This window comes from Rhizobium sp. LARHSG275 (assembly GCF_052871115.1).
Window position 1 is genome coordinate 1 of sequence record NZ_JBIXJN010000014.1, and the last position, 114,502, is coordinate 114,502.

103 protein-coding genes and 1 rRNA gene (1 of these 104 cut by a window edge) are annotated in these 114,502 nt (G+C 60.7%); 57 read left to right on the plus strand and 47 right to left on the minus strand.

Annotation, left to right across the window (positions count from 1 at the left end; translation table 11 throughout):
* A 16S ribosomal RNA gene (locus ACIPSK_RS19740) occupies window positions 1-74 on the minus strand; the annotation flags it as partial.
* Between the two features lie 701 nt (window positions 75-775).
* On the opposite strand from ACIPSK_RS19740, the gene ACIPSK_RS19745 reads away from it, so the two are divergent.
* The 4 genes from ACIPSK_RS19745 (at window position 776) to ACIPSK_RS19760 (ending at window position 6,183) form a co-directional block, all read left to right on the plus strand.
* Window positions 776-1,723, plus strand: coding sequence for an ornithine cyclodeaminase family protein (locus ACIPSK_RS19745; protein WP_017965957.1), 948 nt, complete (start codon window positions 776-778; stop codon window positions 1,721-1,723).
* Window positions 1,720-4,185, plus strand: coding sequence for an ATP-dependent helicase HrpB (gene hrpB, locus ACIPSK_RS19750; RefSeq protein WP_162114921.1), 2,466 nt, complete (start codon window positions 1,720-1,722; stop codon window positions 4,183-4,185). Before ACIPSK_RS19745 ends, hrpB begins: the two co-directional genes overlap by 4 nt.
* 23 nt (window positions 4,186-4,208) lie before the next feature.
* On the plus strand, window positions 4,209-5,537 hold the full coding sequence (locus ACIPSK_RS19755; protein WP_281410317.1) for an ActS/PrrB/RegB family redox-sensitive histidine kinase: 1,329 nt from the start codon (window positions 4,209-4,211) through the stop codon (window positions 5,535-5,537).
* A 67-nt stretch (window positions 5,538-5,604) separates the two neighbouring features.
* The gene (locus tag ACIPSK_RS19760) at window positions 5,605-6,183 is read left to right on the plus strand and encodes an ActR/PrrA/RegA family redox response regulator transcription factor (RefSeq protein WP_011649881.1); all 579 of its coding nucleotides are present in this window, start codon (window positions 5,605-5,607) and stop codon (window positions 6,181-6,183) included.
* A gap of 11 nt (window positions 6,184-6,194) precedes the next feature.
* Here the strand turns inward: ACIPSK_RS19760 and ACIPSK_RS19765 are convergent, their stop codons facing one another.
* The gene (locus ACIPSK_RS19765) at window positions 6,195-6,689 is read right to left on the minus strand and encodes an MmcB family DNA repair protein (RefSeq protein ID WP_162114922.1); all 495 of its coding nucleotides are present in this window, start codon (window positions 6,687-6,689) and stop codon (window positions 6,195-6,197) included.
* A 180-nt stretch (window positions 6,690-6,869) separates the two neighbouring features.
* Here ACIPSK_RS19765 and ACIPSK_RS19770 point away from each other — a divergent pair, with 180 nt between their 5' ends.
* Complete coding sequence (locus tag ACIPSK_RS19770) at window positions 6,870-7,553, plus strand: L,D-transpeptidase (protein WP_017965961.1); 684 nt, start codon at window positions 6,870-6,872, stop codon at window positions 7,551-7,553.
* Window positions 7,554-7,631: 78 nt separating this feature from the next.
* Here ACIPSK_RS19770 and ACIPSK_RS19775 read toward each other — a convergent pair whose 3' ends face one another.
* From ACIPSK_RS19775 to hslV, 6 genes are all read right to left on the minus strand, one after another.
* The gene (locus ACIPSK_RS19775) at window positions 7,632-9,803 is read right to left on the minus strand and encodes a malate synthase G (RefSeq protein ID WP_162114923.1); all 2,172 of its coding nucleotides are present in this window, start codon (window positions 9,801-9,803) and stop codon (window positions 7,632-7,634) included.
* 85 nt (window positions 9,804-9,888) lie between these two features.
* Window positions 9,889-11,298: a cytochrome P450 gene (locus tag ACIPSK_RS19780; protein ID WP_162114924.1), complete on the minus strand. Its 1,410-nt coding sequence runs from the start codon at window positions 11,296-11,298 to the stop codon at window positions 9,889-9,891.
* Between the two features lie 47 nt (window positions 11,299-11,345).
* Window positions 11,346-12,293 (minus strand): DUF1402 family protein, encoded by a 948-nt coding sequence (locus ACIPSK_RS19785; RefSeq protein WP_162114925.1) that lies wholly within the window; start codon window positions 12,291-12,293, stop codon window positions 11,346-11,348.
* 187 nt (window positions 12,294-12,480) lie between these two features.
* A complete protein-coding gene (gene hslU, locus ACIPSK_RS19790; RefSeq protein WP_011649875.1) occupies window positions 12,481-13,788 on the minus strand; it encodes an ATP-dependent protease ATPase subunit HslU in 1,308 nt (435 codons plus the stop codon).
* A complete protein-coding gene (locus ACIPSK_RS19795) occupies window positions 13,785-14,297 on the minus strand; it encodes a GNAT family N-acetyltransferase (protein ID WP_162114926.1) in 513 nt (170 codons plus the stop codon). The genes hslU and ACIPSK_RS19795 overlap by 4 nt, the downstream gene beginning before the upstream one ends.
* Complete coding sequence (gene hslV / locus ACIPSK_RS19800; protein ID WP_017962666.1) at window positions 14,284-14,811, minus strand: ATP-dependent protease subunit HslV; 528 nt, start codon at window positions 14,809-14,811, stop codon at window positions 14,284-14,286. Before hslV ends, ACIPSK_RS19795 begins: the two co-directional genes overlap by 14 nt.
* A 154-nt stretch (window positions 14,812-14,965) precedes the next feature.
* On the opposite strand from hslV, the gene hisB reads away from it, so the two are divergent.
* The 9 genes from hisB (at window position 14,966) to coaA (ending at window position 20,586) form a co-directional block, all read left to right on the plus strand.
* Window positions 14,966-15,574 (plus strand): imidazoleglycerol-phosphate dehydratase HisB, encoded by a 609-nt coding sequence (hisB, locus tag ACIPSK_RS19805; RefSeq protein WP_017965967.1) that lies wholly within the window; start codon window positions 14,966-14,968, stop codon window positions 15,572-15,574.
* A gap of 22 nt (window positions 15,575-15,596) precedes the next feature.
* Complete coding sequence (locus ACIPSK_RS19810) at window positions 15,597-16,082, plus strand: DUF2628 domain-containing protein (RefSeq protein ID WP_162114927.1); 486 nt, start codon at window positions 15,597-15,599, stop codon at window positions 16,080-16,082.
* 2 nt (window positions 16,083-16,084) lie between these two features.
* Window positions 16,085-16,735: an imidazole glycerol phosphate synthase subunit HisH gene (gene hisH / locus ACIPSK_RS19815; protein ID WP_162114928.1), complete on the plus strand. Its 651-nt coding sequence runs from the start codon at window positions 16,085-16,087 to the stop codon at window positions 16,733-16,735.
* A 239-nt stretch (window positions 16,736-16,974) separates the two neighbouring features.
* The gene (locus ACIPSK_RS19820) at window positions 16,975-17,157 is read left to right on the plus strand and encodes a hypothetical protein (protein ID WP_032985170.1); all 183 of its coding nucleotides are present in this window, start codon (window positions 16,975-16,977) and stop codon (window positions 17,155-17,157) included.
* On the plus strand, window positions 17,154-17,711 hold the full coding sequence (locus tag ACIPSK_RS19825) for a hypothetical protein (protein WP_162114929.1): 558 nt from the start codon (window positions 17,154-17,156) through the stop codon (window positions 17,709-17,711). Before ACIPSK_RS19820 ends, ACIPSK_RS19825 begins: the two co-directional genes overlap by 4 nt.
* A gap of 6 nt (window positions 17,712-17,717) precedes the next feature.
* Window positions 17,718-18,464, plus strand: coding sequence for a 1-(5-phosphoribosyl)-5-[(5-phosphoribosylamino)methylideneamino]imidazole-4-carboxamide isomerase (gene hisA, locus ACIPSK_RS19830; RefSeq protein WP_162114930.1), 747 nt, complete (start codon window positions 17,718-17,720; stop codon window positions 18,462-18,464).
* Entirely contained in the window at window positions 18,465-19,253 is a 789-nt protein-coding gene (gene hisF / locus ACIPSK_RS19835) for an imidazole glycerol phosphate synthase subunit HisF (protein WP_017965973.1), read from the plus strand. It abuts the gene before it with no gap.
* Between the two features lie 17 nt (window positions 19,254-19,270).
* Window positions 19,271-19,594, plus strand: coding sequence for a phosphoribosyl-ATP diphosphatase (locus ACIPSK_RS19840; protein ID WP_162114931.1), 324 nt, complete (start codon window positions 19,271-19,273; stop codon window positions 19,592-19,594).
* Window positions 19,591-20,586 carry a type I pantothenate kinase gene (gene coaA / locus ACIPSK_RS19845; RefSeq protein ID WP_003544165.1) on the plus strand — a complete coding sequence of 332 codons (996 nt, stop codon included), beginning with the start codon at window positions 19,591-19,593 and terminating at the stop codon, window positions 20,584-20,586. The genes ACIPSK_RS19840 and coaA overlap by 4 nt, the downstream gene beginning before the upstream one ends.
* A 13-nt stretch (window positions 20,587-20,599) precedes the next feature.
* On the opposite strand, the gene ACIPSK_RS19850 is transcribed toward coaA, so the two are convergent.
* From ACIPSK_RS19850 to ACIPSK_RS19860, 3 genes are all read right to left on the minus strand, one after another.
* Complete coding sequence (locus ACIPSK_RS19850; RefSeq protein WP_162114932.1) at window positions 20,600-21,211, minus strand: alpha-ketoglutarate-dependent dioxygenase AlkB; 612 nt, start codon at window positions 21,209-21,211, stop codon at window positions 20,600-20,602.
* Between the two features lies 1 nt (window position 21,212).
* Window positions 21,213-21,656 (minus strand): alternative ribosome rescue aminoacyl-tRNA hydrolase ArfB, encoded by a 444-nt coding sequence (gene arfB / locus ACIPSK_RS19855; RefSeq protein ID WP_017965976.1) that lies wholly within the window; start codon window positions 21,654-21,656, stop codon window positions 21,213-21,215.
* 105 nt (window positions 21,657-21,761) lie between these two features.
* Window positions 21,762-23,372, minus strand: coding sequence for a phosphoenolpyruvate carboxykinase (locus tag ACIPSK_RS19860; RefSeq protein WP_162114933.1), 1,611 nt, complete (start codon window positions 23,370-23,372; stop codon window positions 21,762-21,764).
* Between the two features lie 337 nt (window positions 23,373-23,709).
* On the opposite strand from ACIPSK_RS19860, the gene ACIPSK_RS19865 reads away from it, so the two are divergent.
* The 12 genes from ACIPSK_RS19865 (at window position 23,710) to trxA (ending at window position 41,336) form a co-directional block, all read left to right on the plus strand.
* Entirely contained in the window at window positions 23,710-24,444 is a 735-nt protein-coding gene (locus tag ACIPSK_RS19865; protein ID WP_206119754.1) for a response regulator transcription factor, read from the plus strand.
* 76 nt (window positions 24,445-24,520) lie between these two features.
* Entirely contained in the window at window positions 24,521-26,311 is a 1,791-nt protein-coding gene (locus tag ACIPSK_RS19870) for a sensor histidine kinase (RefSeq protein ID WP_162114934.1), read from the plus strand.
* Entirely contained in the window at window positions 26,308-26,760 is a 453-nt protein-coding gene (locus ACIPSK_RS19875) for an HPr kinase/phosphorylase (RefSeq protein ID WP_162114935.1), read from the plus strand. Before ACIPSK_RS19870 ends, ACIPSK_RS19875 begins: the two co-directional genes overlap by 4 nt.
* A gap of 148 nt (window positions 26,761-26,908) precedes the next feature.
* Window positions 26,909-27,310 (plus strand): PTS sugar transporter subunit IIA, encoded by a 402-nt coding sequence (locus tag ACIPSK_RS19880; protein ID WP_003544139.1) that lies wholly within the window; start codon window positions 26,909-26,911, stop codon window positions 27,308-27,310.
* 9 nt (window positions 27,311-27,319) lie between these two features.
* The gene (locus tag ACIPSK_RS19885) at window positions 27,320-27,595 is read left to right on the plus strand and encodes an HPr family phosphocarrier protein (RefSeq protein WP_003544133.1); all 276 of its coding nucleotides are present in this window, start codon (window positions 27,320-27,322) and stop codon (window positions 27,593-27,595) included.
* A 157-nt stretch (window positions 27,596-27,752) separates the two neighbouring features.
* Window positions 27,753-29,153 (plus strand): adenosylhomocysteinase, encoded by a 1,401-nt coding sequence (gene ahcY, locus ACIPSK_RS19890; RefSeq protein WP_017965981.1) that lies wholly within the window; start codon window positions 27,753-27,755, stop codon window positions 29,151-29,153.
* A 203-nt stretch (window positions 29,154-29,356) separates the two neighbouring features.
* A complete protein-coding gene (locus tag ACIPSK_RS19895; protein WP_162114936.1) occupies window positions 29,357-31,942 on the plus strand; it encodes a sensor histidine kinase in 2,586 nt (861 codons plus the stop codon).
* A complete protein-coding gene (gene tsaE, locus ACIPSK_RS19900; RefSeq protein ID WP_162114937.1) occupies window positions 31,939-33,456 on the plus strand; it encodes a tRNA (adenosine(37)-N6)-threonylcarbamoyltransferase complex ATPase subunit type 1 TsaE in 1,518 nt (505 codons plus the stop codon). The genes ACIPSK_RS19895 and tsaE overlap by 4 nt, the downstream gene beginning before the upstream one ends.
* Window positions 33,457-33,469: 13 nt before the next feature.
* Complete coding sequence (locus tag ACIPSK_RS19905; protein WP_162114938.1) at window positions 33,470-34,201, plus strand: nucleotidyltransferase family protein; 732 nt, start codon at window positions 33,470-33,472, stop codon at window positions 34,199-34,201.
* 3 nt (window positions 34,202-34,204) lie between these two features.
* A complete protein-coding gene (gene addB / locus ACIPSK_RS19910; protein WP_162114939.1) occupies window positions 34,205-37,396 on the plus strand; it encodes a double-strand break repair protein AddB in 3,192 nt (1,063 codons plus the stop codon).
* A complete protein-coding gene (gene addA, locus ACIPSK_RS19915; RefSeq protein WP_162114940.1) occupies window positions 37,389-40,940 on the plus strand; it encodes a double-strand break repair helicase AddA in 3,552 nt (1,183 codons plus the stop codon). Before addB ends, addA begins: the two co-directional genes overlap by 8 nt.
* A gap of 75 nt (window positions 40,941-41,015) precedes the next feature.
* Window positions 41,016-41,336: a thioredoxin gene (gene trxA, locus ACIPSK_RS19920; RefSeq protein ID WP_003544118.1), complete on the plus strand. Its 321-nt coding sequence runs from the start codon at window positions 41,016-41,018 to the stop codon at window positions 41,334-41,336.
* Window positions 41,337-41,408: 72 nt separating this feature from the next.
* Here the strand turns inward: trxA and ACIPSK_RS19925 are convergent, their stop codons facing one another.
* The 10 genes from ACIPSK_RS19925 to ACIPSK_RS19970 form a co-directional block, all read right to left on the minus strand.
* Window positions 41,409-42,761 (minus strand): bifunctional folylpolyglutamate synthase/dihydrofolate synthase, encoded by a 1,353-nt coding sequence (locus ACIPSK_RS19925; RefSeq protein ID WP_210254142.1) that lies wholly within the window; start codon window positions 42,759-42,761, stop codon window positions 41,409-41,411.
* Window positions 42,762-42,788: 27 nt separating this feature from the next.
* The gene (gene accD, locus ACIPSK_RS19930; protein WP_162114941.1) at window positions 42,789-43,694 is read right to left on the minus strand and encodes an acetyl-CoA carboxylase, carboxyltransferase subunit beta; all 906 of its coding nucleotides are present in this window, start codon (window positions 43,692-43,694) and stop codon (window positions 42,789-42,791) included.
* 135 nt (window positions 43,695-43,829) lie between these two features.
* The gene (gene trpA, locus ACIPSK_RS19935) at window positions 43,830-44,669 is read right to left on the minus strand and encodes a tryptophan synthase subunit alpha (RefSeq protein ID WP_162114942.1); all 840 of its coding nucleotides are present in this window, start codon (window positions 44,667-44,669) and stop codon (window positions 43,830-43,832) included.
* Between the two features lie 3 nt (window positions 44,670-44,672).
* Window positions 44,673-45,893 carry a tryptophan synthase subunit beta gene (gene trpB / locus ACIPSK_RS19940; RefSeq protein WP_017965990.1) on the minus strand — a complete coding sequence of 407 codons (1,221 nt, stop codon included), beginning with the start codon at window positions 45,891-45,893 and terminating at the stop codon, window positions 44,673-44,675.
* Window positions 45,894-45,895: 2 nt separating this feature from the next.
* Window positions 45,896-46,564 (minus strand): phosphoribosylanthranilate isomerase, encoded by a 669-nt coding sequence (locus ACIPSK_RS19945; RefSeq protein WP_017965991.1) that lies wholly within the window; start codon window positions 46,562-46,564, stop codon window positions 45,896-45,898.
* Between the two features lie 168 nt (window positions 46,565-46,732).
* Window positions 46,733-47,491, minus strand: a complete 759-nt coding sequence (locus ACIPSK_RS19950) for a M48 family metallopeptidase (RefSeq protein WP_162114943.1) — start codon at window positions 47,489-47,491, stop codon at window positions 46,733-46,735.
* A 106-nt stretch (window positions 47,492-47,597) separates the two neighbouring features.
* Window positions 47,598-48,032, minus strand: a complete 435-nt coding sequence (locus ACIPSK_RS19955) for a DUF2852 domain-containing protein (RefSeq protein WP_017965993.1) — start codon at window positions 48,030-48,032, stop codon at window positions 47,598-47,600.
* A gap of 145 nt (window positions 48,033-48,177) precedes the next feature.
* Window positions 48,178-49,455: a polyhydroxyalkanoate depolymerase gene (locus tag ACIPSK_RS19960; RefSeq protein WP_162114944.1), complete on the minus strand. Its 1,278-nt coding sequence runs from the start codon at window positions 49,453-49,455 to the stop codon at window positions 48,178-48,180.
* A gap of 204 nt (window positions 49,456-49,659) precedes the next feature.
* Window positions 49,660-50,502 (minus strand): fumarylacetoacetate hydrolase family protein, encoded by an 843-nt coding sequence (locus tag ACIPSK_RS19965; protein ID WP_162114945.1) that lies wholly within the window; start codon window positions 50,500-50,502, stop codon window positions 49,660-49,662.
* 143 nt (window positions 50,503-50,645) lie between these two features.
* The gene (locus ACIPSK_RS19970; RefSeq protein ID WP_162114946.1) at window positions 50,646-51,605 is read right to left on the minus strand and encodes a glutathione S-transferase family protein; all 960 of its coding nucleotides are present in this window, start codon (window positions 51,603-51,605) and stop codon (window positions 50,646-50,648) included.
* A gap of 170 nt (window positions 51,606-51,775) precedes the next feature.
* Between ACIPSK_RS19970 and ACIPSK_RS19975 the strand changes: the two genes are divergently transcribed.
* Entirely contained in the window at window positions 51,776-52,060 is a 285-nt protein-coding gene (locus tag ACIPSK_RS19975) for a DUF2218 domain-containing protein (protein WP_162114947.1), read from the plus strand.
* 45 nt (window positions 52,061-52,105) lie between these two features.
* Window positions 52,106-52,705, plus strand: coding sequence for a nitroreductase family protein (locus ACIPSK_RS19980; protein WP_162114948.1), 600 nt, complete (start codon window positions 52,106-52,108; stop codon window positions 52,703-52,705).
* A gap of 66 nt (window positions 52,706-52,771) precedes the next feature.
* Here the strand turns inward: ACIPSK_RS19980 and gyrB are convergent, their stop codons facing one another.
* From gyrB to ACIPSK_RS20005, 5 genes are all read right to left on the minus strand, one after another.
* Entirely contained in the window at window positions 52,772-55,207 is a 2,436-nt protein-coding gene (gene gyrB / locus ACIPSK_RS19985) for a DNA topoisomerase (ATP-hydrolyzing) subunit B (RefSeq protein ID WP_162114949.1), read from the minus strand.
* 135 nt (window positions 55,208-55,342) lie between these two features.
* The gene (locus tag ACIPSK_RS19990) at window positions 55,343-55,720 is read right to left on the minus strand and encodes a helix-turn-helix domain-containing protein (RefSeq protein WP_162114950.1); all 378 of its coding nucleotides are present in this window, start codon (window positions 55,718-55,720) and stop codon (window positions 55,343-55,345) included.
* A complete protein-coding gene (locus ACIPSK_RS19995; RefSeq protein ID WP_017966001.1) occupies window positions 55,717-56,283 on the minus strand; it encodes a Smr/MutS family protein in 567 nt (188 codons plus the stop codon). The genes ACIPSK_RS19990 and ACIPSK_RS19995 overlap by 4 nt, the downstream gene beginning before the upstream one ends.
* Window positions 56,283-57,401: a murein transglycosylase A gene (gene mltA, locus ACIPSK_RS20000; protein WP_162114951.1), complete on the minus strand. Its 1,119-nt coding sequence runs from the start codon at window positions 57,399-57,401 to the stop codon at window positions 56,283-56,285. Before mltA ends, ACIPSK_RS19995 begins: the two co-directional genes overlap by 1 nt.
* Window positions 57,394-58,098 (minus strand): Tim44/TimA family putative adaptor protein, encoded by a 705-nt coding sequence (locus ACIPSK_RS20005; RefSeq protein ID WP_017966003.1) that lies wholly within the window; start codon window positions 58,096-58,098, stop codon window positions 57,394-57,396. The genes mltA and ACIPSK_RS20005 overlap by 8 nt, the downstream gene beginning before the upstream one ends.
* A 131-nt stretch (window positions 58,099-58,229) precedes the next feature.
* On the opposite strand from ACIPSK_RS20005, the gene ACIPSK_RS20010 reads away from it, so the two are divergent.
* The gene (locus ACIPSK_RS20010; RefSeq protein WP_032985381.1) at window positions 58,230-58,736 is read left to right on the plus strand and encodes an FxsA family protein; all 507 of its coding nucleotides are present in this window, start codon (window positions 58,230-58,232) and stop codon (window positions 58,734-58,736) included.
* Between the two features lie 101 nt (window positions 58,737-58,837).
* Window positions 58,838-59,320 (plus strand): protein-export chaperone SecB, encoded by a 483-nt coding sequence (gene secB / locus ACIPSK_RS20015; RefSeq protein ID WP_003544086.1) that lies wholly within the window; start codon window positions 58,838-58,840, stop codon window positions 59,318-59,320.
* Window positions 59,321-59,387: 67 nt separating this feature from the next.
* On the opposite strand, the gene dnaQ is transcribed toward secB, so the two are convergent.
* From dnaQ to ACIPSK_RS20040, 5 genes are read right to left on the minus strand one after another with little or no spacing between them, the layout of a single operon-like run.
* A complete protein-coding gene (dnaQ, locus tag ACIPSK_RS20020; RefSeq protein ID WP_017966005.1) occupies window positions 59,388-60,110 on the minus strand; it encodes a DNA polymerase III subunit epsilon in 723 nt (240 codons plus the stop codon).
* Window positions 60,103-60,714, minus strand: a complete 612-nt coding sequence (gene coaE / locus ACIPSK_RS20025) for a dephospho-CoA kinase (protein WP_162114952.1) — start codon at window positions 60,712-60,714, stop codon at window positions 60,103-60,105. The genes dnaQ and coaE overlap by 8 nt, the downstream gene beginning before the upstream one ends.
* Window positions 60,714-61,571 carry a shikimate dehydrogenase gene (locus ACIPSK_RS20030; RefSeq protein WP_162114953.1) on the minus strand — a complete coding sequence of 286 codons (858 nt, stop codon included), beginning with the start codon at window positions 61,569-61,571 and terminating at the stop codon, window positions 60,714-60,716. The genes coaE and ACIPSK_RS20030 overlap by 1 nt, the downstream gene beginning before the upstream one ends.
* The gene (locus ACIPSK_RS20035; RefSeq protein ID WP_162114954.1) at window positions 61,564-62,163 is read right to left on the minus strand and encodes a Maf-like protein; all 600 of its coding nucleotides are present in this window, start codon (window positions 62,161-62,163) and stop codon (window positions 61,564-61,566) included. The genes ACIPSK_RS20030 and ACIPSK_RS20035 overlap by 8 nt, the downstream gene beginning before the upstream one ends.
* A gap of 33 nt (window positions 62,164-62,196) precedes the next feature.
* Entirely contained in the window at window positions 62,197-63,018 is an 822-nt protein-coding gene (locus ACIPSK_RS20040) for a pyruvate, water dikinase regulatory protein (protein WP_011649834.1), read from the minus strand.
* A gap of 401 nt (window positions 63,019-63,419) precedes the next feature.
* Between ACIPSK_RS20040 and hemE the strand changes: the two genes are divergently transcribed.
* From hemE to ACIPSK_RS20080, 8 genes are all read left to right on the plus strand, one after another.
* Window positions 63,420-64,466 carry a uroporphyrinogen decarboxylase gene (gene hemE, locus ACIPSK_RS20045; RefSeq protein WP_162114955.1) on the plus strand — a complete coding sequence of 349 codons (1,047 nt, stop codon included), beginning with the start codon at window positions 63,420-63,422 and terminating at the stop codon, window positions 64,464-64,466.
* 2 nt (window positions 64,467-64,468) lie between these two features.
* Window positions 64,469-65,005 (plus strand): protoporphyrinogen oxidase HemJ, encoded by a 537-nt coding sequence (gene hemJ / locus ACIPSK_RS20050; protein WP_162114956.1) that lies wholly within the window; start codon window positions 64,469-64,471, stop codon window positions 65,003-65,005.
* A gap of 197 nt (window positions 65,006-65,202) precedes the next feature.
* Entirely contained in the window at window positions 65,203-66,468 is a 1,266-nt protein-coding gene (gene rho, locus ACIPSK_RS20055) for a transcription termination factor Rho (RefSeq protein ID WP_011654069.1), read from the plus strand.
* 102 nt (window positions 66,469-66,570) lie between these two features.
* Complete coding sequence (gene mnmE, locus ACIPSK_RS20060) at window positions 66,571-67,890, plus strand: tRNA uridine-5-carboxymethylaminomethyl(34) synthesis GTPase MnmE (RefSeq protein WP_162114957.1); 1,320 nt, start codon at window positions 66,571-66,573, stop codon at window positions 67,888-67,890.
* Window positions 67,891-67,958: 68 nt separating this feature from the next.
* A complete protein-coding gene (gene mnmG, locus ACIPSK_RS20065) occupies window positions 67,959-69,836 on the plus strand; it encodes a tRNA uridine-5-carboxymethylaminomethyl(34) synthesis enzyme MnmG (RefSeq protein ID WP_162114958.1) in 1,878 nt (625 codons plus the stop codon).
* Window positions 69,837-69,861: 25 nt separating this feature from the next.
* Window positions 69,862-70,479 carry a 16S rRNA (guanine(527)-N(7))-methyltransferase RsmG gene (locus ACIPSK_RS20070; protein WP_162114959.1) on the plus strand — a complete coding sequence of 206 codons (618 nt, stop codon included), beginning with the start codon at window positions 69,862-69,864 and terminating at the stop codon, window positions 70,477-70,479.
* Between the two features lie 19 nt (window positions 70,480-70,498).
* Window positions 70,499-71,293, plus strand: a complete 795-nt coding sequence (locus ACIPSK_RS20075; protein ID WP_017966014.1) for a ParA family protein — start codon at window positions 70,499-70,501, stop codon at window positions 71,291-71,293.
* 32 nt (window positions 71,294-71,325) lie between these two features.
* Complete coding sequence (locus ACIPSK_RS20080; protein WP_017966015.1) at window positions 71,326-72,207, plus strand: ParB/RepB/Spo0J family partition protein; 882 nt, start codon at window positions 71,326-71,328, stop codon at window positions 72,205-72,207.
* A gap of 51 nt (window positions 72,208-72,258) precedes the next feature.
* Here ACIPSK_RS20080 and holA read toward each other — a convergent pair whose 3' ends face one another.
* The 3 genes from holA to leuS are packed head-to-tail and all read right to left on the minus strand — an operon-like array spanning window position 72,259 to window position 76,451.
* The gene (holA, locus tag ACIPSK_RS20085) at window positions 72,259-73,299 is read right to left on the minus strand and encodes a DNA polymerase III subunit delta (RefSeq protein WP_162114960.1); all 1,041 of its coding nucleotides are present in this window, start codon (window positions 73,297-73,299) and stop codon (window positions 72,259-72,261) included.
* A 10-nt stretch (window positions 73,300-73,309) separates the two neighbouring features.
* Window positions 73,310-73,831, minus strand: coding sequence for an LPS assembly lipoprotein LptE (lptE, locus tag ACIPSK_RS20090; RefSeq protein ID WP_017966017.1), 522 nt, complete (start codon window positions 73,829-73,831; stop codon window positions 73,310-73,312).
* On the minus strand, window positions 73,821-76,451 hold the full coding sequence (gene leuS / locus ACIPSK_RS20095) for a leucine--tRNA ligase (protein ID WP_162114961.1): 2,631 nt from the start codon (window positions 76,449-76,451) through the stop codon (window positions 73,821-73,823). Before leuS ends, lptE begins: the two co-directional genes overlap by 11 nt.
* Window positions 76,452-76,650: 199 nt before the next feature.
* Here leuS and ACIPSK_RS20100 point away from each other — a divergent pair, with 199 nt between their 5' ends.
* Both ACIPSK_RS20100 and ACIPSK_RS20105 read left to right on the plus strand, forming a co-directional pair.
* Entirely contained in the window at window positions 76,651-77,310 is a 660-nt protein-coding gene (locus ACIPSK_RS20100; RefSeq protein WP_162114962.1) for a YggS family pyridoxal phosphate-dependent enzyme, read from the plus strand.
* Between the two features lie 82 nt (window positions 77,311-77,392).
* Complete coding sequence (locus ACIPSK_RS20105) at window positions 77,393-79,303, plus strand: propionyl-CoA synthetase (protein WP_162114963.1); 1,911 nt, start codon at window positions 77,393-77,395, stop codon at window positions 79,301-79,303.
* Window positions 79,304-79,485: 182 nt separating this feature from the next.
* Here ACIPSK_RS20105 and ACIPSK_RS20110 read toward each other — a convergent pair whose 3' ends face one another.
* Entirely contained in the window at window positions 79,486-80,190 is a 705-nt protein-coding gene (locus ACIPSK_RS20110; protein ID WP_007632151.1) for a DUF1013 domain-containing protein, read from the minus strand.
* 231 nt (window positions 80,191-80,421) lie between these two features.
* Here ACIPSK_RS20110 and acs point away from each other — a divergent pair, with 231 nt between their 5' ends.
* The gene (gene acs / locus ACIPSK_RS20115; protein ID WP_162114964.1) at window positions 80,422-82,377 is read left to right on the plus strand and encodes an acetate--CoA ligase; all 1,956 of its coding nucleotides are present in this window, start codon (window positions 80,422-80,424) and stop codon (window positions 82,375-82,377) included.
* Window positions 82,378-82,594: 217 nt separating this feature from the next.
* Here the strand turns inward: acs and ACIPSK_RS20120 are convergent, their stop codons facing one another.
* Entirely contained in the window at window positions 82,595-82,819 is a 225-nt protein-coding gene (locus tag ACIPSK_RS20120) for a DUF1674 domain-containing protein (RefSeq protein WP_162114965.1), read from the minus strand.
* A gap of 111 nt (window positions 82,820-82,930) precedes the next feature.
* Between ACIPSK_RS20120 and htpX the strand changes: the two genes are divergently transcribed.
* The 4 genes from htpX (at window position 82,931) to purH (ending at window position 88,984) form a co-directional block, all read left to right on the plus strand.
* Window positions 82,931-83,893: a zinc metalloprotease HtpX gene (gene htpX, locus ACIPSK_RS20125; protein ID WP_162114966.1), complete on the plus strand. Its 963-nt coding sequence runs from the start codon at window positions 82,931-82,933 to the stop codon at window positions 83,891-83,893.
* Window positions 83,884-85,272: a transcription antitermination factor NusB gene (locus tag ACIPSK_RS20130; RefSeq protein WP_162114967.1), complete on the plus strand. Its 1,389-nt coding sequence runs from the start codon at window positions 83,884-83,886 to the stop codon at window positions 85,270-85,272. Before htpX ends, ACIPSK_RS20130 begins: the two co-directional genes overlap by 10 nt.
* 216 nt (window positions 85,273-85,488) lie before the next feature.
* Complete coding sequence (locus ACIPSK_RS20135) at window positions 85,489-87,162, plus strand: heparinase II/III family protein (protein WP_162114968.1); 1,674 nt, start codon at window positions 85,489-85,491, stop codon at window positions 87,160-87,162.
* Between the two features lie 205 nt (window positions 87,163-87,367).
* Window positions 87,368-88,984: a bifunctional phosphoribosylaminoimidazolecarboxamide formyltransferase/IMP cyclohydrolase gene (gene purH / locus ACIPSK_RS20140; RefSeq protein ID WP_162114969.1), complete on the plus strand. Its 1,617-nt coding sequence runs from the start codon at window positions 87,368-87,370 to the stop codon at window positions 88,982-88,984.
* A 39-nt stretch (window positions 88,985-89,023) separates the two neighbouring features.
* Here purH and ACIPSK_RS20145 read toward each other — a convergent pair whose 3' ends face one another.
* Window positions 89,024-90,412 carry an MFS transporter gene (locus ACIPSK_RS20145; RefSeq protein WP_170258010.1) on the minus strand — a complete coding sequence of 463 codons (1,389 nt, stop codon included), beginning with the start codon at window positions 90,410-90,412 and terminating at the stop codon, window positions 89,024-89,026.
* A 27-nt stretch (window positions 90,413-90,439) separates the two neighbouring features.
* Window positions 90,440-95,215 (minus strand): NAD-glutamate dehydrogenase, encoded by a 4,776-nt coding sequence (locus ACIPSK_RS20150; protein ID WP_162114971.1) that lies wholly within the window; start codon window positions 95,213-95,215, stop codon window positions 90,440-90,442.
* 276 nt (window positions 95,216-95,491) lie between these two features.
* Here ACIPSK_RS20150 and pdxY point away from each other — a divergent pair, with 276 nt between their 5' ends.
* The gene (gene pdxY, locus ACIPSK_RS20155) at window positions 95,492-96,367 is read left to right on the plus strand and encodes a pyridoxal kinase PdxY (protein WP_162114972.1); all 876 of its coding nucleotides are present in this window, start codon (window positions 95,492-95,494) and stop codon (window positions 96,365-96,367) included.
* Window positions 96,368-96,439: 72 nt separating this feature from the next.
* Complete coding sequence (locus ACIPSK_RS20160) at window positions 96,440-97,081, plus strand: carbonic anhydrase (protein WP_162114973.1); 642 nt, start codon at window positions 96,440-96,442, stop codon at window positions 97,079-97,081.
* A 155-nt stretch (window positions 97,082-97,236) separates the two neighbouring features.
* Here the strand turns inward: ACIPSK_RS20160 and ACIPSK_RS20165 are convergent, their stop codons facing one another.
* The 3 genes from ACIPSK_RS20165 to ACIPSK_RS20175 form a co-directional block, all read right to left on the minus strand.
* Window positions 97,237-98,058 (minus strand): lytic murein transglycosylase, encoded by an 822-nt coding sequence (locus ACIPSK_RS20165; protein WP_162114974.1) that lies wholly within the window; start codon window positions 98,056-98,058, stop codon window positions 97,237-97,239.
* Between the two features lie 278 nt (window positions 98,059-98,336).
* Entirely contained in the window at window positions 98,337-99,371 is a 1,035-nt protein-coding gene (locus ACIPSK_RS20170; protein ID WP_162114975.1) for an aspartate-semialdehyde dehydrogenase, read from the minus strand.
* A 111-nt stretch (window positions 99,372-99,482) separates the two neighbouring features.
* On the minus strand, window positions 99,483-99,695 hold the full coding sequence (locus ACIPSK_RS20175; protein WP_446532961.1) for a hypothetical protein: 213 nt from the start codon (window positions 99,693-99,695) through the stop codon (window positions 99,483-99,485).
* An 87-nt stretch (window positions 99,696-99,782) separates the two neighbouring features.
* On the opposite strand from ACIPSK_RS20175, the gene ACIPSK_RS20180 reads away from it, so the two are divergent.
* The 5 genes from ACIPSK_RS20180 to ACIPSK_RS20200 all read left to right on the plus strand — a co-directional run bounded on the left by ACIPSK_RS20180 (window position 99,783) and on the right by ACIPSK_RS20200 (window position 106,196).
* The gene (locus ACIPSK_RS20180) at window positions 99,783-101,537 is read left to right on the plus strand and encodes an alkaline phosphatase (RefSeq protein WP_162114977.1); all 1,755 of its coding nucleotides are present in this window, start codon (window positions 99,783-99,785) and stop codon (window positions 101,535-101,537) included.
* Between the two features lie 96 nt (window positions 101,538-101,633).
* Window positions 101,634-102,095, plus strand: a complete 462-nt coding sequence (locus ACIPSK_RS20185) for a hypothetical protein (RefSeq protein WP_017966035.1) — start codon at window positions 101,634-101,636, stop codon at window positions 102,093-102,095.
* Between the two features lie 6 nt (window positions 102,096-102,101).
* Complete coding sequence (locus tag ACIPSK_RS20190; RefSeq protein WP_162114978.1) at window positions 102,102-102,794, plus strand: ABC transporter ATP-binding protein; 693 nt, start codon at window positions 102,102-102,104, stop codon at window positions 102,792-102,794.
* Window positions 102,791-104,065, plus strand: coding sequence for an FtsX-like permease family protein (locus ACIPSK_RS20195; RefSeq protein WP_162114979.1), 1,275 nt, complete (start codon window positions 102,791-102,793; stop codon window positions 104,063-104,065). The genes ACIPSK_RS20190 and ACIPSK_RS20195 overlap by 4 nt, the downstream gene beginning before the upstream one ends.
* Window positions 104,066-104,309: 244 nt before the next feature.
* Entirely contained in the window at window positions 104,310-106,196 is a 1,887-nt protein-coding gene (locus ACIPSK_RS20200) for an MFS transporter (protein ID WP_162114980.1), read from the plus strand.
* 36 nt (window positions 106,197-106,232) lie between these two features.
* On the opposite strand, the gene lpxE is transcribed toward ACIPSK_RS20200, so the two are convergent.
* A complete protein-coding gene (gene lpxE, locus ACIPSK_RS20205) occupies window positions 106,233-106,985 on the minus strand; it encodes a lipid A 1-phosphatase LpxE (RefSeq protein ID WP_210254143.1) in 753 nt (250 codons plus the stop codon).
* A gap of 263 nt (window positions 106,986-107,248) precedes the next feature.
* Window positions 107,249-108,361, minus strand: coding sequence for a 3-isopropylmalate dehydrogenase (gene leuB, locus ACIPSK_RS20210; protein WP_162114982.1), 1,113 nt, complete (start codon window positions 108,359-108,361; stop codon window positions 107,249-107,251).
* 171 nt (window positions 108,362-108,532) lie between these two features.
* Between leuB and ACIPSK_RS20215 the strand changes: the two genes are divergently transcribed.
* On the plus strand, window positions 108,533-109,465 hold the full coding sequence (locus ACIPSK_RS20215) for a pyridoxal-phosphate dependent enzyme (RefSeq protein ID WP_162114983.1): 933 nt from the start codon (window positions 108,533-108,535) through the stop codon (window positions 109,463-109,465).
* Between the two features lie 61 nt (window positions 109,466-109,526).
* Here ACIPSK_RS20215 and leuD read toward each other — a convergent pair whose 3' ends face one another.
* The 3 genes from leuD to ACIPSK_RS20230 form a co-directional block, all read right to left on the minus strand.
* On the minus strand, window positions 109,527-110,135 hold the full coding sequence (leuD, locus tag ACIPSK_RS20220) for a 3-isopropylmalate dehydratase small subunit (RefSeq protein ID WP_130675953.1): 609 nt from the start codon (window positions 110,133-110,135) through the stop codon (window positions 109,527-109,529).
* 134 nt (window positions 110,136-110,269) lie between these two features.
* Window positions 110,270-110,692, minus strand: a complete 423-nt coding sequence (locus tag ACIPSK_RS20225) for a VOC family protein (protein WP_162114984.1) — start codon at window positions 110,690-110,692, stop codon at window positions 110,270-110,272.
* A gap of 110 nt (window positions 110,693-110,802) precedes the next feature.
* Window positions 110,803-111,036 carry a hypothetical protein gene (locus ACIPSK_RS20230; RefSeq protein WP_162114985.1) on the minus strand — a complete coding sequence of 78 codons (234 nt, stop codon included), beginning with the start codon at window positions 111,034-111,036 and terminating at the stop codon, window positions 110,803-110,805.
* A gap of 138 nt (window positions 111,037-111,174) precedes the next feature.
* On the opposite strand from ACIPSK_RS20230, the gene ACIPSK_RS20235 reads away from it, so the two are divergent.
* The gene (locus ACIPSK_RS20235) at window positions 111,175-112,095 is read left to right on the plus strand and encodes an HpcH/HpaI aldolase/citrate lyase family protein (RefSeq protein ID WP_162114986.1); all 921 of its coding nucleotides are present in this window, start codon (window positions 111,175-111,177) and stop codon (window positions 112,093-112,095) included.
* Window positions 112,095-112,301, plus strand: a complete 207-nt coding sequence (locus tag ACIPSK_RS20240; RefSeq protein ID WP_017966045.1) for a DUF1737 domain-containing protein — start codon at window positions 112,095-112,097, stop codon at window positions 112,299-112,301. Before ACIPSK_RS20235 ends, ACIPSK_RS20240 begins: the two co-directional genes overlap by 1 nt.
* Before the next feature lie 103 nt (window positions 112,302-112,404).
* On the opposite strand, the gene ACIPSK_RS20245 is transcribed toward ACIPSK_RS20240, so the two are convergent.
* Complete coding sequence (locus ACIPSK_RS20245) at window positions 112,405-112,842, minus strand: metallopeptidase family protein (protein ID WP_003589582.1); 438 nt, start codon at window positions 112,840-112,842, stop codon at window positions 112,405-112,407.
* A 161-nt stretch (window positions 112,843-113,003) separates the two neighbouring features.
* Here ACIPSK_RS20245 and ACIPSK_RS20250 point away from each other — a divergent pair, with 161 nt between their 5' ends.
* Together ACIPSK_RS20250 and ACIPSK_RS20255 are read left to right on the plus strand one after the other, a co-directional pair.
* Window positions 113,004-113,948, plus strand: a complete 945-nt coding sequence (locus ACIPSK_RS20250; RefSeq protein ID WP_017966046.1) for an ImuA family protein — start codon at window positions 113,004-113,006, stop codon at window positions 113,946-113,948.
* Between the two features lie 10 nt (window positions 113,949-113,958).
* Window positions 113,959-114,502: the beginning of a Y-family DNA polymerase gene (locus ACIPSK_RS20255; protein WP_348642874.1), read on the plus strand. The gene runs 902 nt beyond the window's last position; the window shows 544 of its 1,446 coding nt (coding positions 1-544); the start codon lies at window positions 113,959-113,961; the stop codon falls past the right edge of the window.

Here is a 114,502-nt window from a genome sequence, read left to right on the forward strand (position 1 = left end):
GCGGGGCGCTCGACTTGCATGTGTTAAGCCTGCCGCCAGCGTTCGTTCTGAGCCAGGATCAAACTCTCATGTTGAGAATTCAATCTCGACTAAATCACGTTCTTTGAATCGACGAGAACTTCACACCCATCTTCATCACCACAAACACCAAAGGCGCTCAGTGGCTCGGCGCAGGTCCCGTCAGTCCAAAGGACTGGCGAAAGCTATCTGCGCCAAACAAAGATGATGTAACTTCTCTTGATAAACGTGACCGTCAAAGTCTCTTTCAAAGGATCCAAATCTCTTCAGATCCCGCAAGCTCCGCCGCCCACGTTTCTCTTTCTTCTCTATATTCAATTGTCAAATAACAGACGACACCAAAGGCCGTCGACAAAACCCGCTCCAAACTCGCGCCCAGAACACAAACCAGCAATCCGCCAATCCGCTTGAGTTTCTTTAGAACGAAAGACTTCGTCGCCAGCAGCGCCGCCGCCCTCGTTCAGTGAGTGGGCTTATAGAACTAACCAATCTCATCCGTCAACACACCCAACCAAAGTTTTTTGACATTTTTGTAACAGGTTGAAAATGAAGGGCTTTTGGCGTTCATCTCCAAAAACGAAGAAATTCGCCGCCCGAATGGGTGGTTTTTGAGATTCGTTTTCGCCGAATCCCGAAGAATGGCTTCGGCGAGGGAGACAAGGCTTATATGGGGCGCCCGGCGCAGAATTCCAGGTGCTTGCCTATGTCACGCCTCACTCGCTAGTTTGCGATGAAGAACGATGCGCCGGAGTGAAGAATGCTTGTCCTCGATGAAGAACAGACGCGTGCGGCCCTGCCCTGGCCGGAACTGATCGAGGCGATCGCCCGCATGTTCCAGAGCGAATGCGTGATGCCGGTGCGCCATCACCATGAGATGGAGGTGCCGGATGAGGAGAGCGCCACACTGCTGCTGATGCCGGCCTGGGTTCCCGGACACTATGCCGGGGTGAAGACGGTCTCAGTCTTTCCAGGCAATGTGCGGCGGGGCCTGCCGGCAATCTTCGGAACCTATCTTCTTTCCTCCGGCGCCACCGGCGAGATGCTTGCCGCAATCGACGGCGGCGAGTTGACCGCGCGGCGGACGGCGGCTGCATCGGCGCTTGCGGCCCGTCATCTCGCCCGCCCCGACGCGGAAGAGTTGCTCGTCTGCGGAACCGGGCGGCTGTCGCTCAACCTGATGCTGGCCCACGGCACGACCCGGCCGATCAAGAGGTACCGGGTCTGGGGCCGCAACGGCCAAGCGGCGGAAAAGATCGCAGCCGAAGCCCGGGCGCTCGGGCTGGATGCCGAGGCGGTCGCGGATGTCGAAGCCGCAGCGCGGATGGCCGATATCATTTCCTGCGCCACGCTTTCTAGCGCGCCGCTGATATCTGGCGAATGGCTGAAGCCCGGCGCCCATCTCGATCTCGTCGGCGCCTTCAAGCCGAGCATGCGCGAAAGCGATGACGAGGCCATCCGACGCGCTTCGGTCTTTGTCGATACCCGCGCCGGCGCCATCAGCGAGGCGGGCGATATTGTCCAGCCGCTGAAAAGCGGTGTGCTGATAGAAGAGGACATCAGGGCAGAACTTGCGGAACTCGTCAGCGGCGTCCATAGCGGACGAAGCCATGAGGCTGAGATCACGCTGTTCAAGTCGGTGGGGGCAGCTTTGGAAGATCTCGCCGGTGCCATTCTTGCCTATGAGACAGTGACAGGCCGAAAGTGACAATCAGTGCATCCTTGCCGGAACTTCCGGTTTCACATGTCCTGCCGGCCGTCGGTGCCGCGTTGGCCGAGAAGCGACGCGCCGTCCTTTCGGCACCGCCCGGCGCCGGCAAGACGACGCTGGTGCCGCTTTACCTGCTCGGCCAGGGCTGGCGCGGCGACGGCAAGATCATCCTGCTGGAGCCGCGGCGGCTGGCGGCGCGGGCGGCGGCAGGCCGGATGGCATCGCTGATCGGCGAACAGGTCGGCGGGACGATCGGCTACCGCATGCGCCTCGACAGCAGGATATCGGCAGCGACACGGATCGAGGTGGTGACCGAAGGGGTTTTTGCCCGGATGATCCTAGACGATCCGGAACTGACCGGTGTCTCGACGGTGATCTTCGACGAATTCCATGAGCGTTCGCTGGACGCAGACTTCGGACTCGCTCTGGCGCTCGACGTCCAGTCGGCGCTGCGCGAGGATCTGCGTATCCTGGTCATGTCGGCGACCCTCGACGTCGAACGCGTGGCCGCCCTGCTCGACCACCCACCTGTCATCGAAAGCCTGGGGCGCAGCTTTCCGATCGATATTCGTTACCAGGACCGGCCGGGCGGCGAACGCATCGAGGACGTTGTCACGCGGGCGATACTCGATGCCCATGCCAATGAGGCGGGCTCGATCCTCGCTTTCCTGCCCGGCCAGGCAGAAATCACGCGGACTGTGGAACGTCTGCAGGGACGATTCGGAGCCGAGACGCTGATTGCTCCGCTCTACGGCAATCTCAGCCAGAAGGAGCAGGATGCGGCGATCCGGCCGGCATCCCCAGGGACGCGAAAAATTGTGCTTGCGACGTCGATCGCCGAAACGTCGATTACCATCGACGGCGTCAGGATCGTGATCGACAGCGGGCTTCAGCGTCTGCCGGTGTTCGAGGCCTCGACTGGAATCACACGGCTGGAGACGGTGCGCGTGTCGCGGGCTTCGGCCGATCAGCGGGCCGGCCGGGCCGGACGAACGGAGCCGGGTATCGCCGTAAGGCTATGGCACCAGGGACAGACGGCGGCACTGCCGGCCTTCACACCACCGCAGATCCTTTCCAGCGATCTCTCGGGGTTGGTGCTCGACCTCGCACATTGGGGCGTTCAAGATCCGGCATCGCTTGCCTTCGTCGATCAGCCCCCGGAAACGACGCTGAGGGAAGCGCGGGTGCTGCTCGGCCAGCTCGGCGCTCTCGACAAGGACGGGACGCTGACCGCGCGCGGCAAGGTGATGCGCGACCTGGCTTTGCCGCCGCGGCTTGCCGCCATGGTCGTCTCCGCGGGAGAAGCGGGACACGCCCGGGATGCGGCGATGATCGCCGTGCTTCTCACGGAACAGGGGCTTGGCGGAACGAGTATCGATATCGAGGAGCGGCTGCGACGCTTCAAGGCCGAGCGCGGAGAGAGAGCGGAGGCTTCACGGCGGCTGGCGGGACGGCTGGCAAGCGGCCTCGACAGGGTTTCCTCAACGGCGCCGGCACTTGCGGGCCAGCTGCTGCTGCACGCATTTCCGGATCGAATCGCACTTCAGCGCGGCGGGCGCGGCCGATTCGTAATGGCGAACGGTCGCGGAGCGGAGCTGCCGGAGATCGAGAGGCTGGCCGGCAGCCAGATGCTGGTGATTGCCGACCTGACCGGACGGGCGGCGCAGGCGCGGGTTTTGGCGGCAGCTGAGGTGACACGTGGCGATGTCGAAGCCGAACTTCCCGGCGAGATCAAAACCGGCGACCAGATATTCTTCGACCGGCAGAGCCGGCAGGTCAGGGCGCGGCGCGCAACCCGGCTCGGTGCAATCGTCTTCGAAGAGACGCCCCTGCCGCGACCTTCCGGGCCAGCAGTCACCCAAGCACTGGTGGAGGGGGTGCGCGAGCTGGGGCTCGATCAGCTTGCCTTCTCGAAGGAGGCCATGCAGCTGCGCGAGCGGATCGGATTCCTTCACCGGATGATCGGCGAGCCCTGGCCTGATGTCAGCGACGGCGCCCTGCTTTCCCGGCTGGACGAGTGGTTCGGCCCCTTTCAGACCGAGGCCCGCGGCCTTTCCGAGATTTCCGCAGCCGGGCTTTCGAACGGGCTGATATCGCTGGTGCCGCACGAATTGCAGCGCGACCTTAGCCGGCTTGCGCCGACCCATTTCGAAGCGCCGACCGGCCAAAGGCATCCGATCCAATATGAGGGCGAGGAGCCGGTGCTGACGATCCGCGTGCAGGAGCTGTTTGGACTGAAGCAGCACCCAGCCATTGCCGGTGGCCGCCTGCCGCTGCTGCTCGAGCTCACCTCGCCGGCGCACCGGCCGATCCAGACGACACGCGACCTGCCGGGCTTCTGGGCCGGCTCGTGGAGGGATGTGCGTGCGGATATGCGCGGCCGCTATCCCCGGCATCCCTGGCCGGAGCGACCGGAGGATGCGTTGCCGACGACACGGGCAAAACCGCGTGGTACATGAGGGCCATTGAAGGAGCCCTCGGCATGATCGACAAGCCTGGCATGATCGACAAGACGGAAGGCTATACGCTGGAGGACCGGCACAACAGCCGCAGGCTGCGCCTGCAGACGCTGGTGCGGCTGCGCTGGCTTGCCGTCGGCGGACAGGCGCTGACGGTGTTCATCGTTGCCTTCTGGCTGAAATTTTCCTTGCCGCTGATTGCCAGCTCTTCGCTGATCGCCGCCTTGGCCTGGGTGAATTTTTACCTGACGATCCGCTATCCACCGACGCATCGGCTAGAACCGTCAGCCGCCTTTGCCCTGCTCGGCTTCGACCTTTTGCAGCTCTGCGCGCTGCTCTTCATTACCGGCGGCCTTGCCAATCCTTTCGCAGCGCTCGTCTGCGTGCCCGTCATCATTTCCTTTGCCTCGCAGCCGATCCGCTACAGCACCGCGCTGATCGGCTTTGCGATGGTCTGCATCACGGTGCTTGCCTTTTCGCCCTTCCCGCTGCCCTGGTTCGACGGGGTCGAGATCAATGTGCACAACGTTATGCAGTTCGGTGTCTGGTGCTCGATCGCCTCGACGATGGCGTTTGCCGCCTTCTATGCCTATCGGGTCTCGATGGAAGCGAGCCAGCTTGCCGATGCGCTGGCTGCGACCGAGCTGGTGCTGCAGCGGGAAAAGCACCTCTCCCAACTCGATGGGCTGGCGGCTGCGGCCGCCCATGAGCTCGGTACGCCGCTTGCGACGATCAGCGTCGTCGCCAAGGAAATGGAGCGGGAGCTCAAGGACGACGATCGTTTCCGCGAGGACGTGATGCTGCTGCGCAGCCAGAGCGAACGCTGCCGCGACATCCTGCGGCGGCTGACGACGCTTTCCTCCGAAGGCGAGGCGCATATGCGCCGGCTGCCGCTTTCCTCGATGATCGAGGAGATCGTCGCCCCGCACCGGGAATTCGGTATCGCTCTCGAGCTCGTCGAAAAGAGCCCGCGCGAGGGTGAGCCGGTCACCGACCGCAATGCCGGCATCATGTATGGGCTCGGCAACCTGATCGAAAACGCCGTCGATTACGCGCGGGAGAAAGTGACCGTCACCGTCGAGCACGATCACGACAAAGTGCTGATCGTCATCGAAGACGACGGCAACGGTTATGCGCCTGATATTCTGACGCGGATCGGCGAGCCCTATGTGACAAAGCGGCAGAAGGAGGATACGGCCGGCGGCCTCGGGCTCGGGCTTTTCATCGCCAAAACGCTGCTGGAGCGCTCGGGGGCGTCGCTGGTTTTCGAGAACCGCGATCCGGAAAGTGCGGGCGCGCGCATCCGAATCGAATGGCCGCGCATGCTGATCGACGCAAATTCGACAAAATGACTTTGTCGGCATAAACAGGATACAGCGGTTAACGCAGATCGGGCGCTCAACCGCCGGGACCGAGACGATGACAGAACAGAATCATGACAATTTCGCCGCGTCGGACGAGGATCATATCGGTCCCGACGCCAGCCTGCTGATCGTCGACGACGACGGGCCATTCCTGCGCCGCCTGGCCCGGGCGATGGAGACGCGCGGCTTCCAGGTGGAGACGGCCGAATCAGTGGCGGAAGGCGTTGCGAAGTCGAGAGGCCGGCCGCCGAAATATGCGGTGGTCGATCTTCGGCTCGGCGACGGCAACGGGCTCGACGTCATCGAGGCGATCCGCCAGCGACGCGACGACACCAGGATCATCGTGCTGACCGGCTATGGCAATATCGCAACGGCGGTAACGGCCGTGAAGCTGGGCGCTGTCGACTACCTCGCAAAGCCTGCGGATGCCGACGACGTATTTTCGGCGCTGACGCAGCGGCCGGGCGAAAAGGCCGAGCTTCCCGAAAATCCGATGTCGGCCGACCGGGTGCGCTGGGAGCATATCCAGCGGGTCTATGAAATGTGCGAGCGCAATGTTTCCGAAACGGCGCGCCGGCTCAACATGCACCGGCGGACGCTGCAGCGTATCCTTGCCAAACGCGCGCCGAAATAGGCAGCGCGGCATCAGACATCATCCACGTTGAACGGTTTTCCGTTCGCCCATTCGGCCATCAGCAGCCTTTGTGCGGCGGCGCGCGAGAAATTAAGCGTGACCGACTTGCGCGTCGCGGGCGCCATGCGGTGCTCCGGCGCCTCGCGAATCATATGGGCGCCATAACCATCCGACAGGAACAGCCCGCATTCCTCAGGAAAGATCTCCAGCGGCACATCCTGATGAGTCGCAAAGAACAGGCGGTCGCAATGCAGCCTGTATTCCGGCCATTTGCGATCCACCCTGAAATCCTCGATCGACGTCTTGATTTCGATGATCCAGACCTCGCCCTTTTCCGAAAGCGTGATCAGATCGGCGCGGCGGCCACTCGCCAGCGGCAGTTCGGGCAGCACGGCGTGACGCATTTCATGCAGCAATATCTGCGTTCCGCGCCGCACCATCATGGCCCTGTCCGATTGCCGGCCATCGATTAACGGATTGTTATTGTAAACGCTCAAAATCGTCATGGATAACCATCAGAGGGGCTGGCGCGTTGTTGCAAAAAAACCATGCGCTTCTAATTTGCGCGGCAGACGGATTTGTCGCGCTGCAGCAGCCTTGCAAAGCGCAAGTTAATCGAAAATAAACCATAATCAACGATGGTCGAAAGACCATTCTCCCTTGCCCCAAAACTTCAAGAGTCCTCCATGCGCATCTGCAATGCATTCCCTGTATTTGGCCTGCTGGCGACGCTCGCCCTGGCCGGTTGCTCCACGACATCAGACAGCGCATCCGCCGACGACAAGGGCGCAGGCCCGACGGTACAGACAGCACAGATCTTCAACGACGCCTACGGCGTGACGAAGGATGCCGGATACTCCCTGCCGGCCATCCCGATCGACAGGGTCAAGCCGCAGTTCCGCCGCCAAGTCGTCAGCTACCAGACCACCGAGCGCCCCGGTACGATCATTGTCAACACGCGCGAGCGCTTCCTCTATTACATCCTGGCCAACGGTAAGGCGATGCGCTACGGCATCGGCGTCGGCAAGCAGGGCTTCGCATGGGCCGGCACCGCCTACGTCGCCTGGAAGCAGGAATGGCCGAACTGGCATCCGCCAAAGGAAATGGCCGTCCGCCGGCCCGATCTCGCCAAGTACGTCGAAGACGGCATGGGCCCGGGCCTCACCAATCCTCTCGGCGCACGCGCCATGTATCTCTTCAACGAGGATGGCAAGGACACGCTCTTCCGCCTGCACGGCACGCCGGAGTGGGCCTCGATCGGCACCGCCGCTTCCTCGGGCTGCATTCGCCTGATGAACCAGGATGTCATCGATCTCTACAGCCGCGTCCGTCCCGGCAAGGGCACGTCCAAGGTCGTCGTCATTCAGTAAGCTAATTATCGAATTCGGTATAAAAAAGGCCGCCAGGACTGTCGTTCCGGCGGCCTTTTCGCCTTCTCCGTCAAGCCGTCACGCGGCCTGTTTCGCCTTGAGTTCGAGGCGACGGCGGTGAAGCACCGGCTCGGTGTAGCCGTTCGGCTGTTCCCTACCCTTCAAGACGAGATCGAGGGCAGCCTGGAAGGCGATCGAATCATCGAAATTGCCGGCCATCGGCTGATAGGCGGGATCCGACGCATTCTGCCGATCGACGACGGCGGCCATGCGCTTCATCGTCTCGACAATCTGAGCTTCGCTGACAACCTTGTGGTGCAGCCAGTTCGCCATATGCTGGGCCGAAATGCGCAATGTAGCGCGATCTTCCATCAGCCCGACATTGTTGATGTCGGGCACCTTCGAGCAACCGACGCCCTGATCGACCCAGCGCACAACATAACCAAGAATGCCTTGGGCATTGTTGTCGAGCTCGCGCTGGATTTCCTCCGGCGTCCAGTTCGGCCGCACCGCGACCGGTACGGAGAGAATGTCGGACAGCTTGGCGCGGGCGCGATCCTTCAGTCCCTGCTGGACACGGGCGACATTGACCCGGTGATAATGGGTGGCATGCAGGGTCGCGGCCGTCGGCGACGGCACCCAGGCGGTGTTGGCGCCGGCTTTCGGATGGGCGATCTTCTGTTCGAGCATCGCCGCCATCAGATCCGGCATCGCCCACATGCCCTTGCCGATCTGGGCGTGGCCGGAAAGGCCGCATTCGAGGCCGATGTCGACATTCCAGTTCTCATAGGCGGAAATCCACGCCGCCTGGCGCATGTCGCCCTTGCGAATCATCGGGCCGGCTTCCATCGAGGTGTGGATCTCGTCGCCGGTGCGATCAAGGAAGCCGGTATTGATGAAGACGACGCGCTCGCGGGCAGCGCGGATACATTCCTTGAGGTTGACAGTCGTGCGGCGCTCCTCATCCATGATGCCCATCTTGATGGCATTGCGCGGCAGGCCAAGCGCATCTTCAACCCGCGAGAATATTTCGACGGCGAAGGCGACTTCGTCGGGGCCGTGCATCTTCGGCTTGACCACATACATGGAGCCGGTGCGGGAATTCTTCCGCCGCCCGGATGGGCCGATATCGTAAAGCGCGATCAAGCCGGTGATCACGGCATCCATGATGCCTTCAGGCACGTCGTTGCCGTCGCGGTCGAGGATCGCCGGATTGGTCATGAGGTGGCCGACATTGCGCACCAGCATCAGCGAGCGGCGATGCACCTCGAAGGAGGTGCCGTCCGGCCCAACATATTGCAGATCCGGATTGAGCCTGCGGATGAAGCTCGCTCCGCCTTTTGCCACCTCTTCCTGCAGGTCGCCCTTCATCAGGCCGAGCCAGTTGCGATAGACGACGACCTTGTCTTCGGCATCGACAGCGGCAATCGAATCCTCGCAGTCCATGATTGTCGTGATTGCCGATTCCAGCCAGACATCGGAAATATGAGCCGGATCGGCTTTCCCGATCCTCGTCGCTGCATCGATGACGATTTCGATGTGAATGCCGTTGTTCTTCAGGAGAATATGCGTTGGCGCGGTCGGATCTCCGCGGTAGCCGGCAAAATGGCTGCCGTCCGTCAGCATGGCCTGCTCGCCGTCGATCGATCTGACGACCAGCGCTCCATCCTTGACGGCAAAGCTTCCGACGTCCTTCCAGCGGCAGTCCTGCAACGGCGCTGACGTATCGAGGAAATCGCGGACCCAGGCGATGACCTTCTCGCCGCGCTTCGGATTGTAGCCCTTACCTTTCTCGGCGCCGTCGCTCTCGGGAATCGCGTCCGTACCGTAGAGCGCATCATAGAGCGAGCCCCAGCGAGCATTGGCGGCGTTCAAGGCGTAACGGGCGTTCATGACGGGAACGACGAGCTGCGGGCCGGCGATTGAGGCGATCTCCGGGTCGACATTGTCGGTCGAAACCTGGAAGTCGGATCCCTCAGGCAGGAGATAACCGATTTCGCGGAGAAAGGACTGGTAGTCATCCATATCCACCGGGGCGCCATGCCGACGATACCAGTCGTCGATCTTTACCTGCAGCTCGTCGCGTTTTGCCAGCAACGCACGATTCTTAGGGGCGAGATCGTGGACTACAGCCGAAAAATCGGCAAAGAACCTGTCCGCATCGACCGCCAGACCCGGCAGCACCTCCTCGACGAGGAAATCATGAAGGACGGTTTCGATGGCAAGACCGTTCTTATCAACGCGACTCATGCGGCATTCTCCCTGGCAACGACTTTGAATGCTGCCACTTTGCCCGGCTTTCATTCACAGTCAATTCTGCAATAATTCGAAAGATTTATGCCCTCGTGGAAATTATGCGCGGCGTCACGCGCATCGGCAGCCCGTTCTGCGGCTGCGTCGTCAGTTTCTGCACCGGCCAGGGATTGGTCGATTCCGTCTGATCGAAGCGGAAGCGATGCATCATGACTGCAAGCGCAATCACCGCCTCCTGCAGCGCGAAGGTTGCGCCGATGCAGACACGCGGGCCAGCACCGAACGGCAGAAACTGGAAGCGGCCGATGCTGCCGCGATTTTCGGGCAGGAAGCGTTCCGGCATATAGGCGCGCGGTTTTTCCCAATAGAGTTCATGGCGATGCAGTGTCCAGGGCATGATGAGCACGGTGATATCGGCCGGTATCTCGATCTTCTCGCCCTTGGCATTCGTCCAGACATCATCGGCGATCGCGGCGCGATTGATCGAGGGCGCGGGCGGGTAGAGTCTCAGCGCTTCCTCAAACGCCGCCCGCGTGACCGGCAGCAGATCCAGCCATTCCACAGGCTCGGCGCCGGTTCCCTGAACAGCGTCGATCTCCGTCTCCATCGCTTCGCGGATATGCGGACTGTTGGCGACGCAATAGAGCGTCCAGGCAAGCGCACGCGCGGTCGTTTCATGCCCGGCGCCGATGAAGGTCAGAATATTGTCCTCAATCTCCTCCTTGGTCAGGCCGTCGGGACCGGCCTGCTCCAAAAGCAGCGTCAGAAAATCTTCCGGTGCGGCTCGATCGGCCCTCATCTTCGCAAGCCGCATATCCATGGTATCGCGGACGATCGCTCTGAATTTCTCCAGCACCTTCTGACCGCCGATGCGTGTCACACGTGGAACCCAGGAAGGGGCGCGCAGCAGGTCCATCGGGTCGACTCGGCCCATGCGGTGGAGAAGTTGGTTGACGTCTTCGGCGAAATGGCCGCTCGAGGAGACGATTTCGCCGGAGAAGAGTGTTTCGGCAAGAATCGCAAAGGTCAGATCGGTCATGTCGGTGGCAATATCGAAAACTTGGCCAGCCGCATGGACGTCTTGGTATTTGCGAACATAGTCCTCCGACTGCCGCAGCATCTGGCCGGCAAAACCTTTCGCGTGGCGCGGCGTGAAGACGGGGGCGATCGCTTTTCGCGACCGTTTCCAGACCTGGCCCTCCGCCGTCAGCAGACCGTCGCGCAGGATCGGCCGCAGTACCAGCTGACGAATGTCGGACATGCGGTAGTTGCCGGCGTTGTCGACCAGCACGTGCTTGATCAGCCCAGGATCGTTGACGATCAGCGTGTGTTGGCCGAAGAAACTCGTCTTGATCCAGGGCAGCGTGTAGGACGGTTCGCCCCAGAGTTCGAGCGGATTGCGCAGGATGATGCGGATGATTTCCAGCCGGCTCGGCGGCACGGTACGCGGCAGCGGTGCCGGCGGAACGAAGGGGTCCGGACGCATGTCCATCGTCAAAGCCTTTCAGGGAAGATCTAAGCTTCCCGGCAAGCTTGAAGCTAGAGCAGGCCCTTGAGTTCGTCCAGCTTGTCGTTGATCAGCCAGCCGTAATAATTCTCCTCGGGCCAGACGGTCGCGCCGCCGCCGCGGTTCTTCGCAGCAAGGGCTGCGGCGCGCTGGCGCGAATTGCCGACATTATAAAGCGTCGCCGTCAGGCCGGGATTGCCCGAGATATCCATGCCGGCGATCTCCTTGTAATCGTCGATCGATCTGCGGATCGAGGCCGCGACGAAGGCGAGCGAGATATCGGGATCCATGATGGCCCTGTAGACGGCGCCGGCATTCTTTTCGTTCAGCTTTGGATAACCGGACACGCGGGTCACGAGATCGGAGAGCATCAGCGCCGTCAGCGGATTGACCTGGCCGAGGCCGAAGGTCTGACCGGCATAGAAGGGCTGGAAGAAGACCGCGCTGAAACGGTTGTTGGGGAAGCTTGTGCCATCAACCGTCTTGCCGCGGAAATCGCTTTCCCAGACATCTTCGCGGCAGGACCAAAGCGTGTAGGAATCGCTCTTGCCCTTGCATTCGGAAAATTGCGGCCGCGCCACGAATTCGTCGACGCTTTCGCCGTCATAGGCGAAGCGGAAGCTTTCTCCGGCATAGGAGGCGGCTTTGACATAGTAGGCCTGCAACCGGTCGTAGGCGTCGACATTATAGGTGTGTTCGCCGACGATCGCACCGACGACATGGATGGGATTGATGCCGTAAGCGCTGGAGACCTTGCGGATCTTGCCCATCAGCTCGCGGTCGGTCGCCAGAAGCTCATGAACTTTTTCGTATTTCAGATCGAAGCTGCTCTTGGTACCCTTGGTGCGCCTGATGGAAGCGCCCGGAATATCGGGCTGCTCGGCGTGACGATTTCCAGCCGGCACCGTTTGCATTGCGAAGGCAGGCGCCGAATTCACCAGGGCAACGGCAATCATAAGGCTTGTCAAAAGGCGTCGCACGATCCGTTATCCCGTCCGTTCATCGTCTTGTTTGCGATGCGGCTGCCTGGACCAGAATCTTGGCCGAATAAAGCCGGAGCGGAAAACAAACGGGCCTTCACTAGAAAGTAAAAGGCCCGCTGTCGAGAGTCGCGTTCGTCACAATCCGTCATTCATGCCGGGAAAGGCATGAAGCGATGCGCCGATATCACAGAATGAAGCGCGAGAGATCGGTATTCTGTGCGAGATCGCCGACATGTTCGCGCACATAGGCCGCGTCGATCGTCACGGCCGTCCCGCCCCGATCCGGCGCGTTGTAGGAAATATCGTCCAGCACCCGCTCCATCACCGTCTGCAGACGGCGTGCGCCGATATTTTCGACCGAGGAGTTCAGATGTACGGCGACATCGGCAAGTGCGTCGATCGCGTCATCGGTGAATTCCAGGCTCAGGCTTTCGGTTTCCATCAGCGCGCGGTATTGGCGGATGAGACTTGCTTCCGTCTCGGTCAGGATCCGGCGGAAATCATCCTTGTTCAGCGGACGCAATTCGACGCGGATCGGCAGGCGGCCCTGCAGTTCCGGCAGAAGATCCGAGGGCTTGGAGACATGGAAGGCGCCGGAAGCGATGAACAGGATATGGTCCGTCTTGACAGGACCGTACTTGGTCGAAACCGTCGTGCCTTCGACGAGCGGCAGAAGGTCGCGCTGGACGCCTTCGCGCGAAACGCCGGCGCCCATGCCGCCGTCGCGGGCGGCGATCTTGTCGATTTCGTCGAGGAAGACGATACCGTCGTTCTCGGTGGAGCGAACGGCCTCGCGCTGGATCACTTCGTTGTCGATCAGCTTGTCGGATTCGTCGCGGATCAGGTCACTATACGAGGCCTTGACGGTGGTGCGGACCTTCTTGGTGCGGCCGCCCATCGCCTTGCCGAACATTTCCGACAGGTTCAGCACGCCGATATTGGCGCCAGGCATGCCGGGAATTTCGAAGCCGCCCATGCCGGAACCGGCATCGGCTACCTCGATATCGATTTCCTTGTCGTCAAGTTCGCCGTCCCGGAGCTTCTTCCGGAAGTTTTCACGCGTGGCGGGCGATGCGGTCGTGCCGACCAGCGCATCGAGAACACGCTCCTCGGCGCTCACATGCGCCTTGGCCTGCACTTCGGCCCGCTTCTTCTCGCGAACCAGGCCGATGCCGACCTCGACCAGATCGCGGATGATCTGCTCGACATCGCGGCCGACATAGCCGACTTCGGTGAATTTGGTGGCTTCCACCTTGATGAAGGGTGCGCCGGCGAGTTTTGCCAAGCGGCGGGAGATCTCGGTCTTGCCGACGCCGGTCGGGCCGATCATCAGGATGTTCTTCGGCATGACTTCGTCGCGCAGGCTCGGGTCGAGCTGCTGGCGGCGCCAGCGGTTGCGTAGCGCAATCGCAACGGCGCGTTTGGCATCATGCTGGCCGATGATGTAGCGATCGAGCTCGGAAACGATCTCGCGGGGGGAAAAAGTGGTCATTGCGTATCATTCTCCTGGCGGTCCAGGGCCATCAACAGCGCCCGGCCGTAATTCGTCGTTGTTTCGCCAAGTCCTTGAAAGCCCGCCTTGGTATAGGCTCTAATTGCGAATGCATTGTCGGGATGCGGATCGACAAGGATGCGCTGCGCGCCCTTTGCAAAGAGCATATCGCAGAACACTATCATAAAGGCCGGTCCGTGACCCTTGCCCGCGAATTCCTCGATGCCGATGAACTGGTCGATGCCGTAGGTGCCCTTCGGCTGACCGGCGAGCGCTTCATCGTCCTCGTCGTCGAGATCGGCGGCCTGGATAAAAGCGAAGTCCTTTCCATTCAGCGTGACGATGAAGCACGAGACGGAAGCCGCATCGATATGCTTTTCCATCGAAGCCAGCGCCCTGGCCGGATCGCCCCACCAGCGCCTGACATGCCGGCTTTCCAGCCATTTGGCGAGGAGCGGCAGGTCAGTCGCGGCAAGCGGCCGGAAGGCATAAGGTTCAGCCTTCGGCATCCAGCGATTCCACCACGACATTGTGGTTCGTGTAGACGCAAATGTCGGCGGCGATATCGAGAGCACGGCGGGCAATCTCTTCGGCCGATTTGTCGGTATCCATGAGTGCGAGGGCAGCCGCGAGGGCAAAATTGCCGCCGGAACCGATTGCCGTCGTGCCATGTTCCGGCTCCAGAACGTCGCCATTGCCGGTGATCGCCAGCGTGATCGACTTATCGGCGACGAGCATCATGGCTTCGAGATTGCGCAGGTATTTGTCGGTACGCCAGTCCTTGGCGAGCTCGACGGCGGCACGCATCAATTGACCGGGATATTGCTCCAGCTTCTTTTCAAGCCTTTCGAGCAGAGTAAAGGCATCGGCAGTGGCGCCGGCGAAACCGGCGACGACCTCGCCCTTGCCGATACGGCGCACCTTGCGGGCATTCCCCTTCATGACGGTCTGGCCGAGGCTCACCTGGCCGTCGCCCGCCATCACCACCTTGCCGCCTTTTCGAACTGTAATGATTGTTGTCATAAAACACCTGTCTGCCGGGCCGCATGCCGACCCTGTTGAGCCCTATGTAAGTGGACTGGCGCCGATTGCAAATGGGCCGGCTTTTCTTGCCCGGCTTCTGGATATTTCCCGATGCGCCTGATAAGGAACGGCCTTATTCCCGATGGAGGGCCATATGGCCGAGACCGCAGCAAGCCGCACGGGCAGCGTTTCCCGCAAGACCAACGAAACCTCGATTTCCGTTTCCGTCAACCTCGACGGCACCGGCAAATCGACGATTTCAACGGGTGTCGGCTTCTTCGACCATATGCTCGACCAGCTTTCCCGACATTCCCTCATCGATATGGAGATCGATGCCAAGGGCGACCTGCATATCGACGACCACCATACGGTCGAAGATACGGGCATCGCCATCGGCCAGGCGATCTCCAAGGCGCTCGGCGACCGGCGCGGCATCACCCGCTATGCGTCGATCGATCTCGCCATGGATGAGACGATGACCAAGGCTGCTGTCGATCTTTCCGGCCGTCCGTTCCTCGTCTGGAATGTCGGCTTCAGCGCTCCGAAGATCGGCACTTTCGACACCGAGCTCGTTCGCGAATTCTTCCATGCGCTCGCCCAGAATGCCGGCATCACCTTGCATATTCTCAACCATTATGGCGCCAACAATCACCATATTGCCGAGACATGCTTCAAGGCCGTTGCCCGCGCGTTGCGCACGGCAACAGAGATCGATCCGAGACAGGCAGGCCGTGTTCCCTCGACCAAGGGCACGCTCGTCTGAGCCCTTCAAGGGAGCGGCGACAATGACATCCAGCTATATCTTCCTGACACCGCCCGGCAGCACGAGCGCCACGGTCGATGAGACTCGAACCATCCGCGACGGCTTCACGCTATTCGGCTTCCTGTTTCCATGGGCTTGGCTGCTGGCACATCGGCTTTGGCTGCATGCGGCCGCCGCCTTTCTGCTGCAGGGGATCGGTGGCGCGCTGATGGACGAACCGGGCCTCGGGGCGGCGGGGGCAGCAATCCTGTTGGGCGTGAATATTCTGGTCGGTCTCGAGGGCCAGAATTTCCGAGTCCGCAACCTTACCGCCAAGGGTTGGAATGAAGACGAACTCATTGCAGCCGATACGATCGGCATTGCTGAGCAGATCTATTTCTCGGACAGGGCTGTCATCGCGGATAGCGACGACGCAGCGGCACCGGACTGGCAGAACAGGGGCCGTCCGAACAGCCCTCACGGCCATGCAACGTCGCTTGGTCTCTTTGGTTTTGATGGGGGACGCTGACGATGCGCGTCGCGATTATCGACTATGGCTCCGGTAACCTGCGCTCGGCGACCAAGGCTTTCGAGCGTGCCGCCCGCGAAGCTGGCATCGATGCCAATATCGATCTCACCGACAGGGCGGAGGATGTTGCTGCGGCCGATCGTATCGTGCTTCCCGGTGTCGGCGCCTATGCCGATTGCCGGCGCGGCCTCGATGCCGTGCCTGGGATGGCCGAGGTGCTGATCGAGGCTGTCGAGAAGAAGGCACGGCCGTTCCTCGGCATTTGCGTCGGCATGCAGCTCATGTCCTCGCGCGGCCTCGAGAAGACCGTGACGCACGGCTTTAACTGGATCCCCGGTGACGTCGTCGAGATGACGCCTGATGATCCGGCGCTGAAGATCCCGCAGATCGGCTGGAACACGCTCGACCTAAAGCGCGAACATCCGCTTTTCGATGGTATTCCGACGGGGTCGGAAGGGCTGCACGCCTATTTCGTGCATTCCTACCATCTTGCCGCTGAAAACGCCGAGGATGTTATTGCGACGGCCGATTATGGCGGTCCGATGACAGCTTTCGTCGGACGCGCCAACATGGTCGGAGCACAGTTTCACCCGGAAAAGAGCCAGAAGCTCGGCCTGGCGCTAATCGCCAATTTCCTGCGCTGGAACCCGTAGAGCCTGCTCAGGCAATTCAGGATGCAAAACCGCTGCGCAGTTTTGCAGGAATTGCTTCAAGGGCTGGCTTTTAATACAGCCGCCTTATTTCCCTAGAGCATGATGCCGAAAAGTGTGCGCGGTTTTCGGACGACATCATGCTCTGACTATATAATGTAGAACAGGATTCAAATTTAAGGCCGAACCGGCCTAAAATCATCCTGTTCGAGTAAGGAAATGACGGAACAGGAGTGCGCTCGATGCCGGCGTCACGGAAATCAGGCAAGGTGTTCTACACATTGCGGCCCTCCAGGGAAGGCTTGCCTCCCTTTTCCGATATCAAGCTTCCCGGTGGCACGATCATCCGCCGTGTCGACGAAGCCATTCATCGGAAAGCGCTTTCCAACGCAGCCAAGACGCTGAAAGAAAGGCTGGACCGATGATCCATGATTCTTTCCCCGCAAACGACGGTTCGAGCCGGCGGCAAAACGGGGTCAGCGCCGGCGACATCGCCGAGGCCGTGCTGGAATTTTATATCGAAGGTGAGGACGATCTGATCGGCCTGCTCGCCTATGCACTCTACGAGCGGCAAAAGCGCGATTTCGTTCTCAGCCACCGCAAGCGAAATGCCGGCCGTTCACCCGATGATGCCGAACTTGCCGCCGTCAACAGCAATTATCTCTCGACCGACCTGCGCAATACGTTGCGCGACCGCGCCTCGCAGATCCTTTCGAGTTATGCCGAAACCTATGTCGAGGCGATGGAGCCGCAGATCCGGCTGTCCGCCGTCAACAGCGATGCGTTGCGCCAGGTGCGAAACATCGAGAAAGCAATGAAGAGGCGCATGGGCTTCTGGCGTCAGGTTCGTGCCGGCTTTGCCGTCACCCTGCTCCTGCTTCTGCTTTTCGGCGCGGCTGCCATTGCCGCTGTCTTTTTCCGCTCGGATATCGTAGATGCGTGGAATGCGCTGATGGTACCGACCACTCTACGGACGTAAGACGACATGATCCTTTTTCCCGCGATCGATCTTAAAGGCGGCCAATGTGTCCGCCTGAAGCTCGGCGACATGCAGCAGGCGACGGTCTACAACACCGATCCGGCCGCCCAGGCGAGATCCTTCGAAGACCAGGGTTTCGAATGGCTGCATGTGGTCGATCTCGACGGCGCCTTCGCGGGACATTCGGCCAATGGCGATGCCGTCGAAGCGATCTTGAAGGCAACTGACAATCCAGTGCAGCTCGGCGGCGGCATTCGCACGCTCGATCATATCGAGGCCTGGCTGTCGCGCGGGCTGCGGCGCGTCATTCTCGGCACCGTCGCGGTCAGAAATCCGGCGCTGGTCATCGAGGCCTGCCGGAAATTTCCCGGTCATGTCGCCGTCGGTATCGATGCCAAGGGCGGCAAGGTGGCCGTCGAGGGTTGGGCGGAAGCCTCCGAACTCGGGATCATCGAACTCGCCAGGAAATTCGAGGGCGCCGGCGTCGCCGCGATCATCTACACCGATATCGACCGTGACGGCATTCTTGCCGGGATCAATTGGACCTCGACGCTGGAACTTGCCGACGCCGTCTCCATTCCCGTCATCGCCTCGGGTGGCCTTGCCTCTCTCGACGATGTTAGACGCATGCTGCAGCCCGATGCGTGGAAATTGGAAGGGGCGATTTCAGGCCGTGCGCTTTACGACGGCCGTATCGATCCCAAGGAAGCGCTGGCGCTGATCAAGGCGGCCCGGACCAAGGAGACCGCGTAAATGACCCTCAAGGCCCGTGTCATTCCCTGCCTCGACGTCAAGGACGGCCGTGTCGTCAAGGGCGTCAACTTCCTCAATCTCGTCGATGCCGGCGATCCCGTCGAAGCCGCGAAGGCCTATGATGCGGCAGGCGCCGACGAACTCTGCTTCCTCGACATCACCGCTTCCTCGGACAATCGCGAGACGATCTTCGATGTCGTGTCGCGCACGGCCGACCAATGCTTCATGCCGCTGACGGTCGGCGGCGGGGTGCGTACCATCGCCGATATCCGCAGACTGCTGCTGTGCGGCGCCGACAAGGTCTCGATCAATTCGGCAGCCGTCAGCAATCCCGACTTCGTTGCCGAGGCGGCCGACAAGTTCGGCGACCAGTGCATCGTCGTGTCGATCGATGCAAAGCGCAGGCGCACCCAGGCGGTCGGCGGCGACAATCTCAGCGCCTGGGAAATCTATACCCATGGCGGCCGCAACGCGACCGGCATCGATGCCATCGAATTCGCCCAAAAGATGGTGGCGCGCGGCGCCGGCGAGCTCTTGGTCACCTCGATGGACCGTGACGGCACCAAGGTCGGTTACGATCTGGAACTGACGCGAGCGATCGCCGATGCGGTGCGTGTGCCGGTGATCGCCTCCGGCGGCGTCGGCGATCTCGACGATCTCGTTGCCGGGGTGAAGGAGGGCCATGCCAATGCCGTCCTCGCCGCGTCGATCTTCCACTTCGGCACCTATTCCGTCAGCGAGGCGAAGCACTATATGTCGAAGTGCGGCATCGACATGCGTCTCGACTGAACCTTGAAAGCGGACATATGAGCGGATTTTCCCTTTCCGATCTCGAAAGCATCGTCGAAGAGCGATCGAAAGCCTCGCCGGAGCAATCCTGGACAGCCAAGCTTGTGGCCGCCGGTCAGCCGAAAGCGGCAAAGAAACTCGGCGAAGAGGCGATCGAAGCCGTGATGGCGGCGGTAACCGGCGACCGCGACAATCTGACCTACGAGGCCGCCGATGTGCTCTATCACCTATTGGTCGTATTGAAGATTGCTGAAATACCGCTAGAGAATGTCATGGCCGAACTCGAGCGCAGAACCGCGCAGTCCGGCCTCAAGGAAAAGGCCAGCCGGCAGACTTCATGAGTATCGCGACTGAGATTATCGGGGTGCCGGAAACGTTGGATCATTTCCAGTCGGAATCCTATTCGCCCTACCACTTCTTCTCTTCCGAACAATGGGCGAAATTCCGCGCCGACACGCCGTTGACGCTGACGAGCGACGAGGTCAAACGGCTGCGTTCGATGGGCGACCCGATTGATCTCGATGAGGTCCGGCGCATCTATCTGTCGCTGTCTCGGCTGCTCTCGGCACATGTCGAATCCTCGCAGATGCTGTTCGAACAGCGCAACCGCTTCCTCAGCCTGTCTGATGTGACGAAGACGCCCTTTGTCATCGGCATCGCCGGCTCGGTCGCTGTGGGAAAATCGACCACCGCCCGTATCCTCAAGGAGTTGCTGGGGCGCTGGCCTTCCAGCCCGAAGGTCGATCTCGTCACCACCGACGGCTTCCTGCATCCGAACGCCGTGCTGCAGCGGGAAAAGCTGATGCAGCGCAAGGGTTTTCCGGAAAGCTACGACACGGGTGCAATCCTGCGCTTTCTCTCGGCGATCAAGGCCGGGCGGCCGGATGTGAAGGCGCCCAGCTATTCGCACCTCGTCTACGACGTGCTGCCGGACGAATACAAGATCGTCGACCGGCCCGACATCCTGATCTTCGAGGGCATCAACGTGCTGCAATCGCGCGACCTGCCGGCCGGCGGCAAGATCGTGCCGATGGTCTCCGACTTCTTCGACTTTTCGATCTATATCGATGCCGCCGAAGACGAGATCCACAACTGGTATGTCACGCGCTTCATGCGGCTGCGCGAGACCGCCTTCCGCGATCCGAATTCCTATTTCCATCGCTATGCCTCGATATCGGATGCGGAAGCGCTCGAAATCGCCGAGGATCTTTGGGCCAACATCAACCTGAAGAACCTGCGGCAGAACATTCTGCCGACGCGTCCACGCGCCGATCTCATCCTGAAAAAGGGCAAGGATCACCTGATCGAACAGGTCGCGCTGCGAAAACTGTAGCAGCGATTGTGTTTTAGGAATTGACGCGGCGGAGCGTCAGATTGATGCGGCCGCCATTCTTCAGCAGCGTCGACGTCGCCGGATGGATGCGGTCGACGCCATGGAAACACAACCTCCCCTCGCCGCCCAGTACGACCAGATCACCGCTCGAAAGCTTGAAAGATAGCGTGCGATCATTGCGGCTGAGGCCGCCGATGCGAAAGAGGCAGCTATTGCCGAGCGAGATCGAGATCACCGGGGCCTTGAGATCCTGTTCGTCCTTGTCCTGATGCAGGCCCATGCGCGCTTCGTCGGAGTAGAAATTGACGAGGCAGGCCTCCGGCGGCTTGTCGTAACCCGAAACGTCATTCCAGATATCGAGCAATTGCTGTGGCATATCAGGCCAGGGCCTGCCGGTTGCCGGATGCGTCGACTGGTAGCGATAGCCGCGTTCTTTGTCCGTCACCCAGCCGAGCGGCCCGCAATTGGTCATGCGCACGGACATCGGCTTGCCGGTGCCGGGCATGGCGGGCACATAAAGCGGCGCTTCGGCGACGACAGTGCGGATAATCTCGACCAATGCCTCCTGACGCGCGCGGTCGAGATAACCGGGGAGATGGCGAATGCCGGTCAAGAGCTCGGCCATGTCATTCACCACTGCCGCCGCCGGGTCGGCCGCGCATTTTCTTGACTTCGGAGCGACCGGATTTTTCCTTCAGGCGGCGTTCGACCGAACCCTTGGTCGGCTTGGTCTTCTTGCGCGGCGGCGGCGGCGGCTTGGCGGCCTCCAGGATCAGTTCCTTCAGCCGCTCGCGCGCATCCTCGCGGTTGCGGTCCTGGCTGCGAAACCGGCTCGCCTCGATCATCAACACGCCGTCCTTCGACAAGCGCCGGCCGGCGAGCTTGATCGCATTGGTTTTGACACGATCATTGAGGGACGGCGAATTCGCGATGTTGAAGAACAGTTGGACGGCGGTTGAGACCTTGTTGACATTCTGCCCGCCGGGACCGCCCGCCAGAACGAACTGTTCCGTCAGCTCCCATCCCGCGATGGTGATCCTGTCATCGATATAGAGAGCGTCGCTGGCCATGCGGCGTTCTATCTCACATCAGCGGCGAATTGAAAATATCGGCCGTCATCAAGAAAACCCGGCAATCCTGCGATGCCGGGTTTCACGTGAGTCAGAAATTTCGTCTTATTCGGCAGCGACCTTTACGCCGGGGGCGGCATCGCGGACGCCGCCGTCGACATGATTTTCGAACTTGGCAAAGTTCGCGATGAACATCGAGACCAGCTTTTCGGCCTGCGCGTCATAGGCTGCCTTATCGGTCCAGGTCGAGCGCGGATCGAGAATGCTGCCGTCGACGCCGTCGACGGAGACCGGCACGGCGAAGCCGAAGTTGGTGTCGGCACGGAATTCGGCCTGTCCAAGTTCGCCGGTCAGGGCGGCAGCGAGAAGCGCGCGCGTCGCCTTGATCGGCATGCGCTTGCCGGTGCCGTAGGCGCCGCCGGTCCAGCCGGTATTGACAAGCCAGCATTGGACGCCATGACGACCAATCAGCTCCTTGAGCAGATTGCCGTATTCGGCCGGATGCCGCGGCATGAAGGGCGCGCCGAAGCAGGTGGAAAAGGTCGCTTCCGGCTCGACGACACCCTTTTCTGTGCCGGCCACCTTGGCGGTGTAGCCGGAGAGGAAGTGATACATCGCCTGGTCAGGCGTCAATCGGGCGATCGGCGGCATGACGCCGAAGGCATCGGCGGTCAACATGATGATCGTCTTCGGATGCCCGGCACGGCCCGTTTCCGAAGCGTTCGGGATGAAATCCATCGGATAGGCGCAACGGGTGTTCTCGGTCAGCGACGCGTCGTTGAAATCCGGCTCGCGGCTTTCGTTCAGCACGACGTTTTCCAACACGGTGCCGAAACGCTGTGTCGTCGCATAGATTTCCGGCTCGGCTTCGGCCGAAAGGCGGATGGTCTTGGCGTAGCAGCCGCCTTCGAAGTTGAAGATGCCGTTTTCGCTCCAGCCATGTTCGTCGTCACCGATCAGCGTCCGGGCCGGATCGGCCGAAAGCGTCGTCTTGCCCGTGCCGGAAAGGCCGAAGAAAACAGCCGCGTCACCCTCCGGGCCGACATTGGCCGAGCAGTGCATCGGCATCACGCCCTTGGCCGGCAGCAGGTAGTTGAGCACGGTGAAGACCGATTTCTTCATTTCGCCGGCATAGGAAGTGCCGCCGATGAGGACGAGACCGTTGGTGAGATCGCAGGCGATCACCGTTTCCGAACGGCAGCCGTGGCGAGCCGGATCGGCCTTGAAGCTCGGCAAATCGATGATCGTCAGCTTCGGGATGAAGCTCGACAGCGCTGCGGCGTCGGGGCGGATCAGCAGATTGCGGATGAACAGCGAATGCCAGGCGAATTCGGTCACGACGCGGGCCGGCAGGGCATGACCGTCCTCCGCGCCGCCGACGAGATCCTGGACGAAAAGCTCCTTGCCTGCGGCATGCGCCAGCATATCGTCGCGCAGCACGGCGAAATGCTCCGGCGAGATCGGCTTGTTGTTGTCCCACCAGATTTCGCCATCGGTATTGATATCGCGAACGACGAACTTGTCGCGTGGCGAACGGCCCGTGTGCTGGCCGGTGAGAGCCCGCAGCGCACCCTGAGCGGTCAGTTCGGCTTCGCCCCGGCGGATCGCTTCTTCATAGAGCGCGGCGGCGGAAAAGTTGTAGCGAACGCTGGCTGCGCCGCCCAATCCAACCGTTGCCAGCTCTATTGCCGGGTTATGAACTCCGAACATTTCCATGGCTAGTTCCCTTCGCTCAGGCTCGTTGCCGTTAAAACTGATCGCGAAAATACGGGCAGAAATTTTAAAAGACAAGATCGAAAATTGAAGAAAATGCAGTGATATCAAACAATTAATCGATTTAAATTTATCATCTCAATTTTAAATCGTTTGAATAGGTCGCGTTTAAACATTTGAAAGCGCCACCTAAGATTGCCGGCGAATTTTGCGACAATCCTCCCCTTTATCTTTGCCACAATTTGTTCCACCTTTATCCTCCATAAGCGCATCCGGTCACTGAGACCGCCTGGGGAGAGCAAATCCGGGAGAATGCGCACTGATGACGGAGACCAACACCATGGCGACAATCGCGCTCGTTGATGACGACCGCAACATCCTTACCTCGGTGTCGATCGCACTGGAGGCCGAAGGATATAAGGTCGAGACGTATACGGACGGTGCCTCGGCGCTCGACGGCCTGCTGGCGCGACCGCCGCAGCTGGCGATCTTCGACATCAAGATGCCGCGCATGGATGGCATGGAACTGCTGCGCCGCCTGCGGCAGAAGTCGGACATTCCCGTCATCTTCCTCACCTCCAAGGATGAGGAGATCGATGAACTCTTCGGCCTGAAGATGGGCGCCGACGATTTCATCACCAAACCGTTTTCGCAGCGTCTGCTGGTGGAGCGCGTGCGCGCCGTCCTGCGCCGCGCGTCCAGCCGCGAAGCTGCCGCCGCCGGCACGAGCCCCACCGGCGCGCCGAAGACCGGTGCGGTCCAGCAGGCCCGCTCACTGGAGCGCGGGCAGCTGGTCATGGACCAGGAGCGCCACACCTGCACCTGGAAAGGCGAGGCCGTGACGCTGACGGTGACCGAATTCCTGATCCTGCATTCGCTGGCGCAGCGCCCCGGCGTCGTCAAAAGCCGCGACGCGCTGATGGACGCAGCCTATGACGAACAGGTCTATGTCGACGACCGGACCATCGACAGCCACATCAAGCGGCTGCGCAAGAAATTCAAGATGGTCGACACCGACTTTGATATGATTGAAACACTCTACGGAGTGGGATACCGCTTCCGCGAAGCAGCTTGAGCCCGAGCGGCACAGCTGGAGATATTGAAGGTTGCCGGCCGGTTTATCCGGCCCAACCTTTCGAAAGGGCCTGTCATTGGCACAGTTGGTGCAGGAAAGGGATCTGGACGACGCGGAGGGCGTGAGCACCCGTCGCGTCCGAGGCCGCCGTTGGTCGCATCCCTTCACGCTGATCCGCCGGATCTTCGGCAATGCCGTCTTTTCGAGCCTGACGCGGCGCATCCTGTTCTTCAATCTCGTCGCACTGGTGGTGCTCGTCGGCGGCATCCTCTATCTCAACCAGTTTCGCGAGGGATTGATCGACGCCCGCGCCGAAAGCCTGTTGACGCAGGGCGAAATCATCGCCGGCGCCATTTCGGCCTCCGCGTCGGTCGATACCAACTCGATCACTATCGATCCGCAGAAGCTGCTCGAGCTACAGGCCGGCCAGAGCATCACCCCGGTGCCGAACGACGAGGACCTCGAATTCCCGATCGATCCTGAAAAGGTCGCGCCGGTGCTGCGCCGGCTGATCTCTCCGACGCGCACACGCGCCCGCATCTTCGATGCCGACGCCAATCTGCTGCTCGATTCGCGCCATCTCTATTCGCGCGGCCAGGTGCTGCGCTTCGACCTGCCGCCGGTTGAAGAGGAGAAACAGACCTGGAGCGAGTGGTTCGCCACTCTGTTCAACAAGGCACTGCAGCCCGGCAATCTGCCGCTCTACAAGGAAGCGCCGGGCGGTGATGGCTCGATCTATCCCGAAGTGATGAACGCGCTGACCGGCGTGCGCGGTGCGGTCGTGCGCACCACCGAAAAAGGCGAACTCATCGTTTCCGTCGCCGTGCCGATCCAGCGTTTCCGCGCCGTGCTCGGGGTGCTGCTGCTGTCGACGCAGGCGGGCGACATCGACAATATCGTTCATGCCGAGCGGCTTGCCATCATGCGCGTCTTCGGCGTCGCAACACTCGTCAACGTGCTGCTGTCGCTGGTGCTTTCATCGACCATCGCCAATCCGCTGCGCCGCCTTTCGGCGGCTGCCATCCGCGTCCGGCGTGGGGCCAAGGCGCGTGAAGAGATCCCCGACTTCTCCGCCCGCCAGGATGAGATCGGTAATCTTTCCATCGCACTGCGCGAGATGACGACGGCGCTCTACGACCGCATCGATGCGATCGAGAGTTTCGCGGCCGATGTCAGCCACGAACTCAAGAATCCGCTGACCTCGCTGCGCAGCGCCGTCGAAACGCTGCCGCTTGCCAAATCCGACGATTCCAAGAAACGGCTGATGGACGTCATCCAGCATGACGTCCGCCGCCTCGACCGGCTGATCAGCGATATCTCCGACGCTTCGCGCCTTGATGCGGAACTCGCGCGCGTCGATGCCGGCTCGATCGACATGGAGGTGCTGCTGCGCGACCTCATCGAGGTGTCACGCCAGGTCAGGAGCAGCAAGAAGCAAGTGCAGATCGAATATGCCGTCGAACGCAAACCGAACGTCAAGACGCGCTTTGTCGTCAACGGCCACGATCTGCGCATCGGCCAGATCATCGCCAACCTGATCGAGAATGCCCGCTCGTTCGTACCCGAGCAAGGCGGCAAGATTACCGTGCGGCTGGTGCGGACACGTTCGCGCTGCGTCACCACGATCGAGGACAACGGTCCCGGCATCCAGGCGGAAAATATCGACCGTATCTTCGAGCGCTTCTATACGGACCGGCCGGAGGCGGAAGGCTTCGGCCAGAATTCGGGGCTCGGCCTGTCGATCAGCCGGCAGATCGCCGAAGCGCATGGCGGTTCGCTGAGAGCCGAAAACATCACCGATGCCGAGAGCGGGCATATACTCGGCGCGCGCTTCATCCTCTCTTTGCCAATCGGCGCCGCAGCATGACCGAGGCAGCTTTCAACGTCCATGCGACGGCGATCGTCGTCGGCAAGACGGGGCTGCTATTCAGCGGCCCCTCCGGCTGGGGAAAATCGATGCTGGCCTTCACCTGCATGACCGAGGCGCGCCGGCTCGGTCTTTTCACGGCGCTGGTCGCCGACGACCAGGTTCTTCTCTCAAGAGAGGCCGGCGCGGTGATCGCCTCGTGCCCGCCGTCAATCACCGGGCTGATCGAACTTCGCGGCACCGGCATTGTTCGTCAGGACCATATTCCCAGGGCGGCCATGCATTATGCCGTGCTTCCCGGCAGCGCTACCGGTGAAAACCGGGTGCCTCCCGAGGGCGAAATGGTGAGCCTTGCCGCCGGTTTTTCGCTTCCCGCATTGCGGTTGCTCACAGGCGTTTCCTCACCCCTTGCGATCCTGATGGCAAAAGTGCCGGATATCGGGCGCTGAGGCCTTCCGGATTGGTCAATCTGCCTTATATATTCGCATTTTTATCTTGCACTTCGGCTTTTCATAGCCAAGATGTGCCCCCACCGGTGGACGTAATTGCTGCATTGCGATATTGGGGCCACCGTTTGTATATGGGAGCAGTAATATCATGATCGGACTTGTGCTTGTCACTCATGGCAAGCTGGCTGAAGAGTTTCGTCATGCTGTCGAGCACGTCGTCGGTCCTCAGAAATTCATCGAGACGGTCTGCATTGGCCCCGAAGACGACATGGACCAGAGACGGCAGGACATTCTGGAAGCCGTTTCCGGTGCCGATGATGGCCACGGCGTCGTCATCCTGACCGACATGTTCGGCGGCACGCCGTCCAATCTTGCCATATCGGTCATGAGCAGCGGCCATACCGAAGTCATTGCCGGCGTCAACCTGCCGATGTTGATCAAGCTTGCCGGGGTGCGCGGCGAGAACAACATGGAGAAGGCGCTGGTGGAGGCCTCCGAAGCCGGGCGGAAATATATCAATGTCGCGAGCCGCGTGCTCAGCGGAAAATAACGGGCATTCATGACATCGCTCTCCCGGGAACTCCTTATCATCAACAAGCGCGGACTTCACGCGCGCGCTTCCGCCAAATTCGTGCAGATGGTCGAGACCTTCGATGCCGCCATAACCGTTTCCAAGGACGGAATGACGGTCGGCGGCACCTCCATCATGGGGCTGATGATGCTTGCGGCAAGCCCCGGCTCGAGCGTCGTCGTCTCGGCGAGCGGCAGCCAGGCCGAGGAAGCGCTGGAGGCGCTGGATCAGCTGATCCAGAACAGGTTCGGCGAGGAGATGTGAGCTCCGACGAGTTCATATAAACATATAAAGACTTCTTTATATCCTTATTGCCATCACCGGCGAAGCCTGCTAAACGGCGGACATGCCGTGCGCTTGCACGTGGGTCATCCTTCGCGCCTGCGCCAATTTTGAGACGTTTTTCAGCCTGGAGGCCTCTATGAGCACTGAAAAAGATTATGTCGTCGCCGATATCGGGCTTGCGGATTTCGGCCGCAAGGAAATTACGATCGCCGAAACCGAAATGCCGGGGCTGATGTCCTGCCGCACCGAATTCGGCCAGACAAAGCCGTTGAAGGGCGCGCGCATCACCGGCTCGCTGCACATGACCATCCAGACGGCCGTGCTCATCGAAACGCTGGTCGCGCTCGGCGCCGAAGTCCGCTGGGCCTCGTGCAACATCTTCTCGACGCAGGATCATGCCGCTGCCGCGATCGCCGCTTCCGGCGTGCCTGTCTTCGCCATCAAGGGCGAGTCGCTCCAAGATTACTGGGTCTACACCGACAAGATCTTCCAGTGGGCTGACGGCGGCCTTTCCAACATGATCCTCGATGACGGCGGCGACGCCACCATGTACATCCTGCTTGGCGCCCGCGCCGAAGCCGGCGAGGACGTGCTGTCTCATCCGCATTCCGAAGAGGAGGAAATCCTCTTCGCGCAGATCAAGAAGCGCCTTGCCGCTTCGCCTGGCTGGTTCACCAAACAGCGCGATGCGATCAAGGGCGTCACCGAAGAAACGACGACCGGCGTCAACCGCCTTTACCAGCTTAGCCAGAAGGGCCTGCTGCCCTTCCCGGCGATCAACGTCAACGACTCGGTCACCAAGTCGAAGTTCGACAACAAATATGGCTGCAAGGAATCGCTGGTCGACGGCATCCGCCGCGGCACCGACGTCATGATGGCCGGCAAGGTTGCCGTCGTCTGCGGCTATGGCGACGTCGGCAAGGGTTCTGCCGCTTCGCTCTCCGGCGCTGGCGCCCGCGTCAAGGTGACCGAAGCCGATCCGATCTGCGCATTGCAGGCTGCGATGGACGGCTATGAAGTCGTCCTGCTCGAGGACGTCGTTTCCTCGGCCGATATCTTCATCACCACGACCGGCAACAAGGACGTCATCCGCATCGACCACATGCGCGCGATGAAGGATATGGCGATCGTCGGCAATATCGGTCACTTCGACAACGAAATCGAAGTCGCAGCATTGCGCAATCTCAAATGGACCAACGTCAAGCCGCAGGTCGACCTGATCGAATTCCCCAAGGGCAACCGCATCATTCTTCTTTCCGAGGGCCGCCTGCTCAACCTCGGCAACGCCACCGGCCATCCGTCCTTCGTGATGTCGGCTTCGTTCACCAACCAGACGCTGGCGCAGATCGAGCTCTTCACCAAGCCCGACCAGTATTCCAACCAGGTCTATATCCTGCCGAAGCATCTCGATGAAAAGGTCGCACGCCTGCATCTCGACAAGCTCGGCGTGAAGCTGACCGAGCTTTCCGCGGAACAGGCTGCCTATATCGGCGTCTCGCCGAAGGGCCCGTTCAAGTCCGACCACTACAGATATTGATCCGATAGTTAATATCCACAAGATGTAGAAGCCGCGGCATTGACAAATGCCGCGGCTTATTTTTTGGGCGCTCCCTTCCCGCCGATTCCCTTCCGAAGTATTGTTTTAAGACTTGATTCGTGGCGCCGGACCCTGTCCGGCCGTCGCGAAAATGGGATGTCTTGTCGTAATGCGGCACATTGAAGGACGGAGACATACCGCGGATGTCGGAAGTAAAAAGCAGCCTGCCCGGTCAGGCGGATGATGGCGCTTGCGCCGATCGCCGCCCGCTCATGGCTGGTCAAGGATATAAATCTGCAACGGCACACGAGGCCGTACAGCAAGAGCACGGACCATTGGCGCGCTTCCTGAAAGGCTGCGCGGCCGGCACGGCGCTCGCCGCGCTGGCGCGGCCGGCTCTGGCACAGGCGGAGCAGCAGGCGGCGGCCACGGCTCACCTCTTCACATCCTCGCAAGTGATCGGTGTTTCCGTTGTCATCGGCGTCATATCGGCAGCACTGCTGTCTACGCTGTGGCTCGTGCGTCAGCGTGGCAACCTCGAAAACGAGAGCCGGGAAATCCGCTCGGCGCTCTCCGATGCCCAGCAGCGCATTTCGCAATACCAGGCTCTGATCGCCGACAAAAACCGGCGGATCGTCATCTGGGACGGCAATGCGCGTCCCGAACTGCTCGGCCAGCTTCCGCCTGAAACCGGCGCGCCGCAAGACGGCGAATTCCTGGCCTTCGGCCTGTGGCTGAAATCACGCTCGGCTTCCGAGCTGGAAAAGGCGATCGACCGGCTGCGCGACGAGGCGCAGAGCTTCGACATGGTGGTCGAAACCATCCGCGACGAAATCCTCGAGGCGCAGGGCCGGGTTTCCGGCGGGCGCGCCTTTGTCCGTTTCGTGGCGCTCAACAATCTGCGCGCCGAGCTCGCCGAGCTCAGGATTGAGCGCGACCGGCTGATGACCTCCATCTCGGCCTTCCAGACCATGCTGGACGCGATCGACATGCCGGCCTGGCAGCGCGACCCGGCGGGCCGCCTCACCTGGGTCAACCAGGCCTATGGCGAGGCTGTCGAGGCGCGATCGCCGCAGCAGGCGATCAATGAAGGCCGTGAGATGCTGACGACCGTGGCGCGCGAACGCATTCGCGCCACGACGACGCCGGAATCGCCCTTCCACGACAAGATCTCGACGGTCGTCCACGGCAACCGCACATTCTTCGACGTCGTCGACGTCAGGGTTCCCGGCGGCTCGGCCGGCATCGCCATCGACGTGTCCGACATAGAGGCGGTGCGCGCCGAGCTGGAACGGACGCTGAAGAGTCATGCCGAAACGCTCGATCATCTCGCCACGCCCGTCGCCATCTTCGACGGCGACCGCCGGCTGCAATTCTACAACCAGGCCTTCGTCGCACTCTGGGAGCTTGATATCGCCTTCCTCGAAGGCCGACCGGACAATAGCGAGCTGCTCGAGCGGCTGCGCGCAGCCAAGAAGTTGCCGGACCAACTCAACTGGAAAAGCTGGAAGGAATCAGCCCTTTCCGTCTATCGCGCGCTCGACACGCAAACGGATCTCTGGCACCTGCCGAACGGGCAGACGCTGCGGGTCTTTGCGACCGCGCATCCGCAGGGTGGCGCCACGTGGGTGTTCGAAAATCTGACCGAGCAGGTCGATCTTGAAACGCGCTACAACACGCTGGTCAAGGTGCAGGGCGAAACGATCGACCATCTTTCCGAAGGTGTGGCGGTGTTCGGCCCGGACGGGCGCATCCGACTTTCCAACCCGGCCTTCCGCGCGCTCTGGGGGATCACCGAAACCGAAGCCAAGCCCGGCACCCATATCCGCGCGCTGGGCGAGGCCTGCACCCCGTCCTATGACCGGCCGGATGGCTGGAAGACCTTCGCGGAACTGATCACCAGCTTCGACGACGAACGCCGCTCGGGTCAGGGAACGCTGGAACTCTTCTCCGGCCTCGTGCTCGACTACGCCGTCATTCCGCTGCCGAACGCCCAGACTATGCTGACCTTCGTCAACATGACCGACAGTGTGCGTGCCGAGCGCGCGCTGACCGAGAAGAACGAAGCGTTGCGCAAGGCCGACGAGCTGAAGAACGATTTCGTTCAGCATGTTTCCTATGAACTGCGTTCGCCACTGACCAACATTATCGGCTTCACCGATCTCTTGCGCACGCCGGGCGTCGGGCCGCTCACCGAACGGCAGGCCGAATATATCGACCATATCTCGACCTCGTCCTCGGTTCTCTTGACGCTCGTCAACGATATTCTCGATCTTGCGACCGTCGATGCCGGCATCATGCGCCTCAATTATGCGGATATCGATCTCAACGATCTGCTCGACGACGTCTCGATGCAGATCGCCGATCGTCTCCACGAAAGCGGCGTTGCGCTTGAAATCACGGCACCCGCCTATCTCGGCTCGATCGTTGCCGATCCGCAGCGGCTGAAGCAGATCCTGCTGAAGCTTCTTTCCAATGCGGCGAATTTCTCGCCCGAGGGCACTTCGATCTCGCTGGAATGCCATCGCGAAGGCACGGATTTCGTTTTCTCCGTCAGCGATCGCGGCCCCGGCATCTCACCTGACATGATCGCCACCGTCTTCGACCGTTTTGCCACGGGGGCGAAAAGCGGCAAGCGCGGCGGCGCCGGCCTCGGCCTCTCAATCGTCGACAGCTTTGTCAGTCTGCATCATGGCGACGTGACGATCGACAGCGAGCCGGGCAAGGGCACGACGGTCGTCTGCCGTATCCCCTCGGTCAATGTACCGCATTCCGCCGCTGCCGAATGACGACCAATGATACGATTTCGCTGTTCCTGAAGGACGAAGCGGCTACCATCCGCCTCGGCGAGGACTTGGCGCTGGCCTTGAAAGCCGGCGATTGCCTCGCCCTTTCCGGCGATCTCGGCGCAGGGAAATCCTCGCTCGCTCGGGCGATCCTGCGGGCCATGGCCGATGACGAGGGGCTTGAAGTCCCGAGCCCGACCTTCACGCTGGTACAATCCTACGATCTGCGCATCCCCGTTTCGCATTTCGATCTCTACCGGCTCGGCGACCCTGCCGAACTGACGGAACTCGGCTTCGACGAGGCCCTCCAGAACGGTATCTGTCTCGTCGAATGGCCTGAGATGGCGGAGAGCGAGCTGCCCGCGGAGCGCATCACCCTGACGCTGGCGCATGAAGGCAGCGGCCGGCGGGCGACGATCGAAGCCGCTGGCGCGCAAAATTCACGCATCCGCCGGGTCCTGGCGATCCGGGAGTTCCTCGATACCGCCGGTTACCCCGCAGCGAAACGCCGATTTCTGACCGGCGATGCGTCGCTGCGCGCCTATGAGGCGATCTATCCGCAACCTGGGAACCGACGCATCATCCTGATGGACTGGCCGCCGCTTGCTGAAGGCCCGCCGGTTTTCGACGGCAAACCCTATCCCAAAGTCGCTCATCTTGCCGAAAACGCCTATCCCTTCGTGGCGATCGCCGATGCGCTGCGCAAGGACGGTTTTGCGGCGCCCGAAGTCTACAAGGTGGATTATAACAAGGGTATCCTGCTGATCGAAGATCTCGGCAGCGAGGGCGTGCTGGATGCCCAGGGACGGCCTATTATCGAACGCTATCGCGAAAGCGTTGCCTGCTTGGCCAGGCTGCACGCCTTGAAATTTCCGCAGGACATCCCGGTTGGAAAGAGCCATATCCACCATATTCCTGATTTCGACCGCACGGCGATGAAGATGGAGGTGCAGTTGGTGCTCGACTGGCACCTGCCATGGAAGCGCCAAGGCGCTCCTGCAATGGAAACAGAACGGACGGAATATCTGGCGATCTGGGATGCGCTCATCGACGAGCTTGCTACGGCCGAGAAGAACCTGCTGCTGCGCGACTTCCACTCGCCGAATATCATCTGGCGCGAACATGAAAGCGGTGTTCGCAAGATCGGCCTGATCGATTTCCAGGACGCGATGATCGGTCCCACGGCCTATGACCTTGCCTCGATCGTCCAGGATGCGCGTGTGACGATCGAGCCGGATCTCTTCCGGCAGCTGATGGACGATTATCTGACGCTTCGCCGCGCGGAGCGCGGTTTCGACGAAGCCGCGTTCATGAAGGCCTGGGCGATCATGTCGGCGCAGCGCAACTGCAAGCTTGCCGGCCTCTGGGTGCGCCTGTTGCAGCGCGACGGCAAGCCGGGCTATCTGAAACATATGCCGCGCACGCTTTCCTATCTGAACGTCGCGCTTGAGCATGAAACGCTTGCCCCCTTGCGCGATTGGTGCGCAAGGGCTGGAATAGGCCAGAGCGAATCATAAGTTTCGGATCAGAATGACCATCAGACAAGCCATGGTACTGGCCGCGGGTCTCGGAACCCGCATGCGCCCGATCACCGACACGATCCCGAAGCCGCTGGTGAAGATCGACGGCAAGCCGATGATCGACTACGCGCTGGATTGCCTGGTGGCGGCCGGCATCGAACGCGCCGTCGTCAACGTTCACCACCACGCCGACCAGATGCTCGAACATCTCGGGAATTATCACGGCCTCGACATCGTCATATCAGACGAGCGGGACGCGCTGATGAATTCCGGCGGCGGCTTGGCGAAGGGGCTGAGGCTGCTTGACCGCGACAATATCTTCGTCATGAATGCCGATCTCTTCTGGATCGGCGAACAGCCAGGCCGGCCGACGAACCTGCAACGCTTAGCCGGCTTCTTCGATGCCGGCCGCATGGATATGGCGCTGCTTTGCGTTGGGATCGAGGATACGACGGGTCACAACGGCAAGAACGACTTCAGTCTCGCAGCCGATGGCCGGCTGACGCGTTATCGCGACGATCCGTCCAATCCCGTCGTCTATGCCGGAGCGATCGTCATGAACCCGTCGTTGCTCGACGATGCACCGAAGGATGCTTTCAACCTCAATATCTATTTCGACAAGGCGATCACGCGCGGACGGCTTTTCGGCGTCATGCTCGAAGGCCACTGGCTGACTGTGGGAACGCCCGATGCGATCGGCGAGGCGGAGGAAACGATCCGGCGATTGCGGACGTTTGCGTGAGCCATGGCGGAGCGGCACCAGCCACGCATCCTGACGATCCCGGCAGGTCTCTCTTTCCTGAAAACGCTGGCGACGACGCTTTGCGACGGCCGATTGACGCCGTTTTTCCGGCACGACGTCGATGATCCGCTATCGCTTGCCAAAGTGACGATCTACCTGCCGACCCGGCGCGCCGTGCGTGTGCTGCGGTCCGAATTCGTCGATCTGCTCGGCGGCCGCTCGGCGATCCTGCCGGTGATCCGTCCTCTCGGCGAAACCGATGACGATAGCGGCTATTTCGACGAGGCGCTGCCGGCAACGATCGATCTCGCTCAGCCGCTGTCGAATACCGCCCGTCTGCTGGAGCTTGCGCGCCTGATCCTTGCCTGGCGGAACAAGCTGCCGGAGATCGTTCGCCACATCCACTCGGACTCGCCGCTCGTCGCGCCGGCAAGCCCGGCGGATGCGATCTGGCTCGCCCGCAACCTTGCCGAGTTGATCGATTCCATCGAGACCGAGGATCTCGACTGGTCGGAGCTGTCGAAACTCGATACCGGCGATTATGCCGCCTGGTGGCAGCTGACGGCGGAGTTCCTGCAGATCGCCAGCGCCTTCTGGCCGGAGCGGCTGTCCGAACTCGGAAAATCCTCGCCGGCGCGGCACAGAAACGCCATTCTCCGGGCCGAGGCGAGCCGGCTTTCAGCAACGAAACCCGCCGGGCCGATCATCATCGCCGGTTCGACGGGTTCCGTTCCCGCCACCGCCGATCTCATCGCCGCCGTCGCCTATCTGCCGGAAGGTGTGATCGTGCTTCCAGGTCTCGATCTCTCCATGCCCGAAAGGCACTGGCAGATGGTTGCGCCGGAACCGGCGCCCGGCCAACACGCCAATCCCGCAAGCCGGAGCCATCCCCAATATGGCCTGTCGGTGCTGCTCAAGCGGCTGAAGCTGACACGCGCCGATGTCACCCTTCTCGACAGACCGGACGCTGATCTTGACCGGCGCGCCGAAATCCTGTCGCGGGCCCTTGCCCCGGCGGAGGCGACCAGCGACTGGGGGGCGTGGAAGAGCGATCTGCCGGCCGGCGCACTGACTTCGGCCTTCTCTGATATCTCGCTAATCGAAGCCGCCAATGAGCGCGAGGAAGCCACCGCGATTGCCATCGCACTCCGGCTTGCACTGGAGAGGCCGGGACAGGACGGCGAGAGCCGGGCAGCACTCATCACTCCGGACCGCAATCTCGCGCGGCGGGTGATGGCCGAGCTTTCCCGTTTCGGCATCCTCGCCGATGATTCGGCGGGCACACCGCTTTCGGCCATGCCGCAGGGCACCTTGCTGCAATTGCTGCTGGAGGCAGCGCTGCGACCGGGCGATCCGGTGGCGATCATCTCGCTGCTCAAACATCCGCTTGCCCGCTTCGGCCTCGAGCGCGGTGCATTGATTTCCGCTACCGAGGCGCTCGAGCTGCTGGCACTGCGCGGCGGCGTGGCAGAGGTGGATATCAGTACGCTCGAACCGCTGCTCACGCACCAACTTGCCGAACAGGCCCTCGACAGGCACGCGCCGCAATGGCGAAAAGCGCTTTCGCCCGATGCCGCCGACGCCGCATACGACCTTGCCCGCCGGGTCGCACAAGCGACCGAGCCTCTGGCTTCGGCGCTGATCCGGCACCGGCCGGAAGATCGCGGAAGAACAGTGCGCTTCACATTGTCCGAATGGGCAGAGCGCACCGGCCGTTCGCTTGAAGCGGTCGCGGTCGATCCGCAAGGCAATCTCGCCGATCTCTGGTCGAACGAAGCGGGAGATGCCCTCGCCACCCTGCTCGGTGAAGTGATCGATACGGACGGCCAGATGGAGGCCGACGGACCGCAATGGATCGACATCATGGCAGCCCTTGCCGCCGGTCATGCGGTGAAGCCACGGGCGCTCAGCCATCCCAGGCTTTTCATCTTCGGCACGCTGGAAGCCCGCCTGCAGAGCGTCGATACGCTGATCCTCGGCGGACTGAACGAGGGCACATGGCCGGGGCAGACCGCCAATAATCCCTTCATTCCGCGCATGATGAAGACGGAGATCGGCCTCGAGCCACCGGAACGGCGCATCGGCCAACTGGCGCATGATTTCGAGACGGCGAACGGCACCCGCCATCTGATCTATTCGCGTGCGCTGCGCCAGGGCTCGACGCCGACCGTCGCCTCGCGTTGGCTGCAGCGGCTGCTGGCGCTCGGCGGAGAAGCGTTCGAAGCGGAATTGAGGGGTCGCGGCAACCGGTTTCTCCAATGGGCCGCGCTCATCGATCGGGGCGAGGCCCAAGCGCCGGCGCAACGACCCTCGCCGAAACCGCCGCTCGCACTGCAGCCGAAATCCTATTCCTTCAGCGAAGTCGGCCGGCTGCGCCGTGATCCCTATGCCATCTATGCCCGCCGTGTCCTGCGGCTTGACCCGGTCGATGCGTTCAACCGCGATCCAGGAGCGGCCGAACGCGGAACGCTCTACCACAAGATCGTCGACCGCTTCATCCGCGAGGCTCACATCGCCGGGACGCCTGATGCGGCAGCGGCGGTGGAGCGTATCCTTTCCGAGCTTTTCGACATGGAAAAACTGCCGCCGCATATCGATGCCGTGTGGCGACCGCGCTTTCGCGAAGTGGCCCGCGCCTTCCTCGAATGGGAGTCCGGACGACGACATGGCATCCTGAAAACGCTGACGGAAGTACGGGGCGGCATGGAGCTGGAGTCGATCAATATCCGGCTCACTGGCGTCGCAGACCGGATTGACATGACAGGACCAAACTCGGCAGACATCATCGACTACAAGACCGGCTACAATCCGTCGCCGGCGCAGGCACGCGTGCTTCTCGATCCGCAGCTCGCTCTAGAGGCCGCAGCCCTGAACGCCGGCGCCTTCCGCGATGCCGGCAGCCTCGTGCCGCAGGACCTTCTCTATGTGCGTCTGCGACCCGGGAGCCGCTTCCAGGTCGATACCGTCAACAACGAGAGCTCGGCCCGCAGCGACAAAGCGAAATCGGCGATGGATCTCGCCGCCGAATCGATCGATCAGCTGGTCAAGTTCGTCGGATTGCTGCAATCCAACGAAAGAGGCTTCACCTCTCGGCTGATCCCGGCCCAGCAATTCGATTTCGGCGGCGCCTACGATCATCTCGCCCGCGTCTCCGAATGGTCGACGGCCGAAACCGAAGAGGGCGGTGATGAGTGATGTGACCGCCCTGCCCAACGACGACGATCCGGGTGCCTGGATCGGCTGGACGACAATTCAGCAGGCGATTGCCTCCGATCCGTTGCGTTCGGCATGGGTCTCGGCCAATGCCGGGTCCGGCAAGACGCATGTGCTGACACAGCGCGTTATCCGGCTGCTGCTTGCGGGCGCGCGGCCTTCCGCCATTTTATGCCTCACCTATACCAAGGCTGCGGCCTCCGAGATGTCGAACCGCGTTTTCGAACGGCTGGCGGAGTGGGTGGTGCTCGATGATGAAGAGCTTAGCCGGCGGATCGCGCAGATCGAGGGTACGGCTCCCGACGGACTGAAGCTTGCCGAGGCCCGCCGGTTGTTTGCCAAGGCGCTGGAGACGCCCGGCGGATTGAAGATCCAGACGATTCATGCCTTTTGCGAAGCGCTTCTGCATCAGTTCCCGCTGGAGGCCAACGTTGCCGGGCATTTCTCGGTTCTCGACGATCGCGCGGCGGTGGCGCTGCTTTCCGATGCGCGCCGGGCGCTGCTGACAGCAACCGCGCCGGAGGGAGACAGCACCCTTGCCGAGGCATTCACCTACGTGCTCAACCTCGGCGACGAATCCGGACTGGAAAACCTGCTCGGCGACATCGTTGCCAACCGCAACGCCATTCGTCGTTTTACCGCGACGGCCGAACAGCAGGGCGGTGTGGAGAAGGTCCTGCGCAAAAGGCTTGGCCTTGCCGCCGGCGACACGGAAAGCCGGATCGCGGCGCAATATTGGCCTTTGCCGGGGCTTTCGGGCGGCACGCTGGAGCTTTATCTCTCGTTGGCCGACCAGAAGGGTGGCACGAAGGCGCAAGAGGTTGCCTACGGCCTCAGGCTCACCGAGCGGGAGCGCGATGACGCAAGGCGCGCTGAATTCCTCGAGAAAATCTTTCTGACAATGAAGGGCGAGCCCAAGGCGGACTCGCAATTCTTCGTCAAGGCCATGCTTGCCGAGGCACCGCAGCTGGCGGACGCCATCGCCATTGCCCGCGCGCATGTCGCAGCAAGCCGCGACCGGTTGAAACTGATGCGGATGTACGGCGCCACGCAGGCAGCACTCGTGCTCGCCGATCGGCTGAACCACGACTATGAGGAGTTGAAGAAGCAGCGCAGCCAACTCGATTTCGAGGATCTGATCACCCGCACCGCCGACCTGCTCATGAAAAGTGGCGTCAGTCCCTGGATCCACTACAAGCTCGATCGCGGCATCGACCATATCCTCGTCGACGAGGCGCAGGATACCAGCCCGATCCAGTGGAGTGTCATCCAGTCGCTCGCCGAGGATTTCTTCTCCGGCGAAAGTGCCCGGCCGATCGTGCGCACGCTCTTTGCCGTCGGCGACGAAAAGCAGTCGATCTATTCTTTCCAGGGCGCGCGGCCAGAGCGTTTTTCCGAGGAAAGCGCCCGAACGCGGCGGCGAGTTTCTGATAGCGGGCAGAGCTTTTCCTCCGTGCGGCTACCGCTGTCGTTCCGTTCGACCGCCGATGTGCTCGAGGCCGTCGACCATATTTTCAAGGCGCCCGAGAACGCGCGCGGCCTCAGCGCGCTTGGCGAACCGGTCGTGCATCGCTCCAGCCGCATCGGACATCCCGGCGCCGTCGATCTCTGGGAGATGGTTGCGCCGGAAGCGGTGGTGAAGGAAGAAGACTGGACGGCGCCCTTCGACGCGACGCCGGAAAGCGCGCCGGCCGCAATCCTCGCGCGGCGGATCGCCCATTCGATCGGCACGCTTGTTGGCCGCGAGACGATCGTCGAAAAAGGCAAGGAACGCCTGATCGAGGCCGGCGACATCCTGGTGCTGGTGCGCAAGCGCGACGCCTTCGTCAATGCGTTGACAAGGGCGTTGAAACGCCGCGGCGATATTCCGGTCGCCGGCGCGGACAGGCTGGTGCTGACCAGCCATATCGCCGTGCAGGATCTGCTGGCGCTCGGCCGTTTCCTGCTTCTGCCGGAAGACGACCTTTCGCTCGCCGCCGTGCTCAAGAGCCCGCTTTTCGATCTCTCCGAGGACGACATCTTTGCGGTTGCCGCGCTACGCAGCGACAATGAGAGCGTTTGGAGCCATCTGAAAAGCTTCGCCGCCGACGGCACCGAACGTTTCCGTGCAGCCGTCGAGAGGCTGGAGCTGTTTCTCCGGCAGTCCAGGCGCCTGTCGGTTCATGATTTCTATGCGCGTGTGCTGGGCAGTCATGGCGGTCGGCGGCAATTCCTTGCCCGTCTCGGCACCGAAGTCAGCGATATTCTCGACGAATTCTTGACCTTCACACTCGACCACGAAAGCTCCGGTCTTCCCGGGCTGCAATCCTTCATCTCGACGCTGGAGCTCGAGGCGCCCGTAGTGAAACGCGAGCAGGACAAGGGACGCAACGAGGTGCGCATCATGACGGTGCATGCCTCCAAGGGTCTTGAAGCGCCGATCGTTTTCCTCGTCGACGGCGGTTCGAAGGCCTTTACGCATACGCATCTGCCGAAGCTTCGCCTGCTCGAGACCGGTCCCGACGAGCCGCCGATGCCCGTCTGGGTCCCTGTCTCCGATCTCGCCAACTCGCTGACCCAGGACGATGCGACGCGTATCCAGATGCTGGCGGAAGAGGAATATCGCCGGTTGCTCTATGTCGCCATGACGCGCGCGGCCGACCGGCTGGTCGTCTGCGGCTATCGTGGCGGACGTGTGAACAATGACACCTGGCATATGATGATTTCGACGGCGCTGCGCGACGACCATCCGCATGTGGAGGCGACCACGTTCTCCGGTCCCGATGGGGAATGGCCGGGCATCAAATGGCGCGTGCCGCGGGTGGAACGAAGCTTCGAGCGTATCGACCGCAGCGAGGAGCGCGGCAGCGAGGAGACCTTGCCGGATGGCCTTTTGCGGCCATTGCCGCCGCAGGCTGAGCTGCCGCGGCCGCTCAGCCCCTCCGGCGCCGGGACGATCATAGATGAAGACGAAGGCGGCCTGCTGGTCGTTTCGCCGCTGTTCGGCGAGAAGGAGCGCAGCGATCGTTCACTGGAGAAAGGCAGGCTGATCCATCGCATGCTGCAGGCGCTTCCCGAAATTCCACCTGGTGAACGACCTGATGCGGCGAGCCGTTATGCTGAACGAGCGGCTCGATTCTGGCCGGAAGCCGAACGGCGCAAGCTTGTCGATTCGGTTCTGAAACTATTGGACGAGGAAGGTCTTCAGTCCGTCCTCGGTGCGCAGGCCCAGCCAGAGGTCTCGATCATGGGAACATTGACGCTCGAAGACCGGCGCTATGCCGTCTCCGGCCGCATCGACCGGCTTGCCGTTCTTGCCGATCGCGTCGTCATTCTCGACTACAAGACCGATCGGGTGCCGCCGGCGACAGAGGAAGCCATCCCCTTCGCACACCGGGCGCAGCTGGCGATCTATCGGGAGATCCTGGCGCCGCTCTATCCCGATAAGTCCATCGACTGCATGCTTGTCTATACCGAGAACGCCTCGCTCTTCACGTTGAGCGAAGAGGCGCTCGGTTTGGCGCTTGCAGCGGTCAAGACAAAGTGAAATACCGGACATTGAAAATTCGGCACCGCACCATCACATGTGGTTCAACACCCAATTCCGTTAAAGGAGCAGCCCGTGGCTACCGTGAAAGTCGATATCAATAACTTCCAGTCGGAAGTTCTGGAATCCGCAGAACCCGTCGTCGTCGATTTCTGGGCCGAATGGTGCGGCCCGTGCAAGATGATTGCTCCGAGCCTCGAAGAAATCGCCGTCGAGATGGAAGGCAAGGTCAAGGTCGCCAAGCTGAATATCGATGAGAACCCGGAACTCGCCGCGCAGTTCGGCGTGCGCTCCATTCCGACCCTTGCAATCTTCAAGGGCGGCGAAGTTGCCGATATCTCGGTCGGCGCAAAGCCGAAGACCGCTCTTTCCAACTGGATTTCGAGCGCTGCCTGATTGATATCGCTTAATTCATAGCACATTGACGAAAAAGCCCGGCTTCGACCGGGCTTTTTCATTTTGCAGCCTTCATTTCGGGGGCGTGCCGTTGTCGGCAAGCACGTCGCCGACAAGATAGAGAGAGCCGCCAACCAGGATGCGCGGCGGCAATGCCTCCGGATCGACGACGGCTTTTATCGCTTCCAGTGCATCGCCGACCGTCGACATCGGTTCGGCAACCAGACCGGCATCATAAGCGGCATTCGACAATATCACCGGGTCGATCATCGCTTCGCTGCCGCGGATCGGCACGCAGAAAACCTTCTCGACCAAGCCGGTAAAGGCCTTGAAATAGCCGACCGGATCCTTCGTATTGATCATGCCGGTAACCAGGAAAAGCGGCCGAGACTGGCGCTCCTCGAAATTGGCCATGGCTTCGGCGATCACTTCGCCGGCCCCCGGATTATGTCCGCCATCGATCCAGATCTCGGCGCCGGCGGGCGCATGCGACAGCAGCCGGCCCTCGCTCAGACGCTGCAGCCGGCCCGGCCATTCGACCGAACTCATCGCTTTTTCCATCATCGTTTCGGTGACGATGATTCCCGCCGCCTTGACGGCGCGAATGGCGGCGGCGGCATTGGCATATTGATGCCGGCCAGGAAGGCGCGGCAGCGGCAGGTCGGCAAGACCGAACTCGTCCTGGTAAACAAGCCGGCCATATTCCTCATGCGCCATGAAATCCTGCCCGAAGACGGCGCTCGGGCAATGCAGCCGTTCGGCCGTCGACATCAGTACGTCAAGTGCTGCGTCATAATCCTGATGACCGATGACAACGGGAAAGCCCGGCTTCATGATGCCGGCCTTTTCGGCCGCGATCAACTCGACCCTGTCGCCGAGATAAGGCTGGTGATCCAGCGAGATCGGCATGATCACCGAGACGGCCGGATCGGAGATGACATTGGTGGCGTCGAAGCGGCCGCCGAGACCGACTTCGATGATCGCGGCATCGGCCGGATGTTCGGAAAACAGGATGAAAGTAACCGCCGTCAGGATTTCAAAGACGGTGATGTGCTGTCCTGCATTGGCATCGGCTACCCGACGCACGGCCTCGGCAAAGACAGCGTCGTCGACAAGCTGTCCGCGTCCGCCCTTGACACCGATGCGGTACCGTTCGTGCCAATTGACGAGATGCGGCGAGGTGTGGACATGAGCGCTGTAGCCGCCGGCTTCGAGCAAAGCGCGGCAGAAGGCGGTGACCGACCCCTTGCCGTTGGTGCCGGCGACATGGATCACCGGCGGCAGTTTCCTGTGCGGATTGCCGAGCATATCGAGAAGACGGGTGATGCGATCGAGAGACAGATCAAAGCCCTTGGGATGCAATCCCATGAGCTTGTCGATCTCCTGTGCTGCCTCGCTCACCGCGGTTTGGCCTCTGGGTATCAATTCGGCACCCCGCCTGCTTGTCGGTTATCAGGCGCTCGCCGCCAGAGCAATCGCGCCGCTATTCATGTCGTTCGCCGCAGTAACAGGCTTCTTCGTCAGGATCTTCAAGAGGCGCGCCAGCGTTTCCGGAATATCGTGACGTTTGACGACCATATCGACCATACCATGCTCCAGCAGATATTCGGCGGTCTGGAAGCCTTCGGGCAGTTTTTCACGCAGCGTCTGTTCGATCACACGTTTGCCGGCAAAGCCGATTTCGGCGCCGGGCTCAGCCAGGTGAATATCGCCAAGCATGGCATAGGAGGCCGTGACGCCACCGGTCGTCGGGTTGGTCAGCACGACGATATAGGGCTGCCCGGATTCCTTCAGCATGTCGACGGCAACCGTCGTGCGCGGCAGCTGCATCAGCGACAGGATGCCTTCCTGCATGCGCGCACCGCCGGAAGCGGGGAACATCACCAGCGGGCACTTTTCAGATGTCGCACGCTCGAAAGCCTTGACGATCGCCTCGCCGGCGGCCATGCCGAGCGAACCGCCGATAAAGTTGAATTCGTGCACGACGGCCACGAGTTTCAGTCCCTGCACCTTTCCGACGCCGGCAAGGATCGTATCCTCCTGTTCGGTCTTCAGGCGGCTGTCGCGCAAGCGATCGCTATATTTCTTCGAATCGCGGAACTTCAGCGGATCCTGCGCGACCTTCGGCTGCGGCAGCGATTCGAACTCGCCATTGTCGAAAAGATCGGTCAGGCGGGCCTTGGCCGGCATCTTCATATGATAACCGGACGCCGGAATGACCCATTTGTTGCCTTCCAGGTCCTTGTGGAAGACCATCTCGCCCGTTTCCGGGCACTTGATCCAGAGGTTCTCCGGCACTTCGCGACGGCCCAGCATGGAATTGATCCGCGGGCGAACGTAGTTGGTGATCCAGTTCAACTCGAATACTCCTGATAGTCTAAAGCGCGTCGCGTTCTTTCGCTGCCACGCCGTAGGTTCTGGTTTCCCGCATATCGTTGCCGCAAAACCGCTGCACGCTTTTGCGCGACATGCTTTATTGCCAATGTGGGCAAACTATTCGGCAGCAACAAGGCGCGCCGAACGTGTTCCCGTGGAAAGGCCGCGCACCAGCGTGGCAACCGCCTGAACGGTGTCCGCCGTTGCCTTTCCGTCATGCGTCAAGCTGGTCGCGACCTGATTGACGATCGCGGTGCCGACGACGACGCCGTCGGCGGAACCGCCGATGACCTTTGCATGTTCCGCCGTCTTGACGCCGAAGCCGACGCAGACGGGCAGCTTGGTATGCTGCTTGATGCGCTGGACCGCGCCCGACACCAGCGACGGATCGGGCAACGCCGAACCAGTGATGCCGTTCATCGAGACGTAGTAGACGAAGCCGGATGTGTTCTTCAGTACCTTCGGTAGGCGCTTCTCATCCGTCGTCGGCGTCGCCAGCCGGATGAAATTGATGCCTTTGCGGATCGCCGGAATGCAGAGTTCGTCATCCATCTCCGGCGGCAGATCGACGACGATCAGGCCGTCGATACCGGCGACGAGCGCGTCGTCGAGGAATTTCTCGACGCCGTAAATATAGATCGGGTTGTAGTAACCCATCATCACGACCGGCGTCGCATCGTTGGTCTTGCGGAAATCGGCTGCCAGCTGCAGCGTCTTCTTCAGCGTCTGGCCGCCTTTGAGCGCCCGCTGGCCGGCGAGCTGGATCGCTGGGCCGTCGGCCATCGGGTCGGAAAAGGGCATGCCGAGTTCGATGATGTCGGAGCCCGCTTCCGGCAGCGCCTTCATGATGCCGAGCGAGGTGTCGTAGTCAGGATCGCCGCCCATGAAATAGGTCACAAGCGCCGGACGGCCTTCGGCCTTCAGCTCGGCAAAGCGTTTGTCCATGCGTGCGGTCATGTCTTACAGTCCCATTCCCAGAATCTTGCCGACGGTGAAGATATCCTTGTCGCCGCGGCCGGAGAGGTTCATCAGGATGATCTCGTCCTTGCCCATCGTCGGTGCGCGTTTGATCACCTCGGCAATCGCATGCGATGGCTCGAGCGCCGGGATGATGCCTTCGAGGCGGGTCAGCATCTGGAAAGCCTCGAGCGCTTCGTGATCCATGATCGGCACATAGTCGACGCGGCCGGTATCGTTCAGCCAGGAATGTTCGGGGCCGATGCCGGGATAATCAAGACCGGCCGAAATCGAATGGCCTTCCTTGATCTGACCGTCGCCGTCCTGCAGCAGGTAGGTGCGGTTGCCGTGCAACACGCCCGGCGAACCGGCGGTGATCGAGGCGCAATGTTCGTCGCCCTGTAGACCCTTGCCGCCGGCTTCGACGCCGACCATCTTGACAGAGGGATCATCCAGGAAAGGATGGAAAATGCCGATGGCGTTCGAGCCGCCGCCAACGGCAGCGATGACGAGATCCGGAAGGCGGCCTTCGGCCGCCAGCATCTGCTCCTTCGCTTCGATGCCGATCACCGACTGGAAATCGCGGACCATCTCCGGATAGGGATGCGGCCCGGCTGCCGTTCCGATCAGGTAATAGGTATCCTCGACATTGGTGACCCAGTCGCGAAGCGCCTCGTTCATGGCGTCCTTCAGCGTGCCGCTGCCTGCCGTGACCGGTTTGACTTCCGCGCCGAGCAGCTTCATGCGGAAAACGTTCGGCGCCTGACGCTCGACGTCGGTGGCGCCCATATAGACGACGCAGGGAAGGCCAAAGCGGGCGGCCACGGTCGCGGAGGCGACGCCGTGCTGGCCGGCACCGGTTTCGGCGATGATGCGGGTCTTGCCCATGCGCTTGGCAAGCAGGATCTGGCCGATGCAGTTGTTGATCTTGTGCGAGCCGGTGTGGTTCAGCTCTTCGCGCTTGAAATAGATCTTGGCGCCACCGAGTTCGGCCGTCAGCCGCTCGGCGAAATAGAGCGGGCTCGGGCGGCCGATATAATGCGTGCCGAGATGCTTCAATTCGGCCTGGAATTCCGGATCGATCTTTGCCCTGTTCCATTCGTCCTGCAGGTCGAGGATCAGCGGCATCAGCGTTTCGGCAACGAAACGACCGCCATAAATGCCGAAACGGCCATCTTCATCGGGGCCGGAACGGAAGGAATTGGGTTTAGGCGTCTCGTTCACTCTCAACTCCCTGAGGCCATGACAGGCGCATTCGCCTTTTCGACCGCGTCAAAAAATTCATCGATCTTCGCGACGCTCTTCACGCCAGGCGCAGTTTCGACTCCCGAGGAGACGTCGATACCCGGTGCCTTGGTGATGAAAAGCGCTTCCGCGACATTGTCCTTGTTCAGTCCGCCGGAAAGCATGTAGTCGACGCTGCCGTCAAGCCAGCCGAGAAGGCTCCAATCAAAGGAAATACCGTTGCCGCCAGGCAGTTCCGAACCCTTCGGCGCTTTGGCGTCGAAGAGGAAACGGTCGGCGATGCCGATATAGGCCTCGACGCGCTTCAGGTCGTCTGCCGTGCGTACCGAAAAGGCCTTCATCACGGGCAGACCATAGAGCGCCTTTATCGTCAGCACATGTTCGGGGCTCTCATTGCCGTGAAGCTGGAGCATATCCGGCTTCAACAACGATACGATCTCATCGAGTTCGTCATTGGTCGGATCGACGACGACGGCGACGATTTTGGCCTTGCCACGCGCCGGTTCGGCCAGTTTTGCCGCCAGGTCCGGCTCGATGTAGCGTGGGCTCTTTTCGAAGAAGATAAAACCGATATGGGTCGCGCCGCGCTTCAGCGCGCGATCAACAGCCTCAGGCGTCTTCAAGCCACAGATCTTGATATCCGGTCTCATGGCAGCGAAGTGACACGAAATGCGGAAAGAGTCGAGCCAATTTGCGACGGAACATTGAATTTAGCGCGGCTCTCGGCTGGAGCGCCGCGCGTCCAACGGACGCTCTGGCACTTTAAATCTGCGCATAATCCTTTCCGAAAGATCGATCCCGATTTTCGGGGTTATGCGCTAGTCGAAATCAATGGCATGCAACTGGCTGCCATGCCGCTTGAGCCAGGATTTCGCCTCGTCCATGCCCGGGCAAAGTTTGCCACAGAGCGCCCAGAAGCGCGGACCGTGGTTCATTTCCTTGAGGTGGGCGACCTCATGGGCAGCGAGATAATCGATCACCGAAGGCGGCGCCATGACGATACGCCAGGAAAAGCTCAGATTTCCTTCCGACGAACACGAGCCCCAGCGGCTGCGGGTATCCTTCATCGAGATCGAGCGGATCGGCGCCCGGATCGTTGCGGCATGCATCGTCGCCAATCTTGCGAGGTCGGCACGCGCCTCTTTCTTGAGAAAGGCCGCAATGCGCCGTCCGAAATGTTCCGGCATGCCGCTGACGCGCAGCACCGGCCTGCCGTCCATGGAAACCGCCTCCGTCAGCCCGCGCAAGCTGCCGCTATGCTGGATGCGATGGGAAACGCCGCGAAGGAGGATCTCGCCGCCGTCACGCAGGCCGGCATCGGTCGAAAACTTGGCAAGCTTGGTGAGCAGCCACCCCTGATGACGATCGAGGAAGGCATTGACCTCACGCGCCGCAAGGCCTTTCGGAACCGTCATCTTCAAGGCGCGGCCACCCGGTTCGATGCGCAGCGTGATGCGTGTCGCCCGGTCATGCTGCTTGATCGTCAGCGGCATGAGCCGGCCGGCGACGTCGAGCGTCCGCATTTCGGGGGGAGCCGGCTTTCGCGCCTTCGACCTTGTTTTCAGAAGCGAGAACATGTGTGTTTTCTATACGATTCGCCGGCAAATCTAAATGATCGCGAAAGGGCAGTCATGGAAAAACCGGCATCGGGAGATGCCGGTCATCAATTCGTCGTTCAGGCGTTTACGGTGTCTGGTATTCAGCGACCGGGCCGTTGTCGTCGCGCTTGGCGTTTCTGCGGTCGCGCATGAAGCGGTCGAACTCTTCCTGATCCTTGGCGCGGCGGAGTTCGCGCAGATAGGAGTCGAATTCCTCGCGCATTTCGTCAAGCTTGCGGCGCTCTTCCTCGATCCGGTCGAGTTCGGCCTTGCGCCAGTCGTCAAAGGCGACGTTGCCGGTCGAAAAATGCGGGCGGTGACGGCCATGCGGGCGGCGGCAGGAGGCAAAGAAGCCATCGGTCGCCTGGTTGACGTCACGCTTGAAGCCGCGCAGACGGTCGCCGAAGATGATGTAGGCAAGCATGGCAAGACCCAGAGGCCAGAAAACCATGAAGCCGAGAATCATCAGGGCAATGGTAGCCGGAGTCCAATCCGGTCGAAGCAATGCTGACTGGTTCATCGTGCGGGTATCCCTCGCTTTCCGCGCCCGGCAGAATACCGAACGCTGAAATCGATGTGGTTACCGCAATAACCGCCTTCAAGACGATTGCCCGCGAAATCGGACAACACCTTGAATCCGTTTTGCTAATTCAGCTATCCCTGATTCAGCCCGCCCGGCCGCCCTTGATGACACGCGGGAGCGGAGGCTTGACGGCAGAACGGGCATGCTGGCGGACGAAATCGATGATGCGCGGCGCGATCTCGCGGCGGAAGCGCGAGCCGTTGAAAACACCATAATGGCCGACATCCGGCTGAAGATAATGCATGCGCATGTCTTCGGGAATGTTCACACAGATGGTCTGCGCCGCCATTGTCTGGCCGACCCCTGAGATATCGTCATTCTCACCTTCGACGGTCAGCAGCGCCACATTGCGAATTGCCGCGGGATCGACGCGTTTGCCGCGATGCATCAGTTCGCCCTTCGGCAGCGAATGCTTGATGAAGACCTCCTCCACCGTCTGCAGATAGAATTCGGCGGTCAGATCCATGACGGCGAGATATTCGTCGTAGAAATCGCGATGTCTTTCCGGCTCGCCGTCGTTCTTCACGAGATGCATGAAGAATTCCTTGTGCGCAACGAGGTGGCGATCAAGGTTCATCGACATGAAGCCCGAAAGCTGCAGAAACCCTGGATAGACAGGGCGCATGAACCCCGGCTGCGGCCAGGGCACGTTCATGATGACATTGTCGGAGAACCACTGCAGCGACCGCTCCTGGGCGAGCTTGTTGACCGCTGTCGGGTTGATGCGCGTGTCGATCGGGCCGCCCATCAGCGTCATCGACGCCGGCGAAAGCGGATCCCTGGCTTCCTCCATCACCGCAGCAGCTGCCAGCACCGGAACGGAAGGCTGACAGACGGCGATGACATGCGTGTCGTGACCGAGGAAATGCAGCATCTCGATGACGTAGTCGACATAATCATCGAAATCGAACGTGCCTTCCGTCATCGGCACCATGCGGGCGTCGATCCAGTCGGTGATGTAGATATCGGCGCTCGGCAGCAGCGCCTCGACCGTGCCGCGCAGCAGCGTGGCATAGTGGCCCGACATCGGCGCGACGATCAGAATGCGCGGATCATTGCCGCGGGCAGCTGGAACACTGCGGGCGAAATGCAGGAGATTGCAGAAGGGTCGCGACCAGACGACTTCTTCGCGGACGGAAACCGTCTTTTCACCGATCGTCGTCTGCTTCAGACCGAATTCCGGTTTGCCGTAGCGGCGCGTCGTGCGTTCGAACATTTCGAGGCTTGCCGCCATCGTCCGGCCGAACGGCGTGTGGGAGAAGGGGTTCAGCGGATTGGCATAGGCAAATCGCATGATATCGGCCGCGGCGCGAAACGGCGCCATGGCGGCATGGTTCAATTCATAAAGCTGATAAAACATGGAAGGCGCCACCTTTCTCTATCGAAAAGATGACACCGATTGAGAGGCATCGGACCTTTTCGTAACGCGGGCACGTCGCGCAGCCTAACAGGTTTTTGTTGCACAGCAACATTGGCGAACCAGACATACACAAGAAATGCCGGAGAATTGATCTCCGGCATCACAATCGACCTGAAAACTTAAGTTTCTCAACAGGAAGCGTCGTTAACGATCCGCTACAAAAGTCTGTTTCTGCGTGCCGAGACCTTCGATTTCGAGTTCGACCACGTCGCCGTTCTTGAGATAGCGCGGCGGCTTGAGGCCCATGCCGACGCCCGGAGGCGTACCGGTCGAGATCACGTCGCCGGGATGCAGCGACATAAACTGGCTGAGGTAGGAGACGAGGAAGGCAACCCCGTAAACCATCGTCTTCGATGAACCGTTCTGCATCTTCTGGCCGTTGACCGTCAGCCACATGCCGAGGTTCTGCGGTTCGGGAATTTCATCCTTGGTTACGAGCCAGGGGCCGATCGGGCCAAAGGTGTCGCAGGATTTGCCCTTGGTCCATTGACCGGACCGCTCGGTCTGGAAAGCGCGCTCGGAAACGTCGTTGGAGACGCAATAACCGGCGACATAATCCAGCGCTTCGGCTTCCGTCACATATTTGGCAGTTTTGCCGATGACGACGCCGAGTTCGACTTCCCAATCGGTCTTTTCCGAACCGCGGGGAATGACGACATTGTCGTTCGGCCCGACGATTGCGGATGTTGCTTTCATGAAGATGATCGGCTCGGACGGCACGGTCGCGCCGGTTTCGGCAGCATGATCCGAATAATTCAAGCCGATGCAGATGAATTTGCCAGTGCCCGCGACGCAGGCGCCAATGCGGCCGGGTGCGATTTCCGGAAGGCTCTTCGGATCGATGGCCGCAATCTTTGCAAGGCCTGCCGGTGTGATCGCTTCACCGCCGATATCGGCGACATGACCGGAGAGATCACGGATCTTGCCATCGGCATCGAGAAGTGCGGGTTTTTCACTGCCCGCTTCGCCAACACGCATCAGCTTCATGGAATTCCTCCTCATCGAAAACGGATTTGCAGCCACCTATGAACGAATTATTCATCGGTGTCATTACGGCTTTGCCGCGAAGCGGTACGGCTTTTCGGCGATTCGGATGATTTTCTGCCGAAAATCGCCCGTACCCGTCGCCATTACACTCTAAAAATTTCCGCCAGATCAGGGCCGACAGGAATGATCTTCGTCGGGTTGAGGCTTTCGATCGAATAGTAGCCGCGCTTGATGTGATTGAGGTTCACCGTTTCACCGATGCCCGGCCAATCCAGCATGCGACGGCAGAAGGCGCGCAGATTGGCATAATCGGAAAGCCGGCGCAGATTGCATTTAAAGATGCCGTGATAGGCGACGTCGAAGCGGACCAGCGTTACAAAAAGCCGGATATCGCTCTCGGTGGGATGGTCGGCGAAAAGAAAAGACCGACCCTCGAACTGCTGCTCGACCCAGTCGAGGCAGGAAAACACATCGGCAAAGGCTTCTTCGTAGGCGATCTGCGTAGTGGCGAAACCGGCACGATAGACGCCGTTGTTGAGATCAGGATAGATGCGATCGTTGAAAGCATCGATCTCGGCGCGCCTCTCCGCCGGGTAAAGATCGATCGGATTTTTTGCCAGACCGCCGAAGCCGCTGTTCAGCATACGCAGAATATCGGCGGATTCATTGTTGACGATGGTCTTTCTCTGCTTGTCCCAGAGAACCGGCACGGTGGCCCGGCCGGTGAAATCGGGTGCTGCCCTGGTATAGATTTCATGCATATAGGTTGCGCCGTTGACGTGATCCTCCGTCGCGCCGGGATAATCACCAAAGCGCCAGCCCTGCTTGCTCAGCAGCGGTTCGACGACCGAGACGGAGATGACGTCTTCCAGGCCCTTGAGCTTGCGGCCGATCAGGGTGCGCGAGGCCCAGGGGCAGATATAGGCGACGTAGAGATGGTAACGGCCGGCCTTGGCTGCAAAGCCGGTTTCGCCGGTCGGCCCGGCGCTGCCATCCGGGGTCACCCAATTGCGGAAACTCGACGTCTGGCGGACGAAGCCGCCCTTTTCGTCCTTTGCCTGAACGGGCTGCCAGTCTTCCGTCCACTTTCCGTTCACCAGCATGCGCAACTCCCCGATCGATCGACTAAATGGTTCATTACCCTGCTTCGACGCCGGCGTGAGGCCGCGTTTTTGAAGACAGTCTGTACACCCCAACTGCAACGATGCTGCGCTTGCCAAGCCGGTGAAGCAGGAAATATGTCTCTGCTATACAAAATGACGTGGAGTTCGAAATGCATCTCTCGAAGGCCGTCGTGCCGACTGAACATGCAAGCCGCTACCTGCAGCAGCTCTGCAAACACTGGAGCCACAAGTTCAGCGTCGAATTCGATCCTCTGAAGGGCCGGGTGCCGTTTAGCGATACCGCCGAGGTGACCTTTGCCGCCGACGAGGCGGCGCTGACCATGACACTTTCCGTCGCCGATCCCTCGCAACGGGAAAGGATGCAGGATGTCATCGACGATCATCTGAAGCGCTTCGCCTTCCGCGAAGAACTCGACATCGTCTGGACGGCCTAAGCCCATCCCCAATCCAAACTTTCTGTCCCGAACCGTGGAACAAGCATGACGAAGAGCAATAACCGCGAATCCGACTATCCGATCGATCCGATGTTTCTCGATCGCTGGTCGCCCCGCGCCTTCACCGGCGAAATCATCGAGGAAGCACAGCTGCTCAGCCTGCTCGATGCCGCCCATTGGGCGCCGTCCTCTTCCAACCAGCAGCCCTGGCGCTTCGTCTATGCCCTCAAGGGCTCGGAGCATTGGGAGAAATTCGTCGCGTTGCTCGTCGACGCCAACCAGGAATGGGCAAAAAACGCATCGGCGCTGATTTTCGTCGTGTCGCGTGCCTTCACCGGAGCTGCCGGCTCGGCTGAGGAAAAGCCGAGCTACACCCATTCCTTCGATGCCGGTGCGGCCTGGGGGTACTTGGCGCTGCAGGCGCGCCTTTCCGGTTTTTATGCCCATGGCATTGGCGGCATCAAACATGAGGAGATCAGGAAGACCTTCGATATTCCGGAGGGTTACCGCGTCGAAGCTGGCGTTGCGGTCGGTCGTCTGGCCGACAAGAGCGTCCTTTCCGAACGCAATCAGGCCCGCGAATTCCCCAGCCAGCGCAAGCCGCTCTCCGAGGTTGCCTTCAACGGGCGCTTCGTTGCGAATTGAGCCGTAGCCAGGCGAACGAAAGCCCCGCCGTCCAGAGACGGCTGGGCTTTACTTTCGAAAAATCAATTAGATATCAAGGTTTGCGACGCTTAGCGCATTGTCCTGGATGAATTCGCGCCGCGGCTCGACTTCGTCCCCCATCAGACGGGCGAAGAGACCATCGGCGTCGGTGGCGTCGTTGACCCTGACCTGCAGCAGCGAGCGCACGTTCGGATCGAGCGTCGTTTCCCAGAGCTGCTCTGCATTCATCTCGCCAAGGCCCTTGTAGCGCTGCATGGTGAGGCCCTTGCGGCCGCTTGCGAAGATCGCGTCGAGCAGGGCGCGGGGGCCAGAGATTTCGACGTCGCCTTCGCGGCGATGCAGCGACGGCGGCGTCTGATAGATCTCCTTGAGGCGCGCCGTCAACTGGTCGATGTGGCGGGCGTCCGAGGAACCGATCAGCGCCATGTCGAGCACGACGATCTCCCTGACGCCGCGGACCATGCGCTCAAGGCGCAGACCGCCATCGGTCGTCACATCGCCCTGCCAGCCGCGCTCTGTTTCCTCGGCGATGATGTCGAGGCGCCCTGCGACTTCGTTTGCCAGCGCCAGCGCTCTCCCCGGATCGCTGGCGAGCTCGGCGTTGAGTGCGCCGGCAATCGCCGCTTGTTCGACGGCGGAACGATTATAGCGCGAATGGAGATTGTCGAGCAGCGCGCGCATGCGCAGAGCATCGAGGATGACCTCGCGCAGATCCTGGCCGGCGCGAACTTCACCGCTACCGAGCCTCAGCGACGCATCTTCCAGACCCTGGCTGATGAGATATTCTTCGAGCGCCTTCTCATCCTTCAGATACTGCACCGACTTGCCGCGCGAGACCTTATAGAGCGGCGGCTGGGCGATATAGAGATGACCGCGCTCGATCAGTTGCGGCATCTGGCGGAAGAAGAAGGTGAGCAGCAGGGTGCGAATATGGGCGCCGTCGACATCGGCGTCCGTCATGATGATGATCTTATGGTAGCGCAGCTTTTCGACGTTGAACTCGTCCTTGCCGATCCCGGTGCCGAGCGCGGTGATCAATGTGCCGATTTCCTGACTCGACAGCATCTTGTCGAAACGGGCGCGTTCGACGTTCAGGATCTTGCCGCGCAGCGGCAGGATCGCCTGGTTCTCGCGCGAGCGGCCCTGCTTGGCCGAGCCGCCGGCAGAATCGCCCTCGACGAGGAAGACTTCGGATTTTGTCGGATCACGCTCGGAGCAGTCGGCGAGCTTGCCCGGCAGCGAAGCGATATCGAGTGCGCCCTTGCGGCGGGTCAACTCGCGGGCCTTGCGGGCCGCTTCGCGTGCGGCGGCGGCCTCGACGACCTTGCCGACGAGGATTTTGGCTTCGCTCGGATGTTCTTCGAACCAGGTGTTCAGCGCCTCGTTAACGAGACTTTCAACGACAGGACGGACTTCCGAGGAGACGAGCTTATCCTTGGTCTGCGAGGAGAATTTCGGATCCGGCACCTTGACCGACAGAACCGCGGTCAGGCCTTCGCGGCAATCTTCGCCCTGCAGCGTTACCTTTTCCCTTTTGGTGATGCCGGAACTGTCGGCATAGGAAACGACCTGGCGCGTCAGCGCCGCGCGGAAGCCGGCCATATGCGTGCCGCCGTCGCGCTGAGGGATGTTGTTGGTGAAGCACAGCACGTTCTCATGATAGCTGTCGTTCCACCACATCGCGACTTCGACGGTGATGCCATCCTTTTCGCCGTGGATGGCAACCGGCTTGTCGACGAGCGACTTCTTGGCGCGGTCCAGATAGGCGACGAAAGCCTCGAGGCCACCGTCATAACGCAGTTCTTCCTGCTTTATATCGGAATGGCGCTTGTCGGTCAGCAGGATGCGGACGCCTGAATTCAGGAAGGCGAGCTCACGAAGGCGATGCTCCAGCGTGCCGTAGTCGAACTCGGTCATGGTGAAGGTGTCGGTGCTCGGCATGAAGCTCACTTCCGTGCCGGTCTCATTCGGCGCGTCGCCCGTGACCTTCAGCGGAGCATCGGCCACGCCATGGGTGAAGCTCATTTCATGGATCTTGTCGTGACGGCGGATCTTCAGCTTCAACCAGACCGACAGCGCGTTGACGACCGAGACGCCGACGCCGTGCAGGCCGCCGGAAACCTTGTAGGAATTCTGGTCGAACTTACCGCCGGCATGGAGCTGCGTCATGATGACTTCGGCCGCCGACACGCCTTCGCCGGTGTGAATGGCCGTCGGGATGCCGCGACCATTGTCGGTGACGGTCACCGAGCCATCCGGATTGAGGGTGACGGTGACGATGTCGGCATGGCCGGCAAGCGCTTCGTCGATCGCGTTGTCGACGACTTCATAGACCATGTGATGCAGGCCGGAGCCATCGTCGGTATCGCCGATATACATGCCGGGGCGTTTGCGCACGGCATCGAGGCCCTTCAGAACCTTGATGGAATCTGCGCCATATTCGGTGCTTACGCCGTTTTCCGTCGCGGATGTATCGCTCATTCTGTCGAGATTTTCCCTGTTGTCGTAAAGCTGCGGCGCGCCTTGCGAATCACCGGCTTTCTTCACTCTCGTATATAGGTTTTTTGAACACACTTCCCAATGGCAACCCCCCCAAACAAGGCATAAAACAGGGGATTATGACGCTTTTCCGGCGCCTTTGCCGCCATTTTCGAGAAGAGCCGATAGCCGGCCTATCTCGGCGCTGTCAAGGCTGCGGATTCGGCGTGCCAGCCGGTTGGCAAATTCGGTATATTCGGGGGGCAGGCCGGAGGTGTCGATCACGACGCGCGGGTCGGACGAGCGCGCGAGCAGGAACAGTTCCTCAGCCTCATCCCAGATGATGTTGAAATAACCGGCGATGCGCTGCAGCAGATCGAATGTCGGCAGCCCACGTTTTCCATGTTCAAGCGCCGAGAGATAGGCAGGAGAGACATTCAGGGCTTCCGCCATTTCCTTCTGCGAGACGCCCTTGCGCGCTCTCAGCCTGCGAACCGCCTCTCCGAAGGGTGTCATGGCCTTTCCCCATGCCGCCGCGACAGGCGAATGTAGAGCGCGCCCTCACCGCCATGATGCTGTGCGGCCGGCTCATAGGAGGAGATCAGGTAGCGGAATTCCGGCTTCGAGAACCAGAGAGGCACCGCCCGCTTCAGCGCGCCCTCGCTGCCCATGGAGCTGCCCTTGCCCGTAATGACCAGCACATGTCGCATGCCGCGCTCATGGGCGCGGATCAGGAAATCGAGAAGGATGGCATGGGCCTCACTCTGCACCAGCCCGTGCAGGTCGATCCGCGCTTCGAGCGCCAGCCGGCCCTTGGCGATTTTACGCTTGACCGGTTTTTCCAGCGGATGATGTACCCGGGCCGATGGCTTGGCCGTCGACGGTGCTGGCGGCTGCAGCGGCGTTGGCGTGGCGGGCGTCTGCTTTTCTTGTTCCCGTTCGGCCGCCGCTTCGGCTTCGGCAAGAAAGGCATCGAGTTCGGTCAACGCCCCCGCCTTGCCGGGCATCGGCCGCGTGCTGCGGGCGACCTTTCCCCAGAGGATCCTCTCATCCGCGCTCAGCTTGCGATCCCTGGCCATCAGTCGAATCTTCCGGCGGCGGCATTGGGAATGAGAATGGCGAAATCGGCGTCGTTGCGGACGGTGCCGGCACGTTCCCCGGCCATGTCCCCCGAGCCGGTGAAGATATCACCCCGCGCCGGCCCGACGATCGCCGAGCCCGTATCGAGCGCCAGCATCAGCCGGCGGAACGGCCGGCCTTGGTCGAGATGGGTGAGGCTTTCGGCGCGAATGAAAAAGGGAAAGCCGAAGGTATGGATCATCCGGTCGACGGCAAGCGCGCGCCCGGCGGGAAGCGGCACCTTGGCGGCCGCGATCGGACCTGCCTGCGGATCGGCCACCGGTGCATCACGGAAGAAAATATAAGAGTGGTTATGCCATAACACTTCGTCGACGCGCTCGGGATTGCGCGCCAGCCAGGCACGGATCGCCTGCATCGAAATCTCCGCCCGATCGATCTCGCCGCGCTCGATCAGCAGCTTGCCGACCGCCGAGAAGGGATGGCCGGCTTTCGCCGCATAGGTGATGCGGCCGATACGACCATCCTCATAACGCAAGCGGGCAGCACCTTGCACATGCACGAAGAAGACATCGACCTTCGACTTCGCCCAGGCGATTTCGAGGCCACGGCCTTCGAGAAACCCCTGATCGATGGCGCGGCGGTCCGGATAGGCAGTGACGTGGCCCTCATGCAGACGGCCGAAAGCATAGGCCTTGTCGAGCTCGGCGGGGCGATTGGCATCGTCGAGGTCAATCAGATCGTCCGGACGCCGGTAGAGAGGAAAACGGAAAATTTCGTCCGGCCGCTCCGACACGTCGATATCGGGTTCGTAGAAGGCGGTGACGAAGCCGGAATTGCCGTCCTTGCGGCGGATCAGAAAGGGCCGACAATGCGTCTCGAAAAAACTTCGCGCCGACGCCGGAGATGACGGCGTGAAATCTTCGGCGGCAGCGAGAAGCGGAAGCAGGTCTTCCGAACTCAGGCCCAGCGATCCGGTGCGGTATGGTTTGACATCGGTGATCTGCCGCCGGCAGCTTCGCATGACTTCAAAAAGGCCGGAGGGATCGTCATCCTTCCAGCCTTCCAGAGTGTCGAAGCTTATGGCCTGCAGGACGAAGTCCAATGCGTGGTCACTCATGTTCCGATTCGGTCGCCACGAGTTTCCAGTTCGGATCGCGCGAGCGGGTGTCGCGGGCAAAAGTCCAGAGGTCGTTGACCTCGGCGACGTTTTCGGCGTCGCCTTCAATCAGCACATCCGTCTTGTCGTAGGTGGCCGATATCAGCTGGCTGACGATACGCACGGTGATCTGCGCTTCGCTGCCCTTCGTCTCCGCGTGGGTGATTTCGGCCTTATCGATGCCGACGAAGGTGGATTTCACCTTCTCGCCCCGGGCATCGCGCTCGCCAATCGCCGCATCGAAGCCGTCATAGACTTCGCGCGACAGCAAGTTCTTCAGCGTTTTCCGGTCGCCATCGGCATAGGCCATGACGATCATCTCGTAAGCCATGCGGGCGCCGTTCAGAAACTCCTTCGGGCTGAAGGCGGGATCGGCCTTGTTCAGCGCGCGCAGCGATTCGTTGAGCGGCGTTCCGGGTGCGGCGATAGCATCGATGGCAGCGAAGCGATCCTCATCCTCCGTCGTCGCATCGCGACGCGGCAGCGTCACGACCTTGCCGGCATCGGCGGCTTCGGCCGGAGCCGCATCCCGCGGCGTATAGAGATCGCGCGGCGGCTTCTCATTTCCTGTGCGGCGTCCGAGCACGGAGCGGAGCTGAAAGAAAATCAGCACAGCCGCCACCAGGAAAAACAATGTGATGAAGTCGTTCGAACTCATATCGTATCGCAGCCGCCGTTAACATCTCTGATTTGTACTCCCATATAGTCTGCCTATACAGATGATTCAAATGATGGCTGGCATCTTCGCCGGCGCCAAGAGGAGACCGGTGAGCCCGGGACATGACCGACATGCGTTTTTCGATCCTGCCAGCTTTCATTCTGCTGTTGCCGCTCGCCGAAATTGCCGGTTTCGTCGTCGTCGGCCGGGCGATCGGATTGTGGCTGACGCTCGCGCTCGTCATGCTGGGTTTCGCTCTCGGCGTGGTTCTGCTGCGCCGGCAGGGCATTGGCATTTTGCGCCAAATGTCGAGCGAAGGACGAAATGGGGTGATGCCGGGCCGCGACCTGCTGCGGCCGGCGATGAACGTCATTGCCTCGCTGCTCCTGATCATTCCCGGCTTCCTCACAGATATCATCGCGATCCTCATTCTCATTCCGCCGGTGCGCGATCTCGTCTGGCGGGCGATCGCCAAACGCTTCGTCGTCGTCAATGCCAAGGGCGGCTCTTCCTCTGGCCCGCAGCCCGATTTCCGCGACCGCAAGCCGAACTCGAAGGTGGTCGATCTCGACGAGGAGGACTATCATAGGGAGCCGGATCGCAACTCGCCGTGGTCCGGCAAGCATATCGGCGACTGAGGCACTGCGGCTGATCAACCGCGCCAATCGCCCAGGGTTGTAAGCCCTTCCCTGAAATGTTAGATGGCGGCACCATTCCCATGCCCCTCGAGGAAAAGCCAATGGCAGACGATAACAACAGCAACGGTGCGGCCAACCCCACCCTTTCGATCCTTGCGCAATATACCAAGGATCTGTCCTTCGAAAATCCGGGTGCGCCGCGTTCGCTGCAGGCCCGCGACAAGGCGCCGACGATCAACATCAATGTGAACGTCAACGCCAACCCGCTTTCCGATACGGATTTCGATGTCGTGCTGTCGCTGAATGCCGAAGCCAAGGACGGCGACAAGACGGTTTTCCATGCCGAGCTCACCTATGGCGGCGTTTTCCGCGTTGCCGGTTTCCCGCAGGAACACATGCTGCCGGTTCTCTTCATCGAGTGCCCGCGGATGCTCTTCCCCTTCGCTCGTCAGATCATCGCCGACGTCACCCGCAACGGCGGTTTCCCGCCGCTGATGATCGACCCGATCGACTTCACACAGATGTTCGCTCAGCGCGTTGCCGAAGAACAGGCCCGCGCCAAGGTTCAGGCCGTTCCGAACTGACCGGATCCTTCCTGGCTGAAATGCGGATGCCCGGGCTGGTCCCGGGCATTTTCAATTGAGGGCCGGCTTAATCGAGGTTGGCGTATTTCGCCCAGATGCTTTTTTCACCGAGCTTGGCGACGAGCGCCTCATGCGCCTGCTCCTCGGTTTGGCTGAGGCGCGGGGCGAGCGGCCGGGGCCGCTCAAGCACGGCGGCAATTACCACATCGTCTTCCATCGCCATGTCACCGCGATCTGCCCGGTTGGATTTGCCGACCATGCCGAGGCCGAGGGCTGCCTGTCTGCCGCCGATCATCTCGATATAAACTTCGGCAAGCAGTTCGGAGTCGAGCAGCGCGCCGTGTTTGGTGCGGTGCGAATTATCGATGCCGTAGCGCCGGCAAAGCGCATCCAGCGAATTTGGCCCCATCGGATGTTTGCGCCGCGCCATCGACAGGGTATCGAGCACCCGTTCCGGCAGGATCGGCGGCAAACCGATCCGCGCGAGTTCCGCGTTGATGAAGCCCATATCGAAGGTGGCGTTGTGGGCGATCCACTTCGCATCGCCGAAGAAAGTGAGGATTTGTTCGGCCACGTCGGCGAAAGGCTGCTTGTCCTTCAGGAATTCATCGGTGATGCCGTGCACGGCGAGCGCATCCGGATGAACTTTCTGATCTCCAGGATTGATGAAGATATGGATCGTATTGCCTGTGGGGAAATGATTGAAGAGTTCGATGCCGCCGATTTCGATGATGCGGTCGGCGCGGTTGTCGAGGCCGGTTGTTTCCGTATCGAAGATGATCTCACGCATTCCGGAAATCTCCCTTGGCAATCCGCGTTTTCAGGTCGGCGACGATTTCAAGCACTCGTTCCCTCGTCGTCGCGATACTGTGACTGGTATCGACCAGATAATCGGCCCGCCGCCGTTTTTCGGCGTCCGGCGTCTGGCGGGAGAGAATCATCTCGAATTTTTCCTCGGTCATGTCTTCGCGCGCAAGCACCCTTTGGCGCTGAATCTGTGGATCAGTGCTGACGACGACGATTACATCCACTCTTACCTCGGCGCCGGTTTCGAAAAGTAATGGAATATCGAGCAATACCATGTCGGCGCCGGCGGCGCGTTGCCGCTCCAGAAATTCCGTCTCGCGTTTGCGAACCAGCGGGTGGACGATCGCTTCCAGGCGTTTGAAGCCGGCAGGATCAAGAGCGAGCTGGCGGCCGAGTTCATGCCGGTCGACTACTCCATCCTTCATCGTGCCGGGGAAGGCAGCATTCACCAGGGGTGCAGCCTCGCCGGCATAGAGATCATGGACCACGGCATCCGAATCATTCGCCGGGATTCCTGCATCGGCAAAGAGCTTTGCCGCCGTCGATTTTCCCATTCCGATGGAGCCGGTGAGACCAATCTTCAGCATCAGTGCGCTTCCATATCCGCGATGATGAGCGCGCGTAGCGCCGCGTCGACGATGGGACGCTGGCCGAACCATTTCTCGAATCCGGGCACGGCCTGGTGCAAGAGCATGCCGAGACCATCGACGATTGGAAATCCTTGCTCTTCCGCCTGTGCCAGGATCGGCGTCTTCAACGGCACATAAACGATATCGGTGACGACGGCATCGGCTGCAAGAGGCGAGAAATCGAGTTGCGGCGCCGCCTCGCCGTCCATGCCGAGCGAGGTGGTATTGATGAAGAGGCCGGCGCCTTTCATCACTTCGGCAAGCGCACCGGCCGGATGGGCCCGAACACGCGGGCCAAAACGATCCGCGAGTTCGCGCGCGCGTTCGACGGTGCGATTGACGACCTGGATCTCCTTAAAACCGCGATCACGGACCGCCTGGATGATCGCCCGGCTGGCGCCGCCGGCACCGAAGACGACGGCCGTGTCATGGCGGTCCCAGCCCGGATGGCGTTCGTCGAGATTGGCGATGAAGCCGCGACCGTCGGTATTCGTCGCATGCAGGGCGCCATCCTCCAGCCAGAGCGTATTCGAGGCACCGAGTTCTTGCGATAGCGCATCCGGCTTGTCGGCGAGCCGGAACGCCAATTCCTTGTGGGGAATGGTGACATTGCCTCCGGTAAAGCCGGAACTGCCATCCTTCAACGAGTGAATGAAATCGGGAAAGGCCCCGGGTGCCACTTCATGAGCGCGATAACTGCCTGGCAGGCCGAGCGTCTTCAGCCAATATCCGTGGATCAATGGCGAGCGCGAATGCTTGATGGGAAAGCCCGTGACAAATGCTTCCGGCCCGAATGTTTCACGTGAATCACCCATCGATCGCTCCCAGTTCTCGCAGTTTTTTTAGGAGCGGCAGCATCGGCAGGCCGAGAATGGTGAAATAATCACCCTCGATTTTCTCGAAGAGCTGGATGCCCTCCCCCTCCAATTGATAGGCGCCGACACTGGAAAGCGCGCGTTCGCCAACCCGGGCCAGATGTCTGGCGATGAATTCCGCCGTCAGCGGCCGCATCGTCAGCTCGGCATGGGCGAGATGTTCCCACAAGACCACGCCATCGCTGACGATGGCGACGGCGCTGTTCAACCGGTGGCTTACGCCCGAAAGGGCTTGAAGATGACTGGCCGCGTCGGCCAGGTCCTTCGGCTTATGGAAGACGCTGTCGCCGAGCGACATCGTTTGATCCGAGCCGATGACCAGGGTATCCGGAAAACGACTGCTGACTTCCTCGGCCTTGGCCCTGGCCAGGACGAGGGCCACGGCGTCAGGCTTAGCGCCGGCTTTTTCCAGCGGCGCTTCGACGGCCCGTTCATCGATCCTTGCGGCATGTGCCTCGAAGGCCAGACCGGCATTTTCCATCAGCATCCGGCGAAAGGGACTCGACGATGCAAGGATGAGTTTCGGCGTCATGGGTTCCTCGGAGTGCCGGCTTTCCGTCAGCGCTTAGCGCAGCTTCGGCCGCAGGGCAACGATTGCCGCGGCCGTTTCCTCGATTGAGCGGCGGGTGACGTCGATCAGCGGCCAGTTATGGCGGGCGCAAAGCGAGCGGGCATATTTCAACTCCTCCGAAATCGCGGCACGGTCGGTATAATGTTCGCGATCGAAGCCCTGTGTCACGCCGAGCACACGATTTTCCCGCACCTGGGAAATACGGTCGGTGGTGGCGATCAGGCAGACGATCAGCGGTTTGCTCGCGACGAAGAGGCTCTCCGGCAATGGCACACCATAGACGATCGGAATGTTCGCCGTCTTGATGCCTCGGTTGGCGAGGTAAATGCTGGTCGGTGTTTTCGACGTGCGGCTGATGCCGATGATCACGACATCGGCGTCGTTGTAATCGTCGGGCATCTGGCCGTCGTCGTGATCCATGGTGAAATTCAGCGCTTCGATGCGCGCGAAGTAGCCGGCATTCATCACATGCTGGGCCCCAACCCGACGGCGCGACGGAGCGCCGAGATAGATCTGGAAGGCATTCATCACCGGCTCCAGCACATTCACCGAGGCGACGCCCATCTCGATGCAACGCTCATCGATCAGGCTTGCAAGCTCCCGGTCGACAATGGTGTAGAGCACGATGCCAGGGGCGTCATCGATCGCCTGCAGAACCGGCAGCAGCTGCTTGCGATTGCGGATCAACGGATAGACATGTTCGATCGGCTGCGCTGATCTGAATTGCGCCGACGCGGCGCGCCCGGCCGAGATCAGAGTCTCTCCCGTTGAGTCAGAAATCAGATGCAGATGGAAGAAGTTCGTTCTGTTCTCCACGCTATTTTCCGCTGCCTGTTGAAAAGACTGGATGAAACAGAGCTACGGCGGCGAGGCAGTCTCCGGCAAGGGAAAACATGCCTCCTTATCCACATTTCGGATTTTGCGGGTCGGTTTTGATTGGCCCTGTGGACGATGGGGAAGAGATCTATTTCTCGAAAGCCGGTCCACAGCCTATCCACAGCTATAGGAAAAATTGCCGACCCGGAAGGATTTGGAATCATTTTCAGATTTGGCTTCTCCCCGAGATTCGGTCGAGAAGGACAAATCTTTCCGATGTTGTTTTGCAGGCGCGCGACAAATGGCGACGGCAGTGGATGGATTTTAATCCTTGATAGTCACCGACTCTAAGAAATAGAAACCTTTTAAAATATCTTTGATTTTTTATAGGGAAGAAGCGCTTGAGCGATACGCGCCGAAAGATCATGAGGGTTTTGAGTGGCGAGAGCCTCTCCCCTCCTCCTCTCTGGCTGATGAGACAGGCAGGACGTTATCTCCCGGAATATCGGGAGACTCGGGCAAAGGCAGGGAGTTTTCTCGATCTCTGCTACACGCCTGAGCACGCCGTCGAAGTGACATTGCAGCCGATCCGCCGCTATGGCTTTGATGCGGCCATACTGTTTTCCGATATCCTGGTCATTCCCGATGCAATGAAACGGAATGTCCGGTTCACCGAGGGCCATGGCCCGGAGATGGATCCGATCGATGAAGCCGGGATCGGCAGATTGAATGGCGAAGAGGTTGTCGATTATCTCAGACCGGTTCTGGAGACGGTGCGGCGGCTGCGGGAGGAGTTGCCAGTCGAGACGACGCTGCTCGGCTTCTGCGGCGCGCCCTGGACGGTTGCGACCTACATGATTGCCGGGCACGGCACGCCGGATCAGGCTCCTGCGCGCCTCTTTGCCTACAGGCATCCCCGCGCGTTCGAGCATCTGCTGATGCTGCTTGCCGACGTATCGGCCGATTATCTGATCGCCCAGATCGATGCCGGCGCCGATGCCGTGCAGATCTTCGATTCCTGGGCTGGCGTTCTCGGCGAGAAGGAGTTCGAAGCTTTTGCGATCAGGCCGGTTGCGCGGATGATTGCTTCGGTCAAATCGCAACGGCCACATGCTCGCATCATCGCTTTTGCCAAGGGCGCCGGCTACCAGCTGAAAACCTATCGTCAGAAGACGGGTGCTGATGCGATCGGCCTCGACTGGTCGGTCCCGCTGGCCTTTGCCGCCGAACTTCAGAAAGACGGACCGGTTCAGGGCAATCTCGATCCGATGCGCGTCGTTGCCGGCGGCCGGGCGCTGGAAGAGGGCATCGACGATATATTGCAGCATCTCGGCAATGGACCGCTGATCTTCAATCTCGGTCACGGCATTACACCGCAGGCTGATCCCGAGCATGTACGGCTGCTGGTCGATCACGTGCGAGGCGGGCGCGTGCGAAGCGGGGCGTGACGATGGAAAAACAGACCGATCGGAGGTCTGGCGCCTACGCCAGGCGCCGGGCTCATTTTGCGCTGGCCTTCTTCGCGTTGATGGCGGTCGGGCTTTTTGCGTGGAACCCCGATAATCTCTACCTCTGGATCAAGGCGCTGCACATCATCGCGGTCATTTCCTGGATGGCCGGGCTGTTCTATATGCCGCGGCTGTTCATCTATCACACCGATGCAGAGCCTGGCTCCGTGCAATCGGAAACCTTCAAGGTGATGGAGCGTCGGCTGCTTCGAATCATCATGACGCCGGCGATGATGTTGACGTGGATTTTTGGCCTCTATCTCGCCTGGTCAGCCTATGGATTCCACGGCGGCTGGCTGCATGCCAAGATCGGTCTCGTCGTGTTGCTGACCGGTGTTCATATGTTCTTCAGCCGCGCCGTCGGAGCGTTCGAGCGGGATGAAAATCGCCGCTCCGCGCGCTATTGGCGGTTCATGAACGAAGCGCCGACAGTGCTGATGGTCGTGATCGTCATCCTCGTCGTGGTGAAGCCGTTCTGAGGAAAATCGTCCTCAGGTTAAATTTGCTTCATTTTAAGCAGCCCTCTTGCGGCAGCGATTGCGAGTCGCTATTTTCCGCGCATCTCATCTACGTGGCATGTGTGTAGAGTTCAGTCGTCTGCGAGCCCTTTCGCGGTACCGAATACGACCCAACATCGCCTTTCCCCTTTGAAATTGAAAAGAGTATTGGTCACTTCATGGCTGAAATGAAGCTTCAGGAACTTAAGAGTAAATCCCCGACGGATCTGCTGGCATTTGCCGAATCGCTCGAGGTTGAGAATGCAAGCACGATGCGCAAGCAGGAGCTGATGTTTGCGATCCTCAAGATGCTTGCCAGCCAGGATGTCGAAATCATCGGCGAAGGCGTCGTCGAAGTGCTGCAGGACGGTTTCGGCTTCCTGCGTTCGGCCAATGCAAACTACCTGCCGGGCCCGGACGATATTTATATCTCCCCGTCGCAGATCCGCCGTTTCTCGCTGAAAACCGGCGATACCGTCGAGGGCCCGATCCGCGGGCCGAAGGAAGGCGAGCGCTATTTCGCCCTGCTCAAAGTCAACACCATCAATTTCGACGATCCGGAAAAGATCCGTCACAAGGTTCATTTCGACAATCTGACGCCGCTCTATCCGAACGAGCGCTTCAAGATGGAACTGGATATTCCCACCACCAAGGATCTGTCGCCGCGTGTGATCGACCTCGTGGCGCCGCTCGGCAAGGGCCAGCGTGGATTGATCGTCGCGCCGCCGCGCACCGGTAAGACCGTGCTGTTGCAGAACATCGCGCATTCGATCACCGCCAACCATCCGGAGTGCTATCTGATCGTCCTGCTGATCGATGAACGCCCGGAAGAAGTGACCGACATGCAGCGCTCGGTTCGCGGCGAGGTTATCTCCTCGACCTTCGATGAACCGGCTGTGCGTCACGTGCAGGTGGCCGAGATGGTCATCGAGAAAGCCAAGCGCCTTGTCGAACACGGCCGCGACGTTGTCATCCTGCTCGATTCGATCACGCGCCTGGGCCGTGCCTATAACACGGTCGTTCCCTCGTCAGGCAAGGTCCTGACCGGTGGTGTGGACGCCAACGCTCTGCAGCGGCCGAAGCGCTTCTTCGGCGCGGCGCGTAACATCGAGGAAGGCGGCTCCTTGACGATCATTGCAACCGCGCTGATCGATACCGGCAGCCGCATGGACGAAGTGATTTTCGAAGAGTTCAAGGGTACCGGCAACTCGGAAATCGTCCTCGACCGCAAGGTCGCCGACAAGCGCATCTTCCCGGCGATGGACATCCTGAAGTCCGGCACGCGCAAGGAGGATCTTCTCGTTCCGCGCCAGGATCTGCAGAAGATCTTCGTGCTCCGCCGCATCCTTGCTCCGATGGGCACGACCGACGCGATCGAATTCCTTATCGACAAGCTGAAGCAGACGAAGAACAATTCCGACTTCTTCGATTCGATGAACACGTAATCCTTAGCCGGATTCACCCCATAAGAGCTGGAGGCATTGTGATGATGCCGCCAGCTTTTCTATTTAAGAGGAATCGATTTCGATTCCAATGGACCAAGCGATATGGCCATGTTGAATGATACCATATATGCGCTATCGAGCGGCGCCCCGCCTTCAGGGGTTTCAGTCATTCGGATCAGTGGTCCCCTGACCAAAGATATATTGGTAAGGCTCATCGGATCCGTGCCGACAGCCCGGAAGGCATCTTACCGGACGATTCGGACTCGTAACGATCAGCCGATTGATAGCGGTCTGGTATTATTTTTTCCTGCCCCGAATTCGTTTACCGGCGAGGATGTTGCCGAGTTGCAAATCCACGGCAGCCGAGCGGTTCTGGCGGCGCTATTTCATGCACTTGGCGATATTCCAGGTGTTCGGATGGCAGTCGAAGGCGAGTTCTCCCGTCGGGCCTTTGAAAACGGCAAACTTGATCTGGTCGAGGTCGAAGGTCTGGCCGACCTCATTGGCGCCGAGACTGAAATGCAGCGCCGCCTTGCAATCGAACACAGCGCAGGTGGGCTTTCCACACTTTACGATTCGTGGGCGGAACGATTAACGCGCGCCCGAGCGCTGATCGAGGCGGAACTTGATTTCCCCGACGAGGATGACGTTCCAGGGTCGGTGTCGGATATGGTCTGGGCCGATATGGGGAAGCTTCGCAATGATATCGAGCATCACCTGGCGGCAGCCTCGGCCGGCGAGATTATCAGAGACGGCTTTAAGGTGGTCATCGCCGGCGCTCCGAACGCTGGAAAATCGAGCCTTTTGAATGCTTTGGCGCGTCGTGACGTGGCAATCGTGACGGAGATTGCCGGAACGACGCGCGATGTCCTGCAGGTTGATCTCGATATCGATGGTTATCTGATCAAGCTCTATGACACTGCGGGACTTCGTGAGGCGGACGACAGGGTCGAAATGGAAGGCGTGCGGCGCGCACGTATTGCGCTTCGCGATGCCGATCTTATCCTGATGCTGGTTGACATGACGGATCCTCAGATTCCTGACGACTTGGAGCGAGCCTCTCCACATGTTACTGTCGGGACAAAGAAGGATCTCATCGATATCGCAGCGGATCGGTATGATCTGCAGATTTCGACGGCGACGGGTGATGGTCTGACGGAACTACGCCGGTTGATCGGCAATATTGTCGACAAACGTTTTGGCGGCCTGTCTATGGCAATCCCCAGTCGGCAACGGCATAAAGATTCGCTAACGAAATGTTTAACGGCGCTCGATGCGGCAATATCGCAGACGGATGTGAATCTCGAACTGCGGACCGAGCAGCTGCGAATTGCCGCTGAGTATTTGGGGAGAATTACTGGAAGAGTGGACGTCGAACAGCTGCTCGAGGTGATCTTCTCGGAGTTTTGTATCGGCAAATGATTCACGTGAAACCCTGCGCCAGCTTGCGCCGGTTTCACGTGAAACGTCTGCCGGATGTGGAGTCTTGAATGACGGATAATGCCTTCGATGTAATTGTGATAGGTGGCGGCCATGCAGGCTCGGAGGCTGCTTGCGCAGCTGCGCGCCTCGGGGCGAAAACCGCACTGATTACGCATAGACGAGACACGATTGGCGTCATGTCATGTAATCCGGCAATCGGTGGGCTTGGCAAGGGCCATCTGGTTCGGGAGATCGACGCGATGGACGGCCTGATGGGTCGTATTGCCGACGTCGCGGGCATTCAGTTCAGGATGCTGAACAAGAAGAAGGGCGCGGCGGTCCGCGGTCCGCGGACGCAGGCCGATCGAAAGCTTTATCGCCTGGCAATGCTGGCGGCGATCGAAGCAACGCCAGGCCTGGATATCATCGAAGGCGATGCATTTGATCTGGATGTTGTCGATGGCCAGGTCGCCGGCGTGATTATGAAGGATGGTCGAACCCTGAAAGCGCCGTCGGTGGTTTTGACCACTGGAACCTTTCTGCGGGGCCTTATTCATATCGGTTCGGAAAAGACACCAGCCGGGCGTGTTGGTGAAGCACCGTCAATCGGATTGTCTGCGACCCTCGCCCGCCTGGGATTGCGGTTGGGACGTCTGAAGACCGGAACACCAGCGCGACTGGATGGAAAGACGATCGACTGGCAATCCGTCGGCCGACAAGGGGCTGACGAGGAGCTTGTTCCCTTCTCTTTCATGACCGACGCGATTACCACGCCACAGATCGAATGCGGGGTCACCAGGACGACGGAAGCGACCCATCGCATCATTGTCGACAATATTATGCGCTCGGCAATGTATTCCGGGCAGATCGAAGGCGTCGGGCCTCGTTATTGTCCGTCTATCGAAGACAAGCTAGTGAAATTCGGAGAGCGGGATGGACATCAGGTCTTTCTCGAGCCCGAGGGACTGGACGATGACACGGTCTATCCGAACGGGATTTCGACCTCCTTGCCGGCGGAGGTGCAGTCAGACTTCATCAAAACGATTCCGGGGCTTGAAGTGGCAAGAATTCTGCAACCGGGCTATGCGATCGAATATGATCATGTCGATCCGAGGGAGCTGACGCCATCGTTGGAGGTCAAACGGTTGAGGGGCCTGTTTCTCGCCGGTCAGATCAATGGGACCACCGGATATGAAGAAGCAGCCGCCCAAGGCCTGGCAGCCGGGCTGAATGCTGCATTGCGAAGCAGCGATTCGGAACCGTTTCATTTTAGCCGAACAAGCTCCTATATCGGTGTCATGATTGACGATCTCACCTCGCGTGGCGTTACGGAACCGTATCGAATGTTTACATCCCGTGCGGAATATCGACTGACGTTACGGGCTGACAATGCCGATATGCGCTTGACGCCCTTGGCCATGCGGCTTGGATGCGTGAGCGGCGAGCGCGTACAGCGATTCACGTGCTATCAGGCAGAAATCGAAAATGGCCGAGCGCTGCTGCGGTCGCTGGCGGTTACGCCGAGCGAGGCCCGCCGTGCTGGCTTGAATATTAATCTCGATGGGCAGCGCCGAACTGCCTATGATTTGTTGTCCTATCCGAATTACGATCTGGCCGCGCTCCGGCATGTTTGGCCGGAGGCGCTTGACGCGATCCGGCCGAAAGTCGCGGAAGCGTTGGAAATCGAGGCCGGGTATTCGGTTTATCTGGATCGGCAAGCCGCGGGGATTGCCGATCAGCAGCGCGACGAAGACCGGCAGATACCGCTAGATTTCAATTATGACGTACTCTCCGGTCTTTCGAACGAGCTCAAGGCAAAACTCAGCGCTGCTCGACCTTTCAGCATCGCCCAGGCCGCAATTGTTGAAGGGATGACGCCCGCAGCAATCGCATTGCTGCTTGTGCACTTGCGTCGCCTACCCTCCCCCGCTCGTCATAGCGCCTGATTACAAGATTTGAGAGTCTTTCGGAATGGAATTAAACGGTTTGCGTGTTTCACGTGAAACACAGGAACGGCTGCAACACTTTGCCGCGCTGTTTCAGAAGTGGGCGAAAGCAGTTAATCTGGTGGCGCCGTCGACACTCGATGACCTTTGGCACCGGCACATCGCCGATAGCAGCCAAATCTTTCAGATTCATCCGCAGCCTGTTACCTGGGTTGACCTCGGTAGCGGAGGTGGCTTTCCCGGCGTTATTACCGCAATTTTTCTGGCCGAGCTGCAAGGTGGATGGGTCCATCTGGTCGAAAGCAGCCATAAGAAGGCAGCGTTTCTGCGCACGGCGCTGCGGGAGACAAATGCGCGCGGCAGCGTGCATAGTATTCGAATCGAAGATGCTTATCCGGTGGTTGGCGAATGCGGTGCGATTTCAGCGCGTGCGCTTACCGATCTTGATGGGCTCATCGGATATTCGGCCCCTTGGATGCTTGGCAAGGAATATTGTCGTGGCTTTTTTCATAAAGGCCGGGATTACCGGAAGGAAATCGACAAAGCACGTGGTCGGTGGGAATTCGATCTGGTAGAACATAAGAGCGCCGTCGGGCAGGAATCTGTTATTTTAGAAGTATCAAATCTCCGGCGCTTGGTTTAACAGATCGGATATTGCGGCAATGGCTGGCGAACGACATCGGATTATCACCATCGCAAATCAGAAGGGTGGCGTTGGCAAGACGACCACAGCAATCAATCTGGCAACAGCGCTTGCTGCCATTGGCGAGCGCGTCTTGATCGTCGATCTCGACCCGCAGGGTAATGCCAGCACCGGCCTTGGTATCGATCGTCGTGATCGCAAACTCTCCTCCTACGATCTGATGGTTGGAGATCGGGGCATCCCCGAAGTGACTCTCGAGACGGCGGTTCCGAATCTCTTTATCGTCCCGTCGACGATGGATTTGCTTGGCATCGAGATGGAGATCTCGCAGCAAAGCGATCGTGTCTTCAAATTGCGGAAAGCCTTGTCTTCGCCGGAAGCCATGGCATTTTCCTATATTCTTCTGGACTGCCCACCGTCGTTCAATCTGCTGACGATGAATGCCATGGCGGCGGCGCATTCGGTTTTGGTACCATTGCAATGTGAATTCTTTGCGCTGGAGGGATTGAGCCAGCTGCTTGAGACCGTCAGCCAGGTCCGGCGAACGGTTAATCCGCGTCTGGATATTCAAGGGATCGTCTTGACGATGTTCGATGCGCGCAACAATCTTGCGCAGCAGGTGGTCAATGACGTGCGCACGCATCTCGGAGAAAAGGTTTACCACACGTTGATTCCGCGCAACGTCCGGGTTTCCGAGGCGCCGTCCTACGGCAAGCCGGCTATTCTCTATGATTTGAAGTGCGCGGGCAGCCAGGCCTATCTGCAGCTGGCCTCCGAGGTCATCCAGCGGGAGCGGCAAAGACTGGCCGCGTGATATCGTTTTAGGCGTGTAGGTGAGTGTAGATCATGAATGACGATGTATCGAAGAGGCGATTGGGCCGCGGCCTTGCGGCGTTGATTGGTGAAATGGATCAGCCTGTCCCGGTGGAAGCCGAGCGGACTATCAGTGCCGACAGAATGATCCCGATCGAGTTCGTCAGCCGTAACCCTCGTAACCCTCGTCGTTTCTTCGATGACACAGAGCTCCACGATCTCGCAAGTTCGATTCGCCAACATGGTATTGTTCAGCCGATTGTTGTGCGGACGATGTCGCGGGATCGATATGAAATCATCGCCGGCGAGCGACGTTGGCGCGCAGCTCAGCTTGCCGGGCTGATCGAGATTCCTGTCATTGTCCGTGATGTGGATGACAAGACGGCGCTGGAAATCGCCATTGTCGAAAACGTGCAGCGCGCGGATCTCAATGCCCTCGAAGAGGCGTTGGGTTATGAGCAGCTTATTGCGGAATATGGTTACACGCAGAACGACCTTGGGGAAATCATTGGTAAAAGCCGCAGCCACGTTGCCAATTCCTTGCGCTTGCTGAAGCTGCCGGATCCGGTTCGCGATTTGCTTGCCGCTGGGAGCCTTTCGGCCGGGCACGCGCGCGCACTGGTTTCGACATCTGACCCGGCAAGTCTTGCCCGTACGATCGTTGCCAAGGGCATGTCGGTGCGTGATGCAGAGAAGCTCGCACAAAACAATATCAAGGCCCAATCGGAACCACAGCAGCCGGCTTTGCGGCGAGATCAGAAGGACTCCGACACGCTGGCGCTGGAACGGACACTTTCCGATGCGCTCGGCCTTGATGTTGCGATCAATCACAAGGCAAGCGGCGGTCAGATCAAAATTTCCTATAAGTCACTGGAGCAGCTCGAGGAAGTCTGCCGCTTGCTCGAGAGGCGTTAAAGCGTCGTGCGTCCCTTTAGGCGCACAAAGGACGCTCTCACTCTTTGCTAGTCAGGCGGATTTCCGGCCGGATTGAAGGGTGGTGGATAGAAGCGTTTGCATCGCAACGCTGTCCTCCAGCACTTGTCGCCGTCTGCTTTGCAAGATAGCGGCCTGCAGCCGGTTGGATTCTCGGGCGATGCTTTCGGCGGTCCACTGGCGCAGTGCCTGTTCGATGATCGGCTTGCGGCGAAAATGCAAATGCCGCCCCATCGTCTGCATGATTTGAGGCGGCTGCAGCCGTCTTTCATCCATTTCGGCGCGCATCGAATCCAGAAGCTGGAATTGTTTCAGGCATGCCTGGAGAACCAGAAAGATCGCCGTTTTCGAGCTGCTGATCTTTTGCATCGCGTGCAGAAAGGCATTGAGATCACCGCCGAGAATGGCGTCGACGGCGTCGTCGACCGAAATGGCGCTGGCGTCGCCGATTATTTCGGTAACGTGATGTTCTTCGACGGTATTGAAGCCGCGGCAGTAAAGAGCGAGCTTGCGCACCTCGTTTCGCGAAGCGATCCGATCGCCGCCGATCAACGCGATTAGCGCTTGGCGCGCCGCCGGCGTAATACCGAGCTTCTCTGCGCTAAGTTCAGTATCGATCAAGGCATTCAGGGCGCGGCTGTCGTCGGCGTAGGAGGGGATCGTCATGACAGATCGCGCGGCTTCCGCGGTCTTGCGCAGCGGCGAGCCCTTCTTCAGGTCGCCGGCCTCGACGATCAGATAGGCGGCTTCGAGTGGTTTTTCGGCCAGCAGTGCCAGGGACTCGACGAGGTATTTCTCGTTGGCGGCGCCGCGGATCCAGATCAGTTTCTCACCGCCGAACAACCCGATCGACTGGACCTCGTCGACCAATCGCCCGGGATCCTTCTGCAGGTCGCCGACATCGAGTTTCGTCAGCGAGAAGGGATCATCGAGCGCGACACCGCTCTTGCCGGCGAGCAAGCCTGCTCGTTCGGAAACAAGGCCGCGATCCGGCCCGTAGATGACGAAAATACGATAGTTCCGTGCCGATTTCTGCAGGAACGTCTCGAATTCGTGGGATTTTATCTCGGCCACATCTCCGCCCTCAGCGGCTGAGGGCAGCGGCTATATCGGCCCCGACGAATTCCGCTACCTGATCTGCCGCACGATTTTGGGCATCACGGATTGCGCGCTGCTTGGCGAATTCCTGGTCAGGGAAATCCACCAGCGCCGTGGTCGCGCGGCTGCCGGCCTTGATGACATGATTGTCGGTCGCCGCGCGTAGCGTGTAGGTGACGCTGACGGTCACACGACCGGCTCGCGACGTGTCGCCAGATTCCCTCAGCAACGTGTCGGCAACGGTCGAGGAGGCGTGCATTTCGACGAGATATTCCGGTTTTTCCGGCTCGCCGGCTCCACGCGACGATAGGAAAATCAAGTGGTTACGAACTTGTTGTTCGACGCGGCTACCTGCTGGGGAAAAGCCGACCGAGGAAAGCTTTTCAGTAACACCGGAACTCTCGGAGTAGAGCGGACGAACCTGGCAGGCGGAGAGAAATGCCGCGGAGGCAAGGATCATGGCGATGCCGGCATTGCGGGCCAGCTTGCAGGCGATATCAGACGACAATGTTTACAATCCTTTGGGGAACCACGATGATCTTCTTCGGTGCCTGTCCGTTCAACGCGTTCTTCACCGCATCCAGATTCAGCACGGCGTCGGTAACGGCATTCTGATCTGCATCGCGAGAAATTGTCAATTCAGCGCGTTTCTTGCCATTGATCTGTACCGGCAGGACGACATCGTTTTCGATAACGAGTGTTTCGTCGTACTGCGGCCAGCTTGCCCGGGCAAGCAGCCCTTCGTTGCCGAGTGCGGCCCAGCATTCCTCAGCCAGGTGCGGCGTCATCGGAGAGACAAGCTGAATCAGGATCTCGGCGGCATCGCGTACCGCTGCGCGATAGGTGGCATCACCCTCACCTGCCGCAACCTTCGTCATCGGTGCGGCCAGCGCGTTGACGAGTTCATAAATTCGGGCAACGGCCTTGTTGAACCAGAGCTTGTCGTAGTCGTTCTGCACGGCCTTCAGTGTCTTGTGGGCAGCCTGCGAGATTGACAACGCTTCCCCATCGGTTGCCGGCGCAGGGGCGACGGTAGAGAGCGCGTCCGCAGCTTCGGAAATCAGGCGCCACAGACGCTGGGTAAAGCGATGAGCACCTTCGACGCCCGCCTCGGACCAGATGACATCGCGCTCCGGCGGGGAGTCGGACAGAACGAAGAAACGAGCGGTATCGGCGCCGTAGGAGGCAATGATATCGTCAGGATCGACGACGTTCTTCTTCGATTTAGACATTTTCTCGATCGAGCCGATCGCGACTTCCTCGTTATTCGTCAGCAGGAAAGCCCGGCGTTTGCCGTCGAGTTCGTCGATGCGGATATCGGCGGGTGCCACCCATTCGCGGCCGGCGCCGGCGCCGCGGCTATAGGTTTCGTGGACCACCATGCCTTGGGTGAAGAGACCTTTGAAAGGTTCGGTGGCGGCGACGTGACCGGTCTCGCGCATGGCGCGGGTGAAGAAGCGGGAATAGAGCAGGTGCAGGATCGCGTGCTCGATGCCGCCGATATACTGGTCGACCGGCAGCCAGCGGTTTGCCGCTTCCGGGTCGGTCGGCTTGTCTTCCCAGGGCGCGGTGAAGCGGGTGAAATACCAGCTCGAATCGACGAAGGTATCCATTGTATCCGTCTCTCGGCGTGCATCCTTGCCGCAGTTCGGGCAAGAGACATGACGCCAGGTCGGATGACGGTCGAGCGGATTGCCGGGCTGGTCGAAAGCGACGTCGTCAGGCAGCTTGACAGGCAGGTCCACCTTCGGCACCGGCACAACACCGCAATCATCGCAATGGATGACCGGGATCGGGCAGCCCCAATAACGCTGGCGGGAAATACCCCAGTCGCGCAGACGGAAATTGACCTTGCGCTCGCCCTGCGGCGCATTGCCGAGCGAAGCGGCAGACAGTCGATCGGCGACGATATTGAAGGCTTCTTCCGTGGTCTTGCCGTCGAGGAAGCGTGAATTGATCATCACGCCATCGCCGTCGTAGGCGGTGTCGCCGACGGAAAAGCTTGTTGCGTCGCCATCCCTCGGCATGACGACGGCCACGACCGGCAGGCCATATTTGCGCGCAAAATCAAGGTCGCGCTGGTCGCCCGACGGGCAGCCGAAGATCGCGCCCGTGCCATAATCCATCAGGACGAAGTTGGCGATATAGACAGGCAGCTCCCAAGAGGGATCAAGCGGATGCCGGACGCGGATACCGGTATCCATGCCCTTCTTTTCGGCGGTCTCGAGCGCTGCGAGCGACGTGCCGGCGCGACGGCACTCCTCGCAGAAGGCGTCGATATCAGGGTTCTTCGCGGCGGCATCCTTCGCCAGCGGATGATCGGCGGCGATCGCCAGGAAAGAGGCGCCGAAGAGCGTGTCCGGCCGGGTCGTATAGACCGTGACTTCGCTCTCGCCGGCAGGTGCCGTTTCCGGCACGATCTCCCACCGGATCGTCAGGCCCTCCGAACGGCCGATCCAGTTCTTCTGCATCAGGCGCACTTTTTCCGGCCACTGGTCGAGCGTATCCAGCGCGTCCAGCAGATCCTGGCTGAAGTCGGTGATCTTGAAGAACCATTGCGTCAGTTCGCGCTGTTCGACGAGCGCACCGGAACGCCAGCCGCGTCCATCGATTACCTGTTCGTTGGCGAGCACGGTATTATCGACAGGATCCCAGTTGACCTTGGACTGCTTGCGATAGACCAGGCCCTTCTCCAGGAAATCCACGAAGAGATGCTGCTGGTGCTGGTAATATTCGACGTCGCAGGTGGCGAATTCGCGGCTCCAGTCCAACGAAAGCCCCATGGCCTTCAGCTGCGCCTTCATCGAGGCGATATTCTGGTAGGTCCAGGAGGCGGGGTGAACGCCACGCTCCATGGCGGCATTCTCCGCTGGCATGCCGAAGGCGTCCCAACCCATTGGATGCAGCACGTTGTAGCCGCGGGCACGCTTGTAGCGGGCGACGACATCGCCCATGGCGTAATTGCGGACATGGCCCATATGGATGCGCCCCGACGGATAGGGGAACATTTCGAGGACGTAATATTTTTCGCGCGGATCGGCGTTGTCGGTCTCGAAGACCTTGTCTTCATTCCATTTCTGCTGCCAGCGGGGCTCGGCGTCGCGCGGATTATAACGTTCGGTGGCCATGGTATTCGTATTTCCGGAAAATCAGGGGAGTTGGTCGAGACCTTCACCATGAAACCACTACAGCGTCAAGTTTTGCAGGTGCTGCAAGCGTCCGATCTTGATTGTGACCAGGGATTTCGCCGAGACGGGACTTGGCAAGCACAGAATGGCTGGCTAGTTCATTCCAATCATTTCATTCCAGATATGTTGAGGCAGAACGATGGAACTTCGAGAGCGTTTGAACGACGTGCGGTCGCGGATTGCCGCCGCGGAACGCGAAGCAGGTCGTCCGGCGGGTTCCGTTCAGCTCGTCGCGGTGTCGAAGACCTTCGAGGCGGAGGCAATCCGACCGGCCATCGAAGCCGGGCAGCGTGTCTTCGGCGAAAACCGGGTGCAGGAAAGCCAGGGCAAGTGGCCGACGCTGAAGGCCGAGCGGCTCGATATCGAGCTGCATCTGATCGGACCGCTGCAATCGAACAAGGCGGCGGATGCCGTAGCGCTTTTCGACGTCATCGAGACGGTGGACCGGGAAAAGATCGCCCGCGCGCTTGCCGAGGAGATGAAGCGGCAAGGCAAGGTGCTGCGGCTTTACGTCCAGGTCAATACCGGGCTCGAACCGCAGAAGGCCGGCATCGCTCCGGAAGAGACGTCGGCCTTCGTCGCCTTCTGCCGCGACGAGCTCGGCCTTTCCATCGAAGGATTGATGTGCATTCCGCCGGCCGAGGAAAATCCCGGGCCGCATTTCGCTTTGCTGGCAAAGCTCGCGCTCAAATGCGGCGTCGAAAAGCTGTCCATGGGCATGTCGGGTGACTACGAGACGGCGGTCGCCTTCGGCGCCACAAGCGTCCGCGTCGGATCGGCGATTTTCGGCGCGCGCTGATACGCGGCTTTGGTCGGGCTTCCTGTCTCGCTTCACCCCGTCTAGATTTAAGATCGAGGTTGCATGTCCTGGGGAGGAGCAAATGCAGAACGGCTATCATCAGGCCTATGCGGCCTGGAAACGCGATCCCGAAGCCTTCTGGCGCGAAGCAGCCGTCGGCATCGACTGGTTCAAGCCGCCGGAGCGGATTTTTTCGCCCAGTGAGGGCGTCTATGGCCGCTGGTTCTCTGGAGCGGAAACCAATACATGCCACAATTGCGTGGACCGGCATGTGGCTGCCGGCCGCGGCGGCGAGACTGCGGTCATCTTCGACAGCGCAATGAACGGCGAGAAGCGCCGTTTCACCTATGATGAGGTGCTTTGCGAGGTGATGGCCATCGCAGCAGCGTTGGTCGAGCGCGGCATCGGCAAAGGCGATCGCGTCATCCTCTATATGCCGATGGTGCCGCAGGCGGTCTTTTCCATGCTCGCCTGCGCCCGCATCGGTGCGGTTCACTCCGTCGTTTTCGGCGGGTTTGCCGCCAGCGAACTTGCGGCACGCATCGACGATTGCGGTGCGAAGCTGGTGATCACCGCGAGCTGCGGGCTCGAGCCTGGTCGCATCGTCGCCTACAAGCCCCTGGTCGATCAGGCAATCGAGATCGCGCGTTCGAAGCCGGAGTACTGCCTGGTGCTGCAGCGGCCGGAGCTTCGGGCAGATCTCGCCAGCGGCCGCGATCAGGATTTCGAGGTGGCGGTGGCGCAGCATCGTGGCGCCGAGATCGCCTGTGTCCCCGTCAAGGCGACCGATCCGCTCTACATCCTCTATACCTCGGGCACGACGGGCCAGCCGAAGGGCGTTGTGCGCGACAATGGCGGCCATATGGTCGCGCTCAACTGGTCGATGCGGAATATCTACGGCTTGAAGCCGGGCGAGGTCTTCTGGACGGCTTCGGATATCGGCTGGGTCGTCGGACATTCCTATATCGTCTATGCCCCGCTGCTATCAGGCGTAACCACTCTGATCTTTGAAGGGAAGCCAGTCGGCACTCCGGATGCGGGCACATTCTGGCGCATTGTTTCAGAGTATCGAGTGCGGGTGCTGTTCACGGCGCCGACGGCATTCCGCGCCATCCGGCGGGAGGACGGTGACGGTGAACTGATGCGCCAGTATCCCATGCCGGATCTACGGGCACTGTTTCTTGCCGGCGAGAGGGCGGATCCGGAGACGTTGAAATGGGCCGAGCGCATGCTTGGCATACCCGTCATCGATCATTGGTGGCAGACGGAGACCGGCTGGCCGATCGCGGCAAATCCGCTCGGCCTCGGCGTCCTTCCCATCAAGCACGGTTCGCCGGCGCTGCCGATGCCCGGCTATGATATTGCGGTGCTCGACGATGCCGGTCATCCGATCGAGGCGGGAACGCTCGGCAATATCGTCGTGAAGCTGCCCTTGCCGCCCGGCTGTCTACCGACTCTCTGGAACGCGGACGAGCGTTTCCGCTCGGCCTATCTCGATGAGTTTCCCGGCTACTACAAGACGGCCGACGCCGGTTATGTCGACGAAGACGGCTATCTCTTCATCATGTCGCGCACCGACGACATCATCAATTGCGCCGGTCATCGGCTCTCGACAGGGGCGATGGAGGAGGTCTGTGCGCGTCATCCCGATGTCGCCGAATGCGCTGTTATCGGCGTCATCGATGCGTTGAAGGGCCAGGCGCCCTGCGGTTTCCTGGTGCTGAAACGACATGTTTCCCGTGACGCGACGGCGATCGAATCGGAGGTCGTGGCGATGATTCGTGATTCGATCGGACCTGTCGCCGCCTTCAAGACGGCCATCACCGTTAACCGCTTGCCGAAGACGCGCTCCGGCAAAATCCTGCGCGGCACGATGCAGAAGATCGCCGACGGCATACCCTGGAAAATGCCTGCAACCATCGATGATCCAACGATTTTGGAGGAAATTGCCGAGGCGCTGCGCGGGCGTGGTTTAGGCTCCCTGCCGATGTGACGGCAGGTTATGCATGATGCGGTCGCCATTACCGGGCTGCTACCCAGTCGCTCTCGATCGCCAACAGTTCGGCGCAGAACATTCTCACCCTGTTCCGCAGCTAATTCGAAATAGGCCATCCGCAACAAAAAACCCCGCCGGTCAGCTCATACCGGCGGGGTTTTTCATGAAATTACCGACAATCAGTACTGATCGTCGTCCTCGTCCTTCGGGGCCGAGCGCAGCGAGCTCAGCTTGCGGAAGACGGCGTCGGCGTCGATTTCCTTTTCCTTTTCCTCCTCGCGCTCGTAGCTCGGGGTCAGGCGCTCGGTTTCCTGTGCCGATTGCAGCGTTGCGCCCAGCTCGGCAGCGGTCGGCAGCGGACGGCCCTTGGAGGCCTTTTCCACTTCCATGTCGAGATCGATCTGGCTGCAGAGGCCGAGCGTGACCGGATCCATCGGCGCCAAGTTGGCGGAGTTCCAGTGGGTGCGCTCGCGGATCTGCTCGATGGTCGACTTCGTCGTGCCGACCAGGCGGGAAATCTGCGCGTCCTTCAGTTCCGGATGGTTGCGAACGAGCCAGAGAATGGCGTTCGGGCGGTCCTGACGCTTGGAAACCGGCGTATAACGCGGACCGCGGCGCTTGGATTCCGGCACCCGCACCTTCGGTTCGGAAAGCTTCAGCTTGTGGTTCGGATTGGCCTCGGCGCGGGCAATCTCGTCGCGGGAAAGCTGTCCAGTCGAGATCGGGTCGAGGCCCTTGATGCCCTGCGCCGCTTCGCCATCGGCGATCGCCTTGACTTCGAGCGGATGCAGTTTGCAGAACTGCGCAATCTGATCGAAAGACAGTGCCGTATTGTCAACGAGCCAGATGGCGGTCGCCTTCGGCATGAGCAGTGTTTGAGCCATGGATATAGTCCTTCTATCGTCCGCGCCGGTCGCGGTCCGTGGATTGTCACCACAATGTCCGGGAAATATGCCGCTATATAACCGCACTGTCGCAGAATTGCAATTCTTCCGAAATGAAATGACCTTCGTCTAATTGCCGTGGCGGTGCGAACTGCTATGAATTGCCGTGATTTCAAGTCCGGGCCCTGCTAGCTCATGCGGCCCGTCGCATGTCTCATGAGGAGGAGTTGCATGTCGGAGAAGATCTATCCGGTCACGAAGCCGGTGAAGGCGCGCGCCCTGATCGATAAGGAAAAGTACCTGAAATGGTACGAGGAAAGCGTCGAGAACCCGGACAAGTTCTGGGGCAAGCACGGCAAGCGGATCGACTGGTTCAAGCCCTATACCAAGGTCAAGAACACTTCCTTTACCGGCAAGGTGTCGATCAAGTGGTTCGAGGACGGTCAGACAAACGTCTCCTACAACTGCATCGACCGTCATCTGAAAACGAATGGCGACCAGGTTGCGATCATCTGGGAGGGCGACAACCCCTATATCGACAAGAAGGTCACCTACAACGAGCTCTACGAGCACGTCTGCCGGATGGCGAACGTGTTGAAGAAGCACGGCGTCAAGAAGGGCGATCGCGTCACCATCTATATGCCGATGATCCCGGAAGCGGCCTATGCGATGCTCGCCTGCGCCCGCATCGGCGCGGTGCATTCGGTCGTCTTCGGCGGTTTCTCGCCCGAGGCGCTGGCCGGGCGCATCGTCGACTGCGAATCCACCTTCGTCATCACCTGCGACGAAGGCCTGCGTGGCGGCAAGCCGGTGCCGCTGAAGGACAATACCGATACCGCGATCCATATCGCCGCCCGCCAGCATGTCAATGTCAGCAAGGTGCTGGTCGTTCGCCGCACCGGCGGCAAGACCGGTTGGGCGCCCGGCCGCGATCTCTGGTATCACCAGGAAATTGCCACGGTGAAGGCGGAATGCCCGCCGGTGAAGATGAGGGCGGAGGATCCGCTCTTCATACTTTATACGTCAGGCTCGACCGGCAAGCCGAAGGGCGTGCTGCATACGACCGGCGGTTACCTCGTCTATGCCGCGATGACGCATGAATATGTCTTCGATTATCACCACGGCGACGTCTACTGGTGTACGGCCGATGTCGGCTGGGTCACCGGCCACTCCTATATCGTCTATGGGCCGCTTGCGAATTGCGCGACGACGCTGATGTTCGAGGGCGTGCCGAACTTCCCGGATCAGGGCCGTTTCTGGGAAGTCATCGACAAGCACAAGGTCAACATCTTCTATACGGCGCCGACGGCGATCCGCTCGCTGATGGGTGCCGGCGACGACTTCGTCACGCGCTCCTCGCGCTCTTCGCTGCGGCTGCTCGGCACGGTCGGCGAACCGATCAATCCGGAGGCCTGGGAGTGGTATTACAATGTCGTCGGCGACAAGCGCTGCCCTGTCATCGATACATGGTGGCAGACGGAAACCGGCGGCCATATGATCACGCCGCTGCCCGGCGCCACCGATCTGAAGCCCGGTTCGGCGGCGACGCCGTTCTTCGGCGTCAAGCCTGAGCTGGTCGACAATGAGGGCAAGGTGCTGGAAGGCCCTGCCGACGGCAATCTCTGCATCACCGACAGCTGGCCGGGCCAGATGCGTACCGTCTATGGTGACCACGAGCGCTTCATCCAGACCTATTTCGCCACCTACAAGGGCAAGTATTTCACCGGCGACGGCTGCCGGCGCGATGCGGACGGTTATTACTGGATCACCGGCCGCGTCGACGACGTGCTGAACGTCTCCGGCCACCGGCTCGGCACGGCGGAGGTGGAATCCGCGCTCGTGTCGCACAATCAGGTTTCGGAAGCCGCGGTCGTCGGTTATCCGCATCCGATCAAGGGCCAGGGCATCTATTGCTACGTGACGCTGATGGCCGGTCACGAGGGATCGGATACGCTTCGCCAGGAACTGGTAAAGCATGTGCGGGCCGAAATCGGCCCGATCGCTTCGCCCGACAAGATTCAGTTTGCGCCGGGCCTGCCGAAGACGCGTTCCGGCAAGATCATGCGCCGCATCCTGCGCAAGATTGCCGAAGATGATTTCGGTGCTCTCGGCGACACATCGACGCTTGCCGATCCGGCAGTCGTCGACGATCTGATCGCCAACCGGCAGAACAAGGCGACCGCCTGATCGGATCGAGCCGCTCCAGCCCGTTCGGGCTTTCCGGGGCGGCTCACTTTGCTTGCGCATTGTTCCTGCGTGGTTTGCGTCCTCCGGCATATCCGAAGCCCCCGGAGAGAAGATTGCCGGCGAGGTGACACCCGCCAGAATGCGGTCAAATACCCGTCGCCTAAATTTCGTTAGCCGGATTCTCGGCCACGACGAGGGAGCCAATAGGAATATTGACTTAGAAATCGATCGCTCGGCCATTGATTTCGTAATCGCCGAAGCGTGCTGGCTCGGCTCCGCCGCGGCCGCCGATCTCAGGCGGCAACTCCAGCGGTTTCTGTTTCTCTCGCCGCTCTTCGGCTTCGGCAAGGGCGCGTCTGGCAGCCGGGGACAGTATCTTGCGCGGCGGCTCCGTTCCTTCGACCGTCGGCGTTTCGCTATTGTCGTTATCGGCGTCCTGCATGGCCGTCTCCTGCCGGAAAATATTGAAAATGGCTGGTGAATAACCAAATCATAATGCGCCGGTGCCGGGATTGAAAGCTTGTGACGCCGAAATCGGAGATGGAGATCCGCAATGAACCTCGTTCGCACTGCCATGTTGCTTGCCTTCATGACGGCGCTTTTCATGTTTGTCGGCTTCCTGATCGGTGGTCGGGCCGGCATGATGATCGCGTTCGTCATTGCCGCCGGCATGAATTTCTTCTCCTACTGGAATTCCGACCGCATGGTGCTTGCGGCCTATCGCGCTCAGGAGATCGATGAGCGCAATGCGCCGGAATTCTTCCGGATCGTGCGCGATCTCGCCCGCAATGCCGGTCTGCCGATGCCGAAGGTCTATCTCTATGACAGCCCGCAGCCGAATGCCTTTGCCACCGGCCGCAATCCCGACAATGCCGCCGTCGCCGCCTCGACCGGCCTGCTCGCTGCCTTGTCTCCCGAGGAGGTCGCAGGCGTTATGGCGCATGAGCTCGCCCATATCCAGAACCGCGACACGCTGACCATGACGATCACGGCAACGCTTGCCGGCGCGATCTCGATGCTCGGCAACTTCGCCTTCTTCTTCGGCGGCAATCGCGACAACAACAATAATCCGCTCGGTATCGTCGGCGTCCTCGTCGCGATGATCGTCGCACCGCTCGCCGCCATGCTGGTGCAGATGGCGATCAGCCGCACGCGCGAATATTCGGCCGACCGCCGCGGCGCCGAAATCTGCGGCAATCCTCTCTGGCTCGCTTCGGCGCTTGGCAAGATCGCGCGTGGTGCTGCCCACGTGCCGAACGCGGATGCCGAGCGCAACCCGGCGACGGCGCATATGTTCATCATCAATCCGCTCTCCGGCGAGCGCATGGACAATCTGTTTTCCACGCATCCGAACACGGAAAACCGTATCGCCGCGCTGCACGACATGGCGCAAGGCGGCATGAATGTCTCGACGCAGCCTGCTCGTGCTGCTAATCCGTCGCGCAAATCGCGCTCTGTTCCGGATACGGGTCTTGGTCGCGGTGGTTCGCAACCGCCAAAAGGTCCGTGGTCTTGAATTCAGACGGCACGAAGAAGCCATTCCGCAAGCATAAGCCCTCCACCGAGCGCTCTGCGCCTGATAAGCCTGGCCTGCAGGCCCGGGCTGCGGCGGCAAAAATTCTTGCTGCCGTCGTTGATCGCAAGCTGCCGCTCGACGGCGCTCTCGATCATGAACACGGCAATCCGGCCTATAGGGCGCTCGGCGAAAGCGACCGGGCGCTCGTCCGCGCCATCCTGAACACGACGCTGCGCCATTTGCCGCGTATCGATGCCGCGATTGCCGGGCTGCTGGATTCGCCGCTGCCGGAGGGCGCCAGGGCGCTGCATCACGTGCTTGCAATCGGGGCGGCGCAGATCCTCTATCTCGACGTGCCGGATCATTCGGCCGTCGATCTTGCCGTCGAGCAGGCCAATCAGGATCCGCGCAATCGTCGTTTCGCCAAGCTGGTCAATGCCATCCTCCGCCGGCTCGGCCGCGAGAAGGAGCAGGTGCTCGATGAGATCGGCAAGGTCGCGCCGATGCCGGCCTGGTTCATCGCCAGGCTGGAAAAGGCCTATGGCCGGGACGCGGCGCTGGCGATTTCGGAATCCCAGCTCGAACCGGCCGCGATCGATCTGACCGTCAAGTCCGACCCCGAAGGCTGGGCGAAGCGGTTGAACGGCGTCGTCCTGCCCACCGGCGGCGTGCGGCTCGCCGCTTTCGACGGCGGCATCCCTTCGCTCGAAGGCTTCGACGACGGCGCATGGTGGGTTCAGGATGCCGCGGCAAGCATCCCGGCGAAACTTTTCGGCGATCTCTCGGGCAAACGCACCGCCGATCTCTGTGCCGCGCCCGGCGGCAAGACGGCGCAGCTCATCCTTGCCGGCGGCGCAGTCACCGCACTCGACCAGTCGGAAAACCGGCTGAGACGGCTGCGGTCGAATCTCGACCGGCTCGGCCTCGAGGCGGAGACGATCCAGGCAGATTTGACGACATTCGAGCCGGCGGAGCGTTTCGACGCGATTCTGCTCGATACTCCCTGCTCTTCTACCGGCACGACACGCCGGCACCCTGACGTGTTGTGGACCAAGGGGCCTGAGGATATCGCCAGGCTGGCGGCGCTGCAGGAACGGCTGCTGCGGCATGCGCTGACATTGCTGAAGCCGGGCGGCACGCTGGTTTTTTCGAATTGTTCGCTCGATCCTGTCGAGGGTGAGGACGTCGTCGCCCGTGTACTTTCCGATACGGACGCGATTGAGCGCGTTCCGATCGGCGCCGTGGACTGGCCCGACCTTGAGGCGGCGATCACGCCGCTCGGCGAATTCCGCACGCTTCCCACGATGGCGAAAATGCCTGAAGGCATTGCCTCCGGCCTCGACGGCTTCTATGCGGCCGTACTGCGGCGCGTGGCCTGATGGCAGGGCTTGAGCGCTGGCAGTGAGCCTAGGCTATACGAGGTGTTTCATAGCCTCGTTTCGCGCACGCCGCTCTCCAAAACCCCCCGCTTGATTTCACGTGAAACGCGTTAATGTGCGTATATTCGAACCTTGTCACGAATTAATTCATTGCGGACGATGAAATCGGCCACTTTTCACCTATTCTTAACCACGAGGGTCAATAGACAATAGAATATGCAGTCCGGTCGGCGTTTTGCGAGCATGTATGTTCGGGAGGCTTGGCGGCGCGCCTTGCGCCGCGTCGCATTGCTGCGCCTGAAGCTCTTTCGTCATTCGATCAAGGTGCCCGAGCGTCTGATCGTCGCGCCGACCGATCTGCGCAGCATCGATCCGCATGTGGCCGACGAGATTCTCAACGGACGCTTTCTCCTGGCCGGGCGCATGCTGGAAACCAGCGAGAAGTCGCCCTTCACCTTCACCCTGCCCTCGCGCCCCTTCGCGATCCGTCTTCATAGCTTCGGCTGGCTGCGGCATATGCGGGCGAACAAGACGGAGCGCAGTTCGGCTGCCGCCCGCGCGATCGTCGACAGCTGGCTTTCCATCCATGCCGGACGTATGGAGGGGATTGCCTGGGAGACCGACGTCACCGCCCAACGCGTTATCGCCTGGCTGTCGCATTCGCCGGTGGTGCTGCAGAACGCCGACCGCGGCTTCTATCGTCGCTTCATGAAATCGCTGGCGTTCCAGGTAAGGTTCCTGCACCGGATGGCGCCGTTTACTCTCGGTGGCTTGGAGCTGTTTCGGCTGCGTATCGCGCTCGCCATGGCCTCCGTCGCCATGCCGGCGCGCGCCTCTACACTGAGAAGGGCGGCGCAGGCGCTCGACCGCGAATTCGACAGCCAGATTCTACCGGATGGCGGCCATGTGTCGCGCAATCCGCGCGTTGGGCTGGAATTGCTGCTCGATCTGCTGCCGCTCCGGCAGACCTATGTCAATCTCGGTCATGACCTGCCGCAGAAGCTGATCTCCGGCATAGACCGCATCTATCCGGCATTGCGGTTTTTTCGCCATCAGGACGGGGATCTGGCGCTCTTCAACGGGGCGACGTCGACGCTCGCAAACGAGCTGATGTCCGTGCTGCGATATGACGAGACAGCCGGTCAGCCGTTCAAGGCTTTGCCGCATTCGCGTTATCAGCGGCTTTCGGGGGGCAAGACGGTGATCATTGCCGATACCGGCACGCCGCCTTCGGGAGGCGCGCTTCGGACCGCGCACGCGGGCAGCCTCTCCTTCGAGATGTCGTCCGGCCGCCATCGCTTCATTGTCAATTCCGGTTCGCCGAAATTTGCCGGACACCGCTATGTCCAGATGGCGCGCACAACGGCGGCACATTCGACCGTCATCCTCAACGACACCTCGTCCAGCCGTTTTTCGCCCTCACCCTTCCTTGGTCACGCGATTACCGAACCGGTGAGAACGATCACTGTCGAGCGTGCCGAAACCGAGGACGGGCGCGACGGCATCAAGCTCAGCCATGACGGTTATCTCAGGGTGTTCGGGGTGCTGCACGAGCGTGAGCTGACGCTCAATGCTGCAGGCTCGATCGTGACGGGCCGCGACCGGCTCGTCGTCCGCGAAGGATATGAGCATGACGAGCCTCTGAAGGCCGTCGCCCGTTTTCATATCCATCCCTCGATCGTCCTGCATCAGAGTGACGGAGAGTCCGTGCTGCTGACGGCGCCGGACGGCGAAAGCTGGTTGTTTTCGGCGCCCGGCAATGAAGTGCTGATCGCCGAGGATATTTTCTTTGCCGACAGCTCCGGCATCTGCGGTTCGGACCAGATCGAAATCGACTTCGATCTTGCCGAGAAGACCGAAATCCGCTGGTTCCTATCTCGTAAAAGCTAGAGGCGGATGATTTCAGCCGAGTGGCCGAAGATTGGGATCGCACCCACACCAAAAAAGTAAGGTATGATGCTATCCAAAAATAGCTCGTGCTTTTCGACATCTGCTCTGACGCCTGTTTGCGTGGCGGCAAACCTGTGCTAACGCGGCGCCAGCATGCGAACATCCCTTGCGGATGTCCTCCCGAAGCCCGAACGGAGAAGGTTTCATGGCCGTCATTTCCAAGAAGATCCCCGCCCCCGACAAGGTAGAAATCAAGACCGCGCTCATCTCCGTCTTCGACAAGACCGGCATCGTCGACCTCGCCCACGCCTTGTCTGCCAGAGGTGTGCGGCTGCTTTCGACCGGCGGCACCTATAAAGCGATTACTGCTGCCGGTCTTGCCGTCACCGATGTCTCCGAAATCACCGGTTTTCCCGAGATCATGGACGGACGGGTCAAGACGCTGCATCCGATGGTGCATGGCGGCCTGCTGGCGATCCGTGACGACGGTGAACACCAGGAGGCGATGAAAAAGCACGGCATCGAGGGCATCGACCTCGCCGTCATCAACCTCTATCCCTTCGAGGAGGTGCGTGCGGCCGGCGGCGACTATCCGACGACCGTCGAGAATATCGATATCGGCGGTCCGGCGATGATCCGCGCCTCGGCCAAGAACCATGCCTATGTGACGACCCTGACAGATCCGGCCGATTATGCCGAACTGCTGGAGCAGCTTTCCGCAGATGACGGCAAGACCGCCTATGCCTTCCGCCAGCGGATGGCCGCCAAGGCCTATGCCCGCACCGCCGCCTATGATGCAATGATCTCTAACTGGTTCGCCGAGGCGCTGTCGATCGACACGCCGCGCCACCGGGTCATCGGCGGCGCGCTGAAGGAAGAGATGCGCTACGGCGAAAACCCGCATCAGAAGGCCGCCTTCTATGTCACCGGCGAGAAGCGCCCGGGTGTTTCGACGGCCGCTCTTCTCCAGGGCAAGCAGCTCTCCTACAACAACATCAACGATACGGATGCCGCCTACGAACTGGTCGCCGAGTTCCTGCCTGAGAAGGCGCCGGCCTGCGCGATCATCAAGCATGCCAATCCCTGCGGCGTCGCCACCGGATCCAGCCTGGTCGAGGCCTATCAGCGGGCGCTCGCCTGCGATTCCGTTTCCGCCTTCGGCGGCATCATCGCCCTCAACCGGACACTGGATGCCGAAACGGCTGAGGAGATCGTCAAGCTCTTCACCGAAGTGATCATCGCGCCCGATGTCACGGAGGAGGCAAAGGCGATCGTCGCCCGTAGGCCGAACCTGCGGCTGCTGTCCGCCGGCGGGCTGCCTGATCCGCGTGCCGCGGGCCTGACGGCAAAGACCGTTTCCGGCGGCCTGCTGGTCCAGAGCCGCGACAACGGCATGGTCGAGGATCTGGAACTCAAGGTCGTCACCAAGCGCGCGCCGACGGCACGGGAACTTGATGACATGAAGTTCGCCTTCAAGGTTGGCAAACATGTGAAATCGAATGCCGTGGTCTATGCCAAGGACGGCCAGACCGCCGGTATCGGCGCAGGCCAAATGAGCCGGGTCGATTCCGCCCGCATCGCCGCGCTGAAGGCCGAAGAGGCCGCCAAGGCGCTTGGCCTTGCAGTGCCGATGACGCACGGGTCGGCGGTTGCCTCCGAAGCCTTCCTGCCTTTTGCCGACGGTCTTTTGTCGATGATCGCGGCAGGGGCGACGACGGTTATCCAGCCGGGCGGATCGATGCGCGACCAGGAGGTCATTGATGCCGCTAACGAACACGGCGTCGCAATGGTCTTTACCGGCATGCGCCATTTCCGGCACTGAGTGATTGTACGCCGCCGTCGGCCAGGGCAGAGCTGATTGCTATGCCCGGTCGGCCGGATAGGGTGTACGGAACAAGAGCACCAGTCCGCCGGCAAGAAACAGGATCAGCGTTGCCATCCCGAGCCGCGGTGATCCGCTCATATAGGTCACCAGCGAGAAGAGCAGCGTCGCCATGAAACTCGTGGCGCGGCCCGAAAGCGCGTAGATGCCGAAGTAGCGGCCGGCTTCCTCCGGACTGACGCTGCGGGCAAGATAAGAGCGCGACGAGGCCTGCACCGGCCCGAAGGCGAGCCCGATCAGCAGACCATAGAGGATATAGGCCTTTTCCGCCGCAGTGCCGAAAAGGCCGCCGGAATCGGCCGTCGGCAGCGGCATCAGTCCGAACAGGGTGTAACCCGGTCCTGTCGAGATGATGCCGATGGTGGCGAGAAGCAGCATGGTGAGGCTGATGACGACGGTTACCTTCGAACCGACGCCCTTGTCGACGCGGCCGGCAATCAGGCAGCCGAAGATCGCGACAATATTCAGGATGATGCCGTAGATACCGATCTCGATCGTTGCCCAGCCAAACATACCGGCTGCGAAGATACCGCCAAGGATCAGCAGGCCGTTGACGCCGTCCTGATAGATCATGCGGGCGATGAGGAATGTCAGGATGCCGCGGCGCTCCCGGAGTTCGCTGAGCGTGTTTCTGAGTTCCCGCAAGCCGGAGCGGACGGCGGTGCCGAAGGGAAGACCCCTGCCGACATCCGGCGTGAAGAAGAACATCGGCAGGATGAAGATCAGATACCAGACGGCCGAGATCGGCCCGGTGATGCGTGCATCCTGACCGGTCTGAGGATCGAGGCCGAATAGCGGATCGAGGCCGAGGATGGTCTTGCCGGTCTCAGGGCTCGCCGCCAAAAGCGTCACGACGGCAATGAGCACGATGATGCCGCCGAGATAACCGAGCCCCCAGGCGGTGTTGGAGAGCTTGCCGACCTCGTGCTTGCCGACCAGGTGCGGCATCATCGAATCGTTGAAGACGATCGAAAACTCGGCCGAGATCGAGGCGAGGATCATGAAAATGACGGGATAGACAACAGGCGAACCGGGGGCTGCGAACCAGAGGCAGAAGAGGCTGGCGATCTTGATGATCGCGAAGAAGCCGATCCAGGGTTTGCGCGCGCCGGACTGGTCGGCGATCGAGCCGAGGACGGGTGAGAGCAGGGCGATGATCACCGAGGAGATCGTCGCCATGTTGCTCCACGTCGTCTGGGCGGAAACCGGGTCATCGGTCAGGCGGGAAACGAAATAGGGTCCGAAGATGAAGGTTGTGACCACGGTAAAGAAGGGCTGTGCTGCCCAGTCGAAGAACATCCACCCCCAGATGCCCTTCTCGGTGGCCTTCGGCGGCTGCGTTCCTGTCCAGTCAATGCGATTCAACATCCGCTCCTTGTTTTGACGCGGACTGTCTCACCTCGCCCGGTCGCGCGCAAGATCGGTGAGGATACCTGCAGCAACGGTAATACGCGCGAGATTGGGATCGCCGCCGTCGCTGAGGCTTGAAAGCTCCTCGAGGATACGGTTGATGCGGATGCGATCCTGGGCATGCCAGGCTTGTACGGGAAGCTTTTCCTTGCCGTGATCGGAAAGAGCCGAGATGACGATGTCGCGTCTTGCGCTGGCGATCTGATCGATGCTGCGGGCAAGCGCCAGATTCTCATAATGGTCGGAGGTGAGGATCCGCCCGCCCGCCGCCAGCAATCTGCCGATACGGAAGGTCTGCGACACCGCGAAGTAGTTTTCGGCCGCGCGCACCAGGGGCTCGCCGGTACGCTCGGCGATCTGCATGATCTCAGGCACCAGCGCGAAGCCCTGGAGGCCGGCGATCTCGGCGCCAAGTTTTTCGGGCACGCCGGCCTGACTGTATTCCGCCTGGCGCGCTGCAACATCGCCGCCCGCCTGTTCGGCGAAGGCAGGCTTCAGCTTCTTCAAGGCAACCTGCAGCCGGCTAATCACTTCTGCCATATCCGCCTTGGTCATCCCGGTCTTCAGGAGCAGGCGCGTCAATACGGTAAAGCTATGGCTGATCTCCTCATAGATACGGTTCTGCATATCACCGGAAACCTTGCCGTCGAGAGCATCTGTTTCGGCCCAGAGCCGGGTCAGGTCGAAACCGTCGCGGGCAACGATCGCGGCGCGCACCACTTCTGGAGCCGAAGCCGCCGTCGCGTCCATCATGGCGACGATGAAGCTCGGCCCGCCGCGGTTGATCGCTTCGTTGGCAAGTACGGTCGCGACGATCTCGCGCTTCAGGCGGTGGCTGGCGATATCACCGGCGTTCGACTTCTGCATCTTCACGGGGAAATAATTCATAAGCGTTGCGATGAAATAGGGATCGTCAGGCAGGTCGCTTGCGGCCAGCGCATCGAAGAGCACGATCTTGGCATAAGACACCAGCACGCCGATTTCCGGCCGGGTCAGCGGCTTGCCGGCCGTATAACGTTCGGCCAGCGTTTGGTCGTCCGGCAACGTCTCGACCTTGCGGTTCAGCTGGCCAGCGCCCTCGAGCACGCTCATGAAGCGGCCAAGCTGCAGACCGTTTGCCGTGCCCTTGCGTTCCGTCAGGGAGATTGCCAGCGACTGCAGGTAGTTGTTGCGCAGCACCAGGGTCGCTACCTCGCCCGTCATCGAGGAAAGAAGCTGGTCGCGTTTTGCGCGCGTCAGGCGTCCGTCATGCATGGCGGCTGCCAGCGCGATCTTGATATTGACCTCGACGTCCGATGTGTTGACGCCGGCCGAGTTGTCGATGGCGTCGGAATTGCAGCGCCCGCCCTTCAGTCCGTAGGCGATGCGGCCTTTCTGGGTAACGCCGAGGTTTGCGCCCTCGCCGATCACCTTGGCGCGCACCTCCACCGCGGTGATGCGGATCGGGTCGTTGGCGCGGTCGCCGACATCGGTGTCGGTTTCGGACGGCGCTTTCACATAGGTGCCGATGCCGCCGAACCAGAGCAGGTCGACCGGGCTCTTCAGGATCGCCATCATGATCTCGAAGGGCGTCGCCACGGCCTTGTCGATGCCGATCGCGGCAACCGCTTCCGGCGTCAGCGTGACCGATTTCGCTGCGCGGGAAATGAGCATCGCACCCTTCGACAGCACGTTTCTGTCGAAATCCTGCCAGCTTGAACGCGGCAGGTCGAAGAGCCGTTGGCGTTCGGCCAGCGTCTTTTCCATATCGGGGTCGGGATCGATGATGATGTCGCGGTGATCGAATGCGGCAATGAGCCGGATCTTGGGAGAGAGCAGCATGCCGTTGCCAAAGACGTCGCCCGACATGTCGCCGACGCCGGCGACGGTGAAGGGCGTCGCCTGGATATCGATGTCCATTTCCCGGAAATGGCGTTTCACGGTTTCCCAGGCGCCGCGGGCAGTGATGCCCATCTTCTTATGGTCGTAACCGGCCGAGCCGCCGGAGGCAAAGGCATCGTCCAGCCAGAAGCCGGCTTCCTGTGCCAGTGCATTGGCGGTGTCGGAGAAGGTCGCGGTGCCCTTGTCGGCGGCGACGACGAAATAGGGATCGTCGCCATCGAGCCTGACCGTATCCTTCGGCGGCACGATATCGGCGCCCGATATATTGTCGGTGATCGAAAGCAGCGTACGGATATAGGTCTTGTAAGCCTCGCGGCCTGCATTGAAGATCTCGTCGCGGCTGCCGCCGACGGGAAGCTTTTTCGGATAGAAACCGCCCTTGGCGCCGACCGGCACGATGACCGCGTTCTTGACCTGCTGGGCCTTGACGAGGCCGAGCACTTCGGTGCGGTAATCCTCTGCGCGATCCGACCAGCGCAGGCCGCCGCGCGCCACCTTGCCGAAGCGCAGGTGCACGCCTTCTACTTCGACGCCGTAGACGAAAATCTCGCGGAAGGGTTTCGGCTGCGGCAGCCCGTCCACCAGATGCGGATCGAGCTTGAAGGCCAGCATCGGCTTCGGCGAGCCATCCGGGTTCTTCTGGAAATAATTGGTGCGCAGCGTCGCATCGACGATATTGACGTAACGGCGCAGGATACGATCGTCGTCGAGGCTCGGCACGTCGGCAAGCTCGGCTTCGATCGCCTGGTGCAGTTCGGCAAGCTTCTTGACGCGAGCCTTTTCCGAAAGCGTGGTGTCGAGCGTGTCATGGAAGAGACGAAAGATAGCAGCGGCGACACCAGGATATTTGTCGAGGGTCGTTGCGATATAATCCTGCGAATAGGCGATGCCGGCCTGGCGGAGATAACGCGCATAGGCACGCAGAACGTTCGTCTCGCGCGCGGAGAGACCGGCTGAAAGGATCAGCCGGTTGAAGCTGTCATTGTCGATCGTCCCGGCGAAGGCGGCGACGAAGCCTTCCTCGAGGGCGGCGCCGTAACGCTGCAGATCGATCTCTCCGCCATTGCGGGCCTCGAGTTCCATATCGTGCAGCACGACGAGTTTCTTTTCTCCATCGGCGGCCGGTACCCCGATGTCGAAGGTGCGTTCGCTGACGACATTGAAGCCGAGATTCTCGAGAAGCGGCACGCGGCGCGACAGCGCCAGCTGGCCGCCGGCGTGAAAGATCTTCAGCGAAAGGACGCGGCCCTGTTCTTCCTGACGATGGTAGAACTGGATGCGCAGCGGCTCGCCGGCGGCGCAGGCGCCGATATCGGCGAGGTCTGCCACGGTTTCCTCTGGAGTGAAGGAATCCTGGAAGGCTTGGTCGACTGATATCTTCGGCGCCTTGGCCCCGGCCAGCGCCTCGAAACGGTCGTCCCAGCGGGCGGTGATCTCGCGGATAACCTGCTCGAGCTTTGCCTGCGGAATGCGTGGCGTCTTACCGCCGGAGCGGCCGATGATGAAATGCACGCGCGCCACGCCCCCTTCCGGGAAAGCCGGGTAATAGGCAGAGACACGGCCGTCATAGACAGTCTTCAGATAGGTGCCGATCCGTTCGCGGACGATCGAGTCGTATTCCTCGCGCGGCACGTAGACGATCACCGAGACGAAGCGGTCGAAATGGTCGATGCGCGGCAGGACGCGCACGCGCGGCCGATCGGCCAGGTCGTTGATCTGCTCGGCAAAACTTGCGAGCAGCGTCGTGTCGATCTGGAAAAGGTCGTCGCGCGGATAGGATTCCAGCGTGTTGTCGAGCATGCGGCCCGAATGGCTCATCGGATCGAAGCCGAAATGTTCCTTCACCTTCTCGATCTTGGACCGCAGCAGCGGGATTTCGGAGGCAAGCGACGTATAGGCCGTCGAGGTGAAAAGGCCGACGATGCGCAGTTCGCCGGTGACGTTGCCCTCAGCGTCGAAACGTTTGACGCCGACATAATCCATATAGGCGCGGCGATGGACGATCGATTTCACATTGGCCTTGGTGACGATCAAAAAGTCGGGGCCGTCGAGGAAGGCGAGGATCTCAGGCGTGGTGGTCACAGCGTCCTTGCCCGTGCGCAGCACCAGAACATCGGGATTGGAGAGGATGCCGAGGCCAGCACCCTTGTCGCGCTCAACCTTGGCGTCAGCGCCTTTGCCCGAATAGACATATTCGCGCATGCCGAGAAACGTAAAATTCTCGTCGCGCAGCCAGGTCAGGAACGCCACGGCCTCGGCATGTTCGGCCTTCTTGCGGCCGGCGGCATTGGCCGAAAGCTCGGCGATCACCCCGTCGAGCTTGGCAAGCATCGGCTTCCAGTCGGACACCGAGAGGCGGACCTGTTCGAGCACTTTTTCGATGCGTTTGACGAGGTCGGCCGCCTGGGCGGAATTGAGCGGCGCAACATGAAGCTGGATATGGCTGACGCGGTTGGCCGGATCGCTCGGGTGATCGGCAGAATAAAGCGCCGGCGCCTTGCCCTTCTCCATGACCAGGATGGGATGCACGGCCATGAACAGGTCGCGATAGGTGCTCGTCACTTCGCCCATGACCGATTCAAACAGAAAAGGCATGTTCTGGTCGGTGACTGACAGCACCGAGACCGCGATGCCACCAGGCGTCACATCGGCAATCGTGTCGATGCTGACGCGGGGCGCCTTGCCGTTCCAGGCGGCGAGTTCCTTTGCCGAATGCACGGCGGAGAGTGCCAGCATTTCTGGCGTATAGAGTTCGAGATCGTCATTGCTTGCCCGGCCGAAGAGAATTGCCGGATCGAGATGCGCCTCGCCTGTCGCCTTGGCGATCTTGCGCGCGCTTTCGATCTGTTTTTCCCGTTTCGGATTGTTTCTGGCAGCCATGGATCGCCTCCCTCAATGTCTGATTTTTTGCAAGCTAGCAGAAGATTCTTCGAAAAAATCTCTAAAAGAGAGGTCCGAAGGTTTGTTTTGACGCTTTATTGGCGCTGGAAACGAGAGTTTGTAAGAAATTTTCCGATTTCTTTGCCAAACGAAAGCGAAAGTCGCGTTTTCCGGTTTTTCGTTCCGCCGGACATTTCCATGCTCGCGTGAAGAATGGTTGACAGCGTGGCGTCAAAAAGATCATCAAACGCGGTCATCATTCGGATCTTGGGTATCATGTCGGAAAATGCAGCGGGCGCAGTCATCGTCATTTCGAGCCATGTCGTCCGGGGCTCGGTTGGCAATCGGGCGGCTGTGTTTGCATTGGAGACGCTCGGTCATCCGGTCTGGGCCCTGCCGACCATCGTGCTGCCCTGGCATCCCGGCCACGGCCGCTCGACACGGCTGACTTTCGCCGAAGCGGATTTCGACGCGGCGATCGACGATCTGATCCGCGCGCCGTGGATCGGCGAAGTCAAGGCAGTGCTTTCAGGCTATTTCGGCAATGCCGCCCAGGCGCGTTCCGTCGCCCGGCTGATCGGCGCGCTCAGGCAAAACAATCCCGAGCTGCTCTATGTCTGCGATCCCGTCATGGGCGATCTCGGCGGCCTTTATGTGCCGGAAGCGACCGCAGAGGCCATTCGCGATCATCTCATTCCGCTCGCGTCGCTGGCGACGCCGAACCGCTACGAGCTCGCATGGCTTTCGGGGGCGGCCCTCGAAGACAATGGCACGATCATGGAGGCGGCGCTCGCGCTCGGACCATCGCGCATGCTCGTCACTTCAGCCGTGCCGATGATGGCGGGCGGTACCGGCAATCTTTATCTTTCCGGTCGCCACGCGCTTCTTGCCGAGCACCGCGTCGTCGAAAACCCGCCGAATGGTCTCGGCGACCTGCTGGCCGCCGTCTTCCTGTCGCGCCTGCTTTCCGGGCTCGAGGACGAAAAGGCGCTGCAGCTTGCCACCGCCAGCGTCTTCGAGGTTCTTGCGCGTGCCGTCAAGCGCGGCAGCAACGAGTTGATGCTGGCAAGCGATGCTTCCAGCCTTTCGACGCCGATGGCCATGGTGCAGATGCGCCGGCTCATGCACCCGGCGCAGCGGCGGAAAAAATGACTCATTTGCCGATATGTTCATTTTGCAGTGCAGCAGTTGATCTTGTCTTCCGCGCGCGCTAATCCAGAAAGCATGCAGCGTTTTCCAACACCTCTTCTGGACGGCTATCGCAACTTCATGAACGGGCGTTATGCTGACGCCCGCGACAGGTATCGGCAGCTTGCCGAAAACGGTCAGGACCCCCATACGCTTGTCATTGCCTGTTCGGATTCCCGCGCGGCACCGGAGCTGATCTTCGATGCCGGCCCGGGCGAGCTCTTCGTCATTCGCAACGTCGCCAACATGGTGCCGCCCTACGAGCCGGACGGCCATTTCCACTCGACCTCGGCCGCGCTCGAATTTGCGGTACAGGCGCTGAAGGTCTCGGATATCGTCGTGATGGGCCATGGACGCTGCGGCGGCATCCGCGCAGCGCTCGACCCGAATGCCGAACCGCTGTCGCCTGGCGATTTCATCGGCCGTTGGATGTCGCTGGTCAGACCGGCCGCCGAGCAGATCCAGAGCAACGACGTGATGACGGCGGCCGAGCGGCAGACGGCGCTTGAGCGTGTCTCCATCCGCAATTCGATCAACAATCTCAGAAGCTTCCCCGACATCAAGGCTCTCGAGGAAGCGGGAAACCTTCATCTCCACGGCGCCTGGTTCGACATTTCGACCGGTGAACTCTGGGTCATGGACGCCGAGACTCGCGACTTCATTCGTCCCGAAATCTAGGGACATGCCGGTTTATCAGTTTTTTAACTCGCCGTTAATTGGTCGCGCACGACGTTTTGATCAGCGTGGCGATTGTCCGGCGGCGGCTTTGATTCCCGCGTATGAAAAACGCCGCATATCGCAGCGGCGTTTCGAGTATTCTTATCGATGAGAGCCTATCTGCCGTCGATCTGCTGACCGATATAGGCGATCGCCTGCTGGTAGACGCTGGCGGCGTTCCAGCCTTGGATGGCGACGAAATTCGGCTCTCCGGGCTGATAGCCGGCGCCGGCGCGCCAGCCGTGGCCCTTGAGGAAATTCGCGGTCGAGGCCAGGGCATCGGCGCGGGAACCGACCATGTCGACGCGGCCGTCGCCGTCGCCATCGGCGCCGAAGCGCACGACATTGCGCGGCAGAAACTGCGTCTGGCCGATTTCACCATGGGCGGCACCCTTGGCCTGCGGGCTCAGATAGCCCTCGGAGACGAGCTGGAGTGCTGCATAGAGCTGGTCGGTGAAATAGTCCGAACGACGGCAGTCATAGGCAAGGGTCGAAACAGCCGACAGCGTATGCTGGTTGCCCATATAGCTGCCGAAACCGGTCTCCATGCCCCAGATCGCGATCAGCGGGCCGGCCGGAACGCCGAAACGGCGCTCGATCGAGGCAAAAAGTGCCTGGTTGGCGGCCTTCATGCTGCGGCCGCGGGAGATGACGGCGGCCCCGCCGCGCTTCTGCATGAAAGCGTCGAAGGAGAGCTTGAAGCTCTTCTGGCCTCGGTCGGCGGCAATTGTCGGCCTGTTGTAATTGACGTTGGCGAAGGCGCGGTCGAGGACCGAGCGGCTGACGCCGTTTGCCGCTGCTTCCTGCTTGAAGTCGGCGACCCATGCACCGAAACCGCTGCTATTATTGCCGCATTGAGCGCCCTGGGCCGCTGCCGGCAGCGCGTGGAGGACGCCCGCCGCCGTAAACGCCGCCAGAAAGAATGTTGTCATGCGCATGAGAAACCCCGCTTCCGATCTACTGAAGCGCGCCGCGGCCGATCGGGGCCATGCGACGCGCTCAAAGTCTTCGTTCTGTTCATGTCGCTGTCCCGAACCGCTGCACGGTTTTGGACGGCATGCTTTGGCTTGATGCCGGGCAGAATGCCAGCCGAAGGCGATGTTGTCACGACCGCCTTTTTCAGCAAGCGCTTATGGACAGAAGCGTCCACAATTCGGCAAAAAGCCCTGCCTTCATCATTAGCAGGGCTTTAGCATATTATGGTTTACAAATGGTATCAGGCGGCCTGCTTTCGCGGCTTGACGAGACCACGATTGACGAGCAGCTCGGCGATCTGGATGGCGTTCAACGCAGCACCCTTGCGCAGATTGTCGGAGACCACCCAGATGTTGAGGCCGTTTTCGACCGTTGCGTCCTCGCGGATGCGAGAGATGTAGGTCGCATCCTCGCCGGCGGATTCATATGGCGTGATGTAGCCGCCATCCTCGCGCTTGTCGATGACGAGGCAGCCCGGTGCATCGCGCAGGATGTCGCGGGCCTGATCGGCAGTGATCTCGTTTTCGAATTCGATGTTGACCGATTCCGAATGACCGATGAAAACCGGCACGCGCACCGCCGTGCAGGTCACCTTGATCTTCGGGTCGAGCATCTTCTTCGTCTCGGCCAGCACCTTCCATTCTTCCTTGGTGTAGCCGTCCTCCATGAAGACGTCGATGTGCGGGATGACATTGAAGGCGATACGCTTCGTGAACTTCTTGTTCTCGATCGGATCGGCGACGAAGACGGCGCGCGTCTGATTGAAGAGCTCGTCCATGCCGTCTTTGCCGGCGCCGGAGACCGACTGGTAGGTCGAGATGACGACGCGCTTGATCTTGGCGAAGTCGTGCAGCGGCTTCAGCGCCACCACCAGCTGGGCGGTCGAGCAGTTCGGATTGGCGATGATGTTGCGCTTGGTGAACTGGCTGATGGCATCCGGGTTCACTTCCGGCACGATCAGCGGCACGTCGGCGTCGTAGCGCCAAGCCGAGGAATTGTCGATGACAATGCAGCCCTGCTGGCCAATCTTCGGGGAGAACTTCTTGGAAATCTCGCCGCCGGCCGACATCAGGCAGATGTCGGTATCGGAGAAATCGTAATTCTCCAGATTGGAGACCTTCAGCGTCCGGTCACCGAAGGAAACCTCGGTGCCCTGCGAACGCGAGGAGGCGAGTGCCACGACCTCATCGGCGGGGAAGCCACGCTCCGAGAGGATGCTGAGCATCTCCCGGCCAACATTTCCGGTCGCTCCCGCAACTGCTACTTTGAAACCCATTTCTCAAGCTCTCTTTCTCTTCTCTCCTCTTGTCCGGTGAGGGGAAAGGCGCGATCAATCGCGTCTTCCTGTCCCCAGCCGAGCCGGGGAGAGAGCGGCAGGCCAGAGACGTCAGACGGTTTTCGTCGTCGTTTTGGCCTTGGTTTTGGCAGAAACCGGAACGGCAATATCCACCCCGGCAACCCGTGCCCGGTCATTGCATTCGGCAATTGCGTGTTCGTCGCGAACCATGGAGATTCCTTTTCCGGTGTTGCTCTTAGAAGGTTCTCCACAGGAGTCAAGGTTTTTGCGCTCAGAGCCTGCAGATGAAAGCGGCGGCCGCAATCCTGCGACATTTTGTCATGCCGATGTCATCCTCGGGAGGTATCCCGGCCGGGTTGTTAATGTCTGCAACGAAAACGGGGGTTTTCCATGCGTACGCTTCTCGCCGCCTTTGCGGCCACCACCATCCTTGCGGGCGCCGCTCAGGCGACGACGGTCTATCCGCTTGATCGCGCGACGATCCTTGCCGGTTCGCCGTTCGATTTCAAGGTCGAGCTCAACAAGCAGGTCAAGCCCGAAGACGTGAAGATCACCGTCAATGGCCAAGATTACAAGGCCGTCCTCGGGGGCGAGGCGCAGTTCGTCGAACTGGAAAAAGGCAAGGACGACAAGGCTCTCGGCTCCGCTATCTTGCTGCGTGGCCTGAAGATTTCGGCTCCGGGCGACTACAAGATCGAAGTTGCGGCCGGAGACGAAACGAAATCCGTCACCTGGAACGTTTACGAAACAGCCGCCCAGCCGAAGGCCAAGAACATCATCTTCCTGCTCGGCGACGGGCTTTCCGTTGCACATCGCACCGCTGCCCGCATCATGTCCAAGGGCATGACCGAAGGTAAGGCGAATGGCCGCCTGAATATGGACGATCTCGATCGCATGGCTTTCATCGGCACGTCGGCGACGAATGCCGTTGCCACGGACTCGGCCAACACCATGTCCGCCTACATGACGGGCCACAAGACAGCCGTCAACGCGATCGGCGTTTATGCGGACCGTACGCCGGCCTCCCTCGATGACCCGCGTGTTGAAACCTTCGCAGAAGCCGTTCGCCGCCTGACCAAGAAGGCGATCGGCATCGTTGCAACGGCGGAGGTCGAAGACGCCACGCCGGCTGCGGTCGTATCCCACACCCGCAACCGCGGCGACAAGGCCGACATCGTCGGCATGCTGCTCGACATCAAGCCGGAAGTCCTGCTCGGCGGCGGCTCGGCCTATTTCCTCGGCAAGGAAGTTCCCGGTTCCAAGCGCAAGGACAATCAGGACTACATCAAGCTGTTCCAGGATGCCGGCTACAAGCTTGCGACCGACAAGAACGAGCTCGCAGCCAATGCGTCGGCTGAAGGCAATCTCCTTGGCCTGTTCCACACCGGCAATATGGACGTCACGCTTGATCGCGAGTTCCTGAAGAAGGGCACCGTCGACAAGTTCCCGAACCAGCCGGGTCTCGTCGCCATGACCAAGGTTGCGCTCGACCGCCTCTCCAAGAATCCTGATGGTTTCTTCCTGATGGTCGAAGGTTCCTCGATCGACAAAATGTCCCATCCGCTCGATTGGGATCGCGCCGTCATCGAAACCATCGAATTCGACCAGGCGATCGGCGTTGCCCGCGAATTCCAGAAGGCCCATCCAGACACGCTGATCGTCGTCACCGGCGACCACACGCATGGCGTATCCATCATCGGTACCGTCGATGATGAAAAGCCCGGCACGGAAATGCGCGAAAAGGTCGGGACCTATGCCGAAGCCGGCTTCCCGAACTACAAGGACGAAAACGGCGACGGTTACCCCGATAAGATCGACGTCAGCCGCCGACTGTTCCTGAGCGCCAACAACGGCCCCGATCACTACGAGACCTTCCGTCCGAAGCTTGATGGTCCCTTCGTTCCGGCTGTCCAGAACGAAAAGAAGGAATATGTCGCCAACGAACAGTATAAGGATGTTCCCGGCGCAGTCTTCGTTCAGGGCAATCTTCCCAAAAGCAGCGAGAGCGGCGTCCATGCGGTCGACGACGTCGTTCTGCAGTCGGCAGGTCCGGGCGCCGAAGGCTTCCATGGTTACATGGAACAGAGCGACGTCTATCGCGTGCTCGCCGACACCTTCGCTCTCGGCGCCAAGCAGACGAACTGATCTGCCGATCCGGCCAGGCCGCTTGCCGGCCTTGTCCCTTTCATCGATCATGGTCCTGGCCGTTCAGCGGCCGGGATTTGCTTCTTGGAGGTCGCTATGGAAACAGTTTCTTCGTTGCATCTCAGCCGCCGCCGGCTGATCGGCGCCGCCATTATGCTTCCCCTCACCGCTTCCCTCGTTCGCGCTGCCGATTCTTCGCTTGCGTTCGGTGAGCTCTACGGCAAGTTCGGCGTGCTCGGCCTTGAATTCTCCGACAAGGTGAAGCGCCTTGCCGGTCAGGACATCAGTATGAAGGGCTTCATGGCGCCGCCATTGAAGGCCGAGGCCCAGTTCTTCGTGCTTACCGAAGTGCCGATGTCGCTCTGCCCCTTCTGCTCCTCGGATGCGGACTGGCCTGATAATATCGTGGTCGTCTATCTCTTGGAGAAACAGACCTTCGTGCAGTCGCGCCAGACGATCGAAGTGCGCGGCACGCTGGAATATGGTTCGTGGACGGATCCGGACACCGGCTTTGTCAGCCTGCTGCGAATCCGCCAGGCCGAATATTTCGCCGTCTGAACCGATATGCTCGCTCTCGATATCGAAAACCTGACCGTCACCTTCCCGGGCCTGTCCTCGCCGGCACTGGCGATCGGTCGGCTGTCGATCGATGCAGGCAGCAGGGTCGCCATTACAGGCGCGTCAGGCTCCGGCAAGAGCACCTTCGTCAATATCGTTGCCGGGCTGGAGCGGACACGGCAAGGCCGCATCCGCTGGAACGGCGAGGATATCGCGAGTTTTTCAGAAAGCCGGCGCGACCGGTTCCGTGCCGCCAATATCGGCCTGGTCATGCAGGAGTTCCATCTCTTTCCCGGCCTGTCGGCGGTGGAAAACGTGCTGCTGCCGGCGCGGCTCGCCGGCGCTGCCACAGTTGATGTCATCGAGCGGGCGCATGCGCTTTTGAGCACGGTCGGTCTTTCCCGACCCGGCCAGAAAATCGAAACCATGTCACGCGGCGAGATGCAGCGCGTGGCGATCGGCCGAGCGCTGCTGCGCAAGCCCGGCGTGATCATCGCCGACGAGCCGACCGCAAGCCTCGATGCCGAAAGCGGCGAGGCGGTCGGCGATCTCATCCTCGATCTGGCCATTGCCGAGGGCAGCACGCTGATCGTCGTTTCACACGACCATCGCTTGGCCAACCGCCTCGACCGGCGCATCACCTTCGGTTCCGGTCGGATCAGCGAAGATTCCGCGACGACGGCGGGAGAGGCTGCATGATCCGCTTCATCTTTTCCGATCTTCGTCGCCTCTGGGCGGGGTCGCTGGTGGTCGTGCTGCTCGTGGCGCTTGCGACCGCGCTTGGCGTTTCCGTCGTCCTGCAGGAGCGGGCGCTTCGCCTCGGCAGCGCCCGCGCTGCCGACAAGTTCGATCTTGTGATCGGCGCCGGCGGCAGCGAGACGCAGCTCGTACTGTCCTCCGTCTTCCTGCAGCCCTCGCCGCTGCCGCTGATGCCGGGCGAGGTCCTGGGCAAGCTTGCCGCGGATCCACGGGTCGATTGGGCAGCCCCGATCGGCTTTGGCGATTCCTTCTCCGGCTATCCGATCGTCGGCACAACGACCATGCTGGCGCAGAACCTGTCCGGCGGTCTAGCAGAAGGCAAGATTTTTGCGCGCGAGGGCGAGGCGGTGATCGGCTCGGCCGTCAAGCTGCCGCTCGGCGGCGAGATCAAGCCGATGCACGGATCGCTGGAAGAGGGCGGCGAGACCCATACCGAGCTCGTCTATCATATCGCCGGCCGTTTACGGCCGACCGGCACCACCTGGGACCGAGCGATTCTCGTTCCGATCCAGGCCGTCTGGCACATCCATGGCATGGAGGCGGAGGAGCATGCGGAGAATGGCGCCGAGGCTCTACATGATCATGAGCATGAGGAAGCCAGCGCCGATCATGGGCATGGGCATCACGGGAAAGCCGATCCCGATGCCGCGCTTGATGAGAGCTGGACTGCGGAAGCTCCCGGCCTTCCCGCCATTCTCGTCAAGCCGAAGACGATCGCCGATGCCTACAAGCTGCGGCAGGACTATCGCAGCGGCAATACCGTCGCCGTCTTTCCCGGCGAGGTGCTGACCAATCTCTACGCCACGCTCGGCGACGCCAAACAGATCCTCGTCGCGGTCGCCTCCGGCGCGCAAGCTCTCGTCGCAGCCTCGCTGGTGCTGGTCACGGTCATCCATATCGGCCAGCGCCGCCGTCAGATCGGCGCGCTGAGGGCCTTCGGCGCCCCGCGCGGCGCGATTTTCGGCATCGTCTGGCTGGAATTCTTCTTCCTGGTGGCAATTGGCATCGCACTTGGATTCGCGCTCGGTTATGCCGCGGCCCTCATCTTGTCCGGCATGCTCTCGCAAACGAGTGGGGTCGCCATGCCGGTCGGCTTCGCGCGGGAAGATGCCGGGCTTGCGGCGGTGCTGCTTGCCTTTGCCACAATTCTTGCCGCGCTGCCGGCAGTGCTCGCCTACCGGCAATCGCCGGCGCAGGCGTTGAGAGCGTAACGGTCCACAGCACAATCCGCGGTGAAGCCTTCTTCCAAACCTCCGGCAGCTCCATCGTCACCGCGGTGGCGAGCTTGATGCGCATGACAAAGCGTGGCGCCATTAGACTAAAGTCATAATCCCAAAGCATCTCTCTTTTTGATCTGTCGTTTCTGGCACACTCTCGTCAGGCGTGTCGTGGCCAGGGGTATGCTTTGAGGAAAGTAGGCCGCGCGCGTGCTCATCACTCTGTGGAGGACAGACAATGGCAAATGTCGCAAGCGTCGACGGCGCGAAGGCCGGTCCGATGACCGGCGAGGAGAAGAAGGTCATCTTCGCATCTTCGCTCGGCACCGTTTTCGAATGGTACGATTTCTATCTCTATGGTTCGCTCGCCACCTATATCGGCGCGACCTATTTCACCCAATATCCTGAGGCAACGCGCAACATCTTCACGCTGCTTGCCTTTGCCGCTGGCTTCCTGGTACGCCCCTTCGGCGCGCTGGTGTTTGGCCGTCTCGGCGATCTCGTCGGGCGCAAATATACCTTCCTGGTGACGATCATGATCATGGGTCTGTCGACCTTCCTCGTCGGCGTCCTGCCGGGCGCCGCCACGATCGGCATCGCAGCCCCGATCATCCTGATTGGGCTGCGCCTGCTCCAGGGTCTGGCGCTGGGTGGTGAATATGGCGGTGCGGCAACCTATGTCGCCGAACATGCGCCGAACGGGCGCCGCGGCTACTTCACCTCTTGGATCCAGACAACGGCGACGCTTGGCCTGTTCCTGTCGCTGATCGTCATCGTCTTTGTTCAATATCTGATGGGTGCGGCTCAGTTTGCCGCCTGGGGTTGGCGCATTCCGTTCCTGGTCTCGGTCGTCTTGCTTGGCGTTTCCGTCTGGATCCGCTTGAAGATGAACGAATCGCCGGCGTTCCAGCGGATGAAGGCGGAAGGCAAAGGCTCCAAGGCGCCGCTGACCGAGGCCTTCGGGACGTGGAAAAATGCCAAGATCGCGATCATCGCGCTGCTCGGCGCCACCATGGGCCAGGCGGTCGTCTGGTACGGCGGCCAGTTCTATGCGTTGTTCTTCCTGCAGAACGTGCTGAAGGTGGATCTGTTCTCGGCCAATGTCATGGTCGCCATCGCACTTCTCCTCGGCACGCCGTTCTTCGTCATCTTCGGCGGCCTCTCCGACAAGATCGGCCGCAAGCCGATCATCATGGCAGGTCTTCTCATCGCGGCGGTGACCTATAATCCGCTGTTCAAGGCGATGACCTGGACGGCGAACCCGGCGCTTGCCGAAGCGCAGGCTTCGATTCGGGCAACGGTGACGGCTGATCCGGCCGATTGCCGGTTCCAGTTCAACCCGACCGGTACGGCCAAGTTCACCAGCTCCTGCGACGTGGCAACGGCGTTCCTGACGAAAAACTCGGTGCCTTACGATGTCGTGCCCGGTACCGCCGGGCAGCCGGCAACGGTGAAGGTCGGCAACGCGACGATCCCAAGCTTCGACGTCGTCGCTGCCGGCGACAAGGCCAAGAGCATGACCGCCGCCTTCGAAAAGGGTGTCAACATCGCGCTCCACGATGCCGGTTACCCGCTGAACCGCGGCGCAGTCAAAGTGCCGGATGCCAAGCTCGATGCCTTTATCGCAGCCAATCCGGAACTGTCGCTCAATGCCGATGCCGTGCGCGCCGGCGAGAAGGAAACCGTGCCGGCGGCCAAGCTGGTCGAGACCAAGCTGCTGACCGCGGATGAGGCCAATGGCGTCACCGACATGGCGGTCTATAACATCGCCAACGGCGGTAGCTTCGCCATGGTCGCCGATCCCAACCGCGTCAACTGGGTCGGCACGATTGCCGTGCTGTTCGTCCTCGTCCTCTATGTGACGATGGTCTACGGCCCGATCGCCGCTCTGCTGGTCGAGCTCTTCCCGACCCGCATCCGCTATACCGGCATGTCGCTGCCCTATCACATCGGCAATGGCTGGTTCGGCGGCCTGCTGCCGGCGACGGCCTTCGCGATGAGCGCTGCCGCAGGCGATATCTACTACGGTCTCTGGTACCCGATTGTCTTTGCGACGATCACGCTGGTGATCGGCCTGATCTTCCTGCCGGAAACGAAGAACAGGGATATCCACGCGATGGATTGAGAGGCGCTTCAGCGCTCAAGAAAAGAAGCCCGGCGCTCACAAGGCGCCGGGTTTTTTCGCGTCGGGGAACAGGCGCTTGGCGAGCGGCCAGCCATCCGGCGCCAGCTTGAAGAGCAGGCCACAGCGCGCAAAGACGATCGCCGTCAGCAGCGAGAACCAGGCGCCGAAGGCAAGGCCGGCGATGACGTCGCTCGGATAATGGGCGCCGACCATGACACGTGTCATGCCGAGCCAGATCGCGCACACGATGAAGGCAACGCGATAGCGTGGAAACAGCAGTGAGAAGGCGGCGAAGAAGGCGCCGACCGTGGTGGAATGGCCGGACGGGAAACTTTCGAAAGCGGCATGGCCTGAGAAGGGCGTGAAGGAAAAGATGCCGTAGTCGTGGAAATGGTCGGGACGCGCCCTGCCGATCGCCCGCTTCAGCAGATTGGCGAGCAGGCCTGAGAAGACGACCGTGGTGAAGAGATAGGCGCCGATCCAGCTGACATACAGCGCCTGCGCCTTGGAGCGCGCCGTCTTGACAAGGTTGTAGCCTGCCCGACCCTGAAAGAACAGCAGGATGCTGATGTAGATCAGCCAGGCGGAATCACCGAAGCCGGTCAGCATCTCGCCGAGGTGCTTCACCAGTGCAGGAGCCTCGCTGGCGCCGATCGGCGCGTCGAAGAGCAGCATGGAAAGGATCACGGCATTGAGTGTGAGGAAGAGGCAGGCCTGCCAGCGCAAAGGCGGCATGCCGGCACTGCTCCGGCGCCAGCGCCTGTTCAGGGAAGCCCAAAATGGCCGCATTCCGTCGTCCGTTCGAATTTGCCCTAAAGTGCCACGACGCGCTAAGGACGCTCTATTATTTTGAATTGGCCCATAATCCATTGGAAGATCGTTTCCAATGCCGAGGTTATGCGCCCGTTAAAATCCGGCGCAAAAATACACGAGATTGTGGCCGAGGATAGTCGGCTTGGGATAATTCGACCAAGCCGATGCGGTTCGCGGCCTTGAGAAAAAAGCCCTCCGCAAGAATCCTGCGAAGGGCCGGAACTGTTTCACGTGAAATATCAGGCAGAAAGCGTCTTGAATTCGGCGAGGATCGTATCGCCCATCTCGACGGTGCCGACCTGTCTTGCGCCGTCGGCCATGATGTCGCCAGTGCGGATGCCCTTGTCGAGCACGTTGGCGATCGCCTTTTCCAGATCGTCGGCTTCCTTCACCAGATTGAAGGAGTAACGCAGGCACATGGCGAATGAGGCGATCATGGCGATCGGATTGGCGATGCCCTTGCCGGCAATGTCGGGGGCCGAGCCATGCACCGGCTCGTAGAGCGCCTTGCGCTTGCCGGTCTTGCCGTCAGGCGCGCCGAGCGAGGCCGACGGCAGCATGCCGAGCGATCCGGTCAGCATGGCAGCGACGTCGGAGAGCATGTCACCGAAGAGGTTGTCGGTGACGATGACGTCGAACTGCTTGGGCTGGCGCACCAGCTGCATGCCGCCGGCATCGGCCAGCATGTGTTCGAGCTGGACGTCGGAATATTTTGCCTTGTGCGTCTCGGTCACCACCTGGTTCCAGAGCACGCCCGACTTCATGACGTTGCGCTTTTCCATGGAGCAGACGCGATTCTGCCGTGTGCGGGCCATTTCGAAGGCGACGCCGGCGATGCGCTCGATCTCGTAGGTATCGTAAACCTGCGTGTCGATGCCGCGCTTCTGGCCGTTGCCGAGGTCGATGATCTCCTTCGGCTCGCCGAAATAGACGCCGCCGGTCAGCTCGCGGATGATCAGAATGTCAAGACCTTCGACCAGCTCCGGCTTCAGCGACGAGGCCGCAGCAAGGGCCGGATAGCAGATGGCGGGGCGCAGGTTTGCGAAGAGCTGCAGATCCTTGCGCAGGCGCAGCAGGCCAGCTTCCGGGCGCACTTCGTAAGGCACGCTATCCCATTTCGGGCCACCGACGGCGCCGAAGAGAACGGCATCGGCGGCAAGCGCCTTCCGCATGTCGGCTTCCGAGATCGCCGCACCATGCGCATCATAGGCGCAGCCGCCGACAAGGCCTTCGTCGGTGACGAAACCGGCATTCATCGCCTCGTTCATATAGGCGATGATCTTGCGAACCTCGCCCATGGCCTCGGGACCGATGCCGTCACCCGGCAGCAGGAAAAGATTGCGCGCTGTCATGAAACCCTCCTGGGAAAAACAAGTTGCGGTTTCTTAGACCCCGGAAATGGGCATTTCAAGCGACAGAAGCGGTGAATCGGTACGCATCGCTCTGAGCAGCGATGATTGCTCCTGCGCCCGCAAACGGATTAGAAAGGTAGCTCCTAGCTTTATTTCCCTGGATGGTTCCCCATGCCTTTCGTACCTCTCCATCTCGACACGCCCTTGGTTCAGACACCACCTGGCCATAGCGCCAGCGGCAAACCGCTCTGGCTGAAGCTTGATGCGCTGCAGCCTTCCGGCAGCTTCAAGCTGCGCGGCGTCGGCCGACTTTGCCAGTACGAGGTGGAAAATGGCGCGCGCGAGATCTTCTGTGCTTCTGGCGGTAATGCCGGCATTGCGGCGGCTTATGCCGGCCGGGCGCTCGGTGTGCCGGTCACGATCGTCGTGCCGGAGACGACGGCGGCCGATGTCCGCCAGACGATTGCCGCAACGGGCGCCAATGTCCTCGTTCATGGTTCGGTTTTCGACGAGGCCAATGCCCATGCAGTCGAACTCGCCCGAAGCCGCAAGGCAACCTATGTGCACCCCTTCGACCATCCGCTTCTGTGGGATGGCCATGCCACGCTGATCGACGAGGTGGTGGCGAAGGGGGCAAAATTCGATTGCGTCGTCACCAGCGTCGGCGGTGGCGGGCTGCTTGCCGGCATTGTCGAGGGCTTGAAGCGAAACGGGCTTTTCGATGTGCCTGTTATCGCCGTCGAAACGGAAGGGGCGGCTTCGCTGAACGCCAGTCTCAGGGCGAATGAGCGCATCACCCTTTCCGCCATTACTTCGATTGCCAATTCGCTCGGCGCGCGGCAAGTGGCGCAGCATGTCTTCGACCTGCCGAAGCAGCATCCGATTGAAAGTGTTGTCGTCAGCGACGCCGATGCCGTTGCCGCCTGCCTGAAATTTGCCGATGCGCAGCGCATTCTGGTCGAGCCGGCTTGCGGCGCGGCCCTTGCCGTTGCCGATGTGCATGCCGGACTGCTTCAGCGCTTCGACCATCCGCTTATCGAAGTCTGCGGCGGCATCGGTGTGTCGCTCGAAAAACTCAGGGGCTGGAAAGAAAAATTTCTTTGACCCACACCAAAGAAAAAGCCGGGCAAATGCCCGGCTTGATCGGTAATCGATTGGATTGGGCTCAGGCTGCCCAGGGGTGCGAAGCGGCATTCTTCTTTTCGAAGTTGTCGATCGCCTTGCCTTTTTCCAGCGTCAGGCCGATATCGTCGAGACCGTTCAGCAGGCAGTGGCGCTTGAATTCGTCGAGATCGAACTTGATCAAGCCACCATCGGGACCGGTGATCTCGAGGTTTTCGAGGTCGACGGTGAGGATGGCGTTGGAGCCGCGCGAGGCGTCGTCCATCAGCTTGTCGAGATCTTCCTGGCTGACCTTGATCGGCAGAATGCCGTTCTTGAAACAGTTGTTGTAGAAGATGTCGGCGAAGCTGGTCGAGATCACGCAGCGGATGCCGAAATCGAGAAGCGCCCAGGGGGCGTGCTCGCGCGAGGAGCCGCAGCCGAAATTATCGCCGGCAACGAGGATCTTGGCATCGCGATAGGCCGGCTTGTTCAGCACGAAATCCGGGTTTTCTGAGCCGTCCTCGTTGTAGCGGGCTTCCGCGAAGAGGCCGGTGCCGAGGCCGGTGCGCTTGATCGTCTTCAGATAATCCTTCGGAATGATCATGTCGGTGTCGACGTTGACGACCGGCAGCGGCGCTGCAACGCCCGTGAGCTTCACGAATTTATCCATGATCCATGCTCCATTTCAGCAAATCTACTTTCTGAATTTGCATCTAGTCCAGTTTTTCGCCGAAATGAAGGAGAATCTTTTCACAGACGGCGGCCACGCGACGTTTCGCGCGGTCCGCCGATTGAGGCTGTCCCTTATTTGGACGGCGCGTTCAGGCCCCAGAGGACGCCGAACGGATCACGAAGCTGGCCGTAGCGGTCGCCCCAGAACATCAGTTCGACCGGCATGACGATTTCGGCGCCGGCAGCCACGGCACGGTTCCACCAGAAATCGATATCGTCGACCACCAGCTGAATGGCGAAGCCTTCATGGCCTTTGAAGGGATGACCGTATTCGGGATAGGCATCCGACAGCATGAGGGAGCTGCCGTTGATGTAAAGATGCACATGCATCGTTCGGCCGCTCTCGTCGACCGGCACGAGATAGGCCTCTTCGGCGCCGAAGGCCTTCTTGTAGAATTCCGCAGCTTTCACTGCGCCGTCGATCGTCAGATAGGGCAGCAGGCCATTCTTGAGCGGTGGCATCTTGGTCGGGTTGCTCTCTGTCGTCGTATCCATGCTTGTCCTCCATTCGTTTCTGAAGCGCCGGCTGAATGCCCGGCTGCTTCAAAGACGTAACATGGACGCGCGATGCGACAGTGTCGGCCAAATTTTCAGCGAAAAGATGATCAGAGATCGATGATCGTGCCGCGGCCGTCGTTCCACACCCGCATTTCGCGATGGCCGTTATTTGCCTTGGCGCGAACCGGAGCGGGCTTCATCTTCATCGAAAGCGCACGTCCGACCATGAGCACGGTCAGGATGCCGCCGACGGCGAGCGTCACCGAAAAGGTGAGAAGCAGCATAGCCACAAACACGGTGGCGCCGGCAAGCATGAGGAAGATGGAGCGAATGTTCTGCATGGTTAGAGACCTTTCTTCGGAAAGGAATGTGGTCCTTCTCTTTCCTCTCTGCAAGGCAAGCATGGCTTTTTGTTGTTCTGCTCGATGTTCTGGGGTGGGCTGCTTGCTTCGGCTTTCAAAGCTTGGCACTAATTCGCCATGAGCCGAAATCCCACGACCCGCTCCGCCCGCCTGCGCCGTTCGGTGTTGAGTGCGCCTGCCATCAATCCCCGCGCCCTCGAAAAGACCCATGCGGTCGATTGCGATGCCGTGATCTTCGATCTCGAGGATTCCGTGGCGCCGGAAAGAAAGGCGGAAGCGCGGGAAAATCTGAGGAATTTCTTTTCGGCTCGGCCGCTCGAAGGCAAGGAGCGGATCATCCGCATCAATGACCTGTCGACCAATTTCGGTCTGGCGGACATGGAACTGGTAATCGCGCTCAATCCCGACGCCGTGCTGCTGCCGAAGGTCGACGAACCGCAGGATGTCATGGCGCTCAGTGACCTTCTCTCCGAGGCCGAAGCACCGGAAGATCTGCGCATCTGGGCGATGATCGAGACACCGCGTGGCATCCTGAATGCGGCTGTTATCGCCGAAGCCGGACGCACGCCGGGCTCGCGGCTCGATTGTCTCGTCGTCGGGCTCAACGACCTACGCAAGGAAACCGGTGTGCTTCCACAACCGGGGAGGAGCTATCTCGTGCCGTGGCTGATGCAGGTCGTCCTTGCGGTCAGCGCCTACGGGCTCGATGCGATCGACAGCGTCTTCAACGATTTCAGGGACGAACAGGGTTTCGATGCCGAATGCCTGCAGAGCCGGGCCATGGGTTTTGCCGGCAAGATGCTGATCCATCCGGCGCAGATCGAGCCCGCCAACCGCCATTTCGGCCCCGATCCGGCGGCGATTGCAGAAGCGGAGGCGATCATATCAGCCTTTGCCGACCCCGCTTCCGATGGGCTGAACGTCATCAATGCAGGCGGGCGGATGATCGAGCGGCTGCATCTTGCCCAAGCGGAAAGTCTGGTCCATAAAGCCCGCCTGATCGCAGCCCGCCAGATTGCAGCACGAAAGATGATGTAATGAAACTTTACCGCTTCCTGACCGGTCCCGACGATGCTTCCTTTTGCCACAAGGTCACCGCCGTCCTCAACAAGGGCTGGTCGCTGGAGGGCTCGCCGACCTATGCTTTCAATGCCGCGACCGGCGCGATGCAATGCGGCCAGGCCGTCGTCAAGCATGTCGAAGGCAAGGATTACGATCCTGAGATGAAGCTCTCAGAGCAGTGAGGTTTTAGCGCATAACCCCGAAATTGTAATCGATTTTCGGAAAGGATTATGCGTGATTGAAAGTGATAGAGCGTCCTTAGCGCGTCCTTGGACGCGCGGCGCTCTATCGTTCGGCGGCTTCCTCGGCGCTTGCCTCGATCCGCTCCATGTCATCGTCGCTTAGGCCGAAATGGTGACCGATCTCGTGGATCAGGACGTGGGTGATGATATCGCCGAGCGTCTCGTCGTTCTCAGCCCAGTAGTCGAGGATGGGGCGGCGGTACAGGCGGATGCGGTTCGGCATCTCGCCGGTTTCCAGCGTGAAACGTTCGGAAATGCCCCTGCCCTCGAAAAGGCCGAGCAGATCGAAAGGGGTTTCCAGCGCCATGTCCTCGAAAACGTCGTCATCGGGGAAATCTTCAATCTCGATCGTGAGGTTGGTCGTCAACTGGCGAAATTCATCCGGCAAATGGCTATAGGCCTCCATCGCCAGCGACTCGAAGGTGCTGATCGTCGGCGCATGGCGGTCCCGCCAATCATCGCTCTGGTCTATGCGGGCCATGAATATTCCTTCCTTTGCGGGCCCATATAGAACCTTTATCGCCGATTTTCGAGTGCGGAATCAAAGGCAGGAATAAATTCATAGAAAATGGCCGTTGACTCTTCATTAGCTCTCTGGAATCTATAAGAACATAACAGGAACAAGACGAATTGGAGAACGCCATGGCGCAGCACGCCCTGGCGCGCGAGCGGCTTTTTGCGCTCCGCGAAACCATCGCCAGACTGGAGGGAAGGCTCGCGCCGGCGCTTGCCGCGGCGGAGCAGGAAGCCTTGGCGGCAGGAGGTCAGACACCCAGGAGACGCATTCTGCCGCCCTTGGCGTTTGGGGTTGAATTTCTCGACAGCGCGCTGGAAGGCGGGTTGCCGCTCGATGCGATCACCGAATTCCGCTCGGCTCTGTCTCGCGATGCCGGTGCGGCAAGCGGGCTGGCGATGGCTGTTGCCGCGCGGCTGCAGAAACAGGAAGCGGATGCCGGCAGGCTTATGCCGTTGCTCTGGATCGGCGATGCCGTCGGCACGCTGGAGGCCGGTCGTCCCTATGCACCAGGGCTTCGGGATTTCGGGTTGAGCCCGGAGCGGTTTCTCCATGCCGCGCCGCGCAAGCTGGACGAGGCGCTCTGGCTGGCGGAGGTGGCGGTGGAAAGCGCTGCCTTCTCGGCCGTCATCTTCGAAGTGCGAGGCAATCCCGCCCATTTCGGCCTGACCGAAAGCCGCAGGCTCAGTCTCAGGGCGCATGCTGCCCGCCGTCCGCTATTCCTTGTCCGCCAGGCCGGAGCAGAGGAGGCAAGCAGTGCGGCCATCCGTCTGCATGTTGAACCAGCCCCGTCCGGTCTGCGGCCGTTGCCGGATGGATCGAAACTTTCCGGCAGCATCGGCAATCCGATTTTCCGTCTTACGCTGGAGAAGAGCCGCAATCCGGCCCCGCTCTCCTTTCTTCTGGAGTGGAACCCCCATGACCGCCAATTTCTCCCTGTCGCCGAACCAAACCTCGTTCGTCCTCCAGGCGAACAGTCAGCGCATTCTGGCGCTCAGCTTCCCGCATCTGCCAACGGACCGGATCGCCCGCAAGCGATGGGGGCTCTCCTGGCGTTCGAAAGGGCGTCCTGAAACGCCGCCTATCGTCTGTTCCGGCAAGCTCAACAATGCCATGCGGCTGACGGCACTGGACGAGTTGGCCGAAAGGTTGGGGCTGAGGAAGGAGCTGGGCGTTGCCGAAGCGCGCGCCATGTACCCCATGCTCGAGGTGGCGGAAGAGGATCCGGCGGCCGACCGCCGGTTGCTGGAGGCAATTGCCGACTGGTGCGACCGCTATACGCCGCTGGTGGCGTTCGACGGCAAGGACGGTCTGTTTCTCGACATTAGCGGCTGCGCCCATCTCTTCGGCGGTGAAAAGGCGCTTCTCAAGGATGTGCTGTCGCGGCTTTTCCATATGGGATTCGATGCCCGCGGCGCGGTCTCATCGGCATCAGGCCTTTCCTGGGCTGCGTCCCGCTTCGGGCAAGGCGGCGTGATCGGGGACGAGGAGGCGGAACATGTGCTGATGTCCTTGCCGGTCGCAGCCTTGCGGCTGGAAGGACAAACCGTCGCTGCCCTGAACAAGCTCGGTCTGAAATATATCGGCGACATCATCGATGCACCGCGCGCGCCGCTGACCCGCCGGT

What these genes read in the sequence shown, in the direction of transcription:
- ACIPSK_RS19745 (WP_017965957.1), top strand. Translation starts at nt 776, where the DNA reads ATGCTTGTCCTCGATGAAGAACAGACGCGTGCGGCCCTGCCCTGGCCG.
- ACIPSK_RS19755 (WP_281410317.1), top strand. Translation starts at nt 4,209, where the DNA reads ATGATCGACAAGCCTGGCATGATCGACAAGACGGAAGGCTATACGCTG.
- ACIPSK_RS19760 (WP_011649881.1), top strand. Translation starts at nt 5,605, where the DNA reads ATGACAGAACAGAATCATGACAATTTCGCCGCGTCGGACGAGGATCAT.
- ACIPSK_RS19765 (WP_162114922.1), bottom strand. Translation starts at nt 6,689, where the DNA reads ATGACGATTTTGAGCGTTTACAATAACAATCCGTTAATCGATGGCCGG.
- ACIPSK_RS19770 (WP_017965961.1), top strand. Translation starts at nt 6,870, where the DNA reads ATGCGCATCTGCAATGCATTCCCTGTATTTGGCCTGCTGGCGACGCTC.
- ACIPSK_RS19775 (WP_162114923.1), bottom strand. Translation starts at nt 9,803, where the DNA reads ATGAGTCGCGTTGATAAGAACGGTCTTGCCATCGAAACCGTCCTTCAT.
- ACIPSK_RS19780 (WP_162114924.1), bottom strand. Translation starts at nt 11,298, where the DNA reads ATGGACATGCGTCCGGACCCCTTCGTTCCGCCGGCACCGCTGCCGCGT.
- hslU (WP_011649875.1), bottom strand. Translation starts at nt 13,788, where the DNA reads ATGACCACTTTTTCCCCCCGCGAGATCGTTTCCGAGCTCGATCGCTAC.
- ACIPSK_RS19795 (WP_162114926.1), bottom strand. Translation starts at nt 14,297, where the DNA reads ATGCCGAAGGCTGAACCTTATGCCTTCCGGCCGCTTGCCGCGACTGAC.
- hslV (WP_017962666.1), bottom strand. Translation starts at nt 14,811, where the DNA reads ATGACAACAATCATTACAGTTCGAAAAGGCGGCAAGGTGGTGATGGCG.
- hisB (WP_017965967.1), top strand. Translation starts at nt 14,966, where the DNA reads ATGGCCGAGACCGCAGCAAGCCGCACGGGCAGCGTTTCCCGCAAGACC.
- ACIPSK_RS19810 (WP_162114927.1), top strand. Translation starts at nt 15,597, where the DNA reads ATGACATCCAGCTATATCTTCCTGACACCGCCCGGCAGCACGAGCGCC.
- hisH (WP_162114928.1), top strand. Translation starts at nt 16,085, where the DNA reads ATGCGCGTCGCGATTATCGACTATGGCTCCGGTAACCTGCGCTCGGCG.
- ACIPSK_RS19820 (WP_032985170.1), top strand. Translation starts at nt 16,975, where the DNA reads ATGCCGGCGTCACGGAAATCAGGCAAGGTGTTCTACACATTGCGGCCC.
- ACIPSK_RS19825 (WP_162114929.1), top strand. Translation starts at nt 17,154, where the DNA reads ATGATCCATGATTCTTTCCCCGCAAACGACGGTTCGAGCCGGCGGCAA.
- hisA (WP_162114930.1), top strand. Translation starts at nt 17,718, where the DNA reads ATGATCCTTTTTCCCGCGATCGATCTTAAAGGCGGCCAATGTGTCCGC.
- hisF (WP_017965973.1), top strand. Translation starts at nt 18,465, where the DNA reads ATGACCCTCAAGGCCCGTGTCATTCCCTGCCTCGACGTCAAGGACGGC.
- ACIPSK_RS19840 (WP_162114931.1), top strand. Translation starts at nt 19,271, where the DNA reads ATGAGCGGATTTTCCCTTTCCGATCTCGAAAGCATCGTCGAAGAGCGA.
- coaA (WP_003544165.1), top strand. Translation starts at nt 19,591, where the DNA reads ATGAGTATCGCGACTGAGATTATCGGGGTGCCGGAAACGTTGGATCAT.
- ACIPSK_RS19850 (WP_162114932.1), bottom strand. Translation starts at nt 21,211, where the DNA reads ATGGCCGAGCTCTTGACCGGCATTCGCCATCTCCCCGGTTATCTCGAC.
- arfB (WP_017965976.1), bottom strand. Translation starts at nt 21,656, where the DNA reads ATGGCCAGCGACGCTCTCTATATCGATGACAGGATCACCATCGCGGGA.
- ACIPSK_RS19860 (WP_162114933.1), bottom strand. Translation starts at nt 23,372, where the DNA reads ATGGAAATGTTCGGAGTTCATAACCCGGCAATAGAGCTGGCAACGGTT.
- ACIPSK_RS19865 (WP_206119754.1), top strand. Translation starts at nt 23,710, where the DNA reads ATGGCGACAATCGCGCTCGTTGATGACGACCGCAACATCCTTACCTCG.
- ACIPSK_RS19875 (WP_162114935.1), top strand. Translation starts at nt 26,308, where the DNA reads ATGACCGAGGCAGCTTTCAACGTCCATGCGACGGCGATCGTCGTCGGC.
- ACIPSK_RS19880 (WP_003544139.1), top strand. Translation starts at nt 26,909, where the DNA reads ATGATCGGACTTGTGCTTGTCACTCATGGCAAGCTGGCTGAAGAGTTT.
- ACIPSK_RS19885 (WP_003544133.1), top strand. Translation starts at nt 27,320, where the DNA reads ATGACATCGCTCTCCCGGGAACTCCTTATCATCAACAAGCGCGGACTT.
- ahcY (WP_017965981.1), top strand. Translation starts at nt 27,753, where the DNA reads ATGAGCACTGAAAAAGATTATGTCGTCGCCGATATCGGGCTTGCGGAT.
- ACIPSK_RS19895 (WP_162114936.1), top strand. Translation starts at nt 29,357, where the DNA reads ATGTCGGAAGTAAAAAGCAGCCTGCCCGGTCAGGCGGATGATGGCGCT.
- tsaE (WP_162114937.1), top strand. Translation starts at nt 31,939, where the DNA reads ATGACGACCAATGATACGATTTCGCTGTTCCTGAAGGACGAAGCGGCT.
- ACIPSK_RS19905 (WP_162114938.1), top strand. Translation starts at nt 33,470, where the DNA reads ATGACCATCAGACAAGCCATGGTACTGGCCGCGGGTCTCGGAACCCGC.
- addB (WP_162114939.1), top strand. Translation starts at nt 34,205, where the DNA reads ATGGCGGAGCGGCACCAGCCACGCATCCTGACGATCCCGGCAGGTCTC.
- addA (WP_162114940.1), top strand. Translation starts at nt 37,389, where the DNA reads ATGAGTGATGTGACCGCCCTGCCCAACGACGACGATCCGGGTGCCTGG.
- trpA (WP_162114942.1), bottom strand. Translation starts at nt 44,669, where the DNA reads ATGACCGCACGCATGGACAAACGCTTTGCCGAGCTGAAGGCCGAAGGC.
- ACIPSK_RS19945 (WP_017965991.1), bottom strand. Translation starts at nt 46,564, where the DNA reads ATGAGACCGGATATCAAGATCTGTGGCTTGAAGACGCCTGAGGCTGTT.
- ACIPSK_RS19950 (WP_162114943.1), bottom strand. Translation starts at nt 47,491, where the DNA reads ATGTTCTCGCTTCTGAAAACAAGGTCGAAGGCGCGAAAGCCGGCTCCC.
- ACIPSK_RS19955 (WP_017965993.1), bottom strand. Translation starts at nt 48,032, where the DNA reads ATGAACCAGTCAGCATTGCTTCGACCGGATTGGACTCCGGCTACCATT.
- ACIPSK_RS19960 (WP_162114944.1), bottom strand. Translation starts at nt 49,455, where the DNA reads ATGTTTTATCAGCTTTATGAATTGAACCATGCCGCCATGGCGCCGTTT.
- ACIPSK_RS19965 (WP_162114945.1), bottom strand. Translation starts at nt 50,502, where the DNA reads ATGAAGCTGATGCGTGTTGGCGAAGCGGGCAGTGAAAAACCCGCACTT.
- ACIPSK_RS19970 (WP_162114946.1), bottom strand. Translation starts at nt 51,605, where the DNA reads ATGCTGGTGAACGGAAAGTGGACGGAAGACTGGCAGCCCGTTCAGGCA.
- ACIPSK_RS19975 (WP_162114947.1), top strand. Translation starts at nt 51,776, where the DNA reads ATGCATCTCTCGAAGGCCGTCGTGCCGACTGAACATGCAAGCCGCTAC.
- ACIPSK_RS19980 (WP_162114948.1), top strand. Translation starts at nt 52,106, where the DNA reads ATGACGAAGAGCAATAACCGCGAATCCGACTATCCGATCGATCCGATG.
- gyrB (WP_162114949.1), bottom strand. Translation starts at nt 55,207, where the DNA reads ATGAGCGATACATCCGCGACGGAAAACGGCGTAAGCACCGAATATGGC.
- ACIPSK_RS19990 (WP_162114950.1), bottom strand. Translation starts at nt 55,720, where the DNA reads ATGACACCCTTCGGAGAGGCGGTTCGCAGGCTGAGAGCGCGCAAGGGC.
- ACIPSK_RS19995 (WP_017966001.1), bottom strand. Translation starts at nt 56,283, where the DNA reads ATGGCCAGGGATCGCAAGCTGAGCGCGGATGAGAGGATCCTCTGGGGA.
- mltA (WP_162114951.1), bottom strand. Translation starts at nt 57,401, where the DNA reads ATGAGTGACCACGCATTGGACTTCGTCCTGCAGGCCATAAGCTTCGAC.
- ACIPSK_RS20005 (WP_017966003.1), bottom strand. Translation starts at nt 58,098, where the DNA reads ATGAGTTCGAACGACTTCATCACATTGTTTTTCCTGGTGGCGGCTGTG.
- ACIPSK_RS20010 (WP_032985381.1), top strand. Translation starts at nt 58,230, where the DNA reads ATGCGTTTTTCGATCCTGCCAGCTTTCATTCTGCTGTTGCCGCTCGCC.
- secB (WP_003544086.1), top strand. Translation starts at nt 58,838, where the DNA reads ATGGCAGACGATAACAACAGCAACGGTGCGGCCAACCCCACCCTTTCG.
- dnaQ (WP_017966005.1), bottom strand. Translation starts at nt 60,110, where the DNA reads ATGCGTGAGATCATCTTCGATACGGAAACAACCGGCCTCGACAACCGC.
- coaE (WP_162114952.1), bottom strand. Translation starts at nt 60,714, where the DNA reads ATGCTGAAGATTGGTCTCACCGGCTCCATCGGAATGGGAAAATCGACG.
- ACIPSK_RS20030 (WP_162114953.1), bottom strand. Translation starts at nt 61,571, where the DNA reads ATGGGTGATTCACGTGAAACATTCGGGCCGGAAGCATTTGTCACGGGC.
- ACIPSK_RS20035 (WP_162114954.1), bottom strand. Translation starts at nt 62,163, where the DNA reads ATGACGCCGAAACTCATCCTTGCATCGTCGAGTCCCTTTCGCCGGATG.
- hemJ (WP_162114956.1), top strand. Translation starts at nt 64,469, where the DNA reads ATGGAAAAACAGACCGATCGGAGGTCTGGCGCCTACGCCAGGCGCCGG.
- rho (WP_011654069.1), top strand. Translation starts at nt 65,203, where the DNA reads ATGGCTGAAATGAAGCTTCAGGAACTTAAGAGTAAATCCCCGACGGAT.
- mnmE (WP_162114957.1), top strand. Translation starts at nt 66,571, where the DNA reads ATGGCCATGTTGAATGATACCATATATGCGCTATCGAGCGGCGCCCCG.
- mnmG (WP_162114958.1), top strand. Translation starts at nt 67,959, where the DNA reads ATGACGGATAATGCCTTCGATGTAATTGTGATAGGTGGCGGCCATGCA.
- ACIPSK_RS20070 (WP_162114959.1), top strand. Translation starts at nt 69,862, where the DNA reads ATGGAATTAAACGGTTTGCGTGTTTCACGTGAAACACAGGAACGGCTG.
- ACIPSK_RS20075 (WP_017966014.1), top strand. Translation starts at nt 70,499, where the DNA reads ATGGCTGGCGAACGACATCGGATTATCACCATCGCAAATCAGAAGGGT.
- ACIPSK_RS20080 (WP_017966015.1), top strand. Translation starts at nt 71,326, where the DNA reads ATGAATGACGATGTATCGAAGAGGCGATTGGGCCGCGGCCTTGCGGCG.
- leuS (WP_162114961.1), bottom strand. Translation starts at nt 76,451, where the DNA reads ATGGCCACCGAACGTTATAATCCGCGCGACGCCGAGCCCCGCTGGCAG.
- ACIPSK_RS20100 (WP_162114962.1), top strand. Translation starts at nt 76,651, where the DNA reads ATGGAACTTCGAGAGCGTTTGAACGACGTGCGGTCGCGGATTGCCGCC.
- ACIPSK_RS20105 (WP_162114963.1), top strand. Translation starts at nt 77,393, where the DNA reads ATGCAGAACGGCTATCATCAGGCCTATGCGGCCTGGAAACGCGATCCC.
- ACIPSK_RS20110 (WP_007632151.1), bottom strand. Translation starts at nt 80,190, where the DNA reads ATGGCTCAAACACTGCTCATGCCGAAGGCGACCGCCATCTGGCTCGTT.
- acs (WP_162114964.1), top strand. Translation starts at nt 80,422, where the DNA reads ATGTCGGAGAAGATCTATCCGGTCACGAAGCCGGTGAAGGCGCGCGCC.
- ACIPSK_RS20120 (WP_162114965.1), bottom strand. Translation starts at nt 82,819, where the DNA reads ATGCAGGACGCCGATAACGACAATAGCGAAACGCCGACGGTCGAAGGA.
- htpX (WP_162114966.1), top strand. Translation starts at nt 82,931, where the DNA reads ATGAACCTCGTTCGCACTGCCATGTTGCTTGCCTTCATGACGGCGCTT.
- ACIPSK_RS20135 (WP_162114968.1), top strand. Translation starts at nt 85,489, where the DNA reads ATGCAGTCCGGTCGGCGTTTTGCGAGCATGTATGTTCGGGAGGCTTGG.
- purH (WP_162114969.1), top strand. Translation starts at nt 87,368, where the DNA reads ATGGCCGTCATTTCCAAGAAGATCCCCGCCCCCGACAAGGTAGAAATC.
- ACIPSK_RS20145 (WP_170258010.1), bottom strand. Translation starts at nt 90,412, where the DNA reads ATGTTGAATCGCATTGACTGGACAGGAACGCAGCCGCCGAAGGCCACC.
- ACIPSK_RS20150 (WP_162114971.1), bottom strand. Translation starts at nt 95,215, where the DNA reads ATGGCTGCCAGAAACAATCCGAAACGGGAAAAACAGATCGAAAGCGCG.
- pdxY (WP_162114972.1), top strand. Translation starts at nt 95,492, where the DNA reads ATGTCGGAAAATGCAGCGGGCGCAGTCATCGTCATTTCGAGCCATGTC.
- ACIPSK_RS20160 (WP_162114973.1), top strand. Translation starts at nt 96,440, where the DNA reads ATGCAGCGTTTTCCAACACCTCTTCTGGACGGCTATCGCAACTTCATG.
- ACIPSK_RS20165 (WP_162114974.1), bottom strand. Translation starts at nt 98,058, where the DNA reads ATGCGCATGACAACATTCTTTCTGGCGGCGTTTACGGCGGCGGGCGTC.
- ACIPSK_RS20170 (WP_162114975.1), bottom strand. Translation starts at nt 99,371, where the DNA reads ATGGGTTTCAAAGTAGCAGTTGCGGGAGCGACCGGAAATGTTGGCCGG.
- ACIPSK_RS20180 (WP_162114977.1), top strand. Translation starts at nt 99,783, where the DNA reads ATGCGTACGCTTCTCGCCGCCTTTGCGGCCACCACCATCCTTGCGGGC.
- ACIPSK_RS20185 (WP_017966035.1), top strand. Translation starts at nt 101,634, where the DNA reads ATGGAAACAGTTTCTTCGTTGCATCTCAGCCGCCGCCGGCTGATCGGC.
- ACIPSK_RS20190 (WP_162114978.1), top strand. Translation starts at nt 102,102, where the DNA reads ATGCTCGCTCTCGATATCGAAAACCTGACCGTCACCTTCCCGGGCCTG.
- ACIPSK_RS20195 (WP_162114979.1), top strand. Translation starts at nt 102,791, where the DNA reads ATGATCCGCTTCATCTTTTCCGATCTTCGTCGCCTCTGGGCGGGGTCG.
- ACIPSK_RS20200 (WP_162114980.1), top strand. Translation starts at nt 104,310, where the DNA reads ATGGCAAATGTCGCAAGCGTCGACGGCGCGAAGGCCGGTCCGATGACC.
- lpxE (WP_210254143.1), bottom strand. Translation starts at nt 106,985, where the DNA reads ATGCGGCCATTTTGGGCTTCCCTGAACAGGCGCTGGCGCCGGAGCAGT.
- leuB (WP_162114982.1), bottom strand. Translation starts at nt 108,361, where the DNA reads ATGACAGCGCGCAATCTTTTCCTGCTGCCGGGTGACGGCATCGGTCCC.
- ACIPSK_RS20215 (WP_162114983.1), top strand. Translation starts at nt 108,533, where the DNA reads ATGCCTTTCGTACCTCTCCATCTCGACACGCCCTTGGTTCAGACACCA.
- leuD (WP_130675953.1), bottom strand. Translation starts at nt 110,135, where the DNA reads ATGGATAAATTCGTGAAGCTCACGGGCGTTGCAGCGCCGCTGCCGGTC.
- ACIPSK_RS20225 (WP_162114984.1), bottom strand. Translation starts at nt 110,692, where the DNA reads ATGGATACGACGACAGAGAGCAACCCGACCAAGATGCCACCGCTCAAG.
- ACIPSK_RS20230 (WP_162114985.1), bottom strand. Translation starts at nt 111,036, where the DNA reads ATGCAGAACATTCGCTCCATCTTCCTCATGCTTGCCGGCGCCACCGTG.
- ACIPSK_RS20235 (WP_162114986.1), top strand. Translation starts at nt 111,175, where the DNA reads ATGAGCCGAAATCCCACGACCCGCTCCGCCCGCCTGCGCCGTTCGGTG.
- ACIPSK_RS20240 (WP_017966045.1), top strand. Translation starts at nt 112,095, where the DNA reads ATGAAACTTTACCGCTTCCTGACCGGTCCCGACGATGCTTCCTTTTGC.
- ACIPSK_RS20245 (WP_003589582.1), bottom strand. Translation starts at nt 112,842, where the DNA reads ATGGCCCGCATAGACCAGAGCGATGATTGGCGGGACCGCCATGCGCCG.
- ACIPSK_RS20250 (WP_017966046.1), top strand. Translation starts at nt 113,004, where the DNA reads ATGGCGCAGCACGCCCTGGCGCGCGAGCGGCTTTTTGCGCTCCGCGAA.